This is a genomic window from Achromobacter sp. ACM02 (assembly GCF_014851605.1).
GTDB classification, from domain to species: domain Bacteria; phylum Pseudomonadota; class Gammaproteobacteria; order Burkholderiales; family Burkholderiaceae_B; genus Achromobacter; species Achromobacter aegrifaciens.
The window spans coordinates 734,961-849,130 of record NZ_JACUZY010000002.1 but is presented as its reverse complement, the minus strand read 5'-3'; the positions used below and the strand labels follow the sequence as shown (position 1 = coordinate 849,130).

At 66.8% G+C, this 114,170-nt stretch carries 98 protein-coding genes and 1 pseudogene (2 of these 99 cut by a window edge); 55 read left to right on the top strand and 44 right to left on the bottom strand.

Going from position 1 to position 114,170, the window contains the following annotated elements; all coding sequences use genetic code 11:
* Positions 1-565 carry the 3' portion of an ABC transporter ATP-binding protein gene (locus IB258_RS08715; RefSeq protein ID WP_119449426.1) on the top strand. The gene continues 407 nt to the left of window position 1, outside the view, so only the last 565 of its 972 coding nucleotides appear in the window; its start codon lies beyond the left edge, outside the window; it ends in the stop codon at positions 563-565.
* Positions 562-1,956: a M20 family metallopeptidase gene (locus tag IB258_RS08710; protein ID WP_192352454.1), complete on the top strand. Its 1,395-nt coding sequence runs from the start codon at positions 562-564 to the stop codon at positions 1,954-1,956. Before IB258_RS08715 ends, IB258_RS08710 begins: the two co-directional genes overlap by 4 nt.
* Positions 1,957-2,003: 47 nt before the next feature.
* Here the strand turns inward: IB258_RS08710 and IB258_RS08705 are convergent, their stop codons facing one another.
* Positions 2,004-2,900 (bottom strand): LysR family transcriptional regulator, encoded by an 897-nt coding sequence (locus tag IB258_RS08705; protein WP_192328118.1) that lies wholly within the window; start codon positions 2,898-2,900, stop codon positions 2,004-2,006.
* A gap of 112 nt (positions 2,901-3,012) precedes the next feature.
* On the opposite strand from IB258_RS08705, the gene IB258_RS08700 reads away from it, so the two are divergent.
* Positions 3,013-3,408: a hypothetical protein gene (locus IB258_RS08700; protein WP_192352453.1), complete on the top strand. Its 396-nt coding sequence runs from the start codon at positions 3,013-3,015 to the stop codon at positions 3,406-3,408.
* Positions 3,409-3,570: 162 nt separating this feature from the next.
* On the opposite strand, the gene IB258_RS08695 is transcribed toward IB258_RS08700, so the two are convergent.
* The 3 genes from IB258_RS08695 to IB258_RS08685 form a co-directional block, all read right to left on the bottom strand.
* Positions 3,571-4,398: a hypothetical protein gene (locus IB258_RS08695; protein WP_192352452.1), complete on the bottom strand. Its 828-nt coding sequence runs from the start codon at positions 4,396-4,398 to the stop codon at positions 3,571-3,573.
* Between the two features lies 1 nt (position 4,399).
* On the bottom strand, positions 4,400-6,406 hold the full coding sequence (locus IB258_RS08690; RefSeq protein WP_192352451.1) for a hypothetical protein: 2,007 nt from the start codon (positions 6,404-6,406) through the stop codon (positions 4,400-4,402).
* Positions 6,407-6,979: 573 nt separating this feature from the next.
* Positions 6,980-7,600, bottom strand: a complete 621-nt coding sequence (locus IB258_RS08685; RefSeq protein ID WP_192352450.1) for a TetR/AcrR family transcriptional regulator — start codon at positions 7,598-7,600, stop codon at positions 6,980-6,982.
* 77 nt (positions 7,601-7,677) lie between these two features.
* Here IB258_RS08685 and IB258_RS08680 point away from each other — a divergent pair, with 77 nt between their 5' ends.
* The 3 genes from IB258_RS08680 to IB258_RS08670 all read left to right on the top strand — a co-directional run bounded on the left by IB258_RS08680 (position 7,678) and on the right by IB258_RS08670 (position 9,936).
* Positions 7,678-8,136 (top strand): hypothetical protein, encoded by a 459-nt coding sequence (locus tag IB258_RS08680; protein ID WP_054456454.1) that lies wholly within the window; start codon positions 7,678-7,680, stop codon positions 8,134-8,136.
* 120 nt (positions 8,137-8,256) lie between these two features.
* Entirely contained in the window at positions 8,257-8,835 is a 579-nt protein-coding gene (locus IB258_RS08675; protein WP_088157190.1) for a hypothetical protein, read from the top strand.
* 129 nt (positions 8,836-8,964) lie between these two features.
* Positions 8,965-9,936 (top strand): tripartite tricarboxylate transporter substrate binding protein, encoded by a 972-nt coding sequence (locus IB258_RS08670; protein ID WP_192328121.1) that lies wholly within the window; start codon positions 8,965-8,967, stop codon positions 9,934-9,936.
* Between the two features lie 28 nt (positions 9,937-9,964).
* Here the strand turns inward: IB258_RS08670 and IB258_RS08665 are convergent, their stop codons facing one another.
* The 3 genes from IB258_RS08665 to IB258_RS08655 all read right to left on the bottom strand — a co-directional run bounded on the left by IB258_RS08665 (position 9,965) and on the right by IB258_RS08655 (position 11,139).
* Positions 9,965-10,273, bottom strand: coding sequence for a hypothetical protein (locus tag IB258_RS08665; protein ID WP_192352449.1), 309 nt, complete (start codon positions 10,271-10,273; stop codon positions 9,965-9,967).
* Positions 10,263-10,769, bottom strand: a complete 507-nt coding sequence (locus IB258_RS08660; protein WP_192352448.1) for a DUF523 domain-containing protein — start codon at positions 10,767-10,769, stop codon at positions 10,263-10,265. The genes IB258_RS08665 and IB258_RS08660 overlap by 11 nt, the downstream gene beginning before the upstream one ends.
* Positions 10,770-10,872: 103 nt before the next feature.
* Complete coding sequence (locus IB258_RS08655; RefSeq protein ID WP_119449419.1) at positions 10,873-11,139, bottom strand: hypothetical protein; 267 nt, start codon at positions 11,137-11,139, stop codon at positions 10,873-10,875.
* A 97-nt stretch (positions 11,140-11,236) separates the two neighbouring features.
* Between IB258_RS08655 and IB258_RS08650 the strand changes: the two genes are divergently transcribed.
* Positions 11,237-12,031, top strand: a complete 795-nt coding sequence (locus tag IB258_RS08650; RefSeq protein ID WP_054456448.1) for a helix-turn-helix domain-containing protein — start codon at positions 11,237-11,239, stop codon at positions 12,029-12,031.
* 26 nt (positions 12,032-12,057) lie between these two features.
* Here IB258_RS08650 and IB258_RS08645 read toward each other — a convergent pair whose 3' ends face one another.
* Positions 12,058-13,779, bottom strand: a complete 1,722-nt coding sequence (locus IB258_RS08645) for an NYN domain-containing protein (RefSeq protein WP_192352447.1) — start codon at positions 13,777-13,779, stop codon at positions 12,058-12,060.
* 102 nt (positions 13,780-13,881) lie between these two features.
* On the opposite strand from IB258_RS08645, the gene IB258_RS08640 reads away from it, so the two are divergent.
* The 3 genes from IB258_RS08640 to IB258_RS08630 all read left to right on the top strand — a co-directional run bounded on the left by IB258_RS08640 (position 13,882) and on the right by IB258_RS08630 (position 16,551).
* On the top strand, positions 13,882-14,454 hold the full coding sequence (locus IB258_RS08640; protein ID WP_125471696.1) for a GNAT family N-acetyltransferase: 573 nt from the start codon (positions 13,882-13,884) through the stop codon (positions 14,452-14,454).
* Positions 14,455-14,704: 250 nt separating this feature from the next.
* On the top strand, positions 14,705-15,595 hold the full coding sequence (locus IB258_RS08635) for a motility protein A (protein ID WP_119449415.1): 891 nt from the start codon (positions 14,705-14,707) through the stop codon (positions 15,593-15,595).
* Complete coding sequence (locus IB258_RS08630) at positions 15,592-16,551, top strand: OmpA family protein (protein WP_192352446.1); 960 nt, start codon at positions 15,592-15,594, stop codon at positions 16,549-16,551. The genes IB258_RS08635 and IB258_RS08630 overlap by 4 nt, the downstream gene beginning before the upstream one ends.
* Positions 16,552-16,599: 48 nt before the next feature.
* On the opposite strand, the gene IB258_RS08625 is transcribed toward IB258_RS08630, so the two are convergent.
* Entirely contained in the window at positions 16,600-17,052 is a 453-nt protein-coding gene (locus IB258_RS08625) for an Lrp/AsnC family transcriptional regulator (RefSeq protein WP_054456444.1), read from the bottom strand.
* Positions 17,053-17,152: 100 nt separating this feature from the next.
* Here IB258_RS08625 and IB258_RS08620 point away from each other — a divergent pair, with 100 nt between their 5' ends.
* The gene (locus IB258_RS08620; RefSeq protein WP_192352445.1) at positions 17,153-17,785 is read left to right on the top strand and encodes a LysE family translocator; all 633 of its coding nucleotides are present in this window, start codon (positions 17,153-17,155) and stop codon (positions 17,783-17,785) included.
* A gap of 17 nt (positions 17,786-17,802) precedes the next feature.
* Here the strand turns inward: IB258_RS08620 and IB258_RS08615 are convergent, their stop codons facing one another.
* Positions 17,803-19,539 (bottom strand): SulP family inorganic anion transporter, encoded by a 1,737-nt coding sequence (locus tag IB258_RS08615; protein WP_192352444.1) that lies wholly within the window; start codon positions 19,537-19,539, stop codon positions 17,803-17,805.
* Between the two features lie 171 nt (positions 19,540-19,710).
* Here IB258_RS08615 and IB258_RS08610 point away from each other — a divergent pair, with 171 nt between their 5' ends.
* The 8 genes from IB258_RS08610 (at position 19,711) to IB258_RS08575 (ending at position 26,888) form a co-directional block, all read left to right on the top strand.
* Entirely contained in the window at positions 19,711-20,802 is a 1,092-nt protein-coding gene (locus tag IB258_RS08610) for a hypothetical protein (RefSeq protein WP_370539823.1), read from the top strand.
* Positions 20,803-21,032: 230 nt separating this feature from the next.
* A complete protein-coding gene (locus tag IB258_RS08605; RefSeq protein WP_192352443.1) occupies positions 21,033-21,779 on the top strand; it encodes a hypothetical protein in 747 nt (248 codons plus the stop codon).
* A 135-nt stretch (positions 21,780-21,914) separates the two neighbouring features.
* Positions 21,915-22,268 (top strand): YciI family protein, encoded by a 354-nt coding sequence (locus tag IB258_RS08600; protein WP_119449411.1) that lies wholly within the window; start codon positions 21,915-21,917, stop codon positions 22,266-22,268.
* A gap of 419 nt (positions 22,269-22,687) precedes the next feature.
* A complete protein-coding gene (locus IB258_RS08595) occupies positions 22,688-23,098 on the top strand; it encodes a YciI family protein (protein ID WP_054456440.1) in 411 nt (136 codons plus the stop codon).
* A gap of 145 nt (positions 23,099-23,243) precedes the next feature.
* Positions 23,244-23,651 carry a VOC family protein gene (locus IB258_RS08590; RefSeq protein ID WP_088140923.1) on the top strand — a complete coding sequence of 136 codons (408 nt, stop codon included), beginning with the start codon at positions 23,244-23,246 and terminating at the stop codon, positions 23,649-23,651.
* Positions 23,648-24,925 (top strand): RNA polymerase sigma factor, encoded by a 1,278-nt coding sequence (locus IB258_RS08585; protein WP_119449409.1) that lies wholly within the window; start codon positions 23,648-23,650, stop codon positions 24,923-24,925. The genes IB258_RS08590 and IB258_RS08585 overlap by 4 nt, the downstream gene beginning before the upstream one ends.
* 96 nt (positions 24,926-25,021) lie before the next feature.
* On the top strand, positions 25,022-25,846 hold the full coding sequence (locus tag IB258_RS08580) for an AraC family transcriptional regulator (protein ID WP_175181486.1): 825 nt from the start codon (positions 25,022-25,024) through the stop codon (positions 25,844-25,846).
* Between the two features lie 82 nt (positions 25,847-25,928).
* Positions 25,929-26,888 (top strand): DMT family transporter, encoded by a 960-nt coding sequence (locus tag IB258_RS08575; protein ID WP_192352442.1) that lies wholly within the window; start codon positions 25,929-25,931, stop codon positions 26,886-26,888.
* 13 nt (positions 26,889-26,901) lie between these two features.
* Here the strand turns inward: IB258_RS08575 and IB258_RS08570 are convergent, their stop codons facing one another.
* Complete coding sequence (locus IB258_RS08570; RefSeq protein ID WP_175213514.1) at positions 26,902-27,576, bottom strand: HAD family phosphatase; 675 nt, start codon at positions 27,574-27,576, stop codon at positions 26,902-26,904.
* 70 nt (positions 27,577-27,646) lie between these two features.
* Positions 27,647-28,825 (bottom strand): CynX/NimT family MFS transporter, encoded by a 1,179-nt coding sequence (locus IB258_RS08565; protein ID WP_175181275.1) that lies wholly within the window; start codon positions 28,823-28,825, stop codon positions 27,647-27,649.
* 107 nt (positions 28,826-28,932) lie between these two features.
* Between IB258_RS08565 and IB258_RS08560 the strand changes: the two genes are divergently transcribed.
* Positions 28,933-29,871, top strand: coding sequence for a LysR family transcriptional regulator (locus IB258_RS08560; protein WP_054456434.1), 939 nt, complete (start codon positions 28,933-28,935; stop codon positions 29,869-29,871).
* On the opposite strand, the gene IB258_RS08555 is transcribed toward IB258_RS08560, so the two are convergent.
* Entirely contained in the window at positions 29,838-30,629 is a 792-nt protein-coding gene (locus IB258_RS08555; RefSeq protein ID WP_054456433.1) for a DUF169 domain-containing protein, read from the bottom strand. The genes IB258_RS08560 and IB258_RS08555 overlap by 34 nt on opposite strands.
* Before the next feature lie 175 nt (positions 30,630-30,804).
* Between IB258_RS08555 and IB258_RS08550 the strand changes: the two genes are divergently transcribed.
* Complete coding sequence (locus tag IB258_RS08550; RefSeq protein WP_054456432.1) at positions 30,805-31,554, top strand: SDR family oxidoreductase; 750 nt, start codon at positions 30,805-30,807, stop codon at positions 31,552-31,554.
* A gap of 47 nt (positions 31,555-31,601) precedes the next feature.
* On the opposite strand, the gene IB258_RS08545 is transcribed toward IB258_RS08550, so the two are convergent.
* Together IB258_RS08545 and IB258_RS08540 are read right to left on the bottom strand one after the other, a co-directional pair.
* Positions 31,602-32,381, bottom strand: a complete 780-nt coding sequence (locus IB258_RS08545; protein WP_192352441.1) for a DNA alkylation repair protein — start codon at positions 32,379-32,381, stop codon at positions 31,602-31,604.
* Positions 32,378-32,908 carry a MarR family winged helix-turn-helix transcriptional regulator gene (locus IB258_RS08540; protein WP_225590319.1) on the bottom strand — a complete coding sequence of 177 codons (531 nt, stop codon included), beginning with the start codon at positions 32,906-32,908 and terminating at the stop codon, positions 32,378-32,380. Before IB258_RS08540 ends, IB258_RS08545 begins: the two co-directional genes overlap by 4 nt.
* A 125-nt stretch (positions 32,909-33,033) precedes the next feature.
* Here IB258_RS08540 and IB258_RS08535 point away from each other — a divergent pair, with 125 nt between their 5' ends.
* Together IB258_RS08535 and IB258_RS08530 are read left to right on the top strand one after the other, a co-directional pair.
* Complete coding sequence (locus tag IB258_RS08535) at positions 33,034-33,549, top strand: GNAT family N-acetyltransferase (RefSeq protein WP_192352440.1); 516 nt, start codon at positions 33,034-33,036, stop codon at positions 33,547-33,549.
* A 35-nt stretch (positions 33,550-33,584) separates the two neighbouring features.
* Positions 33,585-34,043 (top strand): VOC family protein, encoded by a 459-nt coding sequence (locus tag IB258_RS08530; protein ID WP_054456499.1) that lies wholly within the window; start codon positions 33,585-33,587, stop codon positions 34,041-34,043.
* Between the two features lie 43 nt (positions 34,044-34,086).
* Here IB258_RS08530 and IB258_RS08525 read toward each other — a convergent pair whose 3' ends face one another.
* From IB258_RS08525 to tetR, 4 genes are all read right to left on the bottom strand, one after another.
* Complete coding sequence (locus tag IB258_RS08525) at positions 34,087-36,051, bottom strand: TRAP transporter large permease subunit (RefSeq protein WP_175181280.1); 1,965 nt, start codon at positions 36,049-36,051, stop codon at positions 34,087-34,089.
* Positions 36,048-36,671 (bottom strand): TRAP transporter small permease subunit, encoded by a 624-nt coding sequence (locus tag IB258_RS08520; protein ID WP_054456427.1) that lies wholly within the window; start codon positions 36,669-36,671, stop codon positions 36,048-36,050. The genes IB258_RS08525 and IB258_RS08520 overlap by 4 nt, the downstream gene beginning before the upstream one ends.
* Before the next feature lie 80 nt (positions 36,672-36,751).
* Entirely contained in the window at positions 36,752-37,876 is a 1,125-nt protein-coding gene (locus IB258_RS08515) for a TRAP transporter substrate-binding protein (RefSeq protein ID WP_054456426.1), read from the bottom strand.
* Between the two features lie 198 nt (positions 37,877-38,074).
* Entirely contained in the window at positions 38,075-38,728 is a 654-nt protein-coding gene (gene tetR / locus IB258_RS08510) for a tetracycline resistance transcriptional repressor TetR (protein ID WP_192352439.1), read from the bottom strand.
* A 119-nt stretch (positions 38,729-38,847) separates the two neighbouring features.
* Here tetR and tet point away from each other — a divergent pair, with 119 nt between their 5' ends.
* Positions 38,848-40,032: a Tet(A)/Tet(B)/Tet(C) family tetracycline efflux MFS transporter gene (gene tet / locus IB258_RS08505; protein ID WP_192352438.1), complete on the top strand. Its 1,185-nt coding sequence runs from the start codon at positions 38,848-38,850 to the stop codon at positions 40,030-40,032.
* Positions 40,033-40,085: 53 nt separating this feature from the next.
* A complete protein-coding gene (locus tag IB258_RS08500) occupies positions 40,086-40,823 on the top strand; it encodes a hypothetical protein (protein WP_054456423.1) in 738 nt (245 codons plus the stop codon).
* On the opposite strand, the gene IB258_RS08495 is transcribed toward IB258_RS08500, so the two are convergent.
* The 4 genes from IB258_RS08495 to IB258_RS08480 all read right to left on the bottom strand — a co-directional run bounded on the left by IB258_RS08495 (position 40,810) and on the right by IB258_RS08480 (position 44,911).
* A complete protein-coding gene (locus IB258_RS08495; protein WP_175162910.1) occupies positions 40,810-41,475 on the bottom strand; it encodes a PQQ-binding-like beta-propeller repeat protein in 666 nt (221 codons plus the stop codon). The genes IB258_RS08500 and IB258_RS08495 overlap by 14 nt on opposite strands.
* Positions 41,476-41,509: 34 nt before the next feature.
* Positions 41,510-42,739: a helix-turn-helix domain-containing protein gene (locus IB258_RS08490; protein ID WP_175213523.1), complete on the bottom strand. Its 1,230-nt coding sequence runs from the start codon at positions 42,737-42,739 to the stop codon at positions 41,510-41,512.
* Between the two features lie 124 nt (positions 42,740-42,863).
* Positions 42,864-44,252 (bottom strand): ATP-binding protein, encoded by a 1,389-nt coding sequence (locus IB258_RS08485; RefSeq protein WP_119449401.1) that lies wholly within the window; start codon positions 44,250-44,252, stop codon positions 42,864-42,866.
* Complete coding sequence (locus tag IB258_RS08480; RefSeq protein ID WP_054456419.1) at positions 44,249-44,911, bottom strand: response regulator transcription factor; 663 nt, start codon at positions 44,909-44,911, stop codon at positions 44,249-44,251. Before IB258_RS08480 ends, IB258_RS08485 begins: the two co-directional genes overlap by 4 nt.
* 478 nt (positions 44,912-45,389) lie before the next feature.
* Between IB258_RS08480 and hutH the strand changes: the two genes are divergently transcribed.
* The 13 genes from hutH (at position 45,390) to IB258_RS08415 (ending at position 60,204) form a co-directional block, all read left to right on the top strand.
* Entirely contained in the window at positions 45,390-47,087 is a 1,698-nt protein-coding gene (gene hutH, locus IB258_RS08475; protein WP_370539822.1) for a histidine ammonia-lyase, read from the top strand.
* 42 nt (positions 47,088-47,129) lie between these two features.
* Positions 47,130-48,113: a tripartite tricarboxylate transporter substrate binding protein gene (locus tag IB258_RS08470; protein ID WP_119449434.1), complete on the top strand. Its 984-nt coding sequence runs from the start codon at positions 47,130-47,132 to the stop codon at positions 48,111-48,113.
* A gap of 14 nt (positions 48,114-48,127) precedes the next feature.
* Positions 48,128-49,132, top strand: a complete 1,005-nt coding sequence (locus IB258_RS08465) for an ornithine cyclodeaminase family protein (RefSeq protein ID WP_054456417.1) — start codon at positions 48,128-48,130, stop codon at positions 49,130-49,132.
* Positions 49,133-49,142: 10 nt separating this feature from the next.
* Positions 49,143-49,961, top strand: a complete 819-nt coding sequence (locus tag IB258_RS08460; protein ID WP_192352436.1) for a phosphate/phosphite/phosphonate ABC transporter substrate-binding protein — start codon at positions 49,143-49,145, stop codon at positions 49,959-49,961.
* Positions 49,962-50,159: 198 nt separating this feature from the next.
* Positions 50,160-51,089 carry a LysR family transcriptional regulator gene (locus tag IB258_RS08455; protein ID WP_175213526.1) on the top strand — a complete coding sequence of 310 codons (930 nt, stop codon included), beginning with the start codon at positions 50,160-50,162 and terminating at the stop codon, positions 51,087-51,089.
* A 129-nt stretch (positions 51,090-51,218) separates the two neighbouring features.
* Positions 51,219-52,052: a DUF3348 domain-containing protein gene (locus tag IB258_RS08450; protein ID WP_192352435.1), complete on the top strand. Its 834-nt coding sequence runs from the start codon at positions 51,219-51,221 to the stop codon at positions 52,050-52,052.
* Positions 52,053-52,062: 10 nt separating this feature from the next.
* On the top strand, positions 52,063-55,752 hold the full coding sequence (locus tag IB258_RS08445; protein ID WP_192352434.1) for a DUF802 domain-containing protein: 3,690 nt from the start codon (positions 52,063-52,065) through the stop codon (positions 55,750-55,752).
* Entirely contained in the window at positions 55,749-56,399 is a 651-nt protein-coding gene (locus tag IB258_RS08440) for an OmpA family protein (RefSeq protein WP_054456414.1), read from the top strand. Before IB258_RS08445 ends, IB258_RS08440 begins: the two co-directional genes overlap by 4 nt.
* Positions 56,389-57,039 (top strand): DUF2894 domain-containing protein, encoded by a 651-nt coding sequence (locus IB258_RS08435; RefSeq protein ID WP_192352433.1) that lies wholly within the window; start codon positions 56,389-56,391, stop codon positions 57,037-57,039. Before IB258_RS08440 ends, IB258_RS08435 begins: the two co-directional genes overlap by 11 nt.
* A gap of 80 nt (positions 57,040-57,119) precedes the next feature.
* Positions 57,120-57,365 (top strand): ParD-like family protein, encoded by a 246-nt coding sequence (locus tag IB258_RS08430; RefSeq protein ID WP_054456412.1) that lies wholly within the window; start codon positions 57,120-57,122, stop codon positions 57,363-57,365.
* Complete coding sequence (gene map, locus IB258_RS08425; protein ID WP_054456411.1) at positions 57,366-58,157, top strand: type I methionyl aminopeptidase; 792 nt, start codon at positions 57,366-57,368, stop codon at positions 58,155-58,157.
* Positions 58,158-58,265: 108 nt separating this feature from the next.
* The gene (locus IB258_RS08420; RefSeq protein WP_192352432.1) at positions 58,266-59,486 is read left to right on the top strand and encodes an MFS transporter; all 1,221 of its coding nucleotides are present in this window, start codon (positions 58,266-58,268) and stop codon (positions 59,484-59,486) included.
* Positions 59,487-59,580: 94 nt separating this feature from the next.
* A complete protein-coding gene (locus IB258_RS08415) occupies positions 59,581-60,204 on the top strand; it encodes a glutathione S-transferase family protein (RefSeq protein ID WP_192352431.1) in 624 nt (207 codons plus the stop codon).
* 12 nt (positions 60,205-60,216) lie between these two features.
* On the opposite strand, the gene sodC is transcribed toward IB258_RS08415, so the two are convergent.
* From sodC to IB258_RS08395, 4 genes are all read right to left on the bottom strand, one after another.
* Positions 60,217-60,741: a superoxide dismutase family protein gene (sodC, locus tag IB258_RS08410; RefSeq protein ID WP_054456408.1), complete on the bottom strand. Its 525-nt coding sequence runs from the start codon at positions 60,739-60,741 to the stop codon at positions 60,217-60,219.
* 516 nt (positions 60,742-61,257) lie between these two features.
* Positions 61,258-62,577 (bottom strand): DUF445 domain-containing protein, encoded by a 1,320-nt coding sequence (locus tag IB258_RS08405; protein ID WP_082401160.1) that lies wholly within the window; start codon positions 62,575-62,577, stop codon positions 61,258-61,260.
* Positions 62,578-62,629: 52 nt separating this feature from the next.
* Positions 62,630-64,018, bottom strand: a complete 1,389-nt coding sequence (locus IB258_RS08400) for a GntP family permease (RefSeq protein WP_054456407.1) — start codon at positions 64,016-64,018, stop codon at positions 62,630-62,632.
* Positions 64,019-64,156: 138 nt separating this feature from the next.
* On the bottom strand, positions 64,157-65,086 hold the full coding sequence (locus IB258_RS08395) for a LysR family transcriptional regulator (RefSeq protein ID WP_054456406.1): 930 nt from the start codon (positions 65,084-65,086) through the stop codon (positions 64,157-64,159).
* Positions 65,087-65,285: 199 nt separating this feature from the next.
* Here IB258_RS08395 and IB258_RS08390 point away from each other — a divergent pair, with 199 nt between their 5' ends.
* The 6 genes from IB258_RS08390 to IB258_RS08365 are packed head-to-tail and all read left to right on the top strand — an operon-like array spanning position 65,286 to position 73,937.
* A complete protein-coding gene (locus IB258_RS08390; protein WP_192352430.1) occupies positions 65,286-67,406 on the top strand; it encodes a 3-hydroxyacyl-CoA dehydrogenase NAD-binding domain-containing protein in 2,121 nt (706 codons plus the stop codon).
* A 25-nt stretch (positions 67,407-67,431) separates the two neighbouring features.
* A complete protein-coding gene (locus IB258_RS08385) occupies positions 67,432-68,613 on the top strand; it encodes an acetyl-CoA C-acyltransferase (protein WP_192352429.1) in 1,182 nt (393 codons plus the stop codon).
* 9 nt (positions 68,614-68,622) lie between these two features.
* Positions 68,623-69,819: an acyl-CoA dehydrogenase family protein gene (locus tag IB258_RS08380; protein WP_125472177.1), complete on the top strand. Its 1,197-nt coding sequence runs from the start codon at positions 68,623-68,625 to the stop codon at positions 69,817-69,819.
* Between the two features lie 9 nt (positions 69,820-69,828).
* Positions 69,829-70,962, top strand: a complete 1,134-nt coding sequence (locus IB258_RS08375) for an acyl-CoA dehydrogenase family protein (protein ID WP_192352428.1) — start codon at positions 69,829-69,831, stop codon at positions 70,960-70,962.
* Between the two features lie 15 nt (positions 70,963-70,977).
* Positions 70,978-72,909, top strand: coding sequence for an acyl-CoA synthetase (locus IB258_RS08370; RefSeq protein WP_192352427.1), 1,932 nt, complete (start codon positions 70,978-70,980; stop codon positions 72,907-72,909).
* A gap of 44 nt (positions 72,910-72,953) precedes the next feature.
* Complete coding sequence (locus IB258_RS08365) at positions 72,954-73,937, top strand: tripartite tricarboxylate transporter substrate binding protein (protein WP_054456400.1); 984 nt, start codon at positions 72,954-72,956, stop codon at positions 73,935-73,937.
* 17 nt (positions 73,938-73,954) lie between these two features.
* Here IB258_RS08365 and IB258_RS08360 read toward each other — a convergent pair whose 3' ends face one another.
* Positions 73,955-74,569 carry an ATP-binding cassette domain-containing protein gene (locus IB258_RS08360; protein ID WP_054456399.1) on the bottom strand — a complete coding sequence of 205 codons (615 nt, stop codon included), beginning with the start codon at positions 74,567-74,569 and terminating at the stop codon, positions 73,955-73,957.
* Between the two features lie 311 nt (positions 74,570-74,880).
* Between IB258_RS08360 and IB258_RS08355 the strand changes: the two genes are divergently transcribed.
* Positions 74,881-82,437 (top strand): autotransporter-associated beta strand repeat-containing protein, encoded by a 7,557-nt coding sequence (locus IB258_RS08355; protein WP_192352426.1) that lies wholly within the window; start codon positions 74,881-74,883, stop codon positions 82,435-82,437.
* 80 nt (positions 82,438-82,517) lie between these two features.
* Here the strand turns inward: IB258_RS08355 and IB258_RS08350 are convergent, their stop codons facing one another.
* The gene (locus IB258_RS08350; RefSeq protein ID WP_192352425.1) at positions 82,518-85,634 is read right to left on the bottom strand and encodes an autotransporter outer membrane beta-barrel domain-containing protein; all 3,117 of its coding nucleotides are present in this window, start codon (positions 85,632-85,634) and stop codon (positions 82,518-82,520) included.
* A gap of 370 nt (positions 85,635-86,004) precedes the next feature.
* On the opposite strand from IB258_RS08350, the gene IB258_RS08345 reads away from it, so the two are divergent.
* Entirely contained in the window at positions 86,005-87,546 is a 1,542-nt protein-coding gene (locus IB258_RS08345) for a DUF1254 domain-containing protein (RefSeq protein WP_192352424.1), read from the top strand.
* Between the two features lie 26 nt (positions 87,547-87,572).
* Here IB258_RS08345 and IB258_RS08340 read toward each other — a convergent pair whose 3' ends face one another.
* Complete coding sequence (locus tag IB258_RS08340) at positions 87,573-88,169, bottom strand: short chain dehydrogenase (RefSeq protein WP_192352423.1); 597 nt, start codon at positions 88,167-88,169, stop codon at positions 87,573-87,575.
* Between the two features lie 130 nt (positions 88,170-88,299).
* Here IB258_RS08340 and IB258_RS08335 point away from each other — a divergent pair, with 130 nt between their 5' ends.
* Positions 88,300-89,190, top strand: coding sequence for a LysR family transcriptional regulator (locus IB258_RS08335; protein ID WP_119451399.1), 891 nt, complete (start codon positions 88,300-88,302; stop codon positions 89,188-89,190).
* A gap of 43 nt (positions 89,191-89,233) precedes the next feature.
* Here the strand turns inward: IB258_RS08335 and gcvA are convergent, their stop codons facing one another.
* Complete coding sequence (gene gcvA, locus IB258_RS08330; RefSeq protein ID WP_119451398.1) at positions 89,234-90,151, bottom strand: transcriptional regulator GcvA; 918 nt, start codon at positions 90,149-90,151, stop codon at positions 89,234-89,236.
* Positions 90,152-90,301: 150 nt separating this feature from the next.
* Here gcvA and IB258_RS08325 point away from each other — a divergent pair, with 150 nt between their 5' ends.
* From IB258_RS08325 to IB258_RS08310, 4 genes and pseudogenes are all read left to right on the top strand, one after another.
* A complete protein-coding gene (locus IB258_RS08325; RefSeq protein ID WP_192352481.1) occupies positions 90,302-90,976 on the top strand; it encodes a cupin domain-containing protein in 675 nt (224 codons plus the stop codon).
* A pseudogene (locus IB258_RS08320) lies at positions 90,973-92,084 on the top strand (flavin monoamine oxidase family protein). Before IB258_RS08325 ends, IB258_RS08320 begins: the two are co-directional and overlap by 4 nt.
* Positions 92,085-92,089: 5 nt before the next feature.
* Entirely contained in the window at positions 92,090-93,118 is a 1,029-nt protein-coding gene (locus tag IB258_RS08315; RefSeq protein ID WP_192352480.1) for an alcohol dehydrogenase catalytic domain-containing protein, read from the top strand.
* A 58-nt stretch (positions 93,119-93,176) separates the two neighbouring features.
* Complete coding sequence (locus IB258_RS08310) at positions 93,177-94,400, top strand: MFS transporter (RefSeq protein ID WP_192328200.1); 1,224 nt, start codon at positions 93,177-93,179, stop codon at positions 94,398-94,400.
* Positions 94,401-94,415: 15 nt separating this feature from the next.
* On the opposite strand, the gene IB258_RS08305 is transcribed toward IB258_RS08310, so the two are convergent.
* Positions 94,416-94,877, bottom strand: a complete 462-nt coding sequence (locus tag IB258_RS08305) for a GNAT family N-acetyltransferase (protein WP_192352422.1) — start codon at positions 94,875-94,877, stop codon at positions 94,416-94,418.
* A gap of 176 nt (positions 94,878-95,053) precedes the next feature.
* Here IB258_RS08305 and IB258_RS08300 point away from each other — a divergent pair, with 176 nt between their 5' ends.
* Both IB258_RS08300 and IB258_RS08295 read left to right on the top strand, forming a co-directional pair.
* Complete coding sequence (locus IB258_RS08300) at positions 95,054-96,082, top strand: MerR family transcriptional regulator (protein ID WP_192352421.1); 1,029 nt, start codon at positions 95,054-95,056, stop codon at positions 96,080-96,082.
* Positions 96,083-96,172: 90 nt separating this feature from the next.
* Entirely contained in the window at positions 96,173-96,859 is a 687-nt protein-coding gene (locus tag IB258_RS08295; RefSeq protein ID WP_054456386.1) for a GntR family transcriptional regulator, read from the top strand.
* Positions 96,860-96,873: 14 nt separating this feature from the next.
* Here the strand turns inward: IB258_RS08295 and IB258_RS08290 are convergent, their stop codons facing one another.
* A complete protein-coding gene (locus IB258_RS08290) occupies positions 96,874-97,758 on the bottom strand; it encodes a LysR family transcriptional regulator (RefSeq protein ID WP_054456385.1) in 885 nt (294 codons plus the stop codon).
* Positions 97,759-97,912: 154 nt separating this feature from the next.
* Here IB258_RS08290 and IB258_RS08285 point away from each other — a divergent pair, with 154 nt between their 5' ends.
* A complete protein-coding gene (locus tag IB258_RS08285) occupies positions 97,913-99,424 on the top strand; it encodes an MFS transporter (RefSeq protein ID WP_054456384.1) in 1,512 nt (503 codons plus the stop codon).
* Between the two features lie 26 nt (positions 99,425-99,450).
* Here the strand turns inward: IB258_RS08285 and IB258_RS08280 are convergent, their stop codons facing one another.
* From IB258_RS08280 to IB258_RS08240, 9 genes are all read right to left on the bottom strand, one after another.
* Complete coding sequence (locus IB258_RS08280) at positions 99,451-100,734, bottom strand: cystathionine gamma-synthase family protein (protein WP_054456383.1); 1,284 nt, start codon at positions 100,732-100,734, stop codon at positions 99,451-99,453.
* A 287-nt stretch (positions 100,735-101,021) separates the two neighbouring features.
* Entirely contained in the window at positions 101,022-102,035 is a 1,014-nt protein-coding gene (locus IB258_RS08275; protein ID WP_054456382.1) for a PleD family two-component system response regulator, read from the bottom strand.
* A gap of 34 nt (positions 102,036-102,069) precedes the next feature.
* Positions 102,070-103,080 (bottom strand): chemotaxis response regulator protein-glutamate methylesterase, encoded by a 1,011-nt coding sequence (locus IB258_RS08270; protein WP_054456381.1) that lies wholly within the window; start codon positions 103,078-103,080, stop codon positions 102,070-102,072.
* Positions 103,077-105,332, bottom strand: coding sequence for a hybrid sensor histidine kinase/response regulator (locus tag IB258_RS08265; RefSeq protein ID WP_192352420.1), 2,256 nt, complete (start codon positions 105,330-105,332; stop codon positions 103,077-103,079). Before IB258_RS08265 ends, IB258_RS08270 begins: the two co-directional genes overlap by 4 nt.
* Entirely contained in the window at positions 105,329-105,979 is a 651-nt protein-coding gene (locus IB258_RS08260; protein WP_175213772.1) for a chemotaxis protein CheW, read from the bottom strand. Before IB258_RS08260 ends, IB258_RS08265 begins: the two co-directional genes overlap by 4 nt.
* 4 nt (positions 105,980-105,983) lie before the next feature.
* Positions 105,984-107,267 (bottom strand): protein-glutamate O-methyltransferase CheR, encoded by a 1,284-nt coding sequence (locus IB258_RS08255; protein WP_192352419.1) that lies wholly within the window; start codon positions 107,265-107,267, stop codon positions 105,984-105,986.
* Complete coding sequence (locus IB258_RS08250) at positions 107,264-107,794, bottom strand: chemotaxis protein CheW (protein WP_370539821.1); 531 nt, start codon at positions 107,792-107,794, stop codon at positions 107,264-107,266. Before IB258_RS08250 ends, IB258_RS08255 begins: the two co-directional genes overlap by 4 nt.
* Positions 107,794-109,413, bottom strand: a complete 1,620-nt coding sequence (locus IB258_RS08245; protein WP_054456378.1) for a methyl-accepting chemotaxis protein — start codon at positions 109,411-109,413, stop codon at positions 107,794-107,796. Before IB258_RS08245 ends, IB258_RS08250 begins: the two co-directional genes overlap by 1 nt.
* A 248-nt stretch (positions 109,414-109,661) precedes the next feature.
* Positions 109,662-111,143, bottom strand: a complete 1,482-nt coding sequence (locus tag IB258_RS08240) for an amidase (RefSeq protein WP_192352418.1) — start codon at positions 111,141-111,143, stop codon at positions 109,662-109,664.
* A 217-nt stretch (positions 111,144-111,360) separates the two neighbouring features.
* On the opposite strand from IB258_RS08240, the gene IB258_RS08235 reads away from it, so the two are divergent.
* The gene (locus IB258_RS08235) at positions 111,361-111,768 is read left to right on the top strand and encodes a group III truncated hemoglobin (protein WP_119451386.1); all 408 of its coding nucleotides are present in this window, start codon (positions 111,361-111,363) and stop codon (positions 111,766-111,768) included.
* Here IB258_RS08235 and IB258_RS08230 read toward each other — a convergent pair whose 3' ends face one another.
* Positions 111,769-114,039 carry an ATP-dependent DNA helicase gene (locus tag IB258_RS08230; protein WP_192352417.1) on the bottom strand — a complete coding sequence of 757 codons (2,271 nt, stop codon included), beginning with the start codon at positions 114,037-114,039 and terminating at the stop codon, positions 111,769-111,771.
* Positions 114,036-114,170, bottom strand: partial view of a VRR-NUC domain-containing protein gene (locus IB258_RS08225; RefSeq protein WP_192352416.1) — the 3' portion only. Its footprint extends 1,509 nt past the window's final position; only the last 135 of its 1,644 coding nucleotides appear in the window; the start codon falls outside the window, past its right edge; its stop codon occupies positions 114,036-114,038. The genes IB258_RS08230 and IB258_RS08225 overlap by 4 nt, the downstream gene beginning before the upstream one ends.

The following is a 114,170-nucleotide window of genomic DNA, read 5'->3' as shown; positions in this document are numbered from 1 at the left end:
CCTGCCGCCCCGGCTGGCCCACAACACGCCGGGCCAGCTGTCCGGCGGCCAGCGCCAGCGCGTGGCGATTGCGCGAGCGCTGGTGATGCATCCCGAGATCGTCATCTGCGATGAGCCGACCTCGGCGCTGGACGTGTCGGTGCAGGCGCAGATCATGAACCTGCTGATGGACCTGCGGCGCGAATTCAACCTGACCTATGTCTTTATCAGTCACAACCTGGCGGTGGTGGAGCACATCGCCACCCACGTGGCGGTGATGTACCTGGGCCGGGTGGTGGAATCCGCGGCCACGGCGCAACTGTTCCATGATCCGCGCCATCCCTACACACAGGCGCTGCTGGCCTCGGTGCTGACGCCCGAACCCGGACTGGGCATACCCGACATGGGCCTGGGCCTGTCATTCCCGGATCCGCTGCGTCCGCCCTCGGGTTGCCCCTTCCACCCGCGCTGTCAGCAGGCCATGGCGCAATGCAAGACCGAACGCCCGGCATTGGTCCGGCGCGAGCAATCCGTGGTGGCCTGCCACCTCTATCCCCCTACCTCCAACGGAGTCCAGCCATCATGACCCGCGCACAAGCCATCGCCCAGGCGGAACAGTGTTTTGATTCCGGCGCCTTCCGCGCGCTATTGGCTCGCCGCCTGGCCCAGCCCACCGAAAGCCAGAACCCGGCGCGCGCGCCCGAACTCGCGGCCTACCTGGAAGCCGAGATCCGGCCCGCCTTCGAAGCGCTGGGCTTCACCTGCCGCACGCTGACGCACCCGAAGGCGCTCGCGCCGTTCCTGTATGCCGAGCGCATCGAGGATCCGGCCCTGCCCACCGTGCTGGGCTACGGCCATGGCGACGTCATCCGCGGCCTGGAAAAGGAATGGAAGGAAGGCCTGTCGCCCTGGGCGCTGACCGAAGCCGAGGGCCGCTGGTATGGCCGCGGCATCGCCGACAACAAAGGCCAGCACAGCATCAACATGGAAGCGCTGCGACTGGTGCTGGAGACGCGCGGCAAGCTGGGCTTCAACGCCAAGTACCTGATCGAGATGGGCGAGGAAACCGGCTCCATGGGCCTGCGCGACCTGTGCGAGGAACACCGGGCGCTGCTGGCGGCGGACCTGCTCATCGCCTCCGACGGCCCGCGCCTGAGCGCGGAACGCCCCACCATCTTCCTGGGCGCGCGCGGCAGCCTGAACTTCGACCTCAGCATTGACGCCCGCGCGGGCGGCCACCACTCGGGCAACTGGGGCGGCCTGATCTCAAATCCCGGCATCCAGCTGGCCCACGCCATCTCCACATTGGTTTCGCCCACCGGCCAGATCCGCATCCCCGAATGGGTGCCGCGCGAACTGCCCGCCGCGGTGCGGCGCGCCCTTGCCGATTGCCAGGTGGACGGTGGCGCCGATGGTCCCGAGATCGAACCCTGGTGGGGCGAGCCGGGGCTGTCGCCGGCAGAGCGCGTCTTCGGCTGGTGCTCGTTCGAGGTGCTGGCCTGCAAGACCGGCAATCCCGACACGCCCGTCAACGCCATTCCGCCGCGCGCCTGGGCCCGCTGCCAGCTGCGCTTCGTGGTGGGCGTAGATCCGGACGACCTGGTCCCCGCCCTGCGCCGCCATCTGGACCGCCAGGGCTTCCCCATGGTCCAGATCACGCTGACGCGCGAGAACATGTTCCGCGCCACCCGCATCGACCCTGACGACGCCTGGGTGCGCTGGGCGGTGGATTCGCTGGAACGCACCTCCGGCGCCAAGACCGCCGTGCTGCCCAACCTGGGCGGCTCGCTGCCCAACGACATCTTCACCGACGTGCTGGGCCTGCGCACGATCTGGGTGCCGCACTCCTATCCAGGCTGTTCCCAGCACGCGCCGAACGAACACTTGCCGCCGGCCTTGCTGCGGCAGGCATTGAGCCTGATGACAGGACTGTATTGGGATCTGGGCGCGGGCGGCACGCCGGCTTTGGAGCGCTGAGACGCGAGGCCCCAGCATGTTCGCATGCAAAGGACCATGCGCCGCCCCTAAGGCTTGCCGGACGGCACCAGCCGCTCCCGCAGGAAATCGATGAAGCGCCGGACCTTGGCGCTGACGTGGCGGGTGTCGGGATACACGGCGTAGACCTCCAGGCGCGGCAGCGCATACGAAGGCAGCAGGCGTTGCAATGTGCCGCGCGCCAAAGGCTCTTCCAGCAGCCACTCCGGCAGCGCGGCCACGCCGCATCCGGCCTCGGCAAATGCCATCAGCGCCGAGGCCGTATCGGCCTGCGCCACCGGCGCCACGCGCAGCTCGTGCTCGCGCCCCTTGCTGTCGGTCAACCGCCAACGGTCGCTGCGGCCGGGCCGGTTGGCCAGCCAGGGCAGCGCCGCCAGCGCCTGCGGCGTGCGCGGCGCGCCGTGCTGCGCCAACAGGTCCGGACTGCCCACGATCCATAGCCTGAACTGGCCGATGCGCGTGGCCCGGTAGCTGGAATCCTCCAGCGCCCCCACCCGTATGGCCAGGTCCAGCCGTTCGGCGATCAGGTCCGCATGCGCGGACCCGGCGCGGTAGCCCACCCGCAAGGCGGGATGCGCGCGCGCGAATGCCGCCAGCGCCGGCGCCACCACCCGGTTGCCGTAGTCCACCGACGCCGTCACCCGCAGGCTGCCCGACAGCGCCGTCTGGCCGGAACGCGCCTCGTCCACCGCGGCCTCGGCTTCGCGCAGCAGCCGCGCGCAGTGGCCGTAAAAGCCTTCCCCCGCCTCGGTCAGCGCCAGCCGCCGAGTGCTGCGCGTGAGCAGCGCCACGCCCAGCTCCTGTTCCAACTGCTTGATGTTGAAGCTGACCACCGCCTTGGTCGTGCCCAGCGCATCGGCCGCCGCGGTAAAAGAGCCGGCCTCGGCCACCGCCGCATACATCGCCAGACGATTCAGATTGATCATGGAAGGCCTGGATTAATTGTCAAAAAAACACGAACAGTATATCCATCTATAGGTCGTTTTTCGGGAACAACCTGGCTCCTAGAATGGCGCTCCCTTTCCAGGAATCCCACCCATGTCCGACCTTTCATCCCATTGCCTGCGCCTGGCTGTCGACGTCCATTCCCGTATCGAAGGCTGGATAGGCTCGCCCGATGCCCCGGATACACAGCTGACCGCCCTGCTCAAGGATTTTGCGCCCGGCTTCAGCATGATCGCCGCCGACGGTCAGCGTCTGCCCGCGGAGGCTTTGCCGGCCTTGTTCGGCAGATTGCGCGGCTCCCGCCCCGGCTTGAAGATCGACATCGACGAGCTGGCCGTGCTGCACGCCGGCGCGGATTCGGTCTTGCTGAGCTACCGTGAACGCCACGCCTGGAGCGCGGGCGCGACCCAGCGCCGGGCGACAGCGCTGTTTGTCGTCCAGCCCGGCGGCCAGCCGCAATGGATGTATCTGCAAGAAACCTGGGCTTGACGGCCCGGCGAGCGCAATTGCCCCTCAGGACAACAACTCTTCCGCGCGGCACTTCACCATCGCTGCGCCGTACGCCTCTTTCAGATCTTTGAATTGGCGCTCGTACTACTCCAAAACATCCATTCGCAGCGTACGGTCCTGTTGAACCGCTCGACATAGGCGCTATAGCGAAGGGGACTTAAACGTAGCGCCGCATGACACGCCACCGAAAATGCCCACGCCGACGGAGACGCCGATGGAAAGAGAAAGATCGTAGGGAAGCCCGTTGCCAAACTGTGTTTCCGATACTTGCAGGCTCACAAAAGGAAGCGCCACCATGACGGAGCGAACACAACCGGTATTGATCTCCGCAATATTTGAGCTGCGGGGGTACAACTGAACATTAAGAGTCACACTGGGAATCGGGCTGGGTGGTGCGATAAACCCACCCATGCCAAATATACCCAGGAATCCGCCTGCCCCCAGTTCAGTTTCTCTTTTCCCTGCAGATCCGTAGTATTGGAATGTCGCAGAAGGTCCGAGGAAAAAGGCATAGCCGAAGCCCCATCCAATCCCATTCGAAACTTGCACAGAGTATTTCGCGTTGGACCAAGGGAGCATCTCCGGGTTGGACGTTGAAGATATTGTGCTAGGAGCCGAGCTGATCGTGGACTGTCCGGCATGTGGAGATGCTCCCGGCATATCCCCTCTTTCTGGTGCTTCATGCGGGCCTTCCCATTCATCTAACGAGTCTTCATCGGTTGCGGGCGCTGAGCCAAGGCTCAAGGTGTTGGAGGTAACCCCGCTTTCGTAATAGTAGTCACCGACCGATTCATATCGTTCGTAATCGGCATCAGAAATGTCCTCGTCGGACGTATATTCGCCTGGATAGTCGCTGCCGGGATAATCATCTCCCGGATAAGGAGATTCGGACGCGTCATCGTCTGGGGACTCATTATCCCATCCTCCATCATCTCCCGCGTCATCGTCGAGAGGGTGAATTCGCAGCATGCTAGTAGGGAACAAGGCCGGTTACGACAACTTCTACGACTACGTCTTCGAGCTCGTAAGCATGCTTTCCAAGAACCGAAAAGGCGGCAATTTCCAGCGTCCACGTCGATGCAGCGTCGGGTTTGGTTAGATCAGACGTGGGGCAACAATTACGGAAGATGGTGCCGACAGAATCAGGCTGACGAGGGTTCGCTCGCGACAGAATCCTCCCCACCCCAGCGGCAAAGGGATCATTTTGAGAGATTGAGTGACGGTTTCCATGCAGATCGATGGAGACAGCGGAAATTGGCGGCCGAATCCTACCGTGCCAACTATCCGAGTAATCTGACACCTTCTCTATGGTTGAAATGCTAACTGCGCGAACTCTCGCGCCGCGAAGATCGCCAATCCGTTGAGAAGGAATTTTGAAGCCGACTAAAAGGCTAGGGCTCTTCCCTGTCTTCAATGCAACCTTTGCCGCTTCGAATTCTTTCAAAGCGCTATTCCTCATCGAAATGGCAACAATCAGAGCAGACTCTCGCTCTTGCATTCGTGAAAGAGCCGTGTCCAGATCTGCGTACCAAGCCTGTAGCGCAGCGAGGTAACTCCCGGCGGCATCGTCCCAACCGTCAATTTTGGGTGGCGGGAGGGACCATACCACGCCATAGAGGGATTGGAGCGTGGATGCGATCACCTCCGCACGTGCGACGGTTTCGGCAAGCAGATCGATGAACCTTTTCCTGATAGTCAGGCACTTTTCCGTCAAATTTAATGGGCCTCCCCACGAATCAATCGCTTGTCGTCTAAGCTCGCGAAGCTCTATTTGGACTTTTGCTCTATCTCGTCGGAAGCTTATGTCATCCGCGGCCCAGTTCGCTGCCCGCGCCTTAGCTTCGAAAGATGCCTTCGCTGCCTTAGCGCCGGCTTCCGCTAGAAGGCGGCCACCGGTCACGCTGACCGCGGCCGCCGAGATTTCACAGACGGCGGATTTCCGCGTAGCGTAGTACACAAGTGTAGGCGTGTCGGTAGGGGAGTCTCCAACATTTCCCTTAGGTAGAGGAGTAGGCACATCGGGAGTGTTCCAACCATGCGCCCACCTGACCATTTGTCCTTTAGAAAACTGGTCATGCAGGTCCTGATACGGAGAGTAGACAAGCGCCGTTGCGGAAACTGCGCGGAGTTGTGCGGCTCGCTGCGGGTCAGTAAATGCTTCGACGGCCTCGGGGTTCTGAAACAGTTTTGAATATTCTGCACTGGCCGCCTCGTACCCCGCCTTTTGCTCCCCAGCAGCCTCAAACTCAGATTTTGAAATTTCTGATGCTACGGTGTAGTAGCCAGCGGCGATCTCGTCATTGTGAATGCGCAGAGCGTCATCTAACGCCTTTAAGTCCAACACTTGGTTGGTAAGTCTAAAGCGTAGGTCGTCAAAATATCGCAGGTCAGATTCCAGGCCGCCCAGTGCGGCGCGAACGTCCTGAACGTACATTTCAGTCCACCGCGGATTTAACGTGGCAATGCGCTTCGAAATCTCAGCAGAACTAAGGGAAGCCTCCGAGGCCAAATCGGCGTCGAGGCGAGCAGCCCAGCCCGATGAAGTTACCGGAAGACCAAAGGCTGAAAACAGTTCCTTCGCCGTTGCCGACAGCTCATCGTCACTGGGCCGGCGCAAAGGTCGCTTTGAGGGTGGTTCCACTTCCGCGACAATTCTGACATGCCGAAAGGAACATCGACTTCCCGTGGGCAGCTTCTTATCCTCTTTGCTTAGCAAGTGTTCCACATCGGACAAAGTGGTGTCACAAGAACTCTGCGGATCAGCATGGAATGCAATCGAGGCGGGGTCGAGGTGGAAGGACCAGCCTGGATTATAGAAAGCGGGGGTCGCAAAGATTATCCCGTGCAATTGTATTGCGGCATTGGATGCTTCCCGCAATTGATCCCGTGCAAGCGTCAAGAGCTTTGCGCCACGAATCAGGACGATGAACGCATCTTTAGAACTGCCATCGGCGATTGAGAAATATGACTCTATCAATGTTATTTCCCAGGCGTGTAGTTTTCAGCGCAGATTAATCTCTACAAGGGAGGCTCACACGATCTGTTCGGAATCGAGGTCAGCTGAGCCACGGTCGTGTGTACAGAAAAAGGTAGGGCAAGCGGGCGACGTGATCCATACCCAAAATGGAGGATGACAAGCAGTACACAGCGGTCCGTTTGTTGTACTCCTGTGATCTGATGAAAGACCCCTGGTAGAAGAGCATTGGAAGAGAGGAATAAGGCCGGCCTTGATCCCCGTCTCGCGCAGCACATGATGCAGCTTGCGCGCCCCCAGTCTTGGTGGCCGCATGCGCAGTGCCGTCACCATCGATACCGCTTGGCACGCCTGCTGCTGGCGCTCGCGCTGTGCCTGCTCTTCTAGTACGCCTGGCGGCTGCGGCCCATGTACCGGCAGGCAATCCCTTGCCTGCTCGACCACCGACAGTCTAAAAGCCAGACGGTAGTCGCGCTGGATACGCTTGATCCCTGATTCCAATTGACTCTCCTTTTTTCTCTCAAAAAGGTGTCAACCATTTCCAGGACGGGTCACAGGCCAAAAAAAAGCCTCCGGCTAGGAGGCTTGTGGTTGTCGTTTCCGTATCCCGTCCAACAGCAGATCGGTGATGAATTCCGCCAGGGCCTGCTGCCTGGCCGCGTCCGGCGCCTGCCGCGTGAACCGTTCGATGATGCCCATCATCGATTGGGCGAACCAATTGGAGGGGACGTCCTCGCGGAACCAGCCGGCCTGGCGTTCGGCATCCGCGTTATCGGCAATCATCGCCGCCAGTTCATCCTTCAGCGCCTCGGCCTCGGCGGCCTGGAAGAAACCGATGCGGGTCAGGTTGGGATCTTCCTGCAGGATGGCGAGCAGGCCGCTCACGCTCCCGCGGATGCGCCCGGCCAGCTCAGCGCCTTGCAGGCCGTCAGGCGGGCGCGCCTGGCCGATGGCCTGCCGCATACGCTGGGCGAACATGCCCACGAGTTCGTCGTAGGCCGCCTGTTTGCTGGAGAAGTATTGATAGAAGACAGGTTGGGTCACGCCGGCGCGGGCGACGATGTCGCTGATCCGGGTATGCTGGAATCCGCGTTCCGCGAATTCCGCTGCCGCGACCTCCAGAAGTTGAGCCCGTGTGCGTTCACCCTTGGTGAGACGCTTGTCTTGCGGTAAAGAAGAAGGTCGTGCCGTAATCATCGCGAGAAAATACTACCCTTCCGCGCTTTTAGCCACTGGTTTTACCCACGGTTCCCACAACGGATACAACCATTGCAATGTCCTTCCCAAAGTGCTTGCCGACCATTGCCCCCCTGGCTCTCGCCAGCCTGCTATCGGGCTGCGTGCCCTACCCCGTGTACAAGACCATGCAGCCTGACGCCCGCGCCACTGTGCTGGACGAAAATTCCCAGCCCTTGGCCGATGCGCGGGTGGTGTTGATCAGCAGCACGTTTCCCTATGGGCGGGAACAATTCCGCAATGAAACCCGCAGCGCGTCCGACGGCAGCGCCGCGTTCGGGGCCCTGAAGGAATGGCGCGCCGAATCGATGATGATCCACGGGGCGCAGGTGTACTTCTGGAACTGGTGCGTGGAGAAAACGGGCTACGAAACCTACATGACGCTGGACCGCGACGCCGCGTATTTCAACGATAAGCCGCAGATCACGTTGCGCCCCGGCGAGTCGCGTTCCTGCAACAACTGGCCCGACCGCCGGGACCCGTCCGCCTCCCGCTGAAATCAGTTGAAATCTCCGTAGCGCTTGAGACACTTTATGGGAGCGGCCAGGCGGTAAAGTGGCAATATCGGTCCGGGTCCCGCGTCACGCTGGGCCCCGGGGCGGATCAGGAGCAAGATCATGAAGCGGTTTTCTGGCCGTATGGCCATCGTCGCGGCGCTGGCGTTGGCCGTGGCAAGCGCGCCTGCCATGGCTGGCGGGCGTGGCGGCGGTTATTGGGGCGGCGGCCACGGCGGCGGATACCACGGTGGCGGATACCACGGCGGGTACCACAATTACCATGGCGGCAGCAGCAGTTCCGACGGTTGGTGGATAGGCGGCGCCTTCGCGCTGGCCACCATAGGCCTGCTGTTGGCGGCTGATTCCGGGCCCTCCTACACCCAGGCGGGCGTCTATTCGTCGGGCGTGGGCTACACCAGCCCGCCGGTCTACGCGGCCCCCGTCTACAACGCGCCAGTGTACGAGGCGCAGCCCGTGTACAGCGCGCCCCAGCCTCAGTACGAGCCGGTGCAATACGAGTCCACCGCGCCCGTCAACAGCGCCCAGGCCAGCGCCACCATGGACTGCCAGCGTTGGGCCATGAACCAGAGCGGCTACGACCCGGCCACCATCACGCAATGGACCACCCAGGTCATGGTGGACTCCTACAACCGGGCTCTGGATTCCTGCATGACCAGCCGCGGCTACCGCGCGCACTGAAGCGCCATTCCGGGTATTCCCGCTTGCCCTGCCGCGCCGGCCTGCACACACTGCATGCCGGCGCGCCTCTTTGCAGGGCCGTTGCCGCGTCCCGACGGACAGGCCGTCGGGCATAGACAAGGGGAAAGCATGTTGAATTTCAAGCGGATCGCCGGGCTGTGCGCAATCAGCGCAACCTGCGCGTTCTCTGCCGCCGCGCAAGCGCAAGCCGACGCCAAGGCCATGACCATCGTCGTGCCCTATGGTGCGGGCGGCATCGTCGACAACACGGCGCGCGCGTTCGCGCAGAAACTGGCGGCGGAACTGGGCCGGCCCGTGGTGGTCGAGAACCGCGGCGGCGCGGGCGGCATGATTGGCATGAACACGGTGGCGCGGGCTCACGACGAGAACACCCTGGCCTTTACCGCCGTCAGCCCCGTCACGCTATCGCCGCATGTGATGAAGACGCTGTACGACCCCTTGAAGGATCTGGCGCCGGTGGCCTCCGTGATGTATTCGCCGGTGTATCTGGTGGGCGGCCCGAAGTTCACGGGCAAAACCTTCCAGGACATGCTGGCCCAGGCCAAGGCCGATCCCGGCGGCCTGTCGCTGGCGACGGCCGGCGTGGGGTCGCTGGGGCATTTGATGCTGGAGCAGATCAATGGCCAGGCGGACGTGCGCATCACCCACGTGCCGTACAAGGGCATGGCGCAGATGGTGCCCGATGCCCTCGGTGGACAATTTACGCTGATGCTGGTGAACGCCTCCGGTCCGGTCAATGCGCTGATCGACGAAGGCAAGCTCACGCTGCTGGCGGTGGGTTCCCCCGCCCGGCTGCCCGGACGGCCCGGCACGCCCACGCTGGCCGAACTGGGCTATCCCATGGCCAACATGACATCCACTTTCGGGTTTTTCGCTCCCGCCAGCACCAGTCCGGATTTCCGCCAGCGCATGAACGGCCTCATCAACCGCATCGCCGCCATGCCGGACATCAGCAAACCGCTGACGGACGCGCTGAACATCATGTCGCCCGGGACGGTGGAGCAGTTCACGGCCCAGGTGCAGAAGGAATACGCCGATAACGGCCGAATCGTGAAGCAGGCCAACATCCGCAGCGAATGACCGCGTGAGGCAGTAAGCGGCTGGCGGCTCAGCGGCGCCAGCCGCAGAGCAGGCCGACGGCCAGCATGACGCTGGCGGGCAGGATCCAGACAAATCCCGAATCCGTGTAGACCACCTGGTCGACCGGATCGTAGTAACGGCCCAGCTCGTTGAAGTCCCACTTCAGGTATTGCGCGTACCAGGCGTAGAAAAAGAAGCCGGACAGGGCCAGGCAGAGGCCGGCGGCCAGGCGCAGGAGGCCCTTGCTGCGGCCGGTGCGCACTGCGGCCTTCCAGGCCAGGACCGCGCAACCGGCCACTCCCAGCAGCACCAGCAGGTCGCCCACATCAACGCCCATCGGCCGCCTCCAGGCCGGCCAGACAGGCCTGGGCCTCATTCCACTGTTTCTCGCTGAAGACGCGCAGGCCGGCCCGGGCCAGCAGTTCGGCCGTCACGCCCACGCCGGGCTGCTTGCGGCCGGCGAAATGGCCGTCGTACACGTAGCCGCTGCCACAGGAAGGGCTACCCTCCTTCAGCACTGCGATGCCGATGCCGTGCTTGCGCGCGGCTTCCAGCGCTGCTTGCGCGCCATGCACGAAGGGCGCGGTGACATCCTCGCCCGACACCGCCATGACGCGAGCGCGGCCGGCCAGCACGGCGGCGGCGTCCGAGTCCGGCTCGATCTCGGCGGGCGGACGCGGAACCGGCATGCCGCCCGCCATTTCCGGACAGACCGCCACCACCCGGCCTTCGTCCCGCCAGCGCGTCAGCACGGCGTGGTCATGGGAGGCGCCGCGTCCGTCGTAGCGTACGGGGTTGCCCAGCAGACAGGAACTGACCAGAACGTATTGCATGCGTAATCCGAGGCGATGGACCGCAACACGGCGCGCGGCCCTTATTCAAAGCATGCATGATAGAGCACCGGGCTTGGCGCGCGGACGCCTGTGTGGCCAGGGCTCAGCTTGCGGCCGCGCCCATTTCGCGCATCCAGGCGCGCAGCGCGGGATCCCGTACCTGCAGCACGTCGAACAGCCCCAGCGCATTGAGCGCCGGCAAGGCATCCTGGATGTCCGTACGCGCATCGGCCACGGCCTGGGCCGGCGCCTGTGGGTCGAGGCAGACGCGGGCGTTGGCGAGAAACGCCCCCACCGTACCCTTGCGCACCGCCACGCCGTTGAACTCCCCTAGATCCCTGCCGTCGGGCAGGATATCGCTTGCTTTCATGTTGTGCTCCTGTAGCTGTTCGAGACAGGAGTTACGATAGACGCGCCCGCGTGGCAAGTCTGCGCGGTTCTGGCCATTCAATACGGTATTTCTGCCAATGGCACTGCCTGCTCTCACCCCTCCCTTGCTCGATCCTGGACGCGCCCGCGACCGCGGCGGTCCCAGGCTGATCGCCGTACGCAGCCAGGATGGCGCGCTACGCCATACCGCCATGCATCAGCATGCGCGGGGGCAGCTATTGGGCGCCTATCAAGGCTTGCTGACGGTCTATGCGGGAGACCATCAATGGGTGGTGGCATCCCGCCAGACGGTGTGGATACCCCCCGACGTACCGCACGGACTGTACTCGCATGGTCCGTATGCCGGCTATAGCGCGTACTTGAGCCCGGCGGCTTGCGCGGGGCTGCCTGCCGGTCCTTGCGTGCTGCACGCCTCCGATCTGCTGCTGGCCGCCGTGGGCCGCGCCGCGTCCTGGAGCGACGACGCAATCGACCCGGCGCGCAGCCGCCTGATCGAGGTGATCCGGGATGAAATCAGAACCCTGCCGCATGCCGGCCAGCCCCTGCTCCTGCCGCGAGACGCGCGTCTGCAGCGGCTGGCGCTGGCGCTGTCGAACCAGCCCTCGGACACCCGGACGCAAGAAGAATGGGCCGCCGCCATCGGCATGTCGCCGCGCACGCTGGCGCGCCGCTACCTGGCGGAAACCGGCCTGACCCTGGGCGCCTGGCGGCAGCGCGCCCGCCTGATGCGGGCGCAGGAAATGCTGGCCGAAGGCGCGGCCGTGACCACAGTGGCCTTGGAGCTGGGCTATGACAACGTCAGCGCCTTCATTGCCATGTTCAAGCGCGAGCTGGGCGCCACGCCGGGCCGCTACGGCGGCCCGGGCGGTTGAGCGCTGTCAGCCCTGAAGCCGGGGCTTCAGGATTCCCCGGCCGTCTTGCTGGCCCGGCGCGCGCGGGGAGCCGCCTTGCTGGCGGTCTTGGCGGCGCTCTTGCGGGCAGGCTTGGCGGGCGCTTCGGATGCCGCCGCAGCCGCTGGCTCGGCCGGCGCCACGGGTGCGGTCTTGGCGGCGGTCTTCTTGGCAGCGGGACGGCTGCGGGTCGCGGCCCGCTTCGCAGCGGGCTTGTCGGCTGCGGGCTCTGCAGCCGCAGGCGTGTCCGCCACGGGCTGGACGGCCTTGGCCTCGTCCCTTGCGGCAATCCTGGCCATGCCGCCCTCGAACGGGTCGGACATCTTGGCAGGCGTTTTGCTCGCGGGCTGGCTGCGGCTTTCCGCGGCAGGTTGGGCAAAGGTCCATTCAGCGATGTTCACCGCCGGCAACGGCTGGCGCGCTTGCGGCAGGGGCTTGGGCATGGGCGGCAGACGCGAGGGTTGGACCGGTTTCGATTCCTGCGCTCGAGCCAGGGCGTCGGCCCGCATGGCGTCCAGCTTGGCGGCATCCGCTTGTTCGTCGGCCTGCCTGGCGGCATCGACCTGCGCGGTCGCCGGCGCTATGGCGGCGGATTGCGCGGCTGCCTCAGTCGGGGCCGGCGCCTTGGTTGCGGGTTGGACGGAAGACGCCGCGGACGAAGCTTCGGACGGCGCGGCAGCGCTCTCGCCAGCGGTTTCCTGCTCGGCAGTCTGGTTGGCTCCCCTGCCCTCGCCGCCCGACTTGCGCCCGCCACGCGATTTGCGGCCGGAGCGGGAACGGGATTCTTCCTGAGCCGCGCCGGCGGACGCGTCGCCGGTCTCGGCCGCTGCCGGTTGACGGGCCGAGGCTGAACGGGATCCGCCATCGGCTGCGGCGCGATTCGCGGCTGCAGCCCCGTCCGCGCTGTCGCGGTATACGTAGGTGCCGGCGTTTTCCTCGCGCCCGACTTCCAGCAGGCCGCGCGACTGCGCCTCGTCCAGCAGGTTGCCGAAGGCGCGGAAGCCGTAGTAGGACTCGTTGAAATCCGGCCGGCGGCGCTTGAGCGCATCCTTCAGGGCGGACGCCCAGATCTTGCCGCTGTCGCCGCGTTCGGCCATGAGGGCTTCGAAGGTCTCGGCAACCATTTCCACGGCCTGGGTCTTGCGGGCCTCGAGTTCTTCCTTGCGGCGGCGTTCCTCGTCGGGCGTGCGGCGCTGCTGGCCCGCGGCGGCGCCGCCACGGTTGTCGCGGCGCGCGTCGGCTGCGCGCTGGCCTTCGCGGGCCAGGTCGTCATAGAAGATGAATTCATCGCAGTTGGCGATGAGCAGGTCCGAGGTGGACTGCTTCACGCCCACGCCGATCACTTTCTTGTTGTTCTCGCGCAGCTTGGAAACCAGGGGCGAAAAATCGGAATCGCCGCTGATGATCACGAAAGTATTGACGTGGGACTTGGTGTAGCAAAAGTCCAGCGCGTCCACGACCAGCCGGATGTCGGCGGAATTCTTGCCGGACTGGCGCACGTGCGGGATCTCGATCAGTTCGAAATTGGCCTCGTGCATGGGGGCCTTGAATTCCTTGTACCGCTCCCAGTCGCAATAGGCCTTCTTGACCACGATGCTGCCCTTGAGCAGCAGCCGTTCCAGCACCGGCCGGATGTCGAACTTCTGGTACTTGGTGTCGCGTACGCCCAGCGCCACGTTCTCGAAATCACAGAAAAGCGCCATGCTGACGTTTTCGTTGGGGGTATTCATGTTTTTGCTCCAATGCTGCCGCGGCGCCGGGCGAGACGCCGCCAGATGACGCTCATGATATACATATCTGCCGCCGGCACGCGGCGCCCGCCCCCAGCAGCCATGCCTGAAGCTCCTTTGTTCCCGCCTCTTGCCACCGACCGCCTGATCCTGCAGCCCTTGGAAATCGGCGACGCCGAAGCGATCCAGCGCCTGTTCCCGCAGTGGGAAGTGGTGCGCTACCTGGTCGACCAGGTGCCATGGCCCTACCCGCCCGACGGGGCGCGCAGCTATCTGGAACAAGTGGCGATCCCTGCGATGCGGCGCGGCAAGGAGTGGCACTGGTCCATCCGCACCCGTCAGGCGCCCGCCAGCCTGATAGGCATCGTCAGCCTGATGGACGACGATTCCTGGAACAACCGCGGTTTCTGGCTGGACCCCGCCCATCACGGCCGGGGCTACATGACCGAGGCCAGCGAAGCCGCCACCGCATACTGGTTCGAGGTCCTGGGCAAGCCTTTGCTGCGGGCGCCCAAGGCCGCCACCAACACCGCCTCGCGCCGGATTTCGGAGCGAGGCGGCATGCGCCTGGTCGCCACCGAGGAGCGCGGCTACGTCAGCGGACGGCTGCCCACGGAAATCTGGGAGATCACGCGCGAGGAATGGTTCGCCCGCCAGGATCGCCAGGGCCGATAGGGCCGACGCGGGATCGACGAGGAGCCGATGCGGGGCTCGCGGCTTGCCGGCATATGCACCGGCCGATCCTGCGTCTTATCCGACCCTTTTATTTCCGGACCGACCTGCGCCCCGCCGACCGCTTCAAGCCGCCGCTTACCGCCCTTTTCGCCCCGTTTTCCGGTCGATTGACTCAGACCTGCCCTGGCTAGAATTCCCCGAAATCCGGCATTCCGCGTACGGGGATGCCTATGTTTATCGGGCAAGATCCATGAATCCGTCTACCGTCATCGGCGCCGCCGTCGGCCTGCTTACCCTGGTTATCGTTGTGGCCCTGGCCGCCACCGACCCCGGCATGTACATCAACCTGCCGGGGCTGGCCATCGTGCTGGGCGGCACCGCGGCCGCCGTGTTCATCGCCTACCCGCTGTCGGAAGTGCTGCGCGTCTTCAAGCTGGTGCGCACCGTCTTTCGCAACGACCAGCACGACCAGCAGCGGGACATCGAGGAACTGGTGTCCATGGCCCAGCTGTGGATGAACACCGACGTCCGCAAGGTCGAGCAGGAACTCAAGAAGGTCAGCAACCCCTTCCTGCGCACCGGCGTGCAGCTGATCATCGACAACACGCCCGAAGACCAGATCATCGAACTGCTGCAATGGCGCGTGGCGCGCCTGCGCGCGCGTGAACAGGCCGAGGCCCAGATGTTCCGCGTCATGGCCACCTTTGCCCCGGCCTTCGGCATGCTGGGCACGCTGGTGGGCCTGATCAACCTGATGTCGGTGCTGGGCGACGGCAGCATGCAGATGATCGGCCAGCAGCTGGCAATCGGCCTGATGACCACCTTCTACGGCATCCTGCTGGCCAATCTGGTCTGCAAGCCCATCGCGCTCAAGCTGGAACGCCGTACCGCAAGGCGCGTCGAATCCATGAACATGGTGCTGCAGGGCATCGCCATGATGTGCGAGAAGCGCGGCCCCGCGGTGGTGCGCGAAACGCTGAATTCCTTCGTCATGCACGTTGAAGACGAAATCTACGACGGCGGCGCGGACGCCAAGCCCCAGGCCGCGCAAGCCAAGGCGGAAGGTCAGATCAAACCCGCGGCCAAACCTGGCGCGGCCCAGCCCGTCTCCATCGCCCGTCCTGCCGCCGCGCGCCAATGAGCCTGATTTCTCCCACCCTGGCGCAGCGGATCGAGCAGGCCCGCCAGGCCCAGCTACGCGCCGAGAAAGCGGCGGCCAATAGCGGCTGGCGTCCCAGCAAGGGCGACCGCAAGGACCGCTATGCCCGCTGGCACGTCGAGGAAACCGTCGAACAGGACTCCGAGAACTGGCTGCTCAGCTACCTGGACCTGATCACCCTGCTGCTGGCCATGCTGGTCGTGCTGCTGGCGCTCACGCGGCTGCACGGCGGCGCCTTCGGCCAATCGGAACAACCCGTGGAGCTGGTCGGCACACTGGCCGCCAGCGGCCTGCCCGACTACGACGGCGAATACTCCGAATTCGACGCGGTCCAGATTCCGGCAAGCTGGGCACAGGCCGAAGCCCCGGCCGTTGCCGTGGCCGCAGCCCAGCCTGCCCAGGAAGGCGAGGTCGTCGCCGACGCCGCCCCGCCGCTGCGCGCGCCCTCCAAGGAATCGCTGGGCCTGGCCGACCTGGGCAAATCGGTGGACGTGATCATCAACGAGCAGTCGGTGAGCTTTCGCATCAGCAATGAACTGCTGTTCCCGTCCGGCCAGGCCACCCTCAGCCCCACCGGCCTGGACGTGATCAAGCGCCTGGCCGCCATCCTCAACAAGAACGAGTACCAGGTCTCGGTCGAGGGCCACAGCGACCCCGTGCCCATCCAGACCCGGCAATTCGCGTCCAACTGGGAACTGTCCAGCAGCCGCGCCACCAGCGTGCTGCGCGAGCTGGTCCGCGACGGCGTATCGGCCCAGCGCCTGCGCGCTGTCGGCTACGCCGAGACCCGCCCCATCGAGTCCAATGACACCCCGGCAGGCCGCGCGGCCAACCGGCGCGTGGAACTGATCATGGACATCGCGCCCCCGCAGAAGACGGCGCAGGGCGCGACGCCTGGGGCCGCCGCGGCCGCCCCCGCCCCCGCCGCGAAATCCTGATCCGGGCCCAGGTCGCGCGCACCCGCGCGGCCTGTCTCTCCGCCCGCCTCAGAGCGGCACAGGCCGGTTCCTCAGCACGTTCTTCATCACTAGCGTCGACCGCAAACGCAGCACGCTCGGCAGCGCCGACAACACCCGGTCATAGAGCGCCTGGAACGCGGGCAGGTCCTGGGTGACGACGTGCAGCATGTAGTCCGGGTCGCCGAACAGCCGCTGGGCCTGCACCACCTCGGGAATATCGGCCAGGGCTGCCTCGAACGCCGACACCCGGTCGCTGCTGCCTTCGCGCATGGTGACGAAGACGATGGCCGAAAAATTCAACCCGACCGCGGCCAGATTGATGTTTGCGCCGTAGCCGCTGATGACGCCCGCCTCTTCCAGCGCCCGCAGCCGCCGGTGGCACGGGGACAGGCTCAGGCCAACCCGTTCCGCCAGGTCCGTGATGGAAATGCGGCCGTCTTCCTGTAGCTGCGCAAGAATTTTTCTATCCAAGTCATCCATGGGGAAGATTCTACCCAAAACTGCGCTTCTTCCGGTAGATGGCAGGAGCACTTCCCCTTGCTTCGCCGATAACATTCCCCGCCTGAGATTCATTTGGGGTATGCAGTTGGAAACCGGCAATCTGGTGGCGTTTTGGCTTGTTTCGCTTTCTTTGGTTGTCGTCCCGGGCGCGGATTGGGCGTATGCCATATCCGCCGGCTTACGGGACAAGGCCGTCCTTCCCGCCGTCGCGGGCATGTTGACCGGCTATCTGATGATCACCATGGTGGTCGCGGCGGGCATAGGGGCGCTGGTTGCGAGCGAACCCGCCATCCTCACCGTGCTGACGCTGGTCGGCGCGGCGTATCTGCTCTGGCTGGGGGCCAACGTGCTGGCGCATCCGTCGGAGCCCAAAGCGGGTGACGCGCGGGCCGCGGGCCATTGGCTGGGCTGGGCCGCAAGAGGTTTCGCCGTCAGCGGCGTGAACCCCAAGGCCATCCTGCTGTTCCTGGCCTTGCTGCCGCAATTCACCAGCCGCGACGGCGCCTGGCCGATTTCCACGCAGATCACGGCGTTGGGGATCCTGCAGATCCTCAATTGCGCCGTCATCTACACCCTGGTGGGCCTGGGGTCGAAGGCGGTGCTGCAATCGCGCCCGGTGGCCGCGCGCAGGGTCAGCCAGTTCTCGGGCCTGGCCATGATCGTCATTGCGCTGATCCTGTTCGGCGAACAGGTCGCCGTGTTGATGGCCTGACCCAGGCGAGGCGGGCCTCAATCTCCAGGATGCCCGCCGCCCCCGCTCTCCAGGTAACTGTCCACCGCGCTGCCCACCGTTGGATGGAAGCGGTCGTCGCCAAAAACCTCGGTCAGTTCGAAGCGCTTGAGCTTGTCGCGCACGGGGTCCTTCATTTCCGCGAAATGCAGCGCCGCGCCTTGCTGGGCCAGGCTGCGGCTGAGTTCGCGCAACATGTCCGCCGACGTGACGTCCACACTGGTGACCGGCTCGGCAGCCACCACCACCCGGCGCACCGGCGTGGGCGAGGCCTCCACGGCTTCCATCAGGCGTTGCTGGAAGAGTTCAGCATTGGCGAAGAACAGCGGCGCGTCCCAGCGGAACAGCACCAGGCCGTCGATCAGTGCAGCATTCGGATAGCGTTTCAGGTCGTGGTAGCCGCGCAGGTTGGGCACGCGGCCCAGCACGGCGAAGTGCGGACGCCAGCCGTCCCACAGGAATTCGATCACGGCGATCAGCACGGCCAGGCAGATGCCGGGAATGGCGCCGAACACGGCCACGCCGGCAAAGCACGCCATCGACAGCCAGAACTCCCATTGCTGGATACGGTAGATGCGGCGCAGGTCCTTGAATTCAAAGAGGCCGATGGCCGCCGCGATCACCACCGCGGCCAGCGCGCTGTTCGGCAGATAGCGCAGCAGGTTGGGCGCTGCGACCAGCAGCCCCGCGACGGCAAGCGCGCCCACCACGCCCGTGAGCTGCGTGCGCGAACCCGCCGCCTCGGCCACCGGCGTGCGCGAAGCGCTGCTGCTGATCGGAAAGCCCTGGAAGAAGCCGGCCGCCAGGTTGGCCACGCCCAGGCCCACCATTTCCTGGTTCGGATCGACCCGCGTGTTGGTACGCGCGGCGTAGGTGCGCGACAGCACGCTGGTGTCGGCGAAGGCGATCAGCGCCACCGCGCAGCCGCCCAGCGCGATCTTGACCAGGTCCGCGTTGCTGAGCCAGGGCAAGACGAACTTGGGCAGCCCCTGCGGGATTTCGCCCAGCACTTTCACGCCCTGCGAGTCCAGGTGGAACAGGCTGACGGCCAGCGTCGCCATGATCACCGCGATCAGGATGCCCGGCACGCGCTCGTAGCGTTTGAGCAGCAGGATCACCGCCAAAGTCGCCGCCCCTACCCCGAAGCTGTACCAGTTGGTCTGCCCCTGGTAAACGGCCTGGCCCAGCTGCACCAGTTCGCGCAGCGGGCCGGCGTCTTCGATGGAGATGGCAAACAGCTTGGGCAACTGGCTGACCAGCACCGTCAGCGCAATGCCGTTCATGTAGCCATAGCGGATCGGCTTGGACAGCAGCTCGGTGATGAAACCCAGCCGCAGCAATCCCATCACGATGCAGAACAGCCCGGCGACCAGCGCCATCAGGCTGGCCGCGGCCACCGCGCGCATCGGATCGCCTTCGGAAACGCTGAGCACCACCGCCAGGATGGGCGCTGCCAAAGCGGAGTCCGGTCCCAGCACCAGGATCCGGCTGGGGCCGAACAGCGCATAGGCCAATAGTGGAATGATGGTGGCATAAAGGCCATAAACGCCCGGGACGCCGGACGCGTCGGCATAGGCAATGCCGACCGGCACCAGCATGGTCGTCAGCACCAGGCCGGCGGCCACGTCCTTGGGCAGCCAGGCGGCCTGGTATGACCGGAGCACCGCCAGTCCGGGCAGCCAGCGCAGCCAGCTGCGGGCGTGGGCGTTGCCAGCCCCCTGCGTGTCGAAAGCCATAAGACCTCTTTCAAGAGAATCGTGCCGGATATCGTGCCAGACAGCAGAGCAAATTGCGCCGGTCTCGAGCAAAAGATGCTGGACGGCCAAAGGAAGACGCTAACGACCATGCTGGCGAAAAACTGCATACCCAATTCTAAGTATGGCCGGCCTCTCCGCGCGTCCTAAGCTATGCCCACATTTCAACCCATTTCGCACGAACCACTTGCGCACTGCGACGAAGCACGGAAACGAGTGGGCGACTTAGGGAAAAAATCCCATTTTGCCGCAAACAGTCGTGCACACATTCGGAGAAAATTCATGGGAAACCGCCGTGTTCTTCTTCTATGCCTAATGCTCGCGCCGGCGGCCAACGTGGTGTCGCAACCGATAGGCCCAATTCAGTCTCGTCAGGGTTGCATCGTCGATCTGGACATGCGTGGAGCGGCGCCTGCATATGTGGATTGGACTGGCGCTTGCCAAGCTGGCAAGGCGACAGGCTCGGGCGTCCTGACTCTGCAGTACGCTGAAAGTCGGAGTACGTATGAAGGGACAATGAGCAATGGAAAACGAGACGGAAACGGCCGCTATGCTTACCTCGACGGCCGCGTATACGAAGGAGGATTCCGCAACGACAGCCCAAGCGGAACAGGCGAAATAATTTATCCGAATGGAAATCGACTGCAGGGTCAGTTTGATAACGGGGTTATGCGCAGCGGCGCGTTGTATGGCCCGTCGGGGGAAAAAATCAAGAACCTGGCTGCCGGGGCGAATCCGCGCGACATCTATTTGTTGGCCGCAGCGCCTCACACAAGTATTCCTGCAACTCGATACGAGCGAGTGGCACAGGCTACCTCCGCGAGCGGACGTTGTCGCAGCAACATGCAATACCTCGCGGGCAGGATACCGGTGACCGGTAACGCCCAGGTGGATAGTATCCGGTCACAGGTACTGGCGACAGATGTTATGGAGGTAATGCGGTCGGCTTCAACTCAAGGGTACTCGCCCAACGCTGCCGTCCAAGCAACACTGGATCAGGCAAGAGAGTTTGACCGAACGACAGCCGAAGCACTATCTGCCGCGGCTGCAACAGATGCGTTCGGTACAACTGACGACCAATTTCTGGACAAGTTGAAATCCGGAAAAATTTCCATAAAACAATGTGACGGCATTCGCAACAATTCCCTTTGTGCGGCCGCAATTACCAAGATCGGCGCAATTGTGAACCGCGCAGTCGCAGCGGAAATGCAATGCCATATACGCGCCAACACATGGCCCCGCTGATACGCGCGGCAATCCAATGCGGCAGGTCGCGATTCAAAGCGCGGACGATACCATTCGTGCGTTACGGATGTTTATTGATACCGCTTTTCTGCACGCTGGCTGCCGCCCAAGGACAGCCATCTCAGCCTTTACCGCAGATGCCAACCCCACCGACCATTACAGCTTGCAGAAAGTTTTCGCATGATGTTTTCGTGCAGTTGAGTGGCATATACAGACAGCAAAGTCAGTGTATGAGCCAAACTCGGGCGAATATCGGAGCGGGGCTGGAATGCAACGCGTTGACAGGGATTGTCCGGCGCACGGTAACTGCCTGGCCTCAATGTTTCGAATCCTCGGCAGAGGATCATTGCGAACTTCTTCGCTTGCGGTCCTTGGCTCAGGTTTGTATCCAGCAGGCTCAAACGTCCGCGGGAAAATCCCGACAGGCAGCGCAGACAGTAGCCAAGCTTGCCGAAGCCGAGCAACAAGGCCGATCATTGATTTCTGCCTTCCAGAATACCCGTGACGCTTTCAATGATCCTAAGGAGTTCATACAGCAGCAACTACAGGACCATTTGAACTCAGAAATCCTGTCCATCATCCGGCAGCCGTCAGGGGATTTGAATCCCGCCGGGCTTGGACCTCTACAGGAAGTTTATGACTACCTGTTCGACAAAACGCTCGCGAATGACAGCCTGCTTTCTGGCAACCCTGTAATCCATGCGATACAGGGCGAAATCGCTCAGCGAATACGACTCGCTCATGCGGCCAACATCAATCAGTTGAGACACATCGTGAAGTCAATAGAACATATCGGTTCGGAACCGGGCCAATCCCGGCCAAATCCTCAACGGGCGCCGTTGATTCGCCCGACTTCGCCTGCGATTCCGGGTGACGCGGATTGCGCGTTGCTGGACAGTGAGGCCCGAATTGATTTCGTGCAGGACCACCCGGACGAGTTCGAAGCTTTGGTAAAACGCTGCGGCGCGCGGCGTTAGAATTGCTTACAGACTCATTTGCTAGCTCCAGCGGGAGCACGAGTCAAAACTCGCACGAACTCTTCCAAGTGGCCGAAATGGGTCGATCAGCGGTAATCTGGCGAACCTTATCGGCAGTCCGAACTGGAAGATCCCATGTCCTATCTGCTTTTCATCGTCGAACCGGTGGGCCAGCGCGCCCAGCGCACGCCCGAAGAGGGCCGCGAAGCCTACGCGCAGATGCTGCGCTATGCGGAAGATCTGAGTTCGCGCGGCCTGTTGGCGCGCGCGGAATCCCTGAAGTCCGAATCGGAAGCCGTGCGCCTGCGGATCCGCGACGGCGAACGTTCCCTGGTGGACGGCCCCTATGCCGAGGCCAAGGAAATGATAGGCGGCTTCTTCCTGCTGAACTGCGATACCCGGGAAGAGGCGCTGGCGCTGGCGGCCGAGTGTCCGGCCGCCCAGTGGGCCACGGTTGAGGTCCGCGAACTGGGTCCCTGCTTCATGTAGGCACGCGGCCCATGCTGGACCTGCGGCTGGCGCGCGCGCCAGCCGCAAGATTCAACAGTTTCCTTTCTTGGCCTGGCCCGGCGGACAGAAACCGCCACGGCCGCCGCCGTCATGAGGATCGACGATGACCGCGCCACTGGGGGTATAGACGGCACAGCCCGTCAGCAAGGAAGCCAGCAAGGCAAGACTGCACAGGATTTTCATATTGGTGTTCAAAGTTGTGGACGCTGCGAGTGTATGGAGGCGCGCTGCAACCAGGGCTGTGCCTTTGTAACGGTGTGCAGGATCAGGCCGGTCCGCCCGCTTTCCTGGTAGTTACCCTAGGTTCATCATTTTTCTGTCGATTCCGCGTCTTGCCGTTCGTCGTGCCAGTACAAGCCCCCCTCGGGCCTTGTAGTCAGAATCGAGGAGTCCCAGGAATGCGATACATGATCATCGTCCGCGCCACGCCGGACAGCGAAGCCGGCGTGATGCCCCAGGAAAGCCTGCTGGCCGCCATGGCGACCTATCACGAGGCGCTGGCCAAGGCCGGCGTGCTGCTGGACGCCAATGGCTTGCACCCCTCTTCCAAGGGCTGGCGGGTGCAGTACGACAAGGACCAGCGCACGGTGGTCGACGGCCCGTTCGCCGAGACCAAGGAGTTGATCGCCGGCTACACCATGATCCAGGTCCGCTCGCGCGAGGAGGCCATGCAATGGGCGCTGCGCTTTCCCCAGCCCTTCCCCGGCCAGTCCTGCGCCGTCGAAGTGCGGCAAGTCTTCGAACTGGACGAATTCGGCCCCAGCGAGGGAGTCGAACGCTACCGGCGGATATCCGGCAATGGCCAATGAGCGGCTGAACCACGCCGCCAAACCGGTGCATCTCTTTTGCAACATGGACAGCATGGTAGGGAAGGATTTCGAAGACGGGCTGGCCAACCTCAGGACCCTGGCGGAAAGGCGCCAGGACACACACTAAAAAGGAAGCGGGAACATCATGCACAACCAGATCTTCGTCAATCTCCCCATCGCTGACATGCAGAAATCGCAGGCTTTCTTCAAGAGCCTGGGCTTCAGCTTCAATCCGCAGTTCACCAACGACCAGGGCGCCTGCATGGTCGTGAGCGACAGCATCTACGTCATGCTGCTGGTGAAGGACTTTTTCCAGACCTTCACCGGCAAGCCGGTAGCCGATGCCACCAAGACCACCGAGGTGCTGATCGCGCTGTCCTGCGACAGCCGCGCCGAAGTGGACGAGCAGGTGAAGCGCGCCCTCGCCGCCGGCGGCACCGCTCCGCGCCAGCCCCAGGACCACGGTTTCATGTACGCGCATGGCTTCGAGGATCTGGACGGCCACGTCTGGGAGCTGGTGTACATGGCCCCCGGCGAAGTGCCCAACGCATGACGCGGGAGGCCGTGCATCGCGCCATCGAGGCGGTCTGGCGGATCGAAGCCGCCAGCGTCATCGCCGGCGTCGCGCGCCTGGTGCGCGACGTCGGACTGGCTGAAGAGCTGGCGCAGGATGCCTTGGTCGCCGCCCTGGAACGCTGGCCCGAAACCGGCGTGCCGGACAACCCGGGAGCGTGGCTGATGACTACCGCCAAGAATCGCGCGCGCGACCGCCTGCGGCTGGACGCGCTGCATACGCGCAAGCATGAGCAGATCGGACACGAGCTGGAAGCCCTGCAGGCCGACGTCGAGCCCGATTTCGTCGACGCGCTGGACGCCGCGCGCCAGGACGACATCGGCGACGACCTGCTGCGGCTGGTGTTCACCGCCTGCCATCCGCTGTTGTCCACCGAGGCGCGCGTGGCGCTCACCCTGCGCCTTTTGGGCGGGCTGACCACCGCCGAGATCGCGCGCGCTTTCCTGGCCTCGGAATCCACCATCGCGCAGCGCATCGTGCGCGCCAAGCGCAGCCTGTCCGCGGCCAACGTGCCGTTTGAAGTCCCCCGGGCCGAGGAGCGCGCGCCGCGCCTGGCGTCGGTACTGGAAGTGATCTACCTGATTTTCAATGAGGGCTATTCCGCGACGTCCGGTGATGACTGGATGCGTCCCGCGCTGTGCGACGAGGCGCTGCGTCTGGGCCGCATCCTGGCCCAGCTGGCGCCGGGCGAAAGCGAGGTCCACGGACTGGCGGCGCTGATGGAATTGCAAGCGTCGCGCCTGCATGCCCGCACCGACGCGCAGGGCCGTCCCGTCCTGCTGATGGAGCAGGACCGCAACCGTTGGGACCCCCTGCTTATCCGCCGCGGGTTGGCGGCGCTGGCGCTGTCGGACAGTCTGGGAGCCCCGCGCGGCCCTTACGCCTTGCAGGCCGAACTGGCCGCCTGCCACGCCCGGGCGCGCACGCCCGAGGAAACCGACTGGCCGCGCATCGTGGCGCTGTACGACGCGTTGGCCCAGGCCGCGCCCTCGCCAGTCGTGGAGCTGAACCGCGCCGTCGCCGTCGGCATGGCATTCGGCCCCCAGGCCGGGCTGGACCTGGCCGACCATTTGGCACAGGAACCGGCGCTGGCCAACTACCACTGGCTACCCAGCGTGCGCGCGGACCTGCTGGCCAAGCTGGGGCGCAAGTCTGAGGCCCGCGCCGAGTTCGAGCGCGCGGCCGGCATGACGCGCAATGCGCGCGAACGCGAACTGCTGCTGGCGCGGGCGCGCGACATGTCCGGTTCCTGAGCGCGCGGCCCAGGGGCGCTGCGGCGCCTGCCGGCATGCTTAAATCCAATCATGCGCCCCGCCGACCATGCCCTCTCCGACCTTGCCGCGCCCGTCATGCCGGGCGTGCCGCAGGCGTTCGAGCATCCCGGCGACCGCGCCGAGTTCCGGCAGGCGGCGCACCTGCCCGGCGTGGAGCTGTACCGCGCGCACATCGTCCGCTACGCCTTCGAGCCACATACCCACGAAGCCTACGGGCTGGGCGCGATCGAGTCCGGCGTCGAGCGCTTCCGCTACCGGGGGGCGGAGCATCTGGCGCCCTCGGGCTCGGTGGTGCTGATGAACCCCGACGAATTACATACCGGCCGCGCCGAAACCGAGGGCGGCTGGCGCTACCGCATGGTCTACCTGGACCCGGACGTGGTGGCCCGCGTCACCGGCGAAAGCGGCTGGTGGTTCGATACGGCGGTCGGCCATGACGCGGCCGGCGCGCAGCGCGTCACCGCGCTGCTGGACACCTTATGGCAGGCGCGCGAACCGCTGGCGTTCGACAGCGCCTTGTACGCGCTGCTGGGCGAGTTTCGCCGCCACGCGCGTGTGCCACGCACGGCCAGGGACACCGGCGCGCCGCGCTTTGCGCCCGTCATCGATTACCTGCGCGCCAACCTGGCGCGCCGCCTGACGCTGGACGAGCTCGCGGCCGTGGCCGGCCTCAGCCCTTTTCATTTCCTGCGCAGCTTCCAGGCGCAATACCACGCCACGCCGCAGCAGATGCTGATGGCGCTGCGGCTGTTCGAAGCCAAGCGCCGGCTGGCTGCGGGCGAATCGCCTGCCCAGGTGGCGCTGGCCTCGGGACTGACCGACCAGGCGCATCTGACCCGCGCCTTCTCGCGCCGCTACGGCGTCACGCCCGCGCGCTACCAAAAGCAAGTCCGCGCCTGAGTTCCGCACCGCAATCTGGTACAAGACGCGCCGCCCGCCCGCTGGCTAGACTGTCGCCATTCGTGACCTGGAGCGACGTCGTATGTGGGCTGGAACCCTTTATGCCCTGGCCGCCGGCCTGATGTGGGGGCTGGTGTTCGTGGGGCCCCTGCTGCTGCCGGAATACCCTGCCGCGCTGCAATCCGTGGCGCGCTACCTGGCGTTCGGCCTGATCGCCCTGCCGCTGGCCTGGCTGGATCGCCGCGGTCTGCGCCAGTTGCAGCGCGCTGACTGGATCGAGGCGCTGAAGTTCGCCGCCATCGGCAACCTGCTCTACTACCTGTGCCTGGCCAGCGCCATCCAGCGCGCGGGCGGGCCGCTGCCCACCATGATTATCGGTACGCTCCCCGTGGTCATCGCCATCAGCGCCAACCTGCGCAACGCTCGGCGCGACGGCCGGCTGCCCTGGAAGCGGCTGGCGCCCGCGCTGGCGCTGATCGCGTTGGGCATCGCCTGCGTCAATCAGGTGGAATTGCAGGCCTTGCGCCAGGATGCCGACGCCGACATGTCGCGCTACGCCATCGGCGCGCTGCTGGCGCTGGGCGCAGTGGCGTGCTGGACCTGGTATCCGCTGCGTAACGCGGACTGGCTGCGCGCCCATCCCGACCGCAGCCCGCGCACCTGGGCCACGGCCCAGGGCGTGGCGACATTGCCGCTGGCGCTGGCGGGCTATCTTGTGCTGTGGGCCGGCATGGCCGCGGCCGGCAGCGACTTTCCCATGCCGGCTGGTCCCAGGCCCGAGGTCTTCCTGGCCTTGATGGCGATCATCGGCCTGTTCGCGTCCTGGCTGGGCACCTTGTGCTGGAACGAAGCCAGCCAACGCCTGCCCACCGCGCTGGCGGGGCAATTGATCGTGTTCGAAACGCTGGCGGCCCTGGCCTATGCCTACATCCTGCGCGGGCAGATGCCCCAGCCGCTGACGCTGATCGGCATCGCCTGCCTGATGGTGGGCGTGCTGCGCGCGGTGCGGGTCAAGCCGGAGCCCTTGCCTGCCGCGGCATAGGCGCGCGCGCGTCCTAGTCCAGCAGCAACTCCGGCAAGCGCCGCAAATCGTCGATGACGTCCGATGCGCCCTCGTCCAGCAAGCGCTGGCGCTGGTCCGGCCCGTTATGCGAAGCGCCCACGTAGCCGATGGCGCGCATGCGCGCGGCGCGAGCGGCGCGCACGCCGGGCACGCTGTCTTCCACCACCACGCAATCCAGGATTGCGGCTCGCATCTGCCGGGCGGCAAAGAGAAACACGTCCGGCGCCGGCTTGCCGTGCGCCACCTGCGCGGTGCTGAACACATTGGGCGCGAACTGATCCCACAGGCCAACCAGCTTCAAGGCCGCCTCCAGCTTGGGCGGCGTGCTGCTGGAGGCCACGCAGACCTGCAGGCCGCGCTCGCGCAGCGTGCGAACCGTCTCCAGCGCGCCCGGCAACGCGCGCAACTCCTGGCGGAAGATGGCTTCGAGCCCGTCCGCGTATTCGCGCGCAAATCCTTCGGGCAGGCTGCGGGCGTTTTCCTGTTGCAGGGTCTGCCACATGTCCGCATCGGGGATGCCTGCGAAGCGGCGCGCGGCGTCCTCGGGCGTGATGGCAATGCCATGCGCGGCCAGCGCCCGCGATTGGGCGCGCGCCGCGATGATTTCGCTATCGATCAGGACGCCGTCGCAGTCGAAGATGACCAGGCTGGGGGGAGGCGTGTGCATGGTGGCTCCATTTCAGGACAAGTTCCCATGATATGCCTGGCTCGTGACACCACCGCGCGATCCGCGCCCTCTATAACCCCGGACCTTTGAGGCGCCGCAAGCGCCACGCCAGAAACACCCCGCCCAGCCCGGCGGCCGCGACGATCAGCGATGCCACCGACCAGCCGTAGCGGTCGATCGCGCCGCCCACGGCCACCGGGCCGATCACCTGGCCCAGGCCGCTCCCCTGCATCACCAGCCCCACCGAAGCCGGTGTCAACGCCGGCCGCGGCGCCAGCAGCGGCGCCGTGCCCAGCAGCGTGGCCGGTATCAGTCCGCCCACCGCCGAGAACAGCACACACAGCAGGAAGGTGGGCATGGCCGGCAGCACCGAGCGGAAGATCAACAGCGCCACCGCGCCCATGATCAGGCTGGCGCAGGCGATCAGGGTGGAACGCCGCCAGCCGCGCGCCAGCAACACGCCCGCGCCCAGGTTGCCGACCACGTTGGCGGCGCTGGCGATGGCGCTGTACAGGCCGGCGGTCGCCAGCGGCAGGCCCAGTTGCTCGGTCAGCAGCACGGGCAGGAAGGTGAACAACGCGAAGAACATCAGACTGTAGAGCGTGAACGACAGCGCCAGCAGGCGCGGACCGGGCGCGCCCATGGTATCGACCGTGTCCTGCCGCAAGCCCCGCCACGACAGGCTGGCCCCGCCCGGGTTGGCCGGCGCCAGCGCCGCCACGCATACCATGGCGACCAGCACCGCTGCGCCGGCGCACCACCAATAGGCCTGCCAGCCGCTGAAGGCCTGCGAGGCCAGCATCGCAATCGCCATGCCCGCCGGCATGTAGCAACTCCACAGCGCGAAGGCGAAGTCGCGGGTGGACGCCGACACCATGCGTTGCAGGGCCGCGGGGCCAGCCACGGTAATCATCAGAAAGCCCAGCCCCTCCACCACCCGCGAGACCAGCAGGACGCTGTAGGCGGACGCCATCGCGCCCATCACGGAGCCCACCGCCGTCGCCGCCAGGCCCGCCAGCAGCATGCGCCGCGCGCCATAGCGGTTGATGACGCCGCCCGCGGCAATGCCGCCGACCAGGCCCAGGATCGAAAACACCGCGGCCAGCGCGCCGATGGAGGCCAGATCCAGCCCCATGTCCTTGCGCAGCAAGGGCGCTGCAATGATGACCTTGCCCACTTGCAGCGCCGCAACCACCCCTGCCCCCACGATGGCCAACACCGCCGACCAGCGCGTTCCTTCCTTGCCCATCCTTGTCTCCCTTGTTTTACGACCCAGCCAGGATGCCAGCGCAAACCGATCCCGGTAAGTGATAATCTTTTGATGGAATTGATCGATTGGATAGATCAGCCGGCAGAATGATAGACGCCCTGACCCTGGACCAGTTGCGCGTATTCGCCGCCGTGGCCGACGCCGGCAGTTTCCGCGCGGCCGCGCGCCGCCTGTCGCGCGTGCAATCGGCCGTCAGCCACGCCATTGCCAACATGGAAGCGCAGCTGGGCGTGACCCTGTTCGACCGCAGCGGCCACCGGCCCGTGATGACGCCGCAAGGCGCGGCCCTGCTGGCCAACGCCCGCGACATCCTGCTCCGCGTGGACGCCATGCGCGCCCGCGCCCAGGGCCTGGGCGAAGGCGTCGAGCTGGAACTGTCGCTGGCGGTGGACACGCTGTTTCCGATCGCCGACGTAGGCGCCGCCCTGAACGCGCTGCGCGCCGTCTATCCGTCCGTCGCCGTGCGCGTATCCGTGCTGCCCCTGGGCGGCCCGGTGGAAGCCCTGCTGACGCGCAGCCATACGCTGGCCATCGTCGCCGGCGACCATTTCCGCAATCCGCGGATCGTGATGCAGGCGCTGTCGTCCGTGCAGATGGTGGCGGTGGTGGGCGCGGGCCACGCCTTGGCGCAGCGCGTCGCAGCCGACATGCCACTGGGTCCGGCCGAACTCGCCGACCACGTGCAGATCGTGCAGACGGATCCCTCCACGCTGACCCAGGGCCGGGACTTCGCAGTGCTGTCGCCGCAGACCTGCCGCGTCAGCGGCCAGGACACCAAGCACGCCCTGATCCTGGCGGGCGTGGGCTGGGGCCGGCTGCCCTACTGGCAGGTGGAGCGCGACCTGGCCGAAGGCCGCCTGCTGCGCCTGCCGACCGACAGCCTGGGGCGCGGCAGCCAGGTGGTCAGCGAAACCTATCTGGCGCACCGCATCGACCAGCCGCTGGGACCGGCAGCCCGCGTGCTGGCGGGCGCCTTGCGCGCAACCGTCCATCAGGGCTTGGACGACGCTGGCGCACGCGCATAGCTCACGCCCATGCCGGCGCGCACGTCGTTCTGGATGCCGTAGGGCGGAATCGGGTAGCGCAGGCCATTGGCCGACAGCGCCTTCATGCCCTCGATTGCGATGGGCAGGTAGCGCGGCGGCAAGGCCATCAGCATTTCCTCGTCGGGCACGCCGCCGTAGCGGCGCTCGGCGTAACAGGGCAAGGACAGGCTGGGCTCGCCGGTGGCGAGCGCGCGGCCCCAGGAGTCGGCACAGGCCGTTTCGCCCACCACGCTCCAGTCAAAGCGCCGGTAGTTCTTCCATTGCAAGCCATTGATGAGGATGATCATCTGGCCCGGTGTGGCGTAGATCAGGCAGACGTCGGGCGGGTCCAGCCGGCCCGAGGCCAGCGGCGACACCACCAGCCCGCGGTACTTGCCCGCCGGCACACAGGACAGCGCCTCCTGGCGCGCCTGGGCATCTTCCTGGGTGGCGTGCCAGACGCCCACGTAATCCTCGCCGCGCTTCCAGGCCTCATCCTGCGGCCCCAGGCCGACCACGGCGCGGCATTGCGCGCCGACCAGGTCGTCGCCCGTGATTCCTACCGTCCAACCGAGCCGGGCGGCCATGCCCACGATCTGGTCGGTGGTGTGCGTGGCCTGCGGACGCCGCAGGCCCTTGACCGCGGCCATGTCGTCTTCGCGCTCGTAGAGCTTCATGCCGATGACCGTGGTCTTCAGGCGCAGCAATTTGTTCAGATCATCGACCAGCGATGCCCAGTTCAGTGTCGTCTCTTCCATGCCCGTCCCTTGGACTGTTTTGTGCGCGGACTTCGCCGCATTGCCGCAGATTGATCGCGGTCAGCAATGACTATAACGAATCGCCCGCCGGGCCCCTGATTGATCTATCGTGGATAGCGGCAAACCCGCCCGCCGCAAACGCGCAGGACACCCCCCGGCTTCCAAGGAGCCCACCATGAACCGTTTCGAACAGAAGACCGTCCTGATCACGGGCGGCACCAGCGGCATCGGCCTGGCCGCCGCCCAGGCTTTCGCCGCCGAGGGCGCCCGCGTCGTCGTCACCGGGCGCGACGCCGCGGTGCTCAAGCAGGTGCGCGCCAGCCTGGGTTCGCATGCGCTGGCGCTGCGCAACGACGCCGGCGCCCCCGGCGCCCCCGCTGCGCTGGCGGCCGAACTGCGCCAGGCCGGCATCCGTCTGGACGCCGTCTTCATCAACGCCGGCGTGGCCCGCTTTGCGCCGCTGGCCGAAGCCACCGAGGCCCTCTGGGACCAGACCTTCTCGACCAACGTCAAAGGCGCCTTTTTCCAGTTGCAGGCGCTGGACCCGCTGCTCAACCCGGGCGCGTCCATCGTGCTAAATGGTTCGATCAACGCCCGCATCGGCATGCCTGCCTCATCGATCTACGCGGCCAGCAAGGCCGCGCTGATTTCGCTGGCCAAGACCTTGTCGGCCGAGCTGCTGCCGCGCGGCATACGCGTCAACGTCATCAGTCCCGGGCCGGTCGCCACGCCGATCTATGACAAGCTGGGCCTGGATGCCGCGGCGCTGGAAAAGACCGCCGCCAGCATCCGCGCCCAGGTGCCGCTGGGGCGTTTCGGCACGCCGCAGGAAATCGCCTCCACGGTGCTGCACCTGGCCTCGCCCGAATCCGCCTTCATCGTGGGCACGGAAATCATCGCGGATGGGGGCATGAGCCAGTTGTAATCGCTGGCCGGCCGGATGGGCGCAAGCGTATCTGCCCAAACCCGCGGCTAGGCGCCGATGGAACGCAGCGCGCGCTGGCAGATGCGTTGTGTCGCCGCGGCCGGCTTGCCCCGCGACCAGCGCGCGCAGACTTCGCGCACCCAGTCCGGCTGGTCCTTGCTGGCGTCGTTCAGCCAGTTCGCCACCGATTCCTGCACGTAGATGGCCGGATCGGCCCGCAGCGGTTCCAGCAGCGGCAACGCGCGGCCGGGATCAGCCTTCAAGGCCGCAATGTGCGCGCACCATACCCCGCGTGGGCGCAGCGACTCGCTGGCAAAACGACGTACGCGTTCGGACGCGTCCGCGGTCCAGGGCCGCAGCAGTTCCACTGCGGCGTCCAGTTCCGCCGCCAATTGTGGACGCACCGCCAGCCAGGCCCATTCCCGCACGCCGAAATGCCCGTCATCGGCCAGCGGCCGGATCAGCGCCACCCGCTGCTGCAAGCTCAGGTCCGGCATTGCACCGACCATGAAGCAGGCCCAGCCCCGGACGGTATCCGAGCGGTGATCACGCAGTTGCTTGAAGGCGTCCGCGCCCAGGCCGTCCAGCAGAGTCCGCGCCGCCACGGCCATGCGCTTGGAGATGCCCGTCGCAGCCTGCGCGCGCAGAACTGCGATGGCTTCGGCGCCGACCTGGGGCGCGGCTGCCTGCATCAATTCGGCAAAGTCCACGGCCAGGCATTCGGTCAGATTGCGTGCCGGCTCGCCCGCGCTCAGCTGCGCCAGGCGTTCCGCGCCGATGTCCTTCACGCCCCTGCCCGTCGGCGCGGCGGCAGCTTTCTTGTTCATTGCGTGCTCTCCTGTCCCGCGGTCCGGCCCGCGTCGGTTCCCTGCCAGATCTTGCCCAGCAGCGTGCGCAGGCGCGCCCGGTCCGCCGGGCCCAAGCCCGCAAACAGGGAATCTATCCAGTCCGTATGCGTCTTGAACAGCTGCGCGGCCTCGGCCCGCCCCTTGGCGCTCAGCTTCACGATGATCTTGCGCCGGTCTTCCTTGCCCGCGCGGCGCGAGACGAAACCATCGCGCTCCAGGCCGTCCAGCAGGCCCGAGACCGTGGCCCGCGTGACGCCCGCGCCATCGGCCAGCTCGTGCGGCGACATGCCGTCGGCCTGCTCATGCAGCAGGAACAGCAGCACGAACTTTCCCTCCGACAACTTGCGCGGCGCCAGCCGGGCAGCGCAATCGCGGTCGATGGCGCTGGCCAGCGACAGCAGCTGAAAGCAAAGGGCTATGCCGTCGGCCGACGGCAGGCCGCGCTTGGCGGCGACGTCGAGCAGCGCGCGGTGTTTGGGTTCAAGCATGTGTTGTGGGTCTTGCATGAGTTATCCAGACCAGTGATTCTCGATGCCGAAATAATAAGGCGCCTAACCATATTTCCGCAAGACGGGCTGGTGGCTATGAACGGCTATCATCCTGGCTACCCAAGCAGCCAGTGAATCAATCCATGCCCTTGCCTCCCCGCGTGACCCTGCGCCGCATGCAGGAAGATGACATCCCCATGCTGCTGGCCATGGAATCCGATCCCGAGGTCATGCGCTACAGCACCGGCATCAAACCGGCAGACGAGGCACGGCGGCAGGAGCTGCTGGCATGGCTGCGGGAACCGCCGACCCAACTGGGCCACTGGGCGATCACAATAGACGGCGTCGCAATGGGCTGGGTAAGCCTGGTCCCATTGGCTGGCACGGATAGCATCCAGCTTGCCTATCGGCTGCAGCGCGCGGCTTGGGGAAAGGGATATGCAAGCCAGGCCGCGCAGCAATTGTGCGAGTATGCCTGGCGCGAAACGGAAGTTTCCGAACTCGTCGCGGTTGTCTGGCCCGACAACCAAGCCTCCGTACGCGTCCTGGAAAAACTCGGGTTTACGTTCCGGGCGCGCGAACGCCACTACGACCGCGAGACCATCGTCTATGCACTGCCGCGTCCTGCCGCTGGATCCGACCGGTTCCCGCGGCATTGATCCCCGCCCTCCTGCGCATCCTGCAAACCTCCGCCATGAACTACCCCGTCCTTCCCGCCGCCGAATTCTCCGCCGCCCGCGTCGTGCCCGAACTGCTGGTGTCCGACATCCGCAAGAGCCTGCATTTCTGGTGCGGGCTTTGCGGGTTCTCGATAGCCTACGACCGCCCGGAAGACCGTTTCGCCTATCTGGACAAGCACGGATCCCAGGTCATGCTGGAGGAATACGGCCACGGCAGGAACTGGATCACCGGCCCGCTGGAAGCGCCCTTGGGGCGCGGGATCAATCTGCAGATCGAGGTGCCCGCGATCACGCCTATCGTCGATGCCCTGCGCGGCGCCGGCTGGCCGCTGTACATGGAGCCCGAGGAGAAGTGGTATCGCGCCGGGACCACGGAGGTGGGCGTGCAGCAGTTCCTGGTACAGGATCCGGACGGCTATCTCATTCGCTATTCGGCTGGCCTGGGCCGGCGCGACATTCAGGCAGAGGCCTGAGGCAAGGCGGAACGGGAGGCGGCGCGACCGCCGCCCCCGCCTCTTACCGGTACAGTACCGTCGGCAGCCACATGCCAATGCCCGGGAACACGTACAGCAGGAAGATCGCCACCACCTGGATGCCCATGAACGGCATCATGCCCAGGAAGATCTGGTTCAGCGTCACGTGCGGCGGCGACACGCCCTTCAGGTAGAACGCCGACATGGCGACTGGCGGCGACAGGAAAGCCGTCTGCAGGTTCAGCGCGACCAGCAGGCCGAAGAACAGCGGGTCGATGCCGAAGGTGTTGAGCAGCGGCACGAAGATGGGCATGAAAATCACGATGATCTCGGTCCATTCCAGCGGCCAGCCGAGCAGGAAGATGATGACCTGCGCCAGCAGCAGGAACTGCAACTGCGACAGCCCCAGCGACAGCACCCATTCCTCGATGATGCGCTGTCCTCCCAGCAGCGCGAACGCCGCCGAGAAGATCGATGAACCGACGAACAGCCAGCACACCATGGCGCTGGTCTTGGCGGTCAGGAACACGGATTCGCGCAGCACCGGCAGGTTCAGCCGCCGGTATGCCAGGGCCAGCAGCGCGCCGCCCATGGCGCCCATGGCGGCGGCCTCGCTGGGCGTGGCCAGGCCGAAGGCGATGGAGCCCAGCACCGCCGCGATCATCACGGCCAGCGGGAAGAACGAGGCCATGAGCATCTTGAAGATTTCCATGCGCGCCCAGGTCAGCATCGCATAGAACGCCACCAGGATGGCCGCGCATATGGCCGCGAAGATCCAGAAACCCTGGGGCGCGGCGATACTCTCGCCGGCGGATGCCGGCGCCTGCGCGGCGGCGGCGGTCTCGGGCGCGGCCGCTGGCGTGGCGGCGGGCGTGCCAGGCGGCTCGGCCAGGCCTCCGGCCGCGGGCGGATCATTCGCAGGCGGTTCGGCCAACTCGTTCGAAGGCGGCTCCGCCAGCCCATCGTCTGCCGGCGGCTCGCTCAGGCCCGAATCGAATCCCCCCGACCCCAGCTGCAACTCGGCGGGGATCTCGTACACGACCGCCGGCCGCGTCGTCGCCTGGTAGACCACGCCCACCAGCAGCACCGTGACCGCCAGCGGTGCAATCGCCAGCGCCATGTTGCGCATCAGGAAGCCGAACGGCACGTCCTTGTTGCGGCGACCCTTGAACAGGGCCGCCAGCATGCCGGACACGGCGCGCGTGTAGCCGCCGGACGCCAGCGCGGCGGATTCCGGGGACAGCGGCACGCCGCGCTCTTCCTTGGGCAGGGGCGGCGCCATGTCGGGGCGCAGCTTGGCCACGATGATCACATAGACCATGTACAGCACGGCCAGCATGATGCCCGGGAACAGCGCGCCGGCATACAGCTGCACCACCGATACGCCGGTGGTCGCGCCATAGACGATCAGCATCACGGAAGGCGGCAGCAGGATGCCCAGGCAGCCGCCAGCGGTAATCGAACCCGCGGTCAGGCGCACGCTGTAGCCGGCCTTCAGCATGGCGGGCATGGCCAGCAGGCCCATCAACGTGACCACGGCGCCCACGATGCCGGTGGCGGTGGCGAAGATCGCGCAGGTCGCCAGCGTGGCCACCGCCAGCGCGCCCGGCAGGCGCGCCAGCGCCAGGTGCATGGAGCGGAACAGTTTTTCGATCAGGTTGGCGCGTTCGACCAGATAGCCCATGAACACGAACAGCGGGATCGAAATCAACGAGTCGTTGGTCATCGTGGCGTAGGTCCGCTGCACCATCAGGTCCAGCGTCTGCCCGACCGAGCGGCCCGCGTCGGAACTCTGCATGTAGTACGCCAGGAAGGTGAACAACACTCCCATGCCCATCAGCGTGAAGGCCGTCGGAAAGCCCAGCATGATGGCCACCACGATGAGCGCCAGCATCAAGAGGCCGATATGCCCCGTGGTCAGATGGTCCCAGGGCGTCAGGAACGCGATCATCAGCAGCACCAGGCCGATGCACGACAGGCCGAACCACAGCGCCTTGTGGATCTTCATGAGCGCGGCTCCCCGGTGGTGACGTAGCGGTCCAGCTTGGCGATGTCCTCGTCCTTTACATGCACCATCTTCTTGAGCTTGTCGACGTCCACTTCCTCAACGTCCTCCTCGCGCGAGGGCCAGGCGCCGCGCTTCAGGCACAGCACGCAGCGCAGCACTTCCGCCACGCCCTGCACCAGCAGCACCGCGCCGGCTATCGGGATGAAGGCCTTGAAGGGATAGATGGGCGGCCCGTTGGCCATGAGCGACGAATGCTCGCGGATGGCGATGGAGTAGCCGGCGTAATACCAGCCCGCCCACACCAGCGCGATCACGCCGGGGAAGAAGAACACGATGTACAGGATCAGGTCCAGCGCCGCCTGCACGCGCGGCGGCAGGAAGCCGTACAGGATGTCTCCGCGCACGTGTCCGTTCTTGGCCAGGGTATAGGCCCCCGCCATCATGAACAGGATGCCGTAATACATCATCTGCATGTCGAATGCCCAGGCGCTGGGCTGGTTCCACAGGTAGCGCGCGGCCACCTCCCAGCAGACGTGCAAGGTCAGGACTACGATCAACCAGGCAAAGGTTTGCCCGACAAAAGTGGAGATGCGGTCTATGAAACGTATGATTCGGATCATCTCGCTTCCAGGTCAAGACGCATGGCGTCCCGCCGCGCACCGGTGAATGGCGCGCGGCGCGGGATACAGGTACCGGCCCTTCAAGCCTGTTTGGTGGAGCGCGAGAAGTAGTGGTTGTAGGCCATGCGGAAGTTGACCGAGGTGTCCCCGTGCCAGCGCCCCACCCGCTCGGCGAAGGTCCGTTGCGATTCCAGCACCTTCTTGAACAAGGGGTTTTCGGCCGAGCGCTTGGCGATCATCTCGTCCCAGATCTTCAGCTGCTGCTGCAGGATGGCGTCTGGCGTCTTGTAGAACTTGACGTTGTGGTCCTTCTGCAGCTTGACGTAGTCCTGCGAATAGCGGTTCGCCGCCTTCCAGGACATGTCCGCGCTGGAGGCCTGCGCGGCATAGCTGAGGATGTGCTTCAGGTGTTCCGGCAGCGCGTCGTACTTGGCCTTGTTGAAGAGGATTTCGAACTGCTCCGCGCTTTGGTGGAAGCTCTGCAGCATGCAGATCTTGGAGACGTCCTGGAAGCCCAGGGCCAGGTCCGAGGAAGCGTTGTTGAATTCCGCCCCGTCCAGCAGCCCGCGGTCCAGCGCCGGCACGATTTCCCCGCCGGGCAACGCGTTCACGGCCGCGCCCATGGCGGTATACATGTCGATGGCCAGGCCGACGGTGCGGAACTTGAGGCCCTTGACCTCTTCCATCTTGGTGATTGGACGTTTGAACCATCCGAACGGCTGGGTCGGCATCGGCCCGTACATCAGCGACACCACGTTCACGCCCATGGCCTTCTGGATTTCGACCAGCAGCTCCTTGCCGCCGCCGTATTCGTGCCAGGCCAGCAACATGTTGGCGTCCATGCCGAAGGACGGCCCCGATCCCCACAGCGCCACCGCCGTGTTCTTGCCGTACCAGTAGGCGACCACCCCATGCCCGCCGTCCAGCGTGCCCGCGGACACCGCGTCCAGCAGGTCGAAGGCCTTGACCACGGCGCCAGCCGGCAGGATCTCGATCTTCAACTGGCCGCCGGCCATGTCATTGACCTTCTGCGCATAGTCGCGCGCGAACTCGTGGAAGATGTCGTTGGCGGGCCAGGTGCTCTGAAAGCGCAGGGAAACCGGGGCATTCTGTGCCCGGGCAACTGCCGGAAATCCGAGTGCGGCGGCCCCGGCGACAGCGGCGCCGGAAATGAACTTGCGGCGGGGCTTGGTAACGTGTTGCATGGCGTGTTGTCTCCTGAATTAGGACTACATGGACCAGCTTGTAGTTACTACTCCTGCGTGGGCGCGGGATGGTGAAGCCTGCTGCGGAATCCCGCCGGCGCGATTGCGGACGATGCGCAAAGCGTGAGCCTGATTAAACCTTTCTGACTAATCGCTGACAATCAGCTTCTCGTCAGGAATTACCCTAGAAACCAAGTACTAGTGCTTACGCACGATCTTCCCGGGCAACGCGGAGTGCCCACGCCGCTGCTCCAGTCCATCGAGTATGGCCGCGAGTCCAAACTCGAATGCCGCATCGGGTCCGGCGGCGTCGAGGGCCTGCAATGCCGCGGTTAGCAATGGCGTCGCCAAGGACGGGGTCTGCTTCGCGCCGGCCTGCCGCTCCTGCTCATCGGCCGCGGCGGCCTGCTGTTCCAGCACGGCGCCGACCGTGAAATAGCTGACAGTCGTCAACGCGTAGGCGGCATCGGCGGGCGCGAAGCCGTCCTTGCACAGGAACGCCAACTGCGCCTCCACGGCTTCGAATTGCGGCTCGCTCGGCCGGGTGCCGGCGTGTATGCGTGCGCCGTCACGATAGGCCAGCAATGCGCGCCGGAAACTGCGCGCATTGCCGTTGAGGAATGAACGCCAGGTGTCGCCGGACCTGGGCATCGAATACGTGTGGCTCTCCGACAGCATCGCCTCGCCCAGGCGGTCCAGCAGTGCGCGCTTGTTCTTGAAATGCCAGTACAGCGCGGGTTGCTGAACCCCCAGGCGTTCGGCCAGCTTGCGCGTCGTCAGCCCATCGGCGCCGACCTCGTTCAGCAGGTCCAGGCCGGCCCGGATCACGACATCCGCTTGCAATTTGGTCATGGCGATTCCTCGTTCATCTTGAAATTTTATCGATGATAAATTATCGTAGCGAAAAATTTATCAATGATAAATAACAGATCAAACAACATGCAGTCCATCCACCCGCCACGAGGCCTCGCATGAGAGCCGGCCACGCCCTGGTCATCCTCAGTACCGTCGCCCTGGACGCCGCAGGCATAGGCCTGGTCATGCCCGTCCTGCCCGGCCTGTTGCGCGGCCTGGTGCAATCGGAGGACATAGCGGGCCATTACGGCGCCCTGCTGGCAGCCTATGCCCTGATGCAGTTCTTGTGCGCTCCGGCGCTGGGCGCGCTGTCCGACCGCTACGGCCGGCGGCCCATCCTGCTGCTCTCGCTGGCGGGCGCCGCCATCGACTACCTGATCATGGCGACAGCGCCAACGCTGCCGGTCCTGTACGCGGGACGGCTCGTCGCCGGCATCACCGGCGCCACGGGCGCCGTGGCGGGCGCCTGCATCGCCGATCTTGCGCGGGGCCACGAGCGCGCGCGCTACTTCGGCCTGATGAGCGCCTGCTTCGGCGTCGGCATGATTGCGGGGCCCGTCATCGGCGGCCTGCTGGGCGGCGTCTCGCCGCACACGCCGTTCCTGGCAGCCGCAATCCTGAACGGCGTCAATTTCCTGATGGGTTGTTTCCTGTTGCCCGAATCGCATGCGGGCGAACGGCGGCCGCTATCGCTAAAGGCGCTCATGCCCGCCTCTTCGTTCCTGTGGACGCGCGGCAGAACCGTAGTCATCGCACTGATGGCCGTCTTCTTCCTCATGCAGTTCGTGGGACAGGTGCCTGCCACCTTGTGGGTTATTTACGGCGAAGACCGCTACCAGTGGGATGCCGCCACGGTCGGCGTCTCGCTCGCCGCATTCGGCGCGCTGCACGCGCTGATACAGGGACTGGCCACCGGGCCCGTCACAACGCGGCTGGGCGAAAAACGTACGCTGTTGCTGGGCATGGGCGCCGATGCCCTGGGCTACGTCCTGTTGGCGTTTGCGTCGCGGGGATGGATGGCGTTCCCCATCATGCTCCTGCTGGCTTCGGGCGGCATCGGCATGCCCGCATTGCAAGCCATGTTGTCCGCGCAGGTGGAGCAGGAACGCCAGGGCCAGTTGCAGGGCGCGCTGGCCGCGCTGTCCAGCCTGAGCGCGATAGTCGGGCCGTTGGCCATCACGGCGCTCTATGCCGCGACGCTGAACGCGTGGAAAGGATGGGCATGGATTGCGGGCGCCGGGCTGTATTTTGCCTGCCTGCCGGTCTTGCGCCGCGGAACCTCGCAAGGCAAGGTCTGGTAGGACTGCACTGGTCCCGCGCTACTATCGGGGAACCACAATCGGCAAGGAAAGGAATGAACCAGAAGCAGCGCGCCGTCAACCGCCGCCGGATTCCACGCAAGGCCTGGGCCTTGGGCCTGATCATCGCGGGCGCCGCGGGTTTTTATGCATGGTGGCAATCACCCCTTGGTCCGGGCCTGACCGAAGGCAAGATGCGCAAGATCCTGGTCGAGGCCACGGCGCAACCGGAATATGCGCCGGTCGGCGCCTGCGTCAACGTCGTGGGCGTGCGGCCCTTGCCCACTGATGTCTACACCGCTTTCCTGGAAAGCCAGGACAGGATCGTGCAGGGGTTGATCAAGCATCAGCTGGTCACGGTCAAGCGCGTCAGCGCCAACGGCGACGGCGGGCCACCGCAAGCGGACGAGGATCCCGAGGACGCGAGCAGCCGCATGGAGCTGACGGATAAAGGCCGGCCCTACTACACGGATGGCGAGGCCCGCCTCAACTCCAAGCTGGTCTATACCGCGAAGTTCTGCGCCCCCGGCCTGCAGATCGGCAAGATCCTCACCCATACCAAGCCGCTCAAGAATCCATTCGACGACAACCCCAACCTGGTCTCGGCGGTGAAGTTCGAATGGCGGCTGGACCGCAGCACCGCGGACTGGGCGGCGGATCCCGCCTTCCGTCCGTACCTGTCCGGCTTTGCGCCGGAAGACCAGCCGGACGAATGGCAAACCGAGTACATCATGCTGGAACGGAAAGACGGCGTGTGGGAACTGGGAGACAGGCCCTACATCATCCGTTGGTGACCGCCGTATCGTCGGCCTTGGCTGGCGGACGGCGCACCGCCCTCAGCTTGCCGCTGTCGCCGCCGCCGCAGAAAAAGCAGCCGGCGCCATCGGATTCCAGCCCCGACACGCCGATGCCGGCCGGCATCTCCACGCTTTGCAGCACTTCGCCGGTCTTTTCGTCCAGCTGCCGCAGATCGCTGGCGCCGTCCTCCCAGGTGCCGTGCCACAGCTGGCCGTCCACCCAGGTCACGCCGGTGACGTAGCGGTTGGATTCGATAGTGCGCAGCACGCGGCCGGTCTCCGGGTCCACCTGGTAGATCTTGCGCTGGCGGTACTCGGCCACCCACAGGCTGCCCTCGGCCCAGGCCATGCCCGAAGCGCCGCCGCCGCCGGGCGCGGGGATGCGGCTCAGCACCCGCCCGCTCTGCGGTTCCAGCTTGACGATGGTGCCGTCGGAGATCTGATAGAGATGCTTGCCGTCAAAGGCCGTGCCCGCGTCGGCAACAATGTCGATCGAGGCTTGCGTGCTGCCGCTATCCGGGTCCATGGCAATCAGCTTTTCGCCGGCGGCAAACCAGACCTGCCGGCCGTCATAAGTCACGCCATGCACGGCCTGCACGCCGGGAAATGGGCCGTACTCGCGAATGATCTGGGCTTGCGTTCGTTTCATGTCGGTTCCTTGAACTGGAGTTCGAGCCTTCATGCTAGTCGGCGGCCAGCGCGGCCGGGAGTAACAAGGTTGTCGTGAATCCCGGTACCTGCGGCGTCATCCAGCGGCGCGCCCGGCCCTGTCCGCAAGCCTGCACCTTGTCTGCCGCCGCCAGCGCGTCCAGCGTGCGCTGCACGGTGCGCTGGCTTGCGCCCAAGGCCAGGGCCAGGGCCGAGCTGGACCAGGCTTCGCCGTCGGCCAGGCAGGCCAGCACCGCTCCCTGATCCCTGTCGCCCTCGCCGCTTGGCCGGGCCAGCAACGCAACCGGCCTGTCGGCTTCGGCCCTCAGAACGAAACCGCCACGCGCGGCGCTGATGCCGGCCACGCCGTCCAAGGCCGCGCGCAGGCGTCCTATCTCCACCCGCAAGCGCGCGCGGTGCGTTTCATCGAAATAGGCCGTGCGAAAGGCCTGCTCAATAAGCGTTTCCCTGGGCGCGGGCTGCGGCCAGGCTTCGGCCAGGACGCGGGCCAGCGCGAACAGCACCGGCCGGCTCGCCAGCGGAATCTCGCGGCCTGCGCTGCGCACCGCGTGACGGCAACCGTCCACCACCAGCGTGTCGGATGCCAGCAGCGCTTCCACTTCATCCAGCAGAATGGGCCGCTGGACGCCCTGCCCGATCAGGCGCGCGGCTGGCGTATTCAGGACCAGGGTGGCGTGTTCCACCTCGGCCATCAGCGCGGGGATGCCGGCGACGCGGGCCGCAAGCTCGGCCTGGGTCAGCGCGGCGCGCGCGCGCTCGGTGCGCAGGCGCCGCAAGGCGATACCGGCTGCGATTAGTTCGTGGATGGCGCGGGAAGCCGGGGCCAGCGAGGCCGGGTCCAGCATGGCCAGGGCGTCCTCGGCCCGATCGAGCTGGCCAAGCAGCAGTTCACGCCGCGCCTGCAGATGCCTCGCATGCGCGGCGTTGGCCGGATCGCCATGGGCTTCCAGCGCGGCGCGCGCGGCCTCCAGGGCCTTTTCCGGCCAGGCCAGATCGCGCGATACCAGGGCGATCTCGGCCTCGGCTACGACGCATCTGGAGCGGGCCAGCACATTCTTGTGATCGAAGTTCCGGGCCGCGCTGCGCAGCAAGGCGCGGGCGCGGCGGAAATCGCCCAGTTGGGCCATGGCGATGCCGCGCAAGGCCAGCGCGGGCGCGTCATCGCGCAAGGCCACGAGGTTCAGGGCGCCCAGCGGATTGCCGGCGGCCAGTGCGCGCGCTGCCGAGGTGATCAGCAAATCCATGGAAATCCCGCCACTGACGCCGCTCCCTCAGTCCGATTGCCGGAAACTAATCTACCACTTGGCGAGGATTTGCTGCGCAGTCAGGCCGGCCGGCATTTCAATCCCCGCCCCCGGTCCGGCGGGTTCAAGCGCCCTGCGCGCCTGCTGCGGGAGTTCCCCCGGCTGCAGGCGGGAAAGTCACCGTCAGCGCCACGCCCGCGCCGCGCAGGCCCTCGCCCAGCGTGATCTCGGCTCCATGCTGTTGCGCGATCTGCGCCACCAGCGACAGGCCGATGCCGCTGCCCCCCGCGGCGCTGCCTGGGGCGCGATAGAAGCGGTCGAACACGCGCGAGCGTTCCTGCGGCGCGATGCCCGGTCCGTCGTCGGCCACGCGCAGGCAGGCTCCGCCGTCGGGCGACGGTCCGCAGGAAACCACGATCTGGCCGCCGCTCTGCGTATAGCGCACGGCATTGTCCAGCAGGTTGCGCACCAACACGCCCAGCGCGTCCAGCCGCCCCCTGACGACGCAGGCCTGCACATCCAGCTGGATGCGCAGCTGCTTGCGGGTGGCGTCGGATTCCCAATCGCGCACCAGCATGGCCACCAGCGCGTCCAGTTCGACCAGCTCCGGCTCGTCGGCGCTGGCGCTGAGCGCATCCATGCGGGCCTGGTCCAGCAATTGTTCGGACAGGCGCGAGGTGCGCTGGGCGACCAGCCGCAGTTTCTCGATGGCGGCCGGGGCGTCGCCGGAACCCGCGCTGCGGGCCACCAGTTCGGCATGCGCGCTCAGCGCGGCCAGCGGGGTGCGCAGCTCGTGCGCGGCATCTTCCAGAAAGCGGCGCTCGCGGTCCATGCCACCCTTGACCCGCAGCAACAGCTGGTTGATCGAGCGGATGAAGGGACGCAGTTCGCCCGGCATGCCGGCCATGGGCAGCGGCGCCAGATCGAACGGGCCGCGCCGCGCGATGGCCACGCCGGCGCGGTCCACCTTGCGGAAGGCGCGGCCGACCACCATCCAGCTCACCACGGCCAGCAGCACGAACAGGACAGACACGATAAGCAGTCCGCGCTTCAGGCTGTACAGCGACTGCGCGCGCAATTCGCTCTGCGGCCGCGCCACCTGCACCTGCACCCGCCCCTGCGCGTCGGAGATCGCGTACACGCGCCAGTCCACGCCGTCGGCGCGCACGTCGAAATAGCCGTCCTGGAAGCCGCCGCTCAAGGGTTGCGCGGGCGACTCGGGCGAGCGCAGCAGCAGCCGGCGATCGGCCAGCGACCACAGGTGGAAACGTACCTTGTCGCCGTCGACACGGCTGGATGCGGGCGGAGTGAAACGCTCGGACGGGGCCTCGTTGCCCAGCAGGCTGACCGGCAGCGACGCCAGCATCTGGCTGGCCGCGTCGTGCAGCCATTGATCGCGCGCGCCGGTCTGCGAGCGCGTGGCTTCGTACTGCTGGAAGGCGAACACCGCGATCCATGACAGGGTCATCGTCACCAGCAGCGTCAGCGTGAGCTGCTTGCGCAGCGTCTTCATTCGCCCGCCTCGATGCGGTAGCCCAGGCCGTGGACCGTGGCGATGAGCTTGTCGCCCAGCTTGCGGCGCAACTGATGGATGTAGACGGCCACCGTGTTGCTTTCGATGGCGCCGCTGTCGCCGTAGACGGCGGCCTCCAGTTGTTCGCGGCTGACGGTGTGGCCGATGCGCTCCATGAGGGCGAGCAGCGTTCGGTATTCATGCGCGCTGAGACTGACTTCCACGCCTGCGCGGGTCACCGCCCGCCTGGCCGGCTCCAGCACCACGTCGCGGCAGCGCAGCGCCGAAACCACGGCGTTGCTGCTGCGCCGGACCACGGCGCGCAGCCGCGCCAGCAGTTCGTCCAGTTGGAATGGCTTGACGATGTAGTCATCGGCGCCGGCATCCAGGCCTTGTATCCGCTCGCTCAGCCGGTCGCGGGCGGTCAGGATCAGCACCGGCGTGGCATCGTAGCGCGCACGCAGATGCTTCAGGACCGTCAGCCCGCTGCCATCCGGCAGCCCCAGGTCCAGCAGCACGGCTTGAAAACCATGATCCACCAGGGCCAGCCGCGCCTGCGCAACGTCACGCACCCATTGCACGTCGGCGCCGGACTGCGCCAGGCTGGTGTGCACGGCGTCGCCCAACATGGCGTCGTCTTCAACTAGCAGGACACGCAAGAAAACTCCAGAACCGTCAACCATGCCGCAGCATGCCGGCCGCGGTTTAAGAACTTATTAAGAAGCCATGCCCGCGGCTTGCGGCCAGCCCCTTGCGGAAAGCGCGGAGCGGGCGATGGACCAGAGCGGCGGATTTTAGCAAGCGCCCCCCCGTCGACGCTGGCGCAGTCTGGCTACGTCCCTCTTACTGGCTATACCGTCATTAGCATATGCTTGACTGTACTTGTATATACGAGTTAAATAAATCCCGCTGACACCGCATCCCCGGAACGCGCCAAGAGCGCCACCCGCCGCACCGCACCTGGGCGCCACCCTCTCGCCTTCAAGTACGCGCCATCCGTCGGCCCCGGATCCGCCCCTAACTCACGCTGCAGTCCCTCTACTTCCCTCCCTCCCAGGAGCAGTGATGCGTCATCTTCCGGCAGTTGAAGTTCGCGTTTTCAGAGGCTTTACACATAAATGCGCAGGTCCGCTGCTATTGGCACTGGCCACGGCCCTTGCTGCCGCGCCCGCGTGGTCAGCCACAACGGCCGCAGCCGCCGCGCCGGCCACTACCGCCGAAGCGCGCGCCGCGGCCCGCAAGGCGCCCCTGGCGCTGGACGGGCGCTCGCTTACCACCGCGGACGTGGTCGCCGTGGCGCGCGGCGGCCAGCCCGTGGCGCCCACCGAAACTGCGTGGCAGCGCGTGGCCCGCTCGCACGACCTGCTGCTGGAATACGGCCGCCTGGGGCAGCCCGTGTACGGCCTGAATCGTGGCGTAGGTCAGAACAAGGACCAGACCATCTTCTCCGGCGACACGCTGTCGGACGAGGCCCGCGCCTTGTCGGCGGACTTCAATCATCGCATGCTGCTGTCGCACACCGTGGCCTATGGCGAGCCGGCGACGACGGACACGGTACGCGCCGCCATGCTGATACGGCTGAATACCGCGCTGGCGGGCGGCACCGGCATGAGTCCGCCGCTGGTGCGCCAGTACGCCGACTTTCTCAACAAGGGCTTGACGCCGGTGGTCTTGGGCCAAGGCTCGGTCGGCCAGGCCGACATCACGATCCTGCCGCAGATCGGCCTGGCCATGATGGGTGAAGGCATGGTGGAAACCGGCGGCAAGCGCCTGCCGGCAGCCGAGGCCATGCGCCAGGCAGGCCTGGCGCCGATCCAGCCCTACGCCAAGGATTCGCTGTCCTTGTTGAGTTCCAACGCCTATGGCGCGGCCCTTGCCATCCTGGCCGCGCACGACGCCAGCCGGGTGCTGGACCGCGCCGATGAGGTGGCGGCCCTGTCGCTCGAAGGCCTGAACGGCAATATTGCACCCTTGCTGCCCGCCACCCAGGGCCAGCGTCCATATCCGGCGCAACAGCAAGTGGCCCGGCGCATCCTGTCGCTGCTCGAAGGCAGCGCGGTGTGGCAGACGGATGAACAGCGGCCGTTGCAGGATCCCCTGAGCTTCCGCACCGTGAGCCAGGTCCATGGCGCGGCCCGCGAAACGCTGCGCCAGCTGGACGTGCAGCTGCTGGTGCAGATCAACAGTTCTGATGACAACCCGACCGTGGCGCTGGATGTCTCGCCGCCACCGGGCGCCACGCCGCAGGAAACCCGCTACTACGTGACGCAGGGCAAGCTGCGCGGCGCGGTGCTGCCCAGCGCCGGCTTCGATCCCACCGCCTGGGTGGTGCCGCTGCAGTCGGTGGGCGTGGCGCTGGCCCAGGTGGCCCAGTCTTCGGCGCAACGCGTGCTGCGCATGGGCGACCCGGCCTTCACCAAGCTGCCGCGCTTTCTGTCGCCCAATGACACGACGCTGGCCTACACCACGATACAGAAGCCCGTGTCGCTCCTGGCGACCGAAATCCGGACGCTGTCGCAGCCCGTCTCGTCCGATGCGCTGGCGGTCGCCGGCAACATCGAAGACGTGGCCACCAACGGCCCGCTGGCGGCGCAGCGCGTGGGCCAGCAGGCCGCGCGCCTGCGCACGCTGCTGGGCATAGAACTGATCCATGCGGCGCAGGCCGTTGATCTGCGCACGCGCGCGGAACCGCGGCGTCCGGTGGGCAAAGGGACCGGCGAGGTGCTGGCGGCCTTCCGGCAGGAAGTGCCGTTTCTTTCGCAGGACAGAAGGCTGGCCGACGACATCGCGCGCGCCGACCGGTTTCTGAACCAGGAGCGCGGCGCGGCGCAGTAAGCGCCACGCCGCGGCCTGAACCACACAACAAGGGGAATGACCATGAAAAAGTACCTTGCGCTGTGCCTGAGCAGCGCCCTGCTGGCCGCCGCGCTGCCACTGCCTGCGGCAGCCGCCGAAGGCAAGTATCCCGCCAGGCCCGTCACCATCGTCGTGCCGTTTGGCGCGGGCGGCATCGCCGATGCGCTGCCCCGCATCGTCGGCCAGGAACTCAACAGCAAATGGGGCGTGCCGGTCATCATCGAAAACAAGGTCGGTGCCTCCGGCAACATCGGCATGGACTTTGTCGCCCGCGCCAATCCGGACGGCTATACGCTGGCCCTGGCGCCGGCGGGCAACCTGACCGTGAACCCGCTGCTCTATACCAAGCTGCCGTTCAACACCGCAAAGGACTTCGCGCCGGTGACCATGCTGGCCACCTCGCCCAATGTGCTGGTGGTCAACGACAAGGTACCGGTCAAGAGCTTCACCGAACTGGTGGCCTATGCGCGCCAGCATCCGGACAAGCTCAACTATTCCTCGCCCGGCCCCGGTAGCGGGGCCCACCTGGCGGGCGAACTGCTGAACCAGTCGGCCGGCATCGTCACGCGCCACATCCCCTACAACGCCATGGCTGCCGCAGTCAACGACGTGGTGGCGGGCAACGTGGACATGATGTTCGCCGGCGTATCCACCGTGCTGCCGCATATCCAATCCGGCAAGCTGCGCGCGCTGGCGGTGGCCGGTCCGCAACGCCTGCCGCAACTGAAGGACGTGCCCACGGTGGCCGAGAGCGGCTATCCGGGCTTTGACGTGACGTCCTGGTATGGCATCGTCGCGCCGGCCAAGGTGCCGCCCGCGATCCTCGACCAGTTGCAGGCCGACATTGCCGCCGTGCTGCAAAAGGAGTCCGTGCGCCAGAAGTTCGCCGGCCTGGGCGTGGAGCCCGCCGGCTCGAACCGCGCGGATTTCACCCAGGCGATCCAGCAGGAAACCGCAAAGTGGGCGGCCATCGTCAAGCAGGCCGGCATCCAGCCCATCCAATAAACAGAGGAGACATCATGCAATCCATAGACATCACCTATTTGAACGGCCCTGACGTGCGCGCGCTGGCGCTGACCGATGCGGAAATCCTGGCCGCGGTGCAAAGCGCGCTGGACGCCCAGGGACGCGGCAAGACCGTCATCGAACCCCGCATGCACCTGGTGCCGGAGTCTTCCGCCAAAGGGCACTTCAATGTGCTGCGCGGCTACATCGAGCCGCTGCACGTCGCGGGCGTGAAGGTGGTCAGCGACTTCGTCGACAACTACAAAGTCGGCCTGCCTTCGGAGATGGCCCTGCTCAATCTGTTCGATCCGGTCAACGGCAAGCCGTTGGCCGTGGTCGACGCGACCGCCATCACCGACATGCGCACCGGCGCCGTCACCGCGCTGGGCGCCAAGTACCTGGCGCGCAAGAACAGCAAGGTGCTGGGGCATATCGGGTCGCGCGGCACTTCCTATTGGAACGTGCGGCTGCTCGACAGCCTTTACGACTTTGACGAAATCCGCGTGCACTCGCGCCGGCCGGAAAGCCAGCAGGCCTTTGGCGAGCGCCTGTCGCGCGACCTGGGCAAACCGGTGAAGGTCGTCAATGACTGGGAATCCTGCGTGCGCGGCGCCGACATCGTGGTCGAAGCCTCGCGCCTGCCTGAACCCACGCCGCTGCTCAAGACCGAATGGATCAAGCCGGGCGCCCTGGTTATGCCCTACGGCACCATGAGCGCGGTGGAACTGAGCCTGACCGACATCATGAGCAAGGTGGTGGTCGATGACTGGGGCCAATGCCGCAAGGGGCTGCCCTATGGCGCGCTGCGCGCCCACGTCGACAGCGACCGCATCACGGAAGAAAACCTGCACGCCGAACTGGGCCAGATCGTGGCGGGCCTGAAGCCGGGTCGCGAGCGCGATGACGAAACCATCCTGTTCTGGCACCGCGGCCTGTCCACCACCGATATTGCGCTGGGCCACGCCATGCTGGAAAAGGCCCGCAATATGGGCCTGGGCCAGACCTTGAAATTTGCCTAGGCGCAGCGCCATGGATCTCATTACTTCGACGCGCATGTACGACGTGGCGCCCGCGGCGCGGGCTGCCTGGCATGCGCTGCTGCAGGCCGCGCACGCCAGCGCCGGACTGGAGGTGCGCTTCGTCGAGCACGGCTGGCCCACGCCCATCGGCGAACTCTGGGAACGGCCCGGCCTGTGCGGCGTCTTCATGTGCGGCTGGCCCTACGTCAACGCGCTGCAGGCGGGCCGGGCCTTTGCGGCGGTCGCTGCGGTGGTGCCGGACTGGCCGGCCTACGAAGGCCTGCCGCGCTATCGCAGCGAGTTCCTGGTGCGCGCCGACTGCGGCTGGTCCTCGCTGGCTGATGCGGCCGGCAGCCACTATGGCTGGATGGTGCGTGACTCCCAATCGGGCTGGAATGCGCCGCGCGCGGCGCTGGCCGGGCTGGCCGCGGCTGGCGGCTCACTGTTCGCAGCGTCCAAGGGGCCTTATGGCAACCCGCGGGGCCTGCTGCGCGCGCTGGCTGACGGCGAGATCGACCTGACCGCGGCCGACAGTTGGTACCTGGATCTGCTGCGCGCGCACGATCCGGCCGCGCTGGCCGGACTGCGCACGCTGGCGTATACGCCATGGACGCCGAATCCCCTCCTGGTGTCCGGACCCGACGTGGCCCCGGCCGCCACGCAGGCCCTGTCGGATGCCCTGCTTGCCATGCACGAGAATCCGGCGCACCAGCCGCTATTGCGCGCGGCGCATGTCGCGCGCTTCGCCCGCCCGGATCCGGCCGCCTACTCTGTCCTGGGCGACATGGCGCAAGCCGCCGTGACGGCAGGCTATCCCGAGATACGCTGAAACCGGCGCAGGCCCCGCCTTTCCAGGCGGGGCGGACTGCCTCTTTCCCCTGGCGCGGCGGCGCTTTAAAGAATTATTAAAACCCCGTGCCGACAATGCCCTCCTGCGACGGCTGGCCTTCCCTGGGCCGCCGGCAACACGCACATCAAGCAATGGAACATGGCGCTGATCCGTCCGGACCGCGCGGGAGATGCACTCATGAAACGCCTGCAAGGCATGGAATTGTTCGCCGAAGTGGCGAAGGCGCATAGCTTCAGCCGGGCCGCCGCGACGCTCGGCATGCCCACCTCCACGGTGTCGCGCCACGTGGCCGAACTGGAACGCTCGGTGGGCCTGCGGCTGCTCAGCCGCAACACGCGCCGCGTGGAGCTGACCGATGCCGGGCGGCTGTACTTCGAACGCTGCCGCCGCATCGTGGCCGAAGCCGAGATCGCCCACGAGGAACTGCGCGAGCAACTGGAACTTCCCAGCGGGCCGCTGCGCGTCCAACTGCCCGCGGCGTATGCGCTGGACGCCTTGATGCCCGCCCTGGTGGCATTCGGCAGCCGCTACCCGGATATCCGGCTCCAGATGAGCGTGGCCGGACCCGAGTTCGCCGAGCACCCGCCCGAGATCGGCGACGTCTCGATCCGCCTGGGCGAACTGCCCGACTCGTCGCTGGTGGCGCGCCGCCTGGGCGTGGTCCATGCCGGCCTGTACGCCTCGCCCGCCTACCTGGCCGCCCGCGGCATGCCTGTCGGCCCCGCGGACCTGGCGCGCCATGACTGCATCGGCCTGCGCGCCGGCGGCGGGCAGCCCGCGCCCTGGCCGCTACAGCGCGGCCGCGAGCAGTTGCTGGTTCCGGTGGAGCACCGCTACGGCGCCAACGACGCCTGCATGGCCAGGCAGCTTGCCGTGTTGGGCGCCGGCATCGCGGCGCTGGGCGGCGACGAAAGCGGCCGGCTGCGCTCGGGCGAGCTGGCGCGCGTGCTGCCGGCCTGGAGCCTGGGGCCGATCGAGGTCCACGCCGTGACCGAAACCCGTTTGCTGCCCGCCCGGACCCGGTACCTCATCGATTTTCTGGCGGACTACCTGGACAATCCGGCGCATGGCCTGGCGCCAGAACTCCGGATTCGCCGGGTGGCATAACCCCGTCACAATATTGCATCGGCAGATGATGCGACCCTCTTTTTCCGGGCGGCACGCCCTTGCCGCCCTTCCCCCGCCCCTGGCGCCGCCCTCCACCGTGTAAACTCCCCCCTTTTTGACTCTGGTGGTATGTTGCAGGCCCCACAGCGCACAGGTTTAAGCGGCCCGACGCTCATTCGCTTGCTGACTCGCCTGACGGATGTCGATGTTCCGCAATCCAGGCAATCGCTCTCGGACCATCTGAGCCAATGGCTCGGCTGGACGGACGCGATCGCGCTCTCCGCGGCGCTGAACACCAGCCCGCCGGTGATCGCCCCCGGCGCCCGCATGTTCAGCAGCGCCGAAGAGCGCGAGTGCGAACGCGTGCGGACCACGCTGGCCGACGCCATCGCCAGCGACACCGCGGCCACGGCCGCCAAGCGGCGCACGCCGGGACAAGCGCCCGCGCCCGCCAAGCAACTGGCGGCGCTGGCCGAGGCCGACGCCGATTACGCGAATTTTCGCCAGCGCTATCTGTCGTTGCAGCACACGATGGAAACCGCCGTGGGCAATTTGCGCAGCCGGCTGCGCGGCATGGTCGCAGCCAAAAACGGCGAAATGACGCGACTGGCGGTGGTCGACGCCATCATGGACCGCGCCCTGCTGCCCAAGGAACGCGCGCTGTTCGGCGCGATTCCGAAATTGCTGCAAGGCCATTTCGAGCGCCTGCGCGACGCGGAGGCCGCGGCCCTGGCCGAGGCTGCCGCATTGGCGCAAGCGCAAGCCCAGGGCGAGACCGAAGCCGAGGCGCAAGGCGATGCCGCGGTCGAGACGGGCGCGGCGCCCGCTCCGACGACGGCATCGATAACGCCGGGCGCCTGGCTGGACACGTTCCGCAAAGACATGCGCAGCGTGCTGCTTGCCGAATTGGATGTTCGTTTACAACCGGTCGAAGGGCTGCTTGCCACCCTTCGCGCCAGCTAACCGGGACACTATGTCCAAATATCTGACTAATCTCGTAGTTTTCTTGGCGGGTCTGGCCGTCGTGGGCTGGATCGGCGTGGGCTATGCGGGCACCAACCCGCTGGCGCTGGCCGTGACCTTGCTGATAGCCGTCTGTTACCTGGCCGGCGCGCTGGAACTGCTGCGCTACCAGCAGGCGACATCCTCGTTGACGCGCGCGCTCTCGGGCCTGTCCGAAGCGCCCGGCAATCTGGGATCCTGGCTGGACCAGTTGCCGCCGGGCCTGCGCAACGCCGCGCGGCTGCGCATCGAAGGCGAGCGCGCGGGCCTGCCCGGACCGGCGCTGACGCCGTACCTGGTCGGCCTGCTGGTGCTGCTGGGCATGCTGGGCACTTTCCTGGGCATGGTCGTGACCCTGCGCGGCACCGGCCTGGCGCTGGAAAGCGCCACCGATCTGGCCGCCATCCGCGCCTCGCTCGCCGCGCCGGTCAAGGGCCTGGGCTTTGCCTTCGGCACCTCGATCGCCGGCGTGGCCAGCTCCGCCATGCTGGGCCTGCTGGCAGCCCTGTGCCGCCGCGAACGCGTGCGCGCCGCGCAACTGCTGGACAGCAAGGCCGCGACCACGCTGCGCGTGTACTCGCAGGGCTATCAGCGCGAGGAATCCTTCAAGCTGCTGCAACGCCAGGCTGAAGTCATGCAGCGCCAGGCGGAAGCCATGCCTACCCTGGTGGACAAGCTGCAAGCCATGATGAGCGACATGGCCCGCCAGAACCAGGCCCTGAGCGACCGCCACATGGCCAGCCAGGACGCGTTCCAGGGCAAGGCCGAGGCGGCCTATTCGCGCCTGGCCGCCGTCATGGAACAGTCCATGAAGGAAAGCGTGTCGCAAAGCGCGCGCTCGGCCGGCGCCGCCCTGCAACCCGTGGTGGAAGCGACGATGGCCAGCCTGTCGCGCGAAACCGCTTCCCTGCAGGACACGGTGACGCAAGCCGTGCAGCGCCAACTGGAAGGACTGACCTCGGGCTTCCAGGCCACCACCAGCAATGTCGCCGGCATCTGGAACCAGGCCCTGGCCGGCCAGCAGCGCGCCAGCGAGGCCCTGTCCCAGGACCTGCGCGCCTCGCTCGACCACTTCGCCCAGACCTTCGAACAGCGCTCGGCCGCCCTGCTGGACAGCGTGTCCTCGCGCCTGGAGGAATCGTCGGGCAGCATGTCGCAAGTCTGGACCCAGGCGCTGTCGCGCCAGGAGCAGGCCAGCGAAAAACTGGCGGGCGACAATCTGCAGGCCCTGACCGCGGCCGCAGCCAGCTTCGAGCAGCATTCGGCCTCGCTCTTGCGCACGCTGAACCAATCGCACACCTTGCTGCAGTCCGAGCTGGCCTCGCGCGACCAGCAGCGCCTGGCCGCCTGGACCGACACCCTGGGCGCCATGGGCGCCACGCTGCGCCAGGAATGGGAACAGTCCGGCGCGCAGGCCGCCGAACGCCAGGAAGCCATCAGCGCCACGCTGGCGCAGACCGTGCGCGACATCACCGCGCAGGCCGAAGTCCAGGCCCGGCTGCTGGAAGGCGTATCCGCCCGCATGGAAGCGGCCGCCAACGGCGTCTCGGAACAATGGGCCACCGCGCTGGCACGCCAGGAACAGGCGGGCGAAAAGCTGGCAGGCGACAACCGGGAGGCCCTGGCCGCCGCGGCCGCCACGTTCGAACAGCATTCCGCGGCCCTGCTGCAGACGCTGGACCAGTCACACACGCAATTGCAGGCCGCGCTGGCCTCGCGCGACCAGGAACGCCTGGCCGCCTGGACCGGCACGCTCACCGCCATGGCCGCTACGCTGAGCCAGGAATGGCAGCAGGCTGGCGCCGACACCGTGGCCCGCCAACAGGTCGCCAGCGATACGCTGGCCCAGACCGCGCGCGACATCGCCGCCCAGACGCAGGCCCAGGCCGGCCTGCTGGAAACCGTATCGGCCCGCCTGGAAACGGCGGCAGGCAGCGTCACCCAGGCCTGGACCGAGGCGCAAGCCCGCCAGGAACAGGTCAACGCCAAGCTGGCTGGCGACAACCAGCAAGCGCTGGAAACCGCCGCCGCCACCTTCGAACAGCATTCCGCCGCGCTGCTGCAAACGCTGGACCGGTCGCACGCCGAATTGCAAACCGCGCTGGCCTCGCGCGACCAGGAACGCCTGGCCGCCTGGACCGGCACACTGACCGCCATGGCCGCCAAGCTCGGCCAGGAATGGGAACAGGCCGGCACCCAGGCCGCGCTGCGCCAGCTGGAAGTCAACGACACCCTGGCCCAGACCGCGCGCGACATCACGGCCCAGACCCAGGCTCAGGCCGGCCTGCTGGAAAGCGTGTCGTCACGCCTGGAAACGGCGGCCACTGGCGTCACCCAGGCCTGGACCGAGGCGCAGGCGCGCCAGGAGCAAGCCAACGCCAAGCTGGCCGGCGACACCCAGCAAGCGCTGGAGACCGCCGCCGCCACCTTCGAACAGCATTCCGCCGCGCTGCTGCAAACGCTGGACCAGTCGCACGCCGAATTGCAGGCCGCGCTGGCCTCGCGCGACCAGGAACGCCTGGCCGCCTGGACCGGCACGCTCACCGCCATGGCCGCCAAGCTCGGCCAGGAATGGGAACAGGCCGGCACCCAGGCCGCCCTGCGCCAGCTGGAAGTCAACGACACCCTGGCCCAGACCGCGCGCGACATTACCGCCCAGACCCAGGCTCAGACTGGTCTGCTGGAAAGCGTGTCGGCCCGCCTGGAAACGGCGGCCACCGGCGTCACCCAGGCCTGGACCGAGGCGCAGGCACGCCAGGAGCAAGCCAACGCCAAGCTGGCCGGCGACAACCAGCAGGCGCTGGAAGCCGCCGCCGCGGCATTCGAACAACACTCCGCCGCCCTGCTGCAAACGCTGGAGCAATCGCAGACGGACCTGCAGAATGCGCTCGCCGCCGAGGACGAAGCGCGCCTGGAAGTCTGGACCGGCAAGCTCGGCACGATCGCCGACTCGCTGCGCACCGAATGGGAACAGACCAGTTCCTACACCGCCAACCAGCAGCAGCAGATCTGCGACACGCTGGCCATCACGGCACAGGACATCAGCGCGCAGACCCAGGCCAGCGCCAACGACACCATCGCCGAGATCGGCCGCCTGGTGCAGGCCGCCTCTGAAGCGCCGCGCGCCGCCGCCGAAGTCATCGGCGAACTGCGCCAGAAGCTCTCCGACAGCATGGAGCGCGACAACGACATGCTGGAAGAACGCAACCGCCTGCTGGAAACCCTGGGCACCCTGCTGGACGCCGTCAACCACACCGCCGCCGAGCAACGCACGGCCGTGGACGCGCTGGTATCTTCGTCGGCGGAGCTGCTGGACCGCGTCGGCACGCAGTTCACCGAACAGGCGCAGGCCGAAACCGGCAAGCTGGCCGAGGTGGCCGCGCAGGTCGCCAGCGGCGCGGTCGAAGTGGCCAGCCTGGGCGAGTCCTTCGGTACTGCGGTGCAGCTCTTCGGCGAATCCAACGACAAGCTGGTGGCGCACCTGCAACGCATCGAAGCGGCGCTGGACAAGTCCATCGCGCGCGGCGACGAGCAGCTCGCCTACTACGTGGCGCAGGCCCGTGAAGTGGTGGACCTGAGCATGGTGTCGCAGAAGCAGATCATCGAGAACCTGCAGCAGCTCGCTATTCAGCGCGCGACGGCCGGAGCGGAAGCGGCATGAGCGAGGACATCGACGGCGGCGTAGAGCCCACAGTCCCGGCCTGGGCTGTCTTCGGCGACCTGATGTCGGTGCTGCTGGGCGCCTTCGTCCTGATCCTGGTGAGCGTCGTTGCCGTGCAGTTGCAGCTGTCCACCCAGCTGGAGGAAGAGGTCAAGCAGCGCCAGGTCGAAACCCAGCGCCGCGAAACGCTGGAGCAGGCGCTGGCGGGTCCGCTGGCCGCCGGCCGCGTGACCCTGATCGACGGCCGCATCGGCATCAGCGGCAGCGTCCTGTTCGCCCTGAACTCGGACCAACTGCAGCCCGAGGGCCGTGAAGTCCTGAAAAGCCTGATCGAACCCCTGTCTGCCTATCTGAAGTCGCACAACGAGATCCTGATGGTCAGCGGCTACACCGACGACCAGCAGGTGCGCGAAGGCAACCGGCGCTTCGCCGACAACTGGGACCTGTCGGCGCAGCGCGCCCTGACGGTGACGCGCGCGCTGATCGACGAGGGCGTGCCTTCGTCGGCCGTATTCGCCGCGGCCTTCGGTTCCGAACAGCCGGTGGCCTCCAACGCGGATGAGGACGGCCGGTCCAAGAACCGCCGGGTCGAAATCGCGCCCATCCCCAAGCCCTCCAGCGACGCCGGGACCTCGCATGGCCAGTGACGGCACCCGCGGCGAAATCATCGACGCCCGGGCCATGCTGGACGCCTGGCGCGAGGCTGGCGCCGACCGTGTGGCCCCGGTCCGCTTCCAGTTCATGGACGCGCTGCAACGGCGCGCAGCCGCACAGGGCGGCGAAGCCCGCAGACTGCTGGACGCCAAGCTGGCGGCGTTGACCCAGGCCTACGAGGCCGAGCTGGAAGGCGCGCCCGTGGATGCGGCCGAATATGCCCCCGCGCCGGCTTCCGCCATCCCGGAACCCGGACCGCTGGCGGCGCTGACGGCTTATATCGCCGATCCCGGCACCGACGCGCGCGGCGCCGCCGACCTGCGCGCCACCTATCCTGAACTGCAAACGCTGGAGTACTTCCGCGGCGTCTGGTCGCGGGTCAGCGCCGACCGCCAGGTGCGGCAGTCGCAGGAGCAGGTGCACAAGAACGCCGGCCCGCTCAACTCCAATCAGCTGGTGCACCGCGCGCTGTCGCTGATGCGCGAAGTGTCGCCCGGCTATCTGCAGCAGTTCCTGTCGTACACCGACGCGCTGATGTGGATGGAGCAGGTGCACGCCGCCATCGCGCCCCCGCCCAAGGAGGCCGCGCCTCGCGCCGGCGCCAAGAAGACGGCGCGCGGCAAGGGCCGCTAGCCCCCTCCCGATTTGCGCCCTGCCGCCCATCGGCGGTAAGATACGATCCATATACAAACCATATATGGATCATTCACTCCATGGGCATCGTCAAGATCTCCGAGCAGATGCATGAGAACCTCCGCGTCGCCAGCGGCGCGCTCAGCCGCTCCATCAATTCCCAGGCCGAACACTGGATGCGCATCGGCATGCTGTCCGAGCTCTACCCCGAACTGCGCCACGCCGACATCTGCCAATTGCTGATCCGCATCGAACAGGCCGAGGGCTTCGCCATCGCATCCTTGTCCCAAGGCTTGCCACAGCCAGCCCAGCAGGAGGCCGCGTAAATGGCGAAGAAGGTTTCCATCAAGTCCGCCGCCGACATCGAAATGGCCCGCAAGGCCGGCGCCATGGCGGCGGAAGTGCTGCACATGATTGCCGAGCACGTCCGCCCCGGCGTCACCACCGATGAGCTGGACCGCATCTGCCACGACTACATCGTCAACGTCCAGAAGGCGATACCCGCCAACGTCGGCTACCACGGCTTTCCCAAGACCATCTGCGCCTCGGCCAACCACGTGATCTGCCATGGCATCCCGTCGGCCAAGGTGTTGAAGAACGGCGACATCCTCAACATCGACGTGGCCGTGATCAAGGACGGCTGGTTCGGGGACACCAGCCGCATGTACTACGTGGGCCAGCCCAGCCCGCTGGCGCGGCGCCTGGTCAACACCACCTACGAAGCCATGCGCGCCGGCATCATGGCCGTCAAGCCCGGCGCGACGCTGGGCGATATCGGCCACGCCATTCAGACCGTGGCGCACCGCGAGCACTTCAGCATCGTGCGGGAATACTGCGGCCACGGCATCGGCCAGATCTATCACGACGATCCGCAAGTGCTGCACTACGGCCGCCCCGGCGAAGGCATGGTGCTGCAGCCCGGCATGATGTTCACCATCGAACCCATGATCAACGCCGGCAAGCCCCAGACCAAGCAACTGCCCGACGGCTGGACCGTGGTCACCAAGGACCGCTCGCTGTCAGCGCAATGGGAGCACATGGTGGTCGTGACCGAGACCGGCTATGAAGTGCTGACGCCTTGGCCGGACGGCTTCGGCGACTATCCGCCCATCCCCTGAGAAAGAGGCGAAGCGGCGCGCGCGCCTTGCCCATGGCAAGGAACGGAGTGCCGGAGGACAAGGGCACGATCATGATCGTGCCCTTGTCGTTTCCGCCGTCCGCGCCCCATGCCCGCCCTGCCCTCAGCGTTCCGCCGCCTGGCCGCCTCCAACCTGGCCGCCCAATTCTCCGAACAGATGGCGCTTGCGGCCGCCCCGCTGGTCGCGGTGCTGGCGCTGGGCGCCAGCGCTGCCGAGACGGGCTATCTGCAGACGGCCCAGACCCTGCCCTTCCTGCTGCTGTCCCTGCCCGCCGGCGTGCTGGCCGACCGGATGTCACGGCGCGCCCTGATGACCGCCGCCGAATGCGTGCGCGCCGCCAGCCTGCTGGGCCTGCTGGCGCTGCTGGCCACGGGCGGACTTAATCTGGGCTGGCTGGCCGCGCTGGGCTTCCTGGGCGCGGTGGGCACGGTCGCCTACAACGTGGCCGCGCCGGCGCTGGTGCCGCGGCTGGTCCCGCCCGCCGGACTTGCCAGCGCCAACCGCTGGCTGGAACTGGCCCGCAGTACCGCTTTTTCCGCAGGGCCAGCCGCCGGCGGCGCGCTGGTCGGCTGGATGGGCGCGCCCTCGGCGTATGTGCTGGCCACCGTGCTGTCGATGCTGGCGGCCCTGCTGCTGGCCGGCCTGCCCCACGACACTCCCGGCCCAGCGCCGCGCCGCCGCGTGCTGGAGGAACTGCGCGAGGGCGCGGCGTTCGTCCTCACGCATCCGCTGCTGCGCCCGGTGCTGGTGACCGCCGTATTCTTCAATACCGCCTGGTTCGTGCTGCAGGCCATCTACGTGGCCTACGCCATCGAACGGCTGGGCCTGTCGGCCACGGCCGTCGGCCTGACGCTGGGCGTGTATGGCGGCGGCATGGTGGCCGGCGCCTTGCTCGCGCCCTGGCTCGCACAGCGGCTGAGCTTCGGCGGCATGATCGCCGCCGGCCCTCTGGCCGCGCTGATCGCAAGCGCCATCCTGCTCTCCACGCTGGCGTTTCCGTCCGGCGCGTGGGCGGCAGCGGGCTTCTTCCTGTTCGGTGCGGGTCCCATCCTCTGGACCATCACCACCACCACGCTGCGCCAGGCAATCACCCCCAACGCCCTGCTGGGCCGCGTGTCCGCCGTCATCCTGACCGCCACCTTCGGCGCCCGCCCGGTTGGCGCGCTGATCGGCGCCGCGCTTGCCGCCCGCGCCGGCGTCGAAGCCTGCCTGTGGGTATCGACCGCCGGCTTTGCCGTGCAATTCGTGGTGCTGTATACCTCGCCGGTGCTGCGCCTGCGCACCCAGCCCGAAGCCGGCGCCTATTGAACGCTGTTGCGCACGCAAAACCGGCAATCTGTATCTGTGCGCGCCCGCCGCCGCCCGCTAGACTGCCCCGGTCAGTCAACACGGCGGCGGCAAGATGCTGAAGATCCTGGGTAAAGCCTCATCCATCAACGTGCGCAAGGTGCTCTGGGCCTGCGCCGAACTGGAGCTGCCTTTCGAGCGAGAAGATTGGGGCTCCGGGTTCCAACCCACCAGCGAGCCCGCCTTCCTGGCGCTGAACCCGAACGCGATGGTGCCCGTCATCCAGGACGGCGACTTCGTGCTGTGGGAGTCCAACAGCATCATCCGCTACCTGGCCGCGCAATACGGCGGGCTGGACCTGTACCCCGCCGAACCCAGGCTGCGCGCCCGCGTCGACCAATGGATGGACTGGCAGGCCACCGACCTGAATCGTTCCTGGAGCTACGCCTTCATGGCCCTGGTGCGCGAATCTCCCGCCCACCGCGACCGCGCCGCGATCGAAGCGTCCTGCCGCGAATGGGCGAGCTTCATGGCAATACTGGACCGGCGCCTGGAACAGGCCGGCGGCTACGTCGCCGGCCCCGCGTTCTCGCTGGCCGACATACCGGTCGGCCTGTCGGTGAACCGCTGGTTCAGCACGCCCTTCGACAAGCCGCGATTGCCGGCCGTCGCCGCGTACTACGACCGCCTCGCCGAACGCGCAGGCTACCGTCTGTACGGCCGCAACGGCACGGCCTGACCGCCCAAGCGGCTACTTCACCACCCCGCAAACCAGCCGGCCGCCCCCGCCGCCCAGCGGCGCCGGCGTATCGCTGTAGTTGTCGCCGCCCACGTGCACCATCACCGCGCGGCCCTTCACATCGGCCAGCTTCAGATGCGGCGCCACCACCGCCTTCGTCGCCGTGCCGTCGGCAGCGACCACGATGAACGGCAGATCGCCCTGATGCCCGTCAGTCGCCATCGGCCCCTTGTGCGCCTTGGTGCCCTTGGGATCGAAATGCCCGCCCGCCGCGCCGCCAGCCGCCATCTGGTTGTTCACCATGCCAGGCTCGCACGAACCCTTCTCATGCACATGGAAGCCGTGCTCGCCGGGCGGCAGGCCCTTCAGATGCGGCGTAAGCTGCAGCCCGCCTTTGGTGTCCTTGAGCGTGATCGTGCCAGCGCTCTTGCCCACGCCGTCCACGCTCAGGAACGACATCGACACGTCTTCCGCCAGCGCCGCGCCAGACGCGCCTGCGAACGCAAGCGCCGCGACCAGCATCGAGATTTTCTTCATGGGGTGCCTCCAAGATACGCGCCCGCAGCCCGCGGACGCCCGGTGGTGCATGGACGGCCCGTGCCGGCCATGCCGGAAAAAACAATAGCATTTGGGTCAGGGCGTCTGCCAGCAATCTTCGTTCCTGATACAAACGCAGATCTTGCAAAAAAGAGCCATCCCGCCACATTCGCGCGAGCGCGCAAAACCCCGACGACACACCCAACGTACGTCAATTGCGGCCGTCCGGACGGCCGCAATTGACGGGCATCGCAAGACTCGAAACCGAACCCGGCTCTAGCGGCGCATCAAATCTGTACGCACGTAGCCCGTCGGCGCGGGCGCCTGGGTGGCGAGCAACCTCGATGCGCCCGAGGGAATCTGAAGGGAAGGCCGCAGGCCTGGACGAAGATGACGACGGGGCAGTCCGGAGCGAAGGCTCCGGACCGCAATCGTGGGCGCTCGCCACCCAGGCGCCCGCGCCGACGGGCGGCCTACGAAGCGCAGAAAACGGCAGTCAAATCCCGGGCAACCGCATCACCCTCGAACCAGCAACACCACAGCATGCAGCGCCACCCCTATCAACCCGCCCACCAAGGTGCCATTGAACCGGATGTACTGCAGATCCTTCCCCACGCTAAGTTCCAGCTCATCCACCAGATGCCGTTCATCCCAATTCTTCACCGTGCGGGAAATGTGCTCCGTGACCCCGCTACGCAAGCGCCCCGTCAACCTCCGCGCCCCGCCCAGCACGTGATTGTTGATCGCCTCCCGCAACCCCGGATCCTCCCCCAGCTTGCGCCCCAAGGCCAGCAATGCGCTCTCCAGATGCCGCGCCAGCGCCGAATCCTCCGATGACAGATCGCGCCTCAGCGCCGCATGGATATCGTCCCACAGCCCCTGCACGTACTCCTGCACCTTCGGATGATCGATCGCCCGCTGCTTCAGCGCCTCCACCTGCGCCGACAAGGCCGGATCATCCTTCAGCCGCCGGATGTAATCCTGCACCCAGGCTTCATAATCCCGCCGCACCGGATGCCCAGGCTCGGACAGCACGTCCCGCAGTTCCTCCACCAGCGCCCGCGCCAGCCGGTCCGCCAGATTGTCGGCAATTCCGTCCACCGACTTCACCACGTCCACCGCCGCAATGATGCGCGGCCATTCCTTCTTCGCGAACTTCACCAGCAGGCTCGAGGCCCGCGCCTTCACGTCCTCGTCGCCCAGATAGCCGCCCAGCCGCTCCAGCGCCGCGTCCAGCAGCTCCTGATGCCGCCCGTCACGCGTCAACAGGCCCAGCACCTCGCCTGCCGTATCCGCCGCGTCCCAGCGCCGCAGGTTCTTCACCACGAACTCCTGGATCACCCCGCGCACCGCCCGGTCGTCCAGCAGGTCCAGCGTCTGCAAGGCCACATTGCGCGCCCCCTCGCTCAAGGCCCGCGCCTGCCGCGGGCGCCCCAGCCAGCGCGCCAGGCGCGCCGCGGGATCGAACACCCGCAGCTTCTCCATCAGCGTGTCCGGATCCAGGAAATGGTCGCGCACGAACACCGCCAGGTTGTCCCCGATGCGGTCCTTGTTGCTGGGAATGATGGCCGTATGCGGAATCGGCAGCCCCATCGGCCGGCGGAACAGCGCCACCACCGCGAACCAGTCGGCCAGAGCGCCCACCGTGGCCGCCTCGCAGAACGCCCGCACCCAGGCCCAGGCGCCCTGCCCGCCCATGACGTGACTGGTGATGAAACCGCAGACCATCGCCACCAACAGCGCCAGCGCGGCGATCTTCATGCGCCGCAACTGCGTGCGGCGCGCTTCGGAAGCCAGCGCGGAATGCGTGGCGGCGGAACGGGGCATCTCTGTCATGGGGTCTCCGGAAACGACAGACCCAGCATAACAATTACGGCCCGCAGCGGCGTCAGCCCAGCGGCGGCAGCATGTTGAACAGCAGCACCATGATGAGCCCGACCACCGACACGATGGACTGCACCACCGAAATCGTCTTGGTCGCTTCGCCCATGGTCATGCCGAAGGACTCCTTCACCATCCAGAAGCCTGCGTGATTGGCGTAGTTGAAGAACAGCGAGCCGCAGCCGATGGCCAGCGCCAGGAGCGGCAGGTTCAGGCTGGGATCGGCGCCCGCCAGCGGCGCCAGCAAGCCCGCCGCGCCCACGATACCGACCGTGGCCGATCCGGTGGACACCGACAGCAGCATGGCGATCAGCCAGCCCAGCACCAGCGGCGGCAAGGAAAACTGATGGGTCAGCTGCACGATGGCATCGCCCACCTTGGCGCTGGTCAGCACCTGCTGGAACGCGCCGCCGCCCGCGATGATGAGCATGATGCCGGCGATGGGCTTGAGGCTCTTGCCCATGGCGTCGCGCAGCTTTTCCGCGTCGCCGCCGCGCATCAGCACCAGGGTGAAGGCGGCGAACAGCACGCCCAGCAGCATCGCGACCATCGGGTCGCCCAGGAACGCCGCCACGTGCATGGCGCGCGAGTCCTTGGGCAGCAGCATCTCCGCGCCCGCGTGCACCAGCATCAGCAAGGCGGGCAGCAAGGCCGCCAGCACCCCCAGGCCTACGCTGGGCGCATTGCGGCCGGCAGCCTCCTGGCGGGTGGTGGTGAACTGTTCCAACAGCGCCTCGTCCGGACGCGTCGTCATGCGCGGCGAAATGAAAGCGCCATACAAGGGGCCGCCGAAGACCATGGCCGGCAGCGCCGCGATGAAGCCGTAGATCATGGTCGGCCCCACCGTGGTCTTGAGCGTGGCGATGGCGGTCAGCGGCCCCGGATGCGGCGGCACCATGCCGTGCATTGCCGCCAACGCCGAGATCACCGGCACGCCCACGTACACGTAGGCCGAGCCCTTGAATCGCTGCTGGCTTTCCAGCTTGCGCGCCACGCTGAAGATCAGCGGCAGCATCACCACCAGGCCGACCTCGAAGAACATCGGTATGCCGATGACGAAGGCCACCAGGGTCATGGCCCACGGAATCATGCGCGGCGAAGTATGGCTGAGGATGGCATTGGCCAGGCGTTCGGTCGTGCCCGAGTCGGCCAGGATCTTGCCCAGCATCGCCCCCAGCGCGATCACCACGCCCACCGCGCCCAGCGTCTTGCCGGCGCCATTGCTCAGGTTCTTGACGATGGCCACGGGCTCCATGCCGGTGGCGAACCCCACGCCGATGGAGACGATCAATAGCGCCAGCAGCGGATGCATGCGGATGCGCGAAACGATCAGCGCAACCAGCACCAGCACGCTAGCCAGCGCGGTAAGAAGCAATTGGACGTCGGAAGAGGACATGGACGGGCCTGGAAAAAATGGGCGCGGCCCTGCGGCCGCTTGCCGATAGGAACACGGATTTTATGCCCGCCAAGCTGAACGGCCAGTCAGGAAAGGCGCGCGTCCAGGGCCTGCACGCGCCTCAGCGGGCTGGCCCCGCTAGCCTGCCGCCTCCAGCAATCCCGGCCTGCCTTCGTGCGCGGCCTGGGCACGCTCCAGGATGAATTCGATGATCATCGAGATCGCCCGCGGGTGGTGGCGATTGGGCATGTACAGCATGTACATGCCGCGCCCGAAGATGCTGAGCCGCCATTGCGGCAACGCGGCCACCAGTTCGCCGCGCGCAATGTCGTCGTGCACCACGTAGTCCGGCACCACGCCCACGCCCAGCCCCGCCAGCGTCGCGTCGCGCAGGAACGCGTAGTTGCGCGAAATCACCGTCGGCTCCAGCACCACGTGCTGCCGCGGCTGGCCGCCGTAGTAGGCCGAAAGCCGCAAGGGCCGGCCGATGACCGCCGCGCTGATGATGGGCGTGCGCGACAGCTCTTCCGGATGCTGCGGCAGGCCCCGGGCGGCGGCATAGTCCCGCGAGGCGCAGGCCACGTAGCGGACCTGGCCCAGCTCGCGCGCCACCAGGTTCTGCGGCGGCTCGGACATGATGCGCACCGCGATATCGACCTCGTCGCGCAGCAGGTCATCCACGCTGTTCTCGAACAACACGTCCAGCACGATATCCGGATAGGTCCGCTTGAATTCCAGCAGCCAGGGCGTCATCACGAACTGCCCGTAGCCGCTGGGTACGCTCAGCCTGACCTTGCCCTGCGGCGTCTTGCCCAGGGTCTCGACGGATTCACGCGCCGCGGCGAGTTCGTCCTGGATGCTGCGGCCGTGGTGATACAGCTTCAGTCCGATTTCTGTCGGCTCCACATGCCTCGTTGTGCGCCGCACCAGCTGCATGCCTACCGAGCGTTCCAGCTGATTCAAGTGGTAGCTGACGTTAGCGCGCGTCATCTTCAGGCGGCGCGCGGCCTCGCTGAGGTTGCCCGCGTCCAGGATTTCCACCAGCAACGTCAGGGATTTGGTGTCCATTCCGGGCCTCCACGCCGCAGCAAGTCACCTCCACATTGTCAAATTTTTTTGACTTCAATGTCAATTATCGATGCCATTGTCAAGACTTCTTTACTGCGAAAGAATGAGGCCATAAAAGACGGGCCGTTCCTGGTCCGCCCGGCCCTAGCCCTCGCCCCCAGCGGCGCTCCGGCGGCAGGCCTCATCGGAGACACTGTCCATGACAGACAGCGCAAGCACCGGCGCGGCCAACGCGCGCCGCTATGACGACATTCTCGTCGTCACCATCGACCATCCCCCCGTCAATGCCCTGAGCGCCGCCGTGCGCGGCGATCTGGCCGCGGCCGTGCGCGACGCCCAGGCCGATCCGCAGGTCCGCGCCATCCTGCTGATGGGCGCGGGCAAGAACTTCATCGCGGGCGCCGACATCCGCGAATTCGGCAAGCCGCCGCAGCCGCCCATCCTGCCCGACGTCTGCAACCAGATCGAAGCCAGCGCCAAGCTGGTGATTGCCGCGCTGCACGGCGCGGCGCTGGGCGGCGGATTGGAAGTGGCGCTGGCGGCGCACTACCGCGTCGCGCTCGCGGGCGCCAAGCTGGGCCTGCCCGAAGTGAACCTGGGCCTGCTGCCCGGCGCCGGCGGCACCCAGCGCGCGCCGCGCCTCATGGGCGCGCAGGCCGCGCTGGATTTGATGCTGACCGGCAAGCACCTCTCTGCCGGCGCCGCCCTGGAAGCCGGATTGGTGGACGCGCTCTCCAGCGAGACCGATCCGCTGGACGCGGGCCTGGCCTACACCCGGCAATTGCTGGCGATCGGCGCGGGTCCGCGCCGCACCCGCGACGCCGACGCGCTCGCCGACCGGACCGCCGCGCTGGCCCAGGTCGAGGCAGCGGCCGAACGCGTGGCGCGGACCACCCGTGGGCTGTACTCGCCCGGCAAGATCGTCGAAGCCGTGCGCGCCGCCATCGAGCAGCCCTTCGAGGATGGCCTGCGCACCGAACGCGCGCTGTTCCTGCAATGCCTGGACAGCCCGCAGCGGGCGGGCCTGGTGCATGCCTTCTTCGCTGAACGCGACACGGCCAAGATGCCGGGCCAGCAACCGGCCCGGCCGCGGCGCCTGGAGCGTATCGGCATCGTCGGCGGCGGCACCATGGGCGCGGGCATCGCCGTCTCGGCGCTGGACGCCGGCTTTCCCGTGACCATGGTCGAGCAGGACGATGCCGCGCTGGAACGCGGGCGTGGCCGCGTCGCGCAGGTCTACGAGCTGCTGGTCAAGAAAGGCCGGATCAGCGCCGACGAGCGCGACGCCCGCATGGCGCGCTACACCGGCTCGACCCGCTACGAGGCGCTGGACGACGCCGATCTCATCATCGAAGCCGTGTTCGAAGACATGGCGGTCAAGCAAGCCGTGTTCGCGCAGTTGGACCGCGTCGCCAAGCCCGGCGCGGTGCTGGCCACCAATACCTCGTACCTGGACGTCAACCTCATCGCCGCCGCCACGCGCGGGCCCGCCGACGTACTGGGCCTGCACTTCTTTTCGCCGGCCAACATCATGAAGCTGCTGGAAGTCGTGGTGGGCGAGCACACCGCGCCCGACACCGTGGCCACCGGCTTCGAACTGGCGCGGCGACTGCGCAAGATCCCGGTGCGCGCGGGCGTGTGCGATGGCTTCATCGGCAACCGCATCCTGGCCGTGCACCGCCAGGCGGCGGACATGATGATGGAAGACGGCGCGTCGCCCTACGAGATCGACGCCGCCGTGCGCGACTTCGGTTATCCCATGGGTCCCTACCAGATGGCGGACCTGGCCGGCGGCGACATCGGCTGGGCCACACGCAAGCGCCGCGCGCCCACCCGCGACCCAGCACTGCGCTACGTGCAGATTCCCGACCGGCTGTGCGAACGGGGCTGGTTCGGCCAGAAGACGGGCCGCGGCTTCTACCTGTACCCCGACGGCGCGCGCCAAGGCGAACCAGACCCCGAAGTCCTCGCCACCATCGATGCCGAACGCGCGCGCGCGGGCGTCACGCCGCGCGCCTACACGCAAGAAGACATCCAGCGCCGCTACCTGGCCGCCATGATCAACGAAGCGGCCAACGTGCTGCACCAAGGCATCGCGCAGCGCCCGTCCGACATTGACGTGGTGTTCCTGTCGGGCTACGGCTTTCCGCGTTATCGCGGCGGCCCCATGCACTACGCCGACAGCGTGGGACTGGACCGCGTGCTGGCCGATATCCGCGGCTATGCGCAGGAAGACCCCGCCTTCTGGAAGCCCTCGCCGCTGCTGGTGCAACTGGCCGAATCCGGCCGCCCATTCGCCAGCCTGAACCAGGCTGCCTGACCCGGAATCCACACAGGAACACGCCATGCGCGAAGCCGTCATCGTCTCCACCGCCCGCACCCCCATCACCAAGGCGGGGCGCGGCGAATTCAACCTCATCGCCGGCCCCACGCTGGCCGCGCACGCCGTGCGCGCCGCCGTCGACCGGGCCGGCATGGACCCGGCCCTGATCGAAGACGCGTTCATCGGTTGCGGCTATCCAGAAGGCGCCACGGGTCGCAACATGGGCCGCCAGGCCGTGATCCGCGCCGGCCTGCCGGTCAGCGTGGGCGGCGCCACCGTCAACCGCTATTGCGCCTCCGGCCTGCAGGCCATCGCCTCGGCCGCCAGCCGCATCGTCATGGACGGCGCCCCCGCGATGATCGCGGGCGGCGTGGAACTCGTGTCGCAGATCCGCACCCGCGACGACGGCGTGAGCGGCATGGATCCGTGGATCGTGGCAAACAAGCCCGAGCTCTACCTGCCCATGATCGAAACCGCCGACATCGTCGCGGCCCGCTACGGCATCAGCCGTGAAGCCCAGGACCATTTCGCCGCGCAAAGCCAGGCGCGTACCGAGGCCGCGCAGGCCGCTGGACGGTATCTGGAAGAGATCGTTCCGGTCACCACGACCATGTCCGTCACCGACCGCGCCACCGGCGCCGTCAGCGAGCGCGAAGTGACCGTGGACCGCGACACCTGCAACCGCCCCGGCACCACCTACGACGCCCTGGCCTCGCTGGCCCCTGTGCGCGGCGCCGGCCAGTTCGTCACGGCAGGCAATGCCTCGCAGTTGTCGGACGGCGCCGCCGCCTGCGTGCTGATGGAAGCCGCTGAAGCCCAGCGCGCCGGCATCACGCCGCTGGGCGCGTTCCGCGGCCTGGCGATCGCCGGCTGCGAACCCGACGAGATGGGCATAGGCCCCGTCTACGCCGTGCCCAAGCTGCTTGCGCGCCACGGCCTCAAGGTGCAGGACATCGACCTCTGGGAACTGAACGAGGCCTTCGCCTCGCAAGCCCTGTATTGCCAGCAAAAGCTGGGCATTCCGATGGACCGCCTGAACGTGGACGGCGGCGCCATCGCCCTGGGCCACCCCTTCGGCGTCACCGGCGCCCGTCTGGCCGGCCACGTGCTGATCGAAGGCCGCCGCCGCGGCGCCCGCTATGCCGTCGTCACCATGTGCGTGGGCGGCGGCATGGGCGCGGCCGGCCTGTTTGAAATCTACTGAGGATCCCCCATGGACCTGGAATTCACCCCCGAAGAAAACGCCTTCCGCGACGAAGTGCGGGCCTTTCTCGCCAGCCACCTGCCCGAGCGCCTGTCCGCCAAGGTCGCGCAGGGCAAGCTGCTGACGCGCGCCGACATGGTCGAGTGGCACGCCATCCTCAACCAGCAAGGCTGGCTCGCCAGCCATTGGCCGATGGAATACGGCGGCACCGGCTGGAGCGCCGTGCAGAAGTACATCTTCGAAAACGAATGCGCGCTGGCCGGCGCGCCGCGCATCGTGCCCTTTGGCCTGAGCATGCTGGGCCCGGTGCTGATCAAATACGGCAGCGAGGCGCAGCGGCGCCACTGGCTGCCGCGCATCCTGGACGGTTCCGACTGGTGGTGCCAGGGCTATTCCGAACCCGGCGCGGGCTCGGACCTGGCCTCGGTCAAGACCACCGCCGTGCGCGACGGCGACAGCTACCTCGTCAACGGCCAGAAGACCTGGACCACGCTGGGCCAGTACGCCAACATGATCTTCTGCCTGGTGCGCACGTCACAGGAAGGCCGACGCCAGGAAGGCATCAGCTTCCTGCTGATCGACATGGCGAGCCCCGGCGTGGAAGTGCGCCCCATCATCACGCTGGACGGCGAACACGAAGTCAATGAGGTGTTCTTCTCCGACGTGCGGGTGCCTGCGGCCAACCTGGTGGGCGAGGAGAACCGCGGCTGGACCTGCGCCAAGTACCTGCTGACCTACGAACGCACCAACATCGCCGGAGTCGGGCAATCGACGGCGGCGCTGGAACGCCTGAAGACGACGGCCGCAAGCCTACGCAAGCACGGACGTCCGCTATCGGAAGACCCGGACTTCGCCGCGCGGCTGGCGCGCGTCGAGATCGAGCTGGCCAACATGCGCACCACCAACCTGCGCGTGGTCGCGGCGGTGGCCGGCGGCGGCGCGCCCGGCGCCGAAAGCTCCATGCTGAAGATCCGCGGCACCCAGATCCGCCAGGAGATCAGCGCGCTGAACCGCCGCGCCATGGGTCCCTATGCCCGCCCCTTCGTGCCCGAAGCGCTGCACGACGGCTATGACGCACCGCCCATCGGCCCCCACGGCGCCGAGAGCGCCGCCGCGCAGTACTTCAACAACCGCAAGCTGTCGATCTTCGGCGGCTCCAATGAAATCCAGAAGAACATCATCTCCAAGATGATCCTCGGACTGTAAGGGCCGGCCATGAATTTTGAACACACCGAAGACCGGCGCATGCTCTCCGACATGCTGCGCCGCTTTGTCGCCGAACAGAGCGACTTCGCCACGCGCGACCGCAATGCCCGCTCGGAGCGGGGCTACAGCCTGGAGCTGTGGCAGCGCTATGCCGAACTCGGCGCCATCGGCGCCCTGTTTGCCGAAGCAGACGGCGGACTGGGCGGAACCGGCTTCGACATTTCCGTCGTGTTCGAAGCGCTGGGCCGCGGCCTGGCCGTCGAACCGCTGCTGGACGCGCTCATGGTCGGCAGCGCCATCGCCGAAGCCGGCACGCCGGCCCAGCGCGAGGCCCTTGAAGGCCTGATCGCGGGCAGCATCACGGCCTCGCTGGCCCACGCCGAACCCGGCTCCGGCTATGAACTGGCGCGCGTCGAGACCCGCGCCGAACGCACTGCAGACGGCTGGGTGCTCAACGGCGCCAAGGCCGTGGTCGCGGCGGGCGAGCACGCCGACCTGTTCCTGATCCCGGCCCGCAGCGCGGGCGGGCCGGAAGACGAGGCCGGCATCAGCCTGTTCCTGGTCAGCGCCGGCACGCCCGGCCTGACGCTGCGCGGCTATGGCCTGATCGATGGCGGCCGCGCGGCCGAATTGGTGCTCGACGGCGTGCAGCTTGCGCCAGAAGCCTTGCTGGGCGAGGCCGGCGCAGGCTACCCGCTGCTGGAACGCGCCGCCGGGCGCGGCATCCTGGCGCTGTGCGCCGAAGCCGTCGGCGCCATGGACTGCGCTCGCGACGCCACTCTGGAATACCTGCGCACGCGCCGCCAGTTCGGCGCTCCCATCGGCAGCTTCCAGGCGCTGCAACACCGCATGGCCGACGTGCTGCTGGAGATCGAACAGGCGCGTTCGTCCGTAATCAACGCCGCGGCCGCGCTGGACCACCCGGACCGCGCCACCCGCGAGCGCGCGCTGTCCGCCGCCAAGTACACCATCGGCCGCATCGGCACCCTGGTGGCTGAAGAGAGCATCCAGCTGCACGGCGGCATCGGCATGACCTGGGAGCTGCCCCTGGCGCACTATGCCAAGCGCCTGATCATGATCGACCACCAACTGGGCGACGAAGACCATCACCTGCGGCGCTACATCGCGCTGGGGCAGGCCTGAGCGGAGGACCACGCCATGACCCAGGTCCATGCCGCCCCGCCCCTCTCGCCGCCTTTTGCGGCCCCATTCCCCGTGCGCAGCGCGGCGGACGTGCAGCGGCTGCAAGCCCGGCCGCTGACCGAGACGCTCACGGTGCAGAGCACTTACGAGATCTTCCGCAACTCGGCCGCGGCTTTCGGCGACAAGACCGCGCTGACCTTTCTGCGCAGCGCCGATCCCGGCGACACGCCGGTGCGCTGGAGCTACCGCGAACTGTTGGCCGGCATCCACCAGACCGCCAACCTGCTGCATGAACTGGGCGTGGGCCCGGGCGACGCCGTCGGCATCCTGCTGCCCGGCTGCCTGGAGTACCACCTGGCGCTCTGGGGCGGCGAGGCCGCCGGCATCGTCCAGCCCTTGAATCCCCTGCTGGCCGAGGACAAGCTCGCCTCCCTCATGACCACGGCGCGCGCCAAGGTACTGATCGCCTACGGGTCCGACGTGGAATGCGGCTCCTGGTCCAAGGCGCTGCGCCTGCGCGAACGCGTGCCCACGTTGCACACGCTGCTGCGCGTGGCCCCGTTGGACGAGCCGCCCTCGGCCCGCCCGGCGCTGCCGGATCATGCGCTGGACTTCAACGCCGCGCGCGCCGTGCAGCCGGTCGACCGCCTGGTCAGCAACCGGGAAATCCACGCCGGCGACGTGGCCGCCTATTTCCATACCGGCGGTACCACCGGCGCGCCCAAGCTCGCCATCCACACCCACGCCAACCAGGTCTTCAGCGCCTGGGCCGCGGTGCAATTGCAGAACGCCGGACCGGACGACGTGGTCATCAACGGCTATCCGCTGTTCCATGTGGCGGGCGTGTTGCCGGCATCGCTAGCCGCCCTGTCGGCGGGCGTGGAAACCGTCATCCCCACCACCCTGCTGCTGCGCAACCGCGACGTGCTGCGCAACTACTGGCGCCTGGTCGAACACCACCGCGCCACCTCGCTGCAAGGCGTGCCGACCATCCTCGCCGCGTTGGCCGAAGTGCCGCTGGCCGGCGCCGACATCTCGTCGTTGCGCTATTGCCGCACCGGCGCCGCGCCCCTGCCCGCCGAGCTGGCCGCTCGCTTCAAACGGCTGTTCGGACTGCACGTCAACGAAAGCCTGGGCATGACGGAGATGGCGGGCATCTCCACCATCTCGCCGCCAGGCTGCGAGTTTCCGGTCGGCTGCGTCGGCTTTCCGCTGCCCTACGTGCAGGTGCGCATCGTCGGCCTGGACGTGCCGGCCGGCGCGCCCGCGCGCGACCTGCCCGCCGGCAAGCCCGGCATGGTGCTGTTCAAGGCGCCCAACGTCATCCCCGGCTTTCTTGATTCCGAAGACACGGCGCGCGCTTTCACCGAGGACGGCTGGCTCATCAGCGGCGACGTCGGCTACCTGGACCCGGACGGCCGGCTGCATCTGCAGGGCCGCGCCAAGGACCTGATCATCCGCAGCGGCCACAACATCGATCCCAAGACCATCGAGGACGCGCTCGCCTCGCACCCGTCGGTGCAGCTCTGCGCCGCCGTCGGCGCCCCCGACGCCTATGCCGGCGAACTGCCCATCGCCTTTGTCACGCTGGCCGAAGGCGCCCAGGTCCCGGAAGCCGAACTGCTGGCCTATGCCGCCGAGCACGTGGACGAAAGCCCGGCGCGGCCCAAGCGCGTCATCGTGCTGGACAGCATGCCCATGACCAACGTGGGCAAGATCTACAAGCCCGATCTGCGCCGCCTGGCCACCGCCGTATCGGCCCAGGCCGTGGTGGCGCGCACCTTGCAGGAAGCCGGCCTGATCGACGACGGCGCGCTGTTCCGTGTACAGGCCGACGCTCAACCCGAGGTCGCAGTCCAGGCCGACGCCCGCGCGTCCGAAGCGCTAAGGGCCAGCCTGCGCGACGCGCTGGCCCGCTTACCGGTCAAGGTCGCCCTGCGCGACTGAGCAGCCCCCCTCCCACACACAACAACACCCCAGGAGACAAACCCATGACCCATAAGCCCCTGCGGCGCGCCTGCCTCGGCGCCGCGCTGCTCTCGATGGCCGGCATTGCATTGCCCTTCGCCGCCGGCGCGCAAGGCGCCTATCCGTCCAAGCCCATCACGCTGATCGTGCCCTTCCCGGCCGGCGGCTCCACCGACCGCCACCTGCGCACCGTGGCGCAGGATGCCTCCAAGTACCTGGGCCAGCCCGTCATCGTCGAAAACCGGCCCGGCGCCGGCGGCACCCTGGGCCCGGCGACCATGGCCAAGACCGCCAAGCCCGATGGCTACACCATCACGCTGTACACCCTGGCCATGCTGCGCATGCCGTACATGCAGAAAAGCAGCTGGGACCCCATCAACGATTTCACCTTCATCCTGGGCCTGTCCGGCTACACCTTCGGCTTCACCGTCCGCTCCGACTCGCCGTACAAGACCTTCAACGAATACATCGAGGCGGCGCGCAAGGCGCCCGGCACCATCGACTATGGCTCCACCGGCATCGGCTCATCGCCGCACCTGCTGATCGAGGAAGTCGCCATCAACGCCAAGGTGAAACTGAACCACGTGCCGTTCAAGGGCAACGCCGACATGCAACAGGCCCTGCTGGGCGGTCACGTCATGGCGCAAAGCGACGCCACCGGCTGGGACCAGTTCGTGGATTCCGGCAAGATGCGCCTGCTGGTCACCTTCGGCGAAAAGCGCACCACGCGCTGGCCCGACGTGCCCACCGCCCAGGAACTGGGCTACAAGGTCGTGTCCACCTCGCCCTATGGCCTGGCCGGCCCCAAGGGCATGGATCCCGCGGTGGTGAAGACGCTGCACGACGCCTTCAAGAAGGCGCTGTTCGACCCCGCCAGCATGGACGTCATGAAGCAGCTGAACCAGGAGCCCGCCTACCGCAACAGCCAGGACTACAAGGAATGGGCGCAGGCCACCTACGTCAAGGAAAAAGGCTTGATCGAGTACCTGGGCTTGATGGCGAAGTAATAATGGCGGCGCCGCCTTCAGCGCAGCGCCGCAACCTCGATTGATCTGGCGCCGCAGGCTTCTACCAGTTCAGGATCGTGGCTGGCGAACAGCACCACCCGATCCTGCGCCCAGATCTTGAACTGTTCTGCCAGCACGCCGCGCGCCTGCGCATCCAGGCCGTTGCTGGCCCCATCCGCAATGATGACGGCCGGGTCGCCCAGGGCGGCGGCCGTCAGGTAGACCTTGCGCCGCGTGCCCGTGGACATCTGCTCGAAGCGCTTGTCCAGATGCGGCTCCAGCCCCAGCCGGAACGCCAGGTCCAGCACGCTGTCGGCCAGCGGCACATTCTTCTCTGCCGCCACCTGTTCCAACAATCCGCGCCCCGTCTGTGCGGGCAACGCCATGCAATTGTCGGGCACATAGGCCAGGCGGGACCGGGCTTGCGCCGGCGCCTGGCTCAGCGCATGTCCGTCGATCCAGACCTCTCCCGCATCCGGCGCGATCACGCCCGCAATGATGCCCAGCAGCGTGGACTTGCCGGTGCTGTCTTCTTCGCACAACGCCACGCATCCGGGCGTGAACGTATGGGTCAGCCCCTGGAAGACGAGATGGTCGCCGTAGCGCTTGCCGAGATTGTCGATTCGTAGCATGGCCGGGAGTGTACGCAGGAATGCAGCGCTCGACCAGCGGCGCCTCAGCGTGGCTTCAATGCAGCAAATATGAACCGAATTCAGATTTTTCCGCATTGACGATGTGGTGATCCGCATTTTTGCCGTACATTACTTGGCGTAAATAAATGTTAATTTTCAGCAGAAAATTTCGACTTTTGTAGCGGTTGCCTCGCCCGTTCATGCTATCGGCTCGATGAGCGACCTACCACCAAGACGCATTTAGTTTCATTTAAATCAATACAACATCCAATTCTGCCGACCCGGCATCGGCGTCGGCATAGAAGAGATCAATGAATCACGTCTATCGAGTAGTCTTCAACGCCGCCGCTGGCGTATGGCAAGCCGTCAGTGAAATCGCCCGCGGGCCGGCCAAGAGCAGCAGCCCTGCCCGGCGCCTGCGCCGCAACGGCGCGCAGTTGGCGGGCGCGCTGGGCATTGCGCTGGTTGCCACGGGCGCGCATGCGGTTCCCGTCAACCCGCAACTGTATTGGGACGGCGGCCACTCCGTGGCGAACGGCTCGGTGGATGGCGCCGCCGGCATCTGGGACTACACCAACACCAACTGGACGTCCGCCGACGGTTCGTCGAATCAATCCTGGAACGACAGCAACGCGGTGTTCTCGGGCACCGCCGGCACGGTGGCGGTTGGCGGCCAGCACAGCATCACGGGCCTGGAGTTCAAGAGCGACGGCTACAAGCTGGTGGGCGGAGCCAATGGTCAGCTGAATGCCAGCGGCGTTGCCGTGATTCGGGTCAATCCCAACGTGACCGCAACCTTGGGCGTCGCCATAGGCGGCAGCGGCACCCTGCACAAGCAAGACAGCGGCACGCTGGTACTCAACGGCAACAGCACCTATGCCGGCGGCACGATAATCGAGGCCGGCCGTCTGGAGGTCGGCAGCAATACCGCGCTGGGCAGCGGCGCCCTGACGGCGCTCAACAACACGGTGCTCGACGCCAATAACAAGGTGGCCCTCGACAACAACGTGAATCTGTTTGGCAGCGTGGAGATAGGCGGAAGCGCCGACCTGACGCTGAACGGCGTCGTTTACGGCCCAGGCTCGCTGATCAAGAACGGCGCCGCCAACCTGACCTTGAACGGGGCCAACACCTATCTGTCGGGTACCACGCTGAACGCCGGCACGCTGACGGTGGGCAACGATCAGGCTTTGGGTCTCGGCAACTTGACCGTGGGCGGCGCTTCCACCCTGACGGCAAGCAACACGGTAACGCTAGGCAACGCCATCGCCCTCAATGCGAATCTGACGGTTGCCGGCGACAATGACCTGACCTTGAATTCCCAGATTTCGGGCGCCGGCCAATTGGTCAAGACTGGCAACGGTACGCTCAGCCTCAACGCCATCAATACCGCCCACACTGGCGGCATCGCCCTCAGTGGCGGTACCTTGGCGTTCAACAACAATGAAGCCCTCGGGAGCGGCGCGCTGGTCGCCAATGGCACGGCCACGCTGAAGAACACCCAGCCCACGAGCCTGCAGAACGCCGTCCGCGTCAACGGCAACCTGACCATGGAGCTCCAGGAGCAGCTGACCTTGGCGGGCCAGCTGAGCGGCAGCGGCAAGCTGATCAAGACTGGCGCGGCCGAATTGTTCCTGTTTGGCAACAACCCATCATTTGCCGGCGACCTCGAAATCCATCAAGGTTACGTCACGACAGCCGGCGGTAATGGCCTGGGCGCTCCTGCCAGCGTGAAGCTGGCCGCGGGCACCACGCTGAGCCTCAATGATCCCGTCGTCCGGATTGGCGCCCTGAGCGGCAGCGGCACTACCGACATCAGCTGGTCCACCGTGTTGCAGGTGGGCGGCACCAACGCCAGCAGCGCATATGCCGGCATGCTGAGCGGCCTGGGTTCGCTGGAAAAGACGGGCGCAGGCACGCTGGAACTCACGGGCACAAGCGCCCTGAACAACAACGTCACCGTCACGGCCGGCACCCTGAAGGTCAGCGGCACCCTGAGCAGCCCCGCTGTCATCGTCCGGACCGGAGGCACCGTGAGCGGCGGCGGCTTCATCAATAGCCAGCTGAACATCGACAGCTTTGGCCATCTGGCCGGAACCAGTGGCAGTACGCTGACCGCCAGCGCACTGATCCTGGCCCAGAACTCAAACGTCGATGTGGCGCTGGGTTCCTCGTCTACCGGAAACACCCCGCTCTTCAATGTCATGGGCAACCTGACGCTGGCCGGAAAGTTGAATATTTCCGATGCTGGCAACCTCGGCGACGGTGTGTATCGCTTGTTCAATTACGGTGGCGGTCTTACCAACAACGGCATCGACGTCGACACGAGCAGAGTGGGCGGTATCGGCGGAATGACCGTACAGACTGCCACCGCCAATCAGGTCAACCTTTTCGTCCAATCGAATTTGCCGGTGCAGGCCTGGGACGGCTCGCGCTTGGTCGCTGACGGCTCGATCGACGGTGGCAACGGCACGTGGAATGCCGCCAACAGCAATTGGACCAGTGCCGACGGCACGATTAACCAAAGCTGGCTCAACAAGTTCGCTGTGTTCATGGGCGACCCCGGCACTGTCACGGTGGAAGGCACGCACGAAATCGGCGGCATGCAGTTCATGATCGATGGCTACCACCTCGTCGCTGGCAACAACGCGGAGCTGCGGGCCAACAACGGAACCAGGGGCCAGTTCGCCGTAAGGGTTGATCCCAACGTTACCGCGACCATCAATGTTCCTATTAGCGGGCTGAACACCCTGCGCAAGCTGGACCTCGGCACGCTGGTGCTGAACGGCGCCAACAGCCACGCCGCCACCCTGCTGGAGGGCGGCACCCTGGTACTCGGCAACGATGCCGCGTTGGGGCAGGGGCCGCTGTCCGCGTACGGCGACACCACGCTGGACAACAACCAGGCGCTCACGCTGACCAACCAGATCTTCGCCCAAGGCCAGTTGAACCTGGGTGGCAGCAATGACTTGACCCTGAACGGCGACATCGCCGGCAACAGCGGCGGCCTGAACAAGAACGGCAGCGGCACCGTGACCCTGGGCGGCAACAACTCCTTCGGCGGCACGATGGCGCTGAACGGCGGCAAGCTGGTGCTGGCCTCCAGCAATCCGCTGGGCAACAGCACCCTGACCGCCGCCTCCGGCATGCAGCTGGACAACAGCGTGGCATTGAGCCTGAGCAACACCATCAACCTGGCTGGCGACCTGAACCTCGTCGGCAACCAGGACCTCACGTTGGGCGGCCTGGTCAACGGCCTCGGTGGCCTGACCAAGCGCGGCACGGGCAAGCTGACCTTGAACGGCGCCAACTCTTTCCAGGGCGGCGTCAACCTGACGGGCGGCAACCTGGCCGTGGGCCACGACGCAGCGCTCGGCGAGGGCACGCTGACCGTGCGCAACGCGGGAACCCTGGAAGCCAGCCGCGCGGTGACCCTGGCCAACAACGTGCAACTGAGCGCCTCCCTGGCGCTGGACGGCAGCAATGATTTCACCCTGAACGGGGTGATCAATGGTTCCACCGAGCTGGTCAAGAACGGCGCCGGCCGACTCACCCTCAATGGCGAAAACCGCCATAGCGGGGGCACCACGGTCAATGCCGGCGACTTGAGCCTGGGCAATGCCGCGGCGCTGGGCACCGGCATGCTGACCGTCACGGGCAACACGCAACTGGATACGGCGGGCCCGATGCGCCTGGGCAATACCGTCAATGTCGACGGCGCGCTCACGGTGGCGGGCAACAACAGCCTGATCCTGGATGGACAGCTCAACGGCAACGGCACGCTGCGCAAGACCGGTGCGAACGACCTCTCGCTTACCGGCAGCGCCAACACCTTCAGCGGCATGATCGATCTGCAGGGCGGCAGCTTGACCACCGCGGGCAACAACGCGCTGGGCCAGAATGCCACCGCGAACGTGGCAGCCGGCGCCAATCTGTTCATCACCAATCTGGCTCGTCTGGCCAGCCTGAACGGCAATGGCACCGTGACGGTCTCGAACGGGAACAACCTGACCATCGGGGCCAATGGGGCCAATAGCAACTTCGGCGGCCAGCTCAACGGCAGGGGCTTGTTGACCAAAAGCGGCACGGGATCGCTGGTTCTTTCCGGCAACAACACGCTTACCGGCCAGACCTCGGTCAGCGCCGGCAGCCTGTGGGTAGACGGCTCGCTCGCCAGCACGAATGTGATGGTGTACAGCGGCGCTGCCCTGGGTGGAACCGGCAGCATCGCCGGCAACGTGACGGTCATGGGTGACGCCGCCCTGAAATTGACGGACGGCTACACCCTGTCGGTTGGCGGCCTGCAACTGGGCACCAACTCGATCGTCAACGCCAGCCTCGGCGCCCCCGCCCTCGGCGGCGGCACCGCCTTGGTGGACGTGACCGGCAACCTGACCCTGGGCGGCACGCTCAATATCAGCGACGCCGGCGGCTTCGGCACCGGCGTGTACCGCCTCATGAACTATGGCGGCAGCCTGAACGACACCGGCATGCGCTTCGGCAACGTTCCCGGCAGCGTGCAGCCCTCAGACTTGCAGCTGCAGACTGCCGTAAGCAATCAAGTCAACCTGCTGGTTACTGCACCGAACATCACCGTGCAGTTTTGGGATGGCGCGAACCAATTCGGCAACGGTTCCATCGATGGGGGCACCGGTGTCTGGGGGCTAGGCGCCAAGAACTGGACCAATGTCGACGGCACCGATAATCGTACCTGGGCTGGCGGTTTCGCAGTGTTCCAGGGAACCGCAGGAGTGGTGCAAGTCCTCGGCAAGGCGAACATCACCGGCATGCAGTTCCTGACCGATGGCTATCAAATTGCGCCCCTCGACCGGCTTAGCGGATTGGACTTGGTCGATGGTGACCAGGGCAATGCCTCGATCCGCGTAGACCCGGGCGTGACGGCGACGATCGATGCGCGCCTGAACGGCAGCAGCACACTAGGCAAGTACGATTCGGGAACCTTGGTGCTCAACGGCGCCAACGGCTACACGGGCGGCACGGCGCTCAACGGCGGCACGCTGGTGCTGGGCAACGACAAGGCCCTGGGCAACGGCCTGCTGACCGCTGCCAACGGCACCACGCTGGACAGCAACACGGCAGTCACCGTGCGCAACAAGATCGCGCTGAACGGCGCTCTGACGATCGCCGGTTCCAATGCCATGGACCTGAACGGCACCGTCGGCGGCGCCGGCGGCCTGATCAAGAACGGCGCGGCCAACCTGACCCTCAGCGGCGTCAACAGCTACGTCGGCGGCACCCTCCTGAATGCGGGCGGCCTGATCGTCGGCAACGTCGCCGCGCTCGGTTCCGGCACGCTGACGGTAGGCGGCGCGGCCACGCTGGACAACACTCAGGCGCTGGCGCTGGCGAACAACATCGCCCTGAACGCCGGCCTTGCCGTGCAAGGCAGCCACGACCTGACGCTCGACGGCAACATCTCGGGCACGGGCAGCCTGACCAAGAACGGCGCCAGCACGCTGACGCTCAACGGCACCAACAGCTACACCGGCGGCACCTACGTCAACAGCGGCACGGTAGCGTTGGGCGCGGGCAGCAGCCTCGCCGCCACCGGCATCGTGACCGTCGCCAGCGGCGCGACCTTCGACCTGTCGGCAGGCCAAGGCGCCCAGGTGTTCGGCACCCTGGCGGGCGCCGGCAACATCAAGATGGGAACCAACACCCTGCTGGCGGGCGGTTCGGCCGACGGCATCTTCAGCGGCTCGGTCATCGGCACGGGTACCCTGGTCAAGCAGGGCTCGGGCACGCAGACCCTGACCGGCGCCAACAGCTATACCGGCGGCACGCTGGTCGCGGACGGCACGCTGCGCGCGGGTTCCACCACGGCGCTGGTCCAAGGCACCGGCTATCAGGTGCTGTCGGGCGCCACGCTGGACCTCAATGGCAACGTGCTCCAAGCCAGCAGCCTGACCGGCGCCGGCACCGTGGCGCTGGGCGCGGGAACCCTGACCGTCAATTCCGCGGCTGGCAGTGCGTCCTACTACTCGGGCATCGTCGTGGGCAGCGGCGGCCTGGTCAAGACCGGCGCCGGCGCGCTGACGCTGACCGGCGGCAGCGCCTTCTCGGGCGGTGTGCAGCTCAAGCAGGGCAGCATCGGCCTGGGCCATTCCCTGGGCCTGGGCACTGGCATGCTGTCCATGGACGACGGCACTGTCATCAACCTGATTGCCAACGGCCTGACCATCGTCAACAACCTGCACATGACGGGCACCAACGACCCGGTCATCGACACCGGCGCCAACACGGCGACCTGGGCCGGTGCCATCACGGGCGGCGGCTTCCTTACCAAGCAAGGTAGCGGCGTCCTGACCCTGACCAGCGCAGGCAACAGCTACACCGGCGCGACCGATGTCGCTCAGGGCACGCTCAAGGCCGGCGCCACCAATACATTCAGCAGCGCCTCGGCCCACACCGTGGCCAGCGGCGCCGTGCTGGACCTGGCGGGCTACAGCCAGACCGTGGCCAGCCTGAACAACAGCGGCGCGGTCAATCTCGGCGGCAGCACGCCGGGCACCGTGCTCAAGGTCACCGGCCCCTACGTCGGCAACAACGGCAAGCTGGGCGTTTCCACCGTGCTGGGCGCGGATGGCAGCGCCACCGACAAGCTGTTGTTGAGCGGCCCCAGCGCCATCGCCAGCGGCAGCACCAGCGTGCAGATCGCCAATGCCGGCGGCCTGGGCGCACAGACGGGCAGCCAGGGCATCCAGGTCATCTCCACCGAGAACGGCGCCAGCCTGCAACCCGGCAGCTTCACGCTGGCGGGCGGCCATGTCGATGCCGGCGCCTACGAGTACCGTCTGACCCAGACGGCACAGGGCGCCGCGCTGCACTCGACCAACACGCAGGTCAACCCGGGCCCAGGCACCGATCCTGTCACCCCCGCTCCCGCCTACCGTGAAGAAGTGCCGCTGCTGTCCTCGCTGCCCGCGCAACTGCGCCAGGCGGATATGGCAATGCTCGGCGACATGCGCAAGCGCATGGGCGACGACGTCGCTCAAGGCGCCATCGACCAGGACCCGAACCACCGCGCCTGGGCCCGTGTGCTGCGCACGGCTCCGACCATCACGCAGCAAGGCACGGTCAACCCCGAGAGCAGCGGCCACCTGACCGGCTTCCAGGCCGGCGTGGACGTGTACGCCGACCGCAACCTCAAGGCCGGCCTGTACGTGGGCCAGCTGGACGGTGACATGGGCGTGCGCGGCTTCTCCAGCGGCATGGAGCGCAAGTACGCGGGCTACAACAACCTGCGTGGTCGCTACGTGGGCCTGTATGGCACCTGGCAGCACGACTCCGGCCTGTACGCCGACGCCGTGATCCAGGGCGCCGACTACCGCAGCAGCCTGCGCACGGCCGACACCGGCGCCGGCGCCACCACCAAGGGCCACGGCTGGCTGGCCTCGCTGGAAGTGGGCAAGCCCTTCGACCTGGGCAGCAGCTGGCAGTTGGAGCCGCAGGCGCAAATCATCTACCGCAAGCTCAATCTGGACGACACCACGCTGAGCCTGGCCAAGGTGAAGAACGATGCGGACGATGACTGGACCCTGCGTCTGGGCGCCCGCGTCAAGGGCAGCTACAGCATCGGCGGCACCGTGCTGCAGCCCTTCGCCCGCGTCAATCTGTACAAGGCCAGCAATACCACCGACGTGGCAAGCTTCAGCGCCCCGGCCGGCACCACCGACATCCGCGCCAAGGGCGGCTACACGTCGACCGAGTTCGCGGTGGGCGCCATGCTGCAGCTGACCAAGAACACCAGCCTCTACGGCGACATTGGCAAGCTGTGGGCCAACAGCGGCGACAGCCGCGTCAAGACCGGCGCACAGGGCTCTGTCGGGTTGAAGGTGCTCTGGTAAGCCTTATGACCTGGGTCGGGCAACCGGCCTCTGGCATGACCAAAGCCCGCAGCGGTCTAGCCGCCGCGGGCTTTTCACATCTACCAGGTGTACTTCACGCCTATCCTTGCCGCGTACTGGTGGTAGTCCTGCGCTCCCCATGACCCGGCGACATTGGTCCAGCCCGTCCAGCCCTTGTTGAAGTCGGCATGCACGCCGAGCTTCAACTCATAGCGGTCTTTCGGATAGAGGTCGCCCACCGGCAATTGATTGAACGACACGGAGCTGCCAGTGCTGCTGTGCCACCAGTTCAGCGTCGCGAACGGCTGCGCCTTGCGGCCATTGCCCAGGTCGAAGGTGGTGTGCGTGCGCACGCCCAAGCGCGTGATGGTGCCGTGGGAATCCGCGCTGCCCACGCGGGTGCCGTTGGATTCCGTCAGGCTGTCCGTGTCCGAGCTGACGTAGATGATCTGGGCCTGGGGTTCCAGTATCCAGTCGCCGCGCAGCTTGAAGGCGTAGCCGGTCTCGGCCGACACGGCCCATGCGCGGGAATCGTAGTCCACGCGCGGCAACTCCTCGCCCGTCACCCGGTTGTTGTACCAACCGTACTGGAACCAGGTATCCACATAGGCGCCGAGCTTACTCTCGTCGTTCTGGAACCAGGTGCCATACACGCCGGCGCTATAGCCTTGCACCCTGCCCTTGGCCTTGTAGGGGTTGCCCTCGGCCCGGGCCGTGCTGTCGGCGCTGCCATAGCCCAGCATCAACCCCAGGTGCAGCCGGTCGGTCTCCGAGAACAGCTTCCATTGCGCCACGTCGCCGCCGCCTTGCAGCAAGAACATGTCGGTGCTGACGTCGAAGTTGCCGTCGCGGCTATGCGAGCCCTCCCACCTGCCCACGGCGCGCAGCCAGAGCGCCCGGCGCTTGCTGTCCTCGGTTTGAAACTGCTGGCCCTCGATGAATTGCGGCTCGCCCAGGCGGTCGTGCATGCTCTGCACGAACATCTGCCCAACCAGTCGCTGATTCGCGAGATAGGCGGCGACTTCAGGACGGTACAGCGGCTCCGGATCGGGAGTGGGCGGCGTTGGCGGCGCCGGTGGGACAGGCGGCACCGGAGGCTCGGGAGGCGGCGGCGGAGGAGGCGGAGGAGGCGGAGGAGGCGGAGGAGGCGGAGGTGGCGGCGGAGGAGGAGGCGGCGGATCCGGCTCCTTCTCGGATCGCAGATACCAGCTCTGATCGGCCGGCGCGCTTGCCGAACCTTGGTACAGCCGATACTCGTAGGGACCGGCCACCACCCGGCCCGAAAGCGCAAATGCGCCCACTCCGGAGATACCGCCATTGACGACCTCGACCACCTGTATCCCGCTGGCCGTCGTCAAGGCGCCCGGCCCGCCCGTGTTCTTGATGCGCAATTGCGAAGCGCCGCTGGCGCTGCCGCCATTGATGACCAGCTTGTCCGAGGGCGAGCTGTCGTCGCCCAGAAAGGTGTTCAGCGCGATGGTGCCGTCGCCGCTGTAGTTACGCACCGTCAGCGTCTTGTACGCGCCCGCCTGCGGCGGCGTGAAGTCGATCAGGCTGGGATCGTTGACCAGGTTGGTGATGGTCGAGTTCCCGGTCAGCGTCCAGGTCGAATCCACCAGCGTCACGTTGGAGGTGCTGCCGGCCTCGGTGATTGCCGCTCCGGTCAAGGTCGCGTTGCGCGCCGACACGTTGGCCGTGGCGGGAGAGCCCGCCTGCACAGCGGCGATGTTGATCCCCGGCGGATTGCCGGTTTCCGGCGCCAGGCTCGGGTCTATGCCGTGCAACGTGCGCGCCCTGCTGCTCAAGAGGCTGCCGGAACTGGCGACCTGCAGCCAGTTGGTCGCGCCCTGGACGGTCGTGCCATTCAGCTCGACGTCCGCCGTGCCGCCGTCAATGCCGATGGCCGTCCCGGTCGCACTTGTGATGCTGCCGCCGTTGATGGCCGCGCTTTGCGTACCCGTGTCGCTGGTCAGCAGCAGGCCGACGGACTGCGCGCCGCTGACGCCGATGGCGCTGCCCGTGGCCGCAAAGGTGGAAGTGCCGGCGACAACCACGCCATGGGCTTGGACGCCGGACGTCTGCACGGAGCCCGCGTCGAACACAACGCTGCTGCCCGCGCCCTGCGCCAGGATCCCGTACCCACCCTGCCCGCTGGTGACGACGGTGTTGCGTGTCGCCTGGAACTCGGTGACCGGTTTGCCATTGCCGGTATAAGCATACAGGCCTACCGCGTCCGTGCCGCGGGTTTCGACCCGCAGGTCGGACAGCGTCGCGCGAGAACCGTCCATGCCTATGACGCCGTAGGCATCGGCGCCCTCGGTGAGAACGCTCGCGGTGGAGCCACTCTGCGGCGCCAGAAGCAGCTGATTTTTAGAGCTGGAATAACGGCGCAGGAAGACGCCGCTGCTGTCATTGCCCGTCGTGTGGATGTCCGTCGTGCCCTGCAACTCGGCCTCGCCCGCGTCCAGCATATAGAAGCCGTCCGCGGTCTGACCCGTCGTGCGGACACGCAGCGTCGAGCCCGCCGCTGATGAGAATCTGAGCCCCACCGCGTCCGGATAGGTCATGCTGTAGCCCAATTCGACGCCGCGCCCGTAGGTTCCGCCCGTCGTCTGCACATCCATCACGCCGCCCGAGTCCAGCGTAATGGCCGTGTTGTTGCTCGCCATGACCCCCTTGGGCCAGGGATTGCCGCCGGCGGGCGCGGTCTCGATCCTGAGCGTCGCGCCATTGCCGATCTGCAACCGGCTGACGGTGCCCGACGGCGTATGGCCCAGATTCACACCCTGGTAGCCGCGCAGCGTCACCGTGGAGTTCGGCGCCAGCAAAAACGTCGCCTGCGAACTCGAGGTCGATTGCAGCCCCAGGCCAGTCGTCGTCACCGTCGTGATGGTGACGTTGGTGCCCGTCTGGAAATTGACGTTGGTTGCCGCACCGTTGGTCGCGAATACGCCCAGGTCGACATTACCGATGGCGATATTGCCTGGGCCAAAGTTCAGCGTGGCATTGCCTACGCGGATGGCCGACCCTGATCCCGTGCCCGTCACGCTGTCGCCGCCGTTCAAAGTGAACGTGGTGCCAGCAGGAACAATGAACGGAGCGTAGTTTGCGCCCCACGCCGTGGTGGCTGCCAGCGACATGGCCACGCCCATGGAGCGGGCGAACAGGGGCTTGGAGGGACTCGCGCGGTGTGCCATCTGACTCGTCTCCGTGAAAACGTCCGGGCGACGGGCCGGGACGCGCTCAAACCAGACCCCGAACTACCCGGGGGTAACGACGATAGACTTCAGTTACCTACGCCAAACGCCCTAATCCGGGCGCGCAATGAGTGTAAATATTGGCATCAAAAATACGAATAATCACTTTGTTTGGATTGGATCGCGGCCAAATGTGCCATTTTGGCAACGGTCGCGGCATGCCCTTCCTCTTGTCGCCCCCAACGCAAGCGGCTGGGACGCCACGCCCGCGCGCGCTCATTTCGCCGTGATATCCTGGGCCGCGATTTTCTTGAAGTGCAGTTGCAGTACGCGCGTTTCGTTGCTTATCAATCATTGTTAAGGAACCACCATGGCGCTCAAGGCAATCTGTTCGGCATTGGCCGCGGCTGCACTGCTTGGAGGCTGCGGCACCAGCGCGCCGCCCCCAGCGCAGTCGTCCCGCTACGATCAGCTCTCCCGGATTCCGCTGCAGGAAGGCTATCTTTCCAAGGCCGATTCCGCGGCGCTCAAGGACGAGCTGCTGTTCCAACGCGCGGTCCAAAGCTATCTGTGGGCCCTGCCGGCGCTGAACATCTACGCGATGAAGGAAGGCTCCGAGCGGCAGTTCGGCAAGGGCTACAACATCCTGCCGGTCTGGAAGGAACGGCTCAACGCCAACACCCTGGTCACGACGCCCAACTCCGACGTGATCTATGCCATGGGCTATCTGGATCTCAAGCAGGACGGCCCCATGGTCCTCGAAGTTCCTCCCGGCCTGCAGGGCATACTCGACGATTTTTTCCAGCGCCCCATCTGCAATCCCGCTCCGGTCAGCGAAAAAACCTGGTATCCCGCGCCCTATTCCAAGAACGTCTGGTGCGGCGACGTCGGCCTGCCCGGCCCCGACAAGGGCAAGGGCGGCAAGTACCTGGTCATCCCGCCCGACTACCAAGGCAAGATTCCCAAGGGCTACATCGTCTATCAATCGCGCACCTACAACGTCTTCGTATTCTGGCGCGCGTTCTTCAAGGATTCCGCCAACCTAGCGGAACCGGTGGAGCTGATCAGCCGCACCAGGATCTATCCGCTGGGCCAGCAGGCCGCGGCCAAGCCGATGCAGTTCCCCGACGGCTCCCAGGCCGCGCCGAACATGCTGTATCCCAACGACGGCTCGGCATTCGACATGCTGTCCCGCTTCATCGACAGCGAGTATTACGATCCCGCCGATGCGGACATGCGCGGCATGCTGGCCAGCATCGGCATCATCAAGGGACAGCCGTTCAAGCCGGACGCCCACACCCGCGAGATCCTGGACAAGGCTGCCAAGACCGCCTTCAGGATAGGCCGCGCCGTATCCTACGACCCGCCGCAGACCGTGCCGAACACGCGCTGGTACGCCGACCGAAAATGGATCAACCCCTTCCCGGCCAACACGGAGTTCACGGGACCTTCGTTCAAGTACCTGGATGCGCGTACTGGCTTCTTCGCGCTTGCTTACTCGGCCAGCCCCGCCATGGCCGTCAGCATGGCAGGCATGGGCGCCAAGTATCCGGTCGCCTTCGAGGATGCCAATGGCGATCCCCTGTCGGGCGGCAAGGCCTACAAGCTGCACCTGCCCAAGGACATCCCAGCCGGCATCTTCTGGTCCGTGACCGTCTACCGGCCCGAAACCGCGGCGGGCCTGGCCAACGGGCAGCCCTTCCCGTCCATCAACACCATGGACAAACCGGTTTCCAACCCGGACGGCTCGACCGACATCTACTTCGGGCCGGCCGAACCGGCCGGACACGGCAAGAACTGGCTAAGGACCGTGCCCGGCTCGGGCTTCTTCGTCATCCTGCGCCTGTACGGCCCGAAGCAGGAGTTCTTCGACCAGAGCTGGAAGCCCAGCGATATCGAGCCGCTGAAGTAGCACACGGTCGCAGGCGCAGGCCGGCATCACCACACCCGGAACACCCGCCCCGTCTGCGCCCCTTCCACGCTGCGGCTATACGCCAACGCAACCCGGCTGGCCGGTGCGGATTCAAAGCCCTGGAAGTACGGACCATAGGCATCCAGCGATTCCGTCAGGACCGTGGGGCTGACCGAGTTGATGCGCACGCCGCGCAGCTCCACCGCCGCGCCGCGCACGAAGCCATCGATGGCCGAGTTCACCGCCGACGCGTTGGCGCCGTAGCGGATCGGTTCATCGGTCAGGATGCCGCTGGTGAGCGTGATGGAACCGCCTTCGTTGACGTAATGCTGGCCGATCAGCGCCAGATCCACCTGCCCCAGCAGCTTGTCGTGCAGACCGATCTTGAACTGCTCCGCCGTCATTTCGGCCAGAGGGCCGAAATGCAAGCTGCCCGTGGTGGAGACGATGGCATCCACCTTGCCCACGCGCTCGAACAAGGCGCGGATGCTGCCGCTCTGGGTCACGTCGACCTGATGCTCGCCGCGCGTCTTGCCCACTGCAATGACGTCGTGGCGCTGGCCCAGTTCTTGGGCGACCGCGCGGCCGATGGTGCCGGTGGCGCCGATCAGGATGATTTTCATGGAAACTCCGATTCGTATGTTGTGGGGTGCGCCCGCGATATCGCCAGCGCTTGTGCCCATTCTGGCCAAGGGCGCGTCCCGGAAAAATCCTAAAATGGTGGGTTCACTTCACACTCAGGGTGCGTAATCCATGGACCGCCTGCTCAGCATGGAAGTCTTTGTGGCGGTCGTCGAACTGGGCAGCCTCACCGCGGCGGCGGCTCGCCACGAGATGTCGCCCGCCATGGCGGCCAAGCACATCAAGGGCCTGGAGGCGCGGCTGGGCCTGAGGCTCATGAACCGCACCACGCGCCGCCAAAGCCTGACGGAAGCCGGCCAGGCCTATTTCGCGCGCTGCAAGGTGATCCTGTCGGACATCCGCGATGCCGAGCAAGGCGCCGAAGCCATGCGCGCCGCGCCGCGAGGCCATCTGCGCATCACCTCGACCGTGACCTTCGGCTCGTTCGCGCTGGCCCCCGCCATCGCCGACTACCTGTCCGAGTACCCGGACGTCAGCGTGGACCTGACCTTGAGCGACGCCGTCGAGGACGTGGTGGCCTCGCGCTACGACCTGGCGGTGCGCATCGGCGAACCCGCCGATTCCAGCCTGGTCGCGCGCAAGATCGGGCGCTATCAGATGATCATCTGCGCGGCGCCGGCCTATCTGCAACGCCATGGCACGCCCGAAACCGCGAGCGACCTGGCGCGCCATCAATGCCTGGATTTTTCCTACTGGAACCGCCGCACCGGCTGGCGCCTGAACTCCGAGGATGGCGGCGCGGCCTACCCCGCCGGCCGCTTCGTGTCCAACAACGGCCAGGCGCTCAGGCAGGCGGCGCTGGCCGGATTCGGCATCGTGCTGCAGCCGGAACTGTTGCTGGCCGAAGATGTGCGGGCCGGGCGACTGGTCCCGATCCTGGAGTCCGCCTGGCCCGTGGCCCGGCCGATCACGCTGCTGTATCCCAAGGACCGCAAGGCCTTGCCCAAGCTCACGACCTTCGTGGAATTCATGGTGCAGAGATTCACCCGCGCCGCAAGGTGAGCGCGGCGGGCGTCGCGCAAGGTCCGCCGGGCTCCGAACCCGGCTACCGACAGGCAGCGGCCTCGTCGAACAGCCAGTCTCGGAAGGCGGCCAATCGGGGCAACTCGCGCGCCTGGGGCCGATAAACAACGTAGTAGGCCAACGCGGAGGGAACCGCCAGCTGCGGAAACAGGCGCACCAGGCGGCCGGCAACCAGATCATCATGCGCCATCACGCTGCGGGCCAGCGCCACGCCATGGCCATCGATAGCCGCCTGCAGCACCGCGGCGGAATTGTTGATCTTCATGCCGCGGGCGGTGGATACGCCTTGTACGCCGACTTTCTCCAGCCACATGGCCCAGGTCGGAAATCCCGTCTGCGCGTCCATCGAAAGATCATGGATCAAGGTCTCGCCCGCCAGCTCGGCCGGACGCTTCGCCGCCTTGCGCCGTCGCAGCAGTTCCGGGGAACAGACCGGGTAGACCTCTTCGTCCATCAGCTTTTCCGCCGCCAGGCCGGGCCAGACGCCAGCGCCATAGCGCACGCCGATATCGATCTGCTGGGCCGCGAAATCCACGGGCTTGAGGTTGGTGTCCAGGCGCACGTCGGTATCGGGCCAGGCATGCTGGAAGCGCTCGATCCGAGGCAGCAGCCACTTGGCGGCGAAAGCCGGACTCACGGCCACAGTGAGCATGCCGCTCAAGGAACCTTCCTTCAAGCGCTCCAGGCCCAGCGCCAGCTTGCCGAGCCCCGCCTGTATCTCCGGCAACGCGCGTTCAGCTGCTGCCGTGGGGACCAGCCGCGCCTTGCCGCTGGCGCCGCGATGGAACAGCGGCGCGCCCAGCCATTGCTCCAGCGCGCGCACGAGCTGGCCCACCGCAGCAGGAGTCACGTGCAGCTCGGCCGCAGCTGCCGAAAAGCTTTGATGGCGCGCACTGGCCTCGAAGGCGCGCAGCGCGTTGAGATGCGCAAGAGACTTCATGACGATAAAGTTTTTCTTTCAATTAAAGGTAGTTTATCTGGTTTGTCTGCGACTGCCTATTGGCGAAGAATATGCCCTGTCAGCAGCCAATTTCAGCATATGGCAACCAAGGTCCGGACATCACCTTGGAATAGCTTTTCTACCAACATCATGCTTATCAACGCCGATTTCTCACGCAACGCCATCGTGACGCCGGAGCAATACCAATGGGTGCCGTCGCCGCAGCACGGCGTGGAACGCATGATGCTGGACCGCGTGGGCGGCGAACAGGCACGCGCCACCAGCATCGTGCGCTATGCGCCGGACAGCCGCTTTCCGCCGCACGCGCATCCCGGCGGCGAAGAAATACTGGTGTTGTCCGGCACCTTCTCCGACGCCAGCGGCGACTATCCGGCAGGCTGGTATCTGCGCAATCCGCCGGGCTCCGCCCATGCCCCTTCCAGCAGGAGCGGCGCCACCATCCTCGTCAAATTGCGGCAGATGCCTGCGGATGAACAATCCGTCGTACGCATCGACACGCGCGATCCCGCCGCCTGGACGCGCGAGCGCGGCGGCGAAATCTGCCCGCTTTACTCCGCGTCCTATGAGCAGACTTGTCTGCGGCGCCTGCCCGCCCATGCACCGCTGCCGCGGACAGCAGCCGTGCAAGCGGAAATACTGGTTCTGGCCGGATCGATTGCCGACGGACAAGCTTCTTATCCGCAAGGCAGCTGGCTGCGGCTTGCCCGTGGCGCGCAAGCCGCACTCGACGCCGGCGCCGAGGGCGCCACCATCTATCTGAAGACCAACCATCTGCCGGACCCGAACGGCGGGAGCCAGTCGTGACGACGTCAGTGGACACCGTCATCATCGGAGGGGGACTCGCGGGCCTGTACGCCTCCCTGCTGCTGCAGCGGCATGGCGCCGGCAGCCATATGCTGCTGGAAGCACGCGACAGGCTGGGCGGCCGCATCCTGGGCGCCGGCTCCTACGATCTGGGCCCACGTGGTTCTGGCCAGCGATCCAGCCCAGGCTTGGCGCCATCGTCCGCGAGTTCGGCTTGTCTATCATCCCGCAACACGAAGCGGGTTTCATGATGGTCGAGCGTTCAGGAACGCCGGTACGTATGCACGGCTACCCCAGCCATCCGGAGTCCTTCCGGCTAACCACTGGCATGAGCGGCCTGATCGATACCCTGCTCGCACGCCTGGATCCGGCATGCATCAAGCTGGGCCGGACCGTGACCCGGCTGCATGCCACAGGCCGCGCCATCGAGGTGCATGCGCGGGACGGCGAGGGACGAGCCAGCGTCTTTCAGGCCTCGCAGGTGCTGCTGGCCGTCCCTCCGCGCCTGGCGCAATCCCGTATCGCTTTCGACCCTCCGCTGCCGAGCGCGCTGGCAACGCAATGGCGCGGCACGCCGACCTGGATGGCTCCCCATGCCAAGTACCTCGCCGTCTACGGTTCGGCATTCTGGCGCGAGCAAGACATGTCTGGCGCAGCCCGCAGCAGCCGGGGACCTCTGGCCGAGGTCCACGACGCCAGCACCCCGCAAGGTCCTGCCCAGTTCGGATTCGTAGGCATGCCAGCGGCGGCGCGCCGGTCGGCAGGCCAGGACGTGTTGATGGCCCTCTGCCGCGCGCAGCTCGCCCGGTTGTTCGGCCCCCTGGCGCTCAAACCCGAGCGGGAGTTCTACAAGGACTGGGCGCAAGACCCCGACACCTCGACGGCTGCGGACTGCAGGGATGGCGGCGCACACCCGGCAGCACCCGCCGTTGCAGCCGAGACTGGCGTATGGGCGGGTCGCTTGGCCGGAATAGCCAGCGAATGGTCCGCCGCATTCCCCGGCTATCTGGCTGGCGCCATCGATGCCGCGGACGCGGGCGTGAAGTGGCTGCTGAACTGCGCAGCACCCTCCCCCAATGCGGTCCCGCCTGGAGCCCTCGCCCAATGACACGCCTGCCTTCCACCTATCGCGCCATTCGGACCACCGCGCCCGGCCGGCTCGAATTCGTTGAATTGTCCACGCCCGAACCCGGCCCCGGAGAAGTACTGCTGCGCGTCGAAGCTTGCGGCGTCTGTGGCGCCGACGCGGCCGATATCGACAATCCGGCGCTGCAACGGCCGCGCGTCCCCGGGCATGAAGCCGTCGGCCGCATTTCGGCGCTCGGCGCGGGCGTCGACGCCCGCTGGAAGATCGGCCAACGCGTCGGCGTGGGGCGCCTGGGCGGTCATTGCGGCGCCTGCACGCAATGCCGCCAGGGCCTCTTCAATCTGTGCGCGAATCAACCGGTAGTCGGCGTTACCCGGGATGGCGGTTATGCCGAGATGATGCTGGCCCGGGCGACCGGACTGGTTGCCATACCCGACGAGCTCGACGCCATGCAAGCCGCCCCGATACTTTGCGCCGGCATCGCCACCTTCAACGCGCTCCGGAAATCCGGAGCGCAGGCCGGCGATCTCGTTGCCGTGCTGGGCATAGGCGGCCTGGGCCACATGGCGTTGCAATACGCCCGCCGCATGGGCTTGAAAGTGGCGGCAATCGGCCGGGGCCTGGACATCGCCGCTGACGCCTTGCGCCTGGGCGCCCATGTCTACATCGACAGCAACGAGGAAGACGCCGCGCAACGGCTCCTCGACATGGGCGGCGCACAAGCGCTGATCGCCACCATCACCGACACGCAGGCCGTGTCCGGGGCCATGCGCGGACTGGCTCCGCAAGGCCGCACGATGTTGCTGGGCGTGGGCCGCGACCCGCTGGCGGTGCCGCCCGGCTTTCTGGTGGGCGGCGAGCGCACCGTTGCCGGGTCCATGACCGGCACGCCTTGGGAAACTGAAAAAGCGCTGAATTTCAGCGTACTTGCAGAGGCGCTGCCCATGGTCGAGACTCTACCCCTGGAGCGCGCAGCTGATGCCTTGCTGCGGCTGAAGTCCGGCGATGCGAAGTTCCGCGTGGTCCTGACCATGGACGGCGCGCGAGAACCGTAGCGCGCTCGGCAAATCAACACCCATATCAACTAAAAGCACGACTCTCGAGGAGACCCACTTGTCCGCATCAACCCCGGCGCCATCGGCCGCACCCGGCGCTGAACTCACGCCGCAGGCGCAGCGCGGCAACATCGCCCGGCTGACAATCGCCCAGGCGCTGGCAGGCGCCAACGCCGTCGTGGTCTACGCCACCGGCGCCATCGTCGGCGACATGCTGGCGCCGGACAAGGCGCTGGCGACCCTGCCCATTTCCATCTTTGTGGTCGGCATGGCCGCCTGCATCCTTCCTGCTGGTGCCATCGCCAGGCGCCATGGCCGCCGCGCGGCATTTCTTGCCGGCACCGCCTGCGGCGTGCTGGTGGGCCTGCTGGCCGCCGCCGCCATCGTGCTGAGTTCTTTCTGGCTGTTCTGCCTGGGCACGTTCTTCGGCGGCGCGTACGCCGCCGTCGTGCTGTCGTTCCGCTTCGCGGCGGCCGACGGCGTGTCTCCCGCCAGGCGCGCCCGCGCCCTGTCCTTCGTGATGGGCGGCGGCGTGCTGGCCGGCGTGGTCGGCCCGCAGTTGGTCACGTACACGATGTACCTGTGGCCCGTACACATGTTCGCGGCGACCTATCTCATGCAGGCGGCGGTGGCAGCGGTCTCGGCCCTGGTCCTGCTGGGCGTGCACCTGCCCATGCCCAGCGCGGCCGAAGTTGCGGGCGGACGGCCGCTGGGCGTGATCGCGCGCCAGCCGCGCTTCGTCACGGCGGTGGTCTGCGGCGCCGTCTCCTACATGCTGATGAATTTCCTGATGACCGCCGCGCCGCTGGCCATGCATCTTTGCGGCCATTCCCAGGAAAGCGCCAACCTCGGCCTGCAATGGCACGTCATCGCCATGTACGGCCCCAGCTTCTTCACGGGACGCCTCATCACGCGTTTCGGCGCCGGACGCATCGTCACGGCGGGCCTGGCGCTCACCGGCCTGTCCGCGGCCATCGGCCTCACCGGGATCGACGTGGCCCACTTCTGGGTGACCTTGGTCCTGCTGGGCCTGGGCTGGAACTTCGGATTCGTGGGCGCGTCGGCCCTGGTTCTGGAATGCCACCGGCCGGAAGAAAAGACCCGGGTGCAGTCGCTCAATGACTTCATCATCTTCGGCACCATGGCGGTCGGCTCCTTCGCATCGGGCGGCCTGCTGGCGGCCTATGACTGGGCGACGGTGCTGTGGGTTTCGTTCATTCCCCTGGCGATCGCAGCGGTCGCGCTGCTGGCCGGGTCTGCCAAGTCGCGGCAACAGGCCTGAACCCGGCCGTTCGGCTCAACCGAGGTCGCCGGATACCGGCGGCCTCGCGATGAATGCCTGCTTGCCATGCCTGTCAAAACCCGCGGACTCGTAGAATCGAAGGGTCGCTTCGTCCTTTCTACCGGTCATCAACATGACCTTGTAGCAATTCCCGCCCCAGGCGAACGCCAGCGCCTCGTCGAGCACCTCCTTGGCAAGGCCCTGACGCCGGTAGGCGGCATCCGTCACCACGTTCTCGATCACGCCATAGGGCCGACAACCACGCGTCAGATTGGGAATGACGGTAAGCGTGCAGCTTGAAGCGAGCTTGCCGTCGGCATACGCGCCAAAAACCCTGTGCCGAGTGCTTTCCATCAGTTCCTGCCAGACCACTGCGACCGTTTGCGCGCCCGGCAGGGGATCATCCGCTGGATGCAGATGCCGATACAAATCCAGCAGACTCGACAACTCGGAAGCATCCAGCTCACGGATATTCATTGTTCGTTTCCTCTTCGGGGGACGCCCATTATTCCAGCAACGGCCAAGGCCGCCGCTCAAAATCGCTGGATCCCATCGCCCGACGTGTCAGACTAGCTGCCGCCCGCGGTAACGCTTGACCCTCACGCAACGTCAGGTCCCAGAGTTCGTTCCGCGCCATCAACAGGAGGAATGCCGTGCAACTGAAAGTAGGAGAACTGGCCAGGCGAAGCGGGCTGACTGTCCGCACGCTGCACCACTATCACGCGATCGGGCTGCTCACGCCTTCGGCGCGCGCCGACAACGGCTATCGGCTGTATGGCCGCGACGACATCGCCCGGCTGCATCAGATCCAGGCGCTGCGCCGCTTCGGATTGCCGTTGGCCGAGATCGGCGCTTATCTGGACCAGCCCGACACTCCCCTGGACGAAATCATCGCGAAGCAGATCGCGATGCTCGACCGCCAGATCCAGCAAGCCTCCCGGCTGCGCGAGCGTCTCGCCCAGCTGCAGGGCCAGTTGGCGCAAGGCAAGGAGCCAGAGCTGGCCGATTGGCTCACCACTCTGGAACTCATGACCATGTACGACAAATACTTTTCCCCCGATGAACTGGCCCGCCTGCCCATGTACCGCAGCAGCCAGAATGGCGACGCCGACTGGCTCGCGCTGGTCAAGGAGGTGCAGGCGCAGATGGATGCCGGCGTCGCGCCCGAAGCGGCGCAGCCGCGCGAACTGGCCTTGCGCTGGATGACCCTGCTGCTGCGCGACACCAGTCGCGATCCGCGCCTGCTGGTCAAGCTGAACCGGATGCACGAACGCGAGCCCTCGATGCAGGCGCACATGGGCATCTCTCCGGCCTTGCGCGATTACGTGCTGCAAGCCTTCTCGGAAAGCAAGCTGCGGATCTACGAGAAGTACCTCACGCCGGACGAGGCGCGCTACATGCGCGAGCATTACGGCGATCGCATTGGCGAATGGCCCGAACTGATGGCCGAGGTGCGCGACGCGCTCGACGCGGGCGTGGCGCCGGACTCGCCCACGGCCCTGGCGTTGGCCCGGCGCTGGCTGGACCTGTTCCGCAGCTATGCCGGCAACGACCCCGCCACCCAGGCGAAATTCCGCCACGCGCTGATGACCGAGCCCGAGCTCACCGCCGGCACCTGGACTGATGACGCCACCCTGTCGTTCATGCGGCAGGCAATGGGCGCGCTGGCGGCGGCGCGCTAGCGCGGGTCCGCCCGGCCATGGGCAGGCCCGCTCCCCGCCGGGCCTGCCCATTTGCTAGACTGACCAGCCCTGTCCCTCGCCTGCCCCAACATGTCCCAGGAAGTCCGCCCCGACCCCAGCGCCGACGATATCGCCAAGGAAATCTCGGCGGCCATCGTCGCGCACAAGCTGCCGCCCGGCACGCGGCTGCGCGAAGAGGCGCTGGCGGGGGTGTATCAGGTCAGCCGGACCAAGATCCGCGCCGCGCTGCTGATGCTGTCCAAGGACAAGCTGATCAACATCGTGCCGGACAAGGGCGCGTTCGTGAGCAAGCCGGACGCGAACGAGGCGCGCGAGGTCTATGCGGTACGGCGCATCCTGGAAGCAGCGCTCGCACGCGAATTCGTGGCGCGGGCAACGGCGGCTGACTACCGCCGCATCGACGCCCATCTGGCCGCGGAGCGCCGCGCGCTGGAAGGCGGCGACGTGCAGGAACGCAACCGGCTGCTCGGACACTTCCACATTCTGCTGGCCGAGACCGTAGGAAATTCCGTGCTGACGGGGATGTTGCGCGAACTCTCGGCCCGCAGCGCCGTCATCACCGTGCTGTATCAAAGCTCGCACGATGCCAGCTGCTCGTCACAGGAGCATCACGCCTTCATCGAGGCCGCCCGCGCGGGCGATGCCGACCGTGCCTGCGCGCTGATGGACGCGCATCTGGAGCATGTGCAGACGGCGCTGGATTTCAAGAACGGCGGCCGCAGCGGCGGCGACCTGGTCAGCGCCCTGCTCAGCTGAAGCCGGCCCCAGCGCTACGGCTGCGCCTGCGTCCCCGCCAGCAGCTGGCCCATGCGCTGCTGCAGCCAGAGTTCCGTCTCGCTCAGGCTGCCGCCCCTCAGCCACAGCGTACGCACGGACAACATGGGCAGGAACAGGTCCGCGCAGCGCACGCTGACGAGCTCGTTGCTGAAACCCTGGTATTCGCCGATGTTCAGCGGCAGGATGGCCCAGCCCACGCCATTGGCGGCCATGGCAGCGATGTTGTAGCTGCTGTCGGCCCGCCAGACCGACGGGCTCAGCACCACCTGGTCGACGCCGTCCATCTGCATGAGCAACTGCCGGTGACGCGCCAGGTCATTGCGCCCGACCTCGGGCAGCGCGGCCAGCGGATGGCCCTGCGCCACGAAGATGCCCTGCGCCACATTGCCCAGATGGCGATGGGCGAAGGCGCTGCCCGGATCGCCGCGATCGAACTGGAAGGCCAGGCTGGCGCGGCCCTGTTCCACGTAATCGGCGACCTCCGTCGCGGTGCCGTTGAGCTGGGTCAGCTCCAGCGCCGGATAGCGTTCGGCCAGTTCCTTCAGCAACTGGTCGGCCACCAGATAAGGCAGCCCTTCGTCCAGCGCGACGCCCAGGCGCGCTTCGCGCCCGGCGGCAAACGACAAGGCGCGCTGTTCCAGCGCGCCTGCCTGGCGCAGCAGTTCCTGCGCCTCCTGCAACATGACCTCGCCGGCGGCCGTCAGGGTTGCGTTGCGCCGCGACCGGTCGAACAACTCCACACCCAGGTCCGCTTCCAGCAAGCCTACCGAGGTACTGATCGCCGACTGCGCCCGGCCCAGGCGTCGCGCCGCCGCCGAGAACGATCCCGATTCCGCAGCGGCGACGAAATGACGTAGCTGATCCAGTGTCCATTGCATGTCGCGACTCCTCGTTATCCATCTATTTTATAGATGGTTTCAAACTTTTTTATGCGAATTGGAAGATGGATAATGGCGCCCTCTGAGACCCGGCCAATCCCGGCCCCGCCCGCGTTCGCGGCGCGGCAGGCGTTTCAGTTTCAGGAGTAGAACCATGCAGCGGACTGAACCGAACGCTGTCGCCACGGCCGCGCCCGGCCGCTGGCTGGTGCTGGCCATCGTGTCCAGTGCCTTGCTGTTGATCGTGGTCGACATGACCGTCCTCTATACCGCCCTGCCCCGGCTCACGCATGAATTGAACGTCAACGCGTCGGAAAAGCTGTGGATCGTGAACATCTACGCGCTGGTCGTGTCCGGCCTGCTGCTGGGCATGGGCACGCTGGGCGACCGCCTCGGCCACAAGCGCCTGTTCATGGCGGGGCTGGTCGTGTTCGGCACGGCGTCCCTGTGCGCCGCCTACTCGCCGGGCGCGGCCACGCTGATCGCGGCGCGCGCGCTGCTGGCCGTGGGCGCCGCCATGATGATGCCTGCCACGCTGTCCATCCTGCGCCTGACCTTCGCCGACGAGCGCGAACGCGCCATCGCCATCGGCGTATGGGCCTCGGTTGCCTCGGGCGGCGCCGCGGTCGGCCCGGTGGTGGGCGGCGTGCTGCTGGAGCATTTCTGGTGGGGTTCCGTGTTCCTCATCAACGTGCCCATCGTGCTGCTGGCGCTGCCGCTCGCCTGGCGCCTGATTCCTGCCAGCCGTCCGGACGCCTCGCGCCCCTGGGACCTGCCGGGCTCGTTGCAGGTGATGGCCGGCCTGATCCTGTGCGCCTACGCGCTGAAGGAACTGGGCAAGACCGACCCGTCCTGGCGCGACGCCGGCCTGGCCTGCGCTGCGGGCGCGGCCATGCTCGCCGTGTTCGTGCGGCGCCAGCGCGCGCGGCCTTATCCGCTGATCGACTTCGCCATCTTCCGCAACCTCAGCTTCAGTTCGGCCGTGGCGGCTGCGCTGTTCGCCGCCGCTGCGCTGCTCGGCATGGAGCTGGTGTTCAGCCAGCGGCTGCAGCTGGTCATGGGCATGTCGCCGCTTGAAGCCGCGCTCTTCATCCTGCCGCTGTCGCTGGCCGCTTTCATCGCGGGTCCGCTGGCGGGCTGGCTGCTGGGCCGCGTCAACAGCGCCACCATGCTGTTCCTGTCGTTGCTGGTGTCGGGGCTGGGCATGACCGGCTACCTCCTGAGCTATGACGCGGCGCTGCTGCCGCAGATGGTCAGCCTGTGCGTACTGGGCGCCGGCATAGGCGCCACCATGACCGCGGCGTCCAGCACCATCATGCAGAGCGCCACCCCGGAGCGCGCCGGCATGGCGGCCTCGATCGAAGAGGTGTCGTACGAGCTGGGCGGCGCGCTGGGCGTCACCCTGATGGGATCGATCCTGTCCGGCGTCTATGCGCACACGCTTGCCGTGCCGGTTGGCCTGCCCCAGTCCGACCTGGCGCGCGACAGCCTGGACCAGGCCCTGATCGTGGCGGACGGACTGTCGTCGGACCTGGGCATGGCCTTGACCCGCCTGGCCAAGACCGCCTTCGACACGGGCTATGCCGCAGTCATCGCCACCGCGGCGCTGATGCTGCTGGTCACGGCGGGGTTCGTGCTATTCAACCGGCGGCGCATGGCAGCCTGAAACAGGCCTGCCATGCCGGCCCCGGCTCAGCAGTTGCGGAAGGCGTGGTCCATGTCGGCGATCAGGTCTTCCTCGTGCTCCAGTCCGATCGACACGCGCACCAGCCCCTCGGACACGCCGGCCGCGTCGCGCTCGGCCGCCGGAACGCCGGAATGCGTGGTGGACGCCGGATGGCAGATCAGCGATTCGGTGCCTCCCAGGCTGACGGCCGACTTGAACAGATGCAGCGCGTTGATGAAGCGGAACGCCTTGGCGCGCCCGCCCTCAAGCACGAAGGCGAAGGTCGAACCCGGCCCGGTGCACTGGCGTTTGTAGACTTCCTGGTAGGCCCGGTCCGCAATCATCTCCGGATGGAAAATCTGCACTTTTTCATGCGGATTGCCGGACAGCCACTGGGCCACCTTGGTCGCCGTGCGCGCGGCCTGCTTCATGCGCAGCACCACGGTCTCCATCGAACGCGTGATCATCCAGCAGGAATGCGGGTCCAGCTGAGAGCCGAACGCGCTGCGGATGGCTCGCACCTTCTTGACCAGCGTCTTGCTGCCGGTGACCGCGCCCGCAACCAGGTCGCTATGGCCGCCCACATACTTGGTCAGCGAATACACGCACAGGTCCACGCCATGCTCGGCCGGTTTCTGGAAGATCGGGCCCAGCAGGGTGTTGTCGCACACCGACACGGGACGATAGCCGTGCCGCGCTTCGAAGGCGTCCAGCTCATTCTTCATGGCCTCGAAATCGATCAAGGCATTGGTCGGATTGGCGGGCGTTTCAACAAAAAACAGACGCACCGGCCCCTGCGCCGCCGCGGCCTCCAGCGCTGTGCGCATGCTCTTGGCCGACAGGCCGTCCTCGACGGCATGCGAACCTATCCCCCACTCCGGGAAAATCTTGGAGATCAGGGTTTCGGTGCCGCCATACAGCGGCACGGATTGCACCAATTGATCGCCGGGCCGCAAGAATGCCAGGAACACGGCGCTGATCGCCGACATGCCGCTGGAGGTCACCGCGGCGTCTTCCGAACCATCCAGCAGCGCCAGGCGGTCCTCAACGATTTCCAGGTTGGGATGGTTGAAGCGGCTGTACACCAGCCCCGCGGACTCGCCCTGGGGCAAGGGTTTGCGGCCCGAAACCAGGTCGAAGAACGCCGCGCCATCCTCGGCCGAGCGGAACGCGAAGGTAGACGTCAGGAACACCGGCGGCTTGACCGCGCCCTCCGACAGGAAGGGGTCGAAGCCGTACGACATCATCTGGGTTTCGGCATGCAGCGGGCGGCCGAAAATGTCCTTCTTGTGGTAGCTGGAATAACTCATGCTATGCCTCTCTGTCTGGTTTCCGGTGCCCGGCCGGGCCGTCGGGCTGGCGCTTCACGCATGCGAAAACAATAGCGCCGCCCGCCTCGGGCTGCATGGAAGAATGACAGTAGCCGGCCGCAAGAGTCCTTCCGCTTGCATCGTCCGGCGAGGACAGTGAGAAACAATATTTCCCCTTATGGGGATTTCCTGAAAGGCGCTGCCTGATTACCTCAACTTGGCGCAATCGACAGGAAAATCATGAAACCCGCGGAGGATGGCTGGCGCAGCCTGCCTGCGGCCGCGCCCTACATCACCCCGGGAACAACGCGGTTGCGGCCCTGCCGCTTGGCTTGATAGAGGCCGCGGTCGGCCACCTGGATCAGGTCGGTGCAGGGCTGGTCGCCTTGCGGCACCGCCGTGGCCGTGCCGATGCTGACCGTCAGCCACGGGCCGTCGCCAGTGTCCTTCTGCGGAATCTGCAAGGCTTCCACCGCGCGGCGCAGCTTCTCGGCGGCCAGGCGCGCGCTGCCGGCCGGGGTGCCAGGCAGCACCAGCGCGAACTCCTCGCCGCCAAAGCGCGCCGCCAGGTCGGTGGAGCGATCGCAGCTGGCGAAGATGGTGTTGGCCACCCGCTTGAGCGCCTCGTCGCCAGCGATGTGGCCGTAGGTGTCGTTGTAGGCCTTGAAGTGGTCCACGTCGATCATGAGCATGCTGATTTCGCGGCCGTCGCGGCGCGCACGCTGCCACTCGGCATTGAGGTATTCGTCGAAATAACGGCGATTGCCCAGGCCCGTCAGGCCATCGGAATTGGTCAGCCGGCGCAGCTCCATATTGCTTTCCAGCAATTGCTGCTGGCTCTGGCGCAAGGCCTGGTAGGCCTCGTCGCGCTGCACCAGGGCCAGGTAGGAGCGCGAGTGGTAGCGGATGCGCGCCACCAGCTCGATGGAGTCGGGCAGCTTCACCAGATAGTCGTTGGCGCCGGCGGCAAAGGCCGCGCTCTTGATCGCCGGATCTTCCTTGGTGGACAGCACGATGATGGGGATATCGCGCGTCACCGGATGGCCACGGTACTCCTGCACCAGGCTCAGTCCGTCCACGCCCGGCAGCACCAGGTCCTGCAGGATGACGGTGGGCCGGGTCTGGATCGCCACGGCCAGCGCCTTTTCCGGATCCGAGCAATAGTGGAAGTCGATGTTGCCCTCCGTGGCCAGGGCCCGCCTGATGGCCTCGCCGACCATCACCTGGTCGTCGACGAGCAACACCATGGCCGCATGCGAATGCAGGTTCGCCGAAGCCGAGCTGTCAATGGGAGGTTGCATAGTGAGTCCTTGAATGCTGTCGAGGTCCGCGCGCTCAGGCAAAGGCCTGGATCACGCGGGGAGCGATTTGGTCCAATGGGCGGATTTCCACGGCCGCCTGCATGGCGGCCGCGGCCTTGGGCATGCCGTAGACGGCGCTGCTGGCCTGGTCCTGCGCAATCGTCAGGTAGCCGCGTTCGCGCAGCGCCTTCAGCCCGCGCGCGCCGTCCTGGCCCATGCCCGTCAGCAGCACGCCGACGGCCAGGCCGCGCCAGTGCTGCGCCACGCTATGGAAAAAAACGTCGATGGAAGGCCGGTACAGGCTTTCCTTGGGAGTTTCGGTGTAGCGCAGCGTGCCGTCGGCCAGCATGTGCAGATGGTCGCCGGTGCCGGCCAGCAATATCTGGCCAGGTTCGGGCCATTCGCCCTCGCGCACCAGCCTGACGGGCAGCGGCGCCTGTTCATTGAGCCAGTCCGCCATGCCCGCGGCAAACGAGGCGTCCACGTGCTGTACCAACACGATGCCCGCGGGGAACTCCGGCGGTATTCCCTTCAGCAGATGCGCCAGCGCCGGCGGACCACCAGCCGATGCGCCGATGACCAGGAGCCGCTTGGCATCGCCCTGTTGCATGGGCCGGGCCACCGGCGTCAGGGCAGGCCGCTTGCCATAGCGGCCGATCAGCCAGCCCACGTTGCGGATCTTGCGCAGCAGCGGCGCAGACGCCGTGCGCATGTCGCCGCTGCCGATTACCGGGGTATCTGCCGCGTCCAGCGCCCCATGGCCCATGGCGTCGAACACGCGCGAGGTATGGCGCGCCACGTCGGCGGTCACCACCACGATCGCGCAGGGTGTTTCGGCCATGATGCGGCGCGTGGCTTCGACGCCGTCCATGATGGGCATGATGAGGTCCATCAGCACCACGTCCGGCCGGTCGCGGGCGCACAGGTCCACGGCCTCCTGGCCGTTGGTCGCGACCCAGGCGAGGTCCAGCCCCGGCTCCAGCGCGATCGCGCGCCGCAGCACTTCCACTGCCATCGGCATGTCGTTGACGATTCCGACTCTCACGTGCGCGCCTTTCCGATCAGGTCTTCCACCGCGTCGAGCAGCGCGTCGTCATGGAAGCTGCCCTTCGCCAGATAATAGTCGGCGCCGGCGTCCAGCCCGCGCCTCCTGTCCTCTTCCCTGTCCTTGTACGACACCACCATCACCGGCAGGCCCTGCAGCTTGGGATCGGCCTTGATGCGCGACACCAGTTCAATGCCGTCCATGCGCGGCATGTCCACGTCGGTCACGACCAGGTCGAACGACTCGCTGCGCAACATGTTCCAGCCGTCCATGCCGTCCACGGCCACGGCCACGTCGAAGCCGCGGTTCAACAGCAGCTTGCGTTCCAGCTCGCGCACCGTAAGCGAGTCGTCCACCACCAGCACGCGCTTGCGCCGCCGCGCCTGTTCGGCCGCGCCCGCGCCGTCCACCCGGCTCAGCTGTCCGCCTTCCACCAGCTTCTGCACCGACACCAGCATGTCTTCCACGTCGAGGATCAGCAGCGGCGTGCCATCGTCCATCAATGCGCCCGCCATCACGTCCTGCACCTTGCCCAGACGCGGGTCCAGCGGCTGCACCACCAGCGTGCGCTCGCCCACGTAACGGTCCACGGCAACGCCATAAAGCCGGTCGTGGTCGCCCACCAGCACCACGCATACCGTTTCGGAGGCCGGCGCGGCGCCGCCCGTGCGCAGGATCTGGCGCGCGGACACCAGCCCGATCTGCCGGTCCATGAAGCGGAAATGCTGATGCCCTTCGAGCTGTTCGATGTCTTCGGCGCGCACTTGCAGCGCGTGGTTGACGTAGGCCAGCGGGAATGCGTAGATCTCTTCCTGCACCTCGACCAGCAGGCTGCGCACCACCGAGAGCGACAAGGGCATCTCCAGCATGAAACGGGTGCCCTGCCCCGTCTGCTGCTGGATGCGCACCGCGCCGCGCAACTGGCGCACCATGGTCTGCACCACGTCCAACCCCACACCGCGCCCCGAGATCTCCGTGACTTCGCCGCGCGTGCTGAAGCCCGACAGGAACAGGAACTCCAGCAGCTCGGCCTCGGTCAGCCGGGCCGCGGTTTCCGCGCTGGCCAGCTTGCGCTGCACCACTTCCACGCGCAGCCGGTCCAGCGAAATGCCGGCGCCGTCGTCGCTGAGTTCAATCAGCAGCATGCCGGCCGCATGGCGCGCCGACAGCCGGATACGGCCTTCGGCCGGCTTGCCCGCCGCCAGCCGGTCCTGCGGCATCTCGATGCCGTGGTCCACCGCGTTGCGCAACAGGTGCATCAGCGGCGCGTCGAGCTTTTCCAGGATGTCGCGATCCACCTGGGTGGACTCGCCTTCGATTTCCAGCCGCACCTGCTTGCCCAGCGCGCGGCCTACGTCGCGGACCATGCGCGCCATGCCTCCCACCCCGTCGCCGAACGGCCGCATGCGGCAGGCCAGCGCGGTGTCGTACAGGCGCTGGGCCAGGTGGCCCATGCGCCAGCCGAATTCGTCGACCTCGCTGGTGCGCTGCGACAGCTCCTGCTGGCATTGCTGGACGATGCGCAGGGCATCGTCCAGCGCGGCTTGCGCCTGCGCGTCCAGCGCCTGGCCCGCCAGGGCCGCGCGCACGCCGTCCAATGCCTGGACCGCGCCCGCCTGCATGCGCTTCAGACGCAGCATGGACGCGCCAAAGGGCGCGATCCAGTGCGACTCCACCAGGGTCTCGCTGGACAGGCCCAGCAATTTGTTGAGGGTGTCAGCCGTCACGCGCAGCACGCGTTCGCCCTCGCCCAATCCCGCGTCCGAACTGCGCCTTTGCACCGCTGCGGCGGGCGGTTCATCCAGGACCGGAATCGGCGGCAGGAAATCCGAGGGCTTGGGGACCGGCGCGGCAGCCTGCGCTGCCGGCAACGCAGGCGCATTGCTCAGGCGCTTCACCAGCTCGTCGATCTCGCTACCCAGCTCCACACCCGGCGTGGCCACGCGCTGCAACAGGTCCGCGCCCATCAGCAGGGCATCGATGTCCGCGGCCTGCAGCCGCAGCCGGCCTTCGCGCGCCTCAACCAGGCAATCCTCCATGGCGTGCGCGATGCGCACCGCCGGATGCAGATCGACGATGCGGGCCGCGCCCTTGAGCGAATGGGCCGCGCGCATGCAGGCTTCCAGCTGCGGCGCGGACGTGGGGTCGTGCTCCAGGGCCAGCAGGCCCTTGTTCAGCACCTCCACCTGGGTGCGGGTCTCCAGCTGGAACAATTCCAGAAGCGAGGCATCGCGCATCTGATCCGGATTCACGCCAGGCTCCGTTCCAAAGCTTGCATCAGCAAGGTCTCGTCCAACACGCCCACGGCGCGGCCGCCGCAGCGGGCCATGCCGCGCGAGTACTTGAGGCTTGCGCCCTCCACGGTCGCGGGCAGGGGCTCCAGCCCGTCCAGGTCCACGGCGTGCATGCCTTCGACCTCATCCACCGGCACGACCACCGCGCGGCCTGCGCCGCCCAGTATCAGCATGCGCGCCGTGGCGGGCCGCTCGCGCGCGTCCTCCGCTGCCGCCTCCAGGCCCAGCAGGCGCGCCAGCGACACGCACACAGTGAGGGAGCCGCGCACATTGGTCACGCCCAGCATCGCCGGATCGCGCCGGTGCGGCAGGCTCAGGATGCTGCGGGTGCCGGCCACTTCGTCCAGCGCCCGGGTCGGCAGCCCCAGCCATTCGCGGTGCACGCGGAACACCAGCAGCGAAGACAGCCTGGCGCGCTCCTGCTGGGCCTCTTCGACGCCCTGCTCTTCCATTTGCGGCGGCAGACGGTCAAGTATGCGCTTGGCCGCCGCCGCATAGACCGGACAATTGCGGCAATGCACGTGGTCGGCCAATTGCGCGCAACTCTTGTCGCCGCGGATGCCGATGCGGTTCCAGCAGTCGTCCACGTCGGACAGCACGCCCATGATTTCAACCACGTCGCGCCTCCCCGCGAGCCGCGCGCGCCTGCAGGCGGCTGGCCGCTTCGTGATCGCCGTCCGACGCCACCAGCGCGGCCAGATGCAGCAGGGCTTCGCGATGGGTCGGATCGAGATAGAGCGCCTTGCGGTAGGCCGCTTGCGCCTGCCGCGCGTCGCCTGCCGCGTCCTGCAGCAAGCCTTGCAGATACAGGGCTTCGGCGCTGGCGCCGTGGGTGCCTATGTGCGCCTGGCACTGCGCCATGGCGTCCTGCACCCGGCCCTGGTCGGCCAGGGCCGCGATATGGCGCAAGGAGGCCTGCGCGTCCCGCAATCCGGCCGAGGCGACCACGGGCGCCGCGGGTATCGCCGGTATGGGCGCATGCGCCAGGGGCAGCCCGGGCTCCGGCGCCTGGGCCAGCGGCCGCCGGGGCGGCGTCCAGCTGTGCACGATGGGCCGCGCTGCCGCCGGCGCGACAGGCTCGGCCGGCGGGGGCAGCGGCTTGGCCAGGAAGGCGAACGAACGTGCCATGGGCACTGCCGGCAGCCTACGGCCGGTCAGCAAGGTGGTTTCGGCCGGGCCGACGAAAAGCACGCCATCCTCGCGCGTAAAGCTGCGCAGCACCTGCACGGCGCGGGCCTGCGTTGCCGCGTCGAAATAGATGAGCAGGTTGCGGCAGAACACAAAGTCATAGGGCGCCACCCCTGCCAGCAGATCGGGATCGAACAGATTTCCGGCCTGGAACCGCACCTGCGCCGCCACGTGGGCGGCCAGTTGGTGGCCGTCGGCGGTCTCCGAAAAATAGCGGTCGCGGTACCCCAGGTCATCGCCGCGGAATGAATTGCGGCCGTACAGGCCGCGCCGCGCGAATTCGACCATGCGCACGCTGATGTCGAAGGCGTCGATCTGGAAACGTTCGGCGGGCACGCCGGCGTCCAGCAGCGCCATGACGATGGAGTAAGGCTCCTCGCCGCTGGAACAGGGCACGCTCAACACGCGCAACACACGGGCTTCGGCGCCCGTGGCGTACAGGCGCGCCCGCGCCAGCGCGGCCATGGCCGCCTGCGATTCGGGATAACGGAAAAACCAGGTCTCCGGCACGATGACCGCTTCGATGAGCTGCTGCATCTCGGCAGGCGCCGCCTGCACCTGCCACAGGTAATCCTGTTCGTCGGCAATGCCGGCCATGCCCATTCTGCGCCGCACCGCGCGCTCGACGGCGGCCTTGCCGATGGAGCCGCTATCCAGGCCCATGCGCCGCTTGAGCAAGGCGCTGAACTCGTCGATCAGCATCATGGCCGCGCCTCGCGCGCCGCGCCTGCGGCGTCGGCGGGAAACAACAGCGCCCGCACGGGCGCAGGCAGCAGGTCGCGCACGTTGACAGCCTGCACCATGCCGTCGGCATCGCCGAGCACCGCGCCCAGATAGCGCGCCTGCGGATTGTCCAGGCCGCCGGACTGAAACGCTGCGGGATCGTAGTGCACGGTTTCGGTCGCCTGCTCCAGGATCAGCCCCAGCAGATGTTCCGGCCCGTCCGACTGCGCCTGATAGCGCACCAGGGCCAGCCGGGTGCTGGTGACGGCGGCGGCCGTGCCGCCCCCCGCCAGCGCGCTCATGTCGATGACGGGGACAGCCACGCCGCGGCGGTCCATCACGCCGGCCACCCACGCCGGCGCGCCCGGCACCTGCTTGAACGGGCGCAGGCCCAGCACCTCGGCGATGTCTCTTGCGTCCAGCGCATAGCGGTCGCCGCCGATGCGGAACAGCAGGTACAGCCGGCGTCCGGCCGCAGCAGAGGGAGCGCGCTGCGCCATGGCAACCATCACACCTTGAAGCGCGAAACGCCGCTGCGCAGGTCGTTGGCGACCAGCGTCAGTTCTTCGATCGCCAGCGTGGACTGGCGCAGCGATTCCACGGTCTGCTGGGCGGCGTCGCTCAGCTGCTGCAGGGCCTGGTTGATCTGTTCGGCGCCGGTGGCCTGCGCCTGCATGCCTTCGTTGACCATTTGCACGCGCGGCGCCAGCGTCTGCACCTGCTGGATGATCTGCGACAGCTGGTCGCCCACCTGCTGCATGTCGGCCATGCCGCGTCGCACTTCCTCGGAGAACTTGTCCATGCCCATGACGCCGGCAGACACCGACGACTGGATCTCGCGCACCATCTGCTCGATGTCGTAGGTGGCGACGGCGGTCTGGTCCGCCAGCCGGCGGATCTCGGTCGCCACCACCACGAAGCCGCGGCCGTATTCGCCGGCCTTCTCGGCTTCGATCGCCGCGTTCAGCGACAGCAGGTTGGTCTGGTCCGCCACTTTCGTGATCGTAGTAACCACTTGCGTGATATTGCCGGCCTTCTCGTTCAGGATCGCCAGCTTGGCGTTGACCGAACCCGCCGCCCCGACCACGTTGCGCATGGTGTCTTCCATGCGCGCCAGGCCCACCTGGCCGCTGCCCGCCAGCGCCGCGGTCTGCTCGGCCGCGCCGGAGACTTCGGCCATGGTGCGCACCAGCTCGCGCGAGGTGGCGGAGATTTCGCGCGAGGTCACGCCGATCTCGGTCGTGGTGGCGGCGACTTCGGAGGCCGTCGCCTGCTGCTGCTTGGAAGTGGCCGCGATCTCGGTGACGGAGGTGGCCACCTGCACCGCGGAGCGCTGCGTCTTGCCAACCAGACCGGTCAGCTCGTCAACCATGCCATTGAAGCCGGTCTCGATGGCGTTGAATTCGTCCTTGCGCGCCAGCGTCAGTCGCCGTGTCAGATCGCCGCCGCCGGTGGCCTCCAAGGTCTTGACGATGGCGCGCATGGGGTTGGCGATGGCGCGCATCAGCAGGATGCCGCAGATGATGGCCGCCACGATCGCCAGGCCCAGCGACAGCAGCATGCGCGTTTCGGCGCTGTTCACCGATTGCTTGATGGCGACGGCCGCTTCGTCGGCCTGTTTCTTGTTTTCCTGCACCATCCTGGCGAGGATGTCGCGGCCCTTGTAGAACGCCGGCCGCAGTTCCGCCTTGATCAGCGCCTGCGCCCGCGCCGGGTCCGCCAGCGCGGCAGGCGCAAGAATGTTGGCGCGGATGCGTCTGTACTCCTGCAGTTCCTTCTCGAACTCCTCGAACATCTGCCGGTCGTCGGCGCGCGCGATGGTGCGACGGTATTGCTCGATATCGTCCGCCAGCAACTTATCGGTCTCGGGCAGACCCGCCAGGATGCGGCTGCGTTCCTGGTCCGTCTCCATGTTGAACGCGTCCTGCACCAGCACGAAGCCGGCGAACCAGGAGGCCCGGATCGAAGTGCTGTAGTAGATGCCGGGCACGGCATCATTGTTGATCAGCTCGACTTCCGACTCGATGACCAGCAGGCGCCGGTAATCCATCACCACCATCAACGCCATGATGGCCAGAATCGCCAGGAAGCTGGCCAGGATGCGCTGGCGTAGTGTCAGATTCTTCATGCCGGGAGACCTCTATGCAAAATCAACTCGTCGATTGGACCGAAATATTCTGGAACAGAACCGGGGACACAAGGCTGTCCATTTATTACGGGATGTTGTGAGTTGGTTGACAATTATTGCAAAGGCAAACGCTGACAGCCACGGAAAACGCCGAAATTGCGGGAAATATGGCGCTTTGCGTCGGAAAAAAGCAAAGCCCTCTTACAAGGGCTTGTCTTTTCCCGCAACAATGCGTACCGGACCCATTTTCAGGCGGCGCCGCTCCAAAGCGCCGCGGGCGGACGGGATTGCACCCAGTCTTGCGCCTGCCCATAGGCGTGCGCAAGCTGCAGCACGGCCAGGTCCGCCTGCGGCGGCCCGATAAGCTGCATGCCCATGGGCAGCCCTGCGGCGTTGAATCCCACCGGCACGCTGATCACCGGGCAGCCCGCCAGCGTCCAGGGCGTGACGGCCTCCATCCAGCGGTGATAAGTGTCCATGGGACGCCCGGCGATCTCCTTGGGCCAGTCCAGCGCCGCGTCGAAGGGGAACACCTGGGCCGACGGCACCGCCAGATAATCCACGTCGTCGAACATGCGCTGCACGGTCTGGTACCAGGCGCTGCGCTCTTCGGTGGCCTGGTAAACCTGCCGCGCCGTCATGCCTTCCAGCCCTTCGACTTCCCAGACCACGGCCGGCTTCACCAGCTTGCGGGTTTCGGGATTGTGGACGAGGGGGTGCAGTTGTCCGCCCACCATCAAGTGGCGGTGAGCCAGCCAGATGCGCCAAAGGCGTTCGCCGGCGAATGGCACCTGGTAGTCGACGGCCTCGCAGCCGGTCTGCGCCAGGCCGGCCAACGCCTGCTCGCACAGCTCCAGAATGCCCGGCTCCATCGGCAGGTAGCCATTCCAGTCACCCAGCCAGCCCACGCGCTTGCCCCGCAGGTCGGCGTCCAGGGACTGCGCGAACTGCGCCGGGTCGCCGGTCAGGGACAGCGGCACGCGGCGGTCGGGCCCCGCCATCACGGACAGCAGCATGGCCACGTCGCGCGGTGTACGGCCCATCGGCCCCTCAACCGCCAGCTGCTTGAGGAAAACCTCGGTCGACGGTCCGTAAGGCACGCGGCCAGCGGACGGGCGCATGCCGTAGACGTTGCAGAACGCCGCGGGATTGCGCAGCGAGCCGCCGAAATCGCTGCCGTCCGCCACCGGCAGCATGCGGGCCGCCAGCGCGGCCGCAGCGCCGCCGCTGCTGCCGCCCGCGGTCCGGGACGGATCGTAGGGGTTGCCCGTGACGCCATATACCTGGTTATAGGTGTGCGAGCCCAGGCCGAACTCCGGCACGTTGCTGCGGCCGATGAAGATGGCGCCGGACGCGCGCATGCGCTCGATGATGATGGAGTCGTGCGCCGTGACCTGGTCCTTGTAGACCAGCGAGCCCATGGACGTGACCATGCCGCGCACGGCGGTCAGGTCCTTGGGCGCCTGCGGCATGCCATGCAGCCAGCCCAGCCACTGTCCCGCGGCCAATTGGGCGTCGCGCTCATCGGCCTCGCGCAGCAGTTCGTCGCTGTCGCGCCGGGCGACGATGGCGTTGAGCTTGGGATTGACCCGGTCGATGTGCGCCAGATAGGCCGCCATGACCTCGCGGCAGGACACCTGACGCTTGCGGATCGCCTCGGACAGCGCGTGCGCGGGCATCGCCACGATGTCGTTCAATGGGACGGCTGCGGCCGGGGCGGCAATGGTCATGCGGGTCTCCTTGCGGCGCGCCTTCGACTCGGGGCGCCTGATCATATGGGGTCGCGCTTGCCGGACGCCGGCCGCGCAGGCAGACGATACTACGCAAACCACAGGCGCCGCGCTTGGCGCGCCGGATCCCGCGGCAGGCCGGAAAACTTGCGCCAGATCAAACCGCAGGCTGGCGCACCCGCCCTAAGATCGCCTTCCGCCCCACAAGGAGACGACCTTGACCTCAGACGCAGACATCTGCACCGAAGCCGAAATCCGCGACCTGGTGCACGCCTTCTACGGCAAGGCGCGCGCGGACGCGCAGCTGGGCCCGGTCTTCAACAGTCAGGTGCACGACTGGGACGAGCATCTGGCGACCCTGTCGGATTTCTGGTCCGCCGTGCTGCTGGGCACGCGCCGCTTCACCGGCATGCCCATGCCCAAGCATGCCGCCATGCCGAACCTCAGCGCAGAACTGTTCGAGCGCTGGCTGGCGCTATGGCAGGAGACCACCGACGCCCTGCCCAACCGGGCGCTGGCCGACGCAGCCCAGGAAATGGCCCGGCGCATGGCGCGCAGCCTCTGGTATGGGTACCAGCTCAGCCGCGACCCCAGCCAGCCGCTGACCGAACTGCACCCGGCCTGATCACTCGATCCGCCACCAGCCCGGCAGCAGCCCGCGCACCTTGGCGCGGCGGTAGCGGTCGTCGATCAGGTGCACCGTGCCCACGTCGTGTTCCGTGCGGATGACGCGGCCCGCCGCCTGCACCACCTTCTGCATGCCGGGGTACAGGTAGGTGTAGTCGTAGCCGTTCTCCACGCCATAGCGCAAGTCCATGGCGCGCTTCATGTTCTCGTTCACGGGATTCACCTGCGGCAGCCCCAGCGTGGCGATGAACGCGCCGATCAGCCGCTTGCCGGGCAGGTCCACGCCTTCCGAAAATGCGCCGCCCAGCACCGCGAAGCCCACGCCCTGCCCCGTTTCAGTAAAGCGCGCCAGGAACGCCGCGCGGCCCGCCTCGTCCATGCCCGGCGTCTGCAGCCAGATCGGCACCGCGGGATGGCGCTCACGCATCAGGTCCGACACCTGGCGCAGATAGTCGAAACTGCTGAGAAAACCCAGGTAGTTCCCCGGCCGCTCGGCGTATTGCCGCGCAATCAGTTCGACGATGGGCGCCAGCGAACGCTCGCGGTCGCGATAGCGCGTGGATACGTTGCCCACCACCCTCACCGCCAACTGCTCGGCCTGGAATGGCGCGGCCACGTCCAGCCAGGGCGTGGCCGCGGGCAGGCCCAGCGTGTCGCGGTAGAACTGCTGCGGGCTCAGCGTGCCCGAGAACAGCACCGTGGCATGCGCCGCCGCGTAACGCGCCGCGAGGTAAGGCGCCGGGATCACGTTGCGCACGCACAGCACGGAGGGCGGCGTCTTGGCGCCGGCCGCGCTGGCGTCCGACAGGGTCACATCGAACAGCGCGTGCGAGCCGAACTGCTCGGCCAGCCGCATGAATTGCAAGGCCTCGAAGTAAAACGCCAGCACGGGATCGTCCTGCGGCAGCGGGTTCTCGGCCATGTGCTCCATGATCGCGCCCACCGCCTTCTGCACCGCGGCCAGCACGCCGGCCGCGACCTCGTCATAGGCCTGGTAGCGCTCCGCCTGCTTCTTGTTGAGCGCGTTCCATGAGCGCTGCAAACCATCCAGGGACTTCTTCAGCCCCTTGGGCGCGGCGTAGCGCGCCGCCGCGAGCGAGGCCTGGTCGAGCTCGCCCGTGTACATGCGGCGCGCCCGGTCGACCAGATTGTGGGCCTCGTCCACCAGCACCGCCACCTTCCATTGGTACACCTGCGTCATGGCGTACAGCATCGCAGTGGCGTCGTAGTAGTAGTTGTAGTCGCCCACCACCACGTCGCTCCAGCGGATCAGCTCCTGCGACAGGTAGTACGGGCAGACCTGATGTTCGCGCGCGGTGGCCGCCACCGTGGCGGCATCCAGCCGCGCATGCGACAGCGCGGCCTCGCGCGCCTGCGGCAAGCGGTCGTAGAATCCCTGCGCCAGCGGGCAGGACTCGCCGTGGCAGGCCAGGTCCGGGTGGACGCAGGTCTTGTCGCGCGCCTGCAAGTCCAGCACCCGCAAGCCGGGCGCAGCCGGCTGCGCGTTGACCGTGTCCAGCGCCTCAAGCGCCAGGCCGCGGCCCGGACTCTTGGCGGCCAGGAAGAAAATCTTGTCCAGGCCCGCGCCCGGGCTGGCCTTGAGCAGCGGGAAGATCGTCCCCAGCGTCTTGCCTATGCCGGTGGGCGCCTGGGCCATCAGGCAGCCGCCGTCGCGCGCCGTGCGGTACGTGGCCACGGCGAGCTCGCGCTGCCCCGCGCGGAACTCGCCGTACGGGAACTTCAGCGCTTCCAACGCCGCGTCGCGCGCCTGGCGGTGCGCAAGCTCGGTCGCTGCCCAGGCCAGGAATCTTCCGCATTGCTCGCGGAAAAACGCCTGCAGCGCGGCGGCCTCGTGCGTTTCCACCAGCACCGTCTCTTCCTCGGTGACCACGTTGTAGTACACCAGCGCCACGCGCAGGCTTGCGAGTCCGCGCGCCTGGCACAGCAGATGCCCGTACACCTTGGCCTGCGCCCAATGCACTGCGCGGTGGTTATCGCGCACACTTTCAAGCTGGCCGCGGTAGGTCTTGATCTCTTCGAGCTGATTGGCAACGGGGTCGTAGCCATCGGCGCGGCCGCGCACCAGCAGGTTTTCATGCAGGCCGGACAGCGCCAACTCGGTCTCGTAATCCGGCCCCCGGCGCCCCGTCACGGCGGCATGGCCCGCCATGCCCTCCAGACCCGTAGGCGCAGGCGTGAAGCGCAGGTCCAGATCCCCCGCCCGCGCCGTGAATTCACACAGGGCGCGCACCGCCACGGCGTAGCTCATGCCGCGTCCTCGCGCCAGCTGACGTGGCACACCCGCACCGGCATGCCGTGCGACACGCAGTACCGCAACCAGCGGATCTGGTTGTCCTGCAGCTTGTCGCCCGGCCCCTTGACCTCGATCAGCTCATAGCG

Excerpts from the sequence above, each read along its gene's own strand:
- IB258_RS08710 (WP_192352454.1), top strand. The coding sequence starts at position 562 with ATGACCCGCGCACAAGCCATCGCCCAGGCGGAACAGTGTTTTGATTCC.
- IB258_RS08705 (WP_192328118.1), bottom strand. The coding sequence starts at position 2,900 with ATGATCAATCTGAATCGTCTGGCGATGTATGCGGCGGTGGCCGAGGCC.
- IB258_RS08700 (WP_192352453.1), top strand. The coding sequence starts at position 3,013 with ATGTCCGACCTTTCATCCCATTGCCTGCGCCTGGCTGTCGACGTCCAT.
- IB258_RS08695 (WP_192352452.1), bottom strand. The coding sequence starts at position 4,398 with ATGCTGCGAATTCACCCTCTCGACGATGACGCGGGAGATGATGGAGGA.
- IB258_RS08685 (WP_192352450.1), bottom strand. The coding sequence starts at position 7,600 with ATGATTACGGCACGACCTTCTTCTTTACCGCAAGACAAGCGTCTCACC.
- IB258_RS08680 (WP_054456454.1), top strand. The coding sequence starts at position 7,678 with ATGTCCTTCCCAAAGTGCTTGCCGACCATTGCCCCCCTGGCTCTCGCC.
- IB258_RS08675 (WP_088157190.1), top strand. The coding sequence starts at position 8,257 with ATGAAGCGGTTTTCTGGCCGTATGGCCATCGTCGCGGCGCTGGCGTTG.
- IB258_RS08670 (WP_192328121.1), top strand. The coding sequence starts at position 8,965 with ATGTTGAATTTCAAGCGGATCGCCGGGCTGTGCGCAATCAGCGCAACC.
- IB258_RS08665 (WP_192352449.1), bottom strand. The coding sequence starts at position 10,273 with ATGGGCGTTGATGTGGGCGACCTGCTGGTGCTGCTGGGAGTGGCCGGT.
- IB258_RS08660 (WP_192352448.1), bottom strand. The coding sequence starts at position 10,769 with ATGCAATACGTTCTGGTCAGTTCCTGTCTGCTGGGCAACCCCGTACGC.
- IB258_RS08655 (WP_119449419.1), bottom strand. The coding sequence starts at position 11,139 with ATGAAAGCAAGCGATATCCTGCCCGACGGCAGGGATCTAGGGGAGTTC.
- IB258_RS08650 (WP_054456448.1), top strand. The coding sequence starts at position 11,237 with ATGGCACTGCCTGCTCTCACCCCTCCCTTGCTCGATCCTGGACGCGCC.
- IB258_RS08645 (WP_192352447.1), bottom strand. The coding sequence starts at position 13,779 with ATGAATACCCCCAACGAAAACGTCAGCATGGCGCTTTTCTGTGATTTC.
- IB258_RS08640 (WP_125471696.1), top strand. The coding sequence starts at position 13,882 with ATGCCTGAAGCTCCTTTGTTCCCGCCTCTTGCCACCGACCGCCTGATC.
- IB258_RS08635 (WP_119449415.1), top strand. The coding sequence starts at position 14,705 with ATGAATCCGTCTACCGTCATCGGCGCCGCCGTCGGCCTGCTTACCCTG.
- IB258_RS08630 (WP_192352446.1), top strand. The coding sequence starts at position 15,592 with ATGAGCCTGATTTCTCCCACCCTGGCGCAGCGGATCGAGCAGGCCCGC.
- IB258_RS08625 (WP_054456444.1), bottom strand. The coding sequence starts at position 17,052 with ATGGATGACTTGGATAGAAAAATTCTTGCGCAGCTACAGGAAGACGGC.
- IB258_RS08620 (WP_192352445.1), top strand. The coding sequence starts at position 17,153 with ATGCAGTTGGAAACCGGCAATCTGGTGGCGTTTTGGCTTGTTTCGCTT.
- IB258_RS08615 (WP_192352444.1), bottom strand. The coding sequence starts at position 19,539 with ATGGCTTTCGACACGCAGGGGGCTGGCAACGCCCACGCCCGCAGCTGG.
- IB258_RS08610 (WP_370539823.1), top strand. The coding sequence starts at position 19,711 with ATGCCCACATTTCAACCCATTTCGCACGAACCACTTGCGCACTGCGAC.
- IB258_RS08605 (WP_192352443.1), top strand. The coding sequence starts at position 21,033 with ATGAGCCAAACTCGGGCGAATATCGGAGCGGGGCTGGAATGCAACGCG.
- IB258_RS08600 (WP_119449411.1), top strand. The coding sequence starts at position 21,915 with ATGTCCTATCTGCTTTTCATCGTCGAACCGGTGGGCCAGCGCGCCCAG.
- IB258_RS08595 (WP_054456440.1), top strand. The coding sequence starts at position 22,688 with ATGCGATACATGATCATCGTCCGCGCCACGCCGGACAGCGAAGCCGGC.
- IB258_RS08590 (WP_088140923.1), top strand. The coding sequence starts at position 23,244 with ATGCACAACCAGATCTTCGTCAATCTCCCCATCGCTGACATGCAGAAA.
- IB258_RS08585 (WP_119449409.1), top strand. The coding sequence starts at position 23,648 with ATGACGCGGGAGGCCGTGCATCGCGCCATCGAGGCGGTCTGGCGGATC.
- IB258_RS08580 (WP_175181486.1), top strand. The coding sequence starts at position 25,022 with ATGCCGGGCGTGCCGCAGGCGTTCGAGCATCCCGGCGACCGCGCCGAG.
- IB258_RS08575 (WP_192352442.1), top strand. The coding sequence starts at position 25,929 with ATGTGGGCTGGAACCCTTTATGCCCTGGCCGCCGGCCTGATGTGGGGG.
- IB258_RS08570 (WP_175213514.1), bottom strand. The coding sequence starts at position 27,576 with ATGCACACGCCTCCCCCCAGCCTGGTCATCTTCGACTGCGACGGCGTC.
- IB258_RS08565 (WP_175181275.1), bottom strand. The coding sequence starts at position 28,825 with ATGGGCAAGGAAGGAACGCGCTGGTCGGCGGTGTTGGCCATCGTGGGG.
- IB258_RS08560 (WP_054456434.1), top strand. The coding sequence starts at position 28,933 with ATGATAGACGCCCTGACCCTGGACCAGTTGCGCGTATTCGCCGCCGTG.
- IB258_RS08555 (WP_054456433.1), bottom strand. The coding sequence starts at position 30,629 with ATGGAAGAGACGACACTGAACTGGGCATCGCTGGTCGATGATCTGAAC.
- IB258_RS08550 (WP_054456432.1), top strand. The coding sequence starts at position 30,805 with ATGAACCGTTTCGAACAGAAGACCGTCCTGATCACGGGCGGCACCAGC.
- IB258_RS08545 (WP_192352441.1), bottom strand. The coding sequence starts at position 32,381 with ATGAACAAGAAAGCTGCCGCCGCGCCGACGGGCAGGGGCGTGAAGGAC.
- IB258_RS08540 (WP_225590319.1), bottom strand. The coding sequence starts at position 32,908 with ATGCAAGACCCACAACACATGCTTGAACCCAAACACCGCGCGCTGCTC.
- IB258_RS08535 (WP_192352440.1), top strand. The coding sequence starts at position 33,034 with ATGCCCTTGCCTCCCCGCGTGACCCTGCGCCGCATGCAGGAAGATGAC.
- IB258_RS08530 (WP_054456499.1), top strand. The coding sequence starts at position 33,585 with ATGAACTACCCCGTCCTTCCCGCCGCCGAATTCTCCGCCGCCCGCGTC.
- IB258_RS08525 (WP_175181280.1), bottom strand. The coding sequence starts at position 36,051 with ATGAAGATCCACAAGGCGCTGTGGTTCGGCCTGTCGTGCATCGGCCTG.
- IB258_RS08520 (WP_054456427.1), bottom strand. The coding sequence starts at position 36,671 with ATGATCCGAATCATACGTTTCATAGACCGCATCTCCACTTTTGTCGGG.
- IB258_RS08515 (WP_054456426.1), bottom strand. The coding sequence starts at position 37,876 with ATGCAACACGTTACCAAGCCCCGCCGCAAGTTCATTTCCGGCGCCGCT.
- tetR (WP_192352439.1), bottom strand. The coding sequence starts at position 38,728 with ATGACCAAATTGCAAGCGGATGTCGTGATCCGGGCCGGCCTGGACCTG.
- tet (WP_192352438.1), top strand. The coding sequence starts at position 38,848 with ATGAGAGCCGGCCACGCCCTGGTCATCCTCAGTACCGTCGCCCTGGAC.
- IB258_RS08500 (WP_054456423.1), top strand. The coding sequence starts at position 40,086 with ATGAACCAGAAGCAGCGCGCCGTCAACCGCCGCCGGATTCCACGCAAG.
- IB258_RS08495 (WP_175162910.1), bottom strand. The coding sequence starts at position 41,475 with ATGAAACGAACGCAAGCCCAGATCATTCGCGAGTACGGCCCATTTCCC.
- IB258_RS08490 (WP_175213523.1), bottom strand. The coding sequence starts at position 42,739 with ATGGATTTGCTGATCACCTCGGCAGCGCGCGCACTGGCCGCCGGCAAT.
- IB258_RS08485 (WP_119449401.1), bottom strand. The coding sequence starts at position 44,252 with ATGAAGACGCTGCGCAAGCAGCTCACGCTGACGCTGCTGGTGACGATG.
- IB258_RS08470 (WP_119449434.1), top strand. The coding sequence starts at position 47,130 with ATGAAAAAGTACCTTGCGCTGTGCCTGAGCAGCGCCCTGCTGGCCGCC.
- IB258_RS08465 (WP_054456417.1), top strand. The coding sequence starts at position 48,128 with ATGCAATCCATAGACATCACCTATTTGAACGGCCCTGACGTGCGCGCG.
- IB258_RS08460 (WP_192352436.1), top strand. The coding sequence starts at position 49,143 with ATGGATCTCATTACTTCGACGCGCATGTACGACGTGGCGCCCGCGGCG.
- IB258_RS08455 (WP_175213526.1), top strand. The coding sequence starts at position 50,160 with ATGAAACGCCTGCAAGGCATGGAATTGTTCGCCGAAGTGGCGAAGGCG.
- IB258_RS08450 (WP_192352435.1), top strand. The coding sequence starts at position 51,219 with ATGTTGCAGGCCCCACAGCGCACAGGTTTAAGCGGCCCGACGCTCATT.
- IB258_RS08445 (WP_192352434.1), top strand. The coding sequence starts at position 52,063 with ATGTCCAAATATCTGACTAATCTCGTAGTTTTCTTGGCGGGTCTGGCC.
- IB258_RS08440 (WP_054456414.1), top strand. The coding sequence starts at position 55,749 with ATGAGCGAGGACATCGACGGCGGCGTAGAGCCCACAGTCCCGGCCTGG.
- IB258_RS08435 (WP_192352433.1), top strand. The coding sequence starts at position 56,389 with ATGGCCAGTGACGGCACCCGCGGCGAAATCATCGACGCCCGGGCCATG.
- IB258_RS08430 (WP_054456412.1), top strand. The coding sequence starts at position 57,120 with ATGGGCATCGTCAAGATCTCCGAGCAGATGCATGAGAACCTCCGCGTC.
- map (WP_054456411.1), top strand. The coding sequence starts at position 57,366 with ATGGCGAAGAAGGTTTCCATCAAGTCCGCCGCCGACATCGAAATGGCC.
- IB258_RS08420 (WP_192352432.1), top strand. The coding sequence starts at position 58,266 with ATGCCCGCCCTGCCCTCAGCGTTCCGCCGCCTGGCCGCCTCCAACCTG.
- IB258_RS08415 (WP_192352431.1), top strand. The coding sequence starts at position 59,581 with ATGCTGAAGATCCTGGGTAAAGCCTCATCCATCAACGTGCGCAAGGTG.
- sodC (WP_054456408.1), bottom strand. The coding sequence starts at position 60,741 with ATGAAGAAAATCTCGATGCTGGTCGCGGCGCTTGCGTTCGCAGGCGCG.
- IB258_RS08405 (WP_082401160.1), bottom strand. The coding sequence starts at position 62,577 with ATGACAGAGATGCCCCGTTCCGCCGCCACGCATTCCGCGCTGGCTTCC.
- IB258_RS08400 (WP_054456407.1), bottom strand. The coding sequence starts at position 64,018 with ATGTCCTCTTCCGACGTCCAATTGCTTCTTACCGCGCTGGCTAGCGTG.
- IB258_RS08395 (WP_054456406.1), bottom strand. The coding sequence starts at position 65,086 with ATGGACACCAAATCCCTGACGTTGCTGGTGGAAATCCTGGACGCGGGC.
- IB258_RS08390 (WP_192352430.1), top strand. The coding sequence starts at position 65,286 with ATGACAGACAGCGCAAGCACCGGCGCGGCCAACGCGCGCCGCTATGAC.
- IB258_RS08385 (WP_192352429.1), top strand. The coding sequence starts at position 67,432 with ATGCGCGAAGCCGTCATCGTCTCCACCGCCCGCACCCCCATCACCAAG.
- IB258_RS08380 (WP_125472177.1), top strand. The coding sequence starts at position 68,623 with ATGGACCTGGAATTCACCCCCGAAGAAAACGCCTTCCGCGACGAAGTG.
- IB258_RS08375 (WP_192352428.1), top strand. The coding sequence starts at position 69,829 with ATGAATTTTGAACACACCGAAGACCGGCGCATGCTCTCCGACATGCTG.
- IB258_RS08370 (WP_192352427.1), top strand. The coding sequence starts at position 70,978 with ATGACCCAGGTCCATGCCGCCCCGCCCCTCTCGCCGCCTTTTGCGGCC.
- IB258_RS08365 (WP_054456400.1), top strand. The coding sequence starts at position 72,954 with ATGACCCATAAGCCCCTGCGGCGCGCCTGCCTCGGCGCCGCGCTGCTC.
- IB258_RS08360 (WP_054456399.1), bottom strand. The coding sequence starts at position 74,569 with ATGCTACGAATCGACAATCTCGGCAAGCGCTACGGCGACCATCTCGTC.
- IB258_RS08355 (WP_192352426.1), top strand. The coding sequence starts at position 74,881 with ATGAATCACGTCTATCGAGTAGTCTTCAACGCCGCCGCTGGCGTATGG.
- IB258_RS08350 (WP_192352425.1), bottom strand. The coding sequence starts at position 85,634 with ATGGCACACCGCGCGAGTCCCTCCAAGCCCCTGTTCGCCCGCTCCATG.
- IB258_RS08345 (WP_192352424.1), top strand. The coding sequence starts at position 86,005 with ATGGCGCTCAAGGCAATCTGTTCGGCATTGGCCGCGGCTGCACTGCTT.
- IB258_RS08340 (WP_192352423.1), bottom strand. The coding sequence starts at position 88,169 with ATGAAAATCATCCTGATCGGCGCCACCGGCACCATCGGCCGCGCGGTC.
- IB258_RS08335 (WP_119451399.1), top strand. The coding sequence starts at position 88,300 with ATGGACCGCCTGCTCAGCATGGAAGTCTTTGTGGCGGTCGTCGAACTG.
- gcvA (WP_119451398.1), bottom strand. The coding sequence starts at position 90,151 with ATGAAGTCTCTTGCGCATCTCAACGCGCTGCGCGCCTTCGAGGCCAGT.
- IB258_RS08325 (WP_192352481.1), top strand. The coding sequence starts at position 90,302 with ATGCTTATCAACGCCGATTTCTCACGCAACGCCATCGTGACGCCGGAG.
- IB258_RS08305 (WP_192352422.1), bottom strand. The coding sequence starts at position 94,877 with ATGAATATCCGTGAGCTGGATGCTTCCGAGTTGTCGAGTCTGCTGGAT.
- IB258_RS08295 (WP_054456386.1), top strand. The coding sequence starts at position 96,173 with ATGTCCCAGGAAGTCCGCCCCGACCCCAGCGCCGACGATATCGCCAAG.
- IB258_RS08290 (WP_054456385.1), bottom strand. The coding sequence starts at position 97,758 with ATGCAATGGACACTGGATCAGCTACGTCATTTCGTCGCCGCTGCGGAA.
- IB258_RS08285 (WP_054456384.1), top strand. The coding sequence starts at position 97,913 with ATGCAGCGGACTGAACCGAACGCTGTCGCCACGGCCGCGCCCGGCCGC.
- IB258_RS08280 (WP_054456383.1), bottom strand. The coding sequence starts at position 100,734 with ATGAGTTATTCCAGCTACCACAAGAAGGACATTTTCGGCCGCCCGCTG.
- IB258_RS08275 (WP_054456382.1), bottom strand. The coding sequence starts at position 102,035 with ATGCAACCTCCCATTGACAGCTCGGCTTCGGCGAACCTGCATTCGCAT.
- IB258_RS08260 (WP_175213772.1), bottom strand. The coding sequence starts at position 105,979 with ATGGGCGTGCTGTCCGACGTGGACGACTGCTGGAACCGCATCGGCATC.
- IB258_RS08255 (WP_192352419.1), bottom strand. The coding sequence starts at position 107,267 with ATGATGCTGATCGACGAGTTCAGCGCCTTGCTCAAGCGGCGCATGGGC.
- IB258_RS08250 (WP_370539821.1), bottom strand. The coding sequence starts at position 107,794 with ATGGTTGCCATGGCGCAGCGCGCTCCCTCTGCTGCGGCCGGACGCCGG.
- IB258_RS08245 (WP_054456378.1), bottom strand. The coding sequence starts at position 109,413 with ATGAAGAATCTGACACTACGCCAGCGCATCCTGGCCAGCTTCCTGGCG.
- IB258_RS08240 (WP_192352418.1), bottom strand. The coding sequence starts at position 111,143 with ATGACCATTGCCGCCCCGGCCGCAGCCGTCCCATTGAACGACATCGTG.
- IB258_RS08230 (WP_192352417.1), bottom strand. The coding sequence starts at position 114,039 with ATGAGCTACGCCGTGGCGGTGCGCGCCCTGTGTGAATTCACGGCGCGG.